The 110513-nt window shown below is 71.1% G+C and carries 102 protein-coding genes and 3 tRNA genes (2 of these 105 cut by a window edge); 46 read left to right on the forward strand and 59 right to left on the reverse strand.

The features are described from left to right. From ACZ5PP_RS01005 to ACZ5PP_RS01080, 16 genes are all read right to left on the reverse strand, one after another. A protein-coding gene (locus tag ACZ5PP_RS01005; protein WP_276657367.1) for a hypothetical protein crosses the window boundary here: on the reverse strand, positions 1-2425 show its 5' portion. It extends 5 nt beyond the left edge of the window; the window shows 2425 of its 2430 coding nt (coding positions 1-2425); its start codon is at positions 2423-2425; its stop codon lies off the left edge, out of view. A 14-nt stretch (positions 2426-2439) separates the two neighbouring features. After that, on the reverse strand, positions 2440-4632 hold the full coding sequence (locus ACZ5PP_RS01010; protein WP_464826598.1) for a putative baseplate assembly protein: 2193 nt from the start codon (positions 4630-4632) through the stop codon (positions 2440-2442). A 117-nt stretch (positions 4633-4749) separates the two neighbouring features. Further along, the gene (locus tag ACZ5PP_RS01015) at positions 4750-5139 is read right to left on the reverse strand and encodes a GPW/gp25 family protein (RefSeq protein ID WP_004323173.1); all 390 of its coding nucleotides are present in this window, start codon (positions 5137-5139) and stop codon (positions 4750-4752) included. Between the two features lie 19 nt (positions 5140-5158). Next, entirely contained in the window at positions 5159-6811 is a 1653-nt protein-coding gene (locus ACZ5PP_RS01020; protein WP_464826599.1) for a hypothetical protein, read from the reverse strand. Next, positions 6805-7443, reverse strand: coding sequence for a phage baseplate assembly protein V (locus ACZ5PP_RS01025; protein ID WP_273421845.1), 639 nt, complete (start codon positions 7441-7443; stop codon positions 6805-6807). The genes ACZ5PP_RS01020 and ACZ5PP_RS01025 overlap by 7 nt, the downstream gene beginning before the upstream one ends. 13 nt (positions 7444-7456) lie before the next feature. Next, positions 7457-8506 (reverse strand): phage late control D family protein, encoded by a 1050-nt coding sequence (locus tag ACZ5PP_RS01030; RefSeq protein WP_012585234.1) that lies wholly within the window; start codon positions 8504-8506, stop codon positions 7457-7459. After that, complete coding sequence (locus tag ACZ5PP_RS01035; RefSeq protein ID WP_004323177.1) at positions 8493-8657, reverse strand: hypothetical protein; 165 nt, start codon at positions 8655-8657, stop codon at positions 8493-8495. Before ACZ5PP_RS01035 ends, ACZ5PP_RS01030 begins: the two co-directional genes overlap by 14 nt. Continuing rightward, the gene (locus ACZ5PP_RS01040; protein WP_004323179.1) at positions 8657-9376 is read right to left on the reverse strand and encodes a CIS tube protein; all 720 of its coding nucleotides are present in this window, start codon (positions 9374-9376) and stop codon (positions 8657-8659) included. The genes ACZ5PP_RS01035 and ACZ5PP_RS01040 overlap by 1 nt, the downstream gene beginning before the upstream one ends. A gap of 14 nt (positions 9377-9390) precedes the next feature. Beyond that, the gene (locus ACZ5PP_RS01045; RefSeq protein WP_004323182.1) at positions 9391-9855 is read right to left on the reverse strand and encodes a phage tail protein; all 465 of its coding nucleotides are present in this window, start codon (positions 9853-9855) and stop codon (positions 9391-9393) included. Beyond that, a complete protein-coding gene (locus tag ACZ5PP_RS01050) occupies positions 9848-11455 on the reverse strand; it encodes a hypothetical protein (RefSeq protein ID WP_012585235.1) in 1608 nt (535 codons plus the stop codon). Before ACZ5PP_RS01050 ends, ACZ5PP_RS01045 begins: the two co-directional genes overlap by 8 nt. A 4-nt stretch (positions 11456-11459) precedes the next feature. Continuing rightward, entirely contained in the window at positions 11460-11918 is a 459-nt protein-coding gene (locus tag ACZ5PP_RS01055) for a phage tail protein (RefSeq protein ID WP_004311674.1), read from the reverse strand. 17 nt (positions 11919-11935) lie between these two features. Next, entirely contained in the window at positions 11936-14110 is a 2175-nt protein-coding gene (locus ACZ5PP_RS01060) for a phage tail sheath family protein (RefSeq protein WP_464826600.1), read from the reverse strand. 44 nt (positions 14111-14154) lie between these two features. Further along, on the reverse strand, positions 14155-14922 hold the full coding sequence (locus ACZ5PP_RS01065) for a hypothetical protein (RefSeq protein ID WP_004311671.1): 768 nt from the start codon (positions 14920-14922) through the stop codon (positions 14155-14157). After that, positions 14919-15452 (reverse strand): Pvc16 family protein, encoded by a 534-nt coding sequence (locus ACZ5PP_RS01070; RefSeq protein WP_231570620.1) that lies wholly within the window; start codon positions 15450-15452, stop codon positions 14919-14921. Before ACZ5PP_RS01070 ends, ACZ5PP_RS01065 begins: the two co-directional genes overlap by 4 nt. A gap of 152 nt (positions 15453-15604) precedes the next feature. Further along, positions 15605-16294, reverse strand: a complete 690-nt coding sequence (locus ACZ5PP_RS01075; protein WP_222702385.1) for a glutathione S-transferase family protein — start codon at positions 16292-16294, stop codon at positions 15605-15607. A gap of 117 nt (positions 16295-16411) precedes the next feature. After that, positions 16412-17311, reverse strand: a complete 900-nt coding sequence (locus tag ACZ5PP_RS01080) for a LysR family transcriptional regulator (RefSeq protein ID WP_012585237.1) — start codon at positions 17309-17311, stop codon at positions 16412-16414. Positions 17312-17590: 279 nt separating this feature from the next. On the opposite strand from ACZ5PP_RS01080, the gene ACZ5PP_RS01085 reads away from it, so the two are divergent. Both ACZ5PP_RS01085 and ypfH read left to right on the forward strand, forming a co-directional pair. Continuing rightward, positions 17591-18418, forward strand: a complete 828-nt coding sequence (locus ACZ5PP_RS01085; protein WP_273421836.1) for a dioxygenase family protein — start codon at positions 17591-17593, stop codon at positions 18416-18418. Positions 18419-18427: 9 nt separating this feature from the next. Beyond that, positions 18428-19048 carry an esterase gene (gene ypfH, locus ACZ5PP_RS01090; protein WP_374615974.1) on the forward strand — a complete coding sequence of 207 codons (621 nt, stop codon included), beginning with the start codon at positions 18428-18430 and terminating at the stop codon, positions 19046-19048. Between the two features lie 154 nt (positions 19049-19202). Here ypfH and ACZ5PP_RS01095 read toward each other — a convergent pair. From ACZ5PP_RS01095 to ACZ5PP_RS01120, 6 genes are all read right to left on the reverse strand, one after another. Next, positions 19203-19278: transfer RNA gene (locus ACZ5PP_RS01095), tRNA-His, on the reverse strand. 43 nt (positions 19279-19321) lie between these two features. Beyond that, positions 19322-19398 (reverse strand) — tRNA-Arg (locus ACZ5PP_RS01100). Between the two features lie 27 nt (positions 19399-19425). Next, a tRNA-Pro gene (locus ACZ5PP_RS01105) sits at positions 19426-19502 on the reverse strand. 71 nt (positions 19503-19573) lie between these two features. After that, on the reverse strand, positions 19574-20872 hold the full coding sequence (locus ACZ5PP_RS01110) for a hypothetical protein (protein ID WP_004311663.1): 1299 nt from the start codon (positions 20870-20872) through the stop codon (positions 19574-19576). Further along, complete coding sequence (locus tag ACZ5PP_RS01115) at positions 20869-21087, reverse strand: DUF2249 domain-containing protein (RefSeq protein ID WP_004362914.1); 219 nt, start codon at positions 21085-21087, stop codon at positions 20869-20871. Before ACZ5PP_RS01115 ends, ACZ5PP_RS01110 begins: the two co-directional genes overlap by 4 nt. Continuing rightward, positions 21084-21542 carry a hemerythrin domain-containing protein gene (locus ACZ5PP_RS01120; RefSeq protein ID WP_004311660.1) on the reverse strand — a complete coding sequence of 153 codons (459 nt, stop codon included), beginning with the start codon at positions 21540-21542 and terminating at the stop codon, positions 21084-21086. Before ACZ5PP_RS01120 ends, ACZ5PP_RS01115 begins: the two co-directional genes overlap by 4 nt. 182 nt (positions 21543-21724) lie before the next feature. Here ACZ5PP_RS01120 and ACZ5PP_RS01125 point away from each other — a divergent pair, with 182 nt between their 5' ends. Both ACZ5PP_RS01125 and ACZ5PP_RS01130 read left to right on the forward strand, forming a co-directional pair. Continuing rightward, complete coding sequence (locus tag ACZ5PP_RS01125) at positions 21725-22993, forward strand: MFS transporter (RefSeq protein WP_245537167.1); 1269 nt, start codon at positions 21725-21727, stop codon at positions 22991-22993. 169 nt (positions 22994-23162) lie between these two features. Beyond that, on the forward strand, positions 23163-26963 hold the full coding sequence (locus tag ACZ5PP_RS01130; protein WP_464826601.1) for a DUF748 domain-containing protein: 3801 nt from the start codon (positions 23163-23165) through the stop codon (positions 26961-26963). A 358-nt stretch (positions 26964-27321) separates the two neighbouring features. Here the strand turns inward: ACZ5PP_RS01130 and sufT are convergent, their stop codons facing one another. The 7 genes from sufT to ACZ5PP_RS01165 all read right to left on the reverse strand — a co-directional run bounded on the left by sufT (position 27322) and on the right by ACZ5PP_RS01165 (position 33969). Further along, positions 27322-27891, reverse strand: a complete 570-nt coding sequence (gene sufT / locus ACZ5PP_RS01135) for a putative Fe-S cluster assembly protein SufT (protein WP_043742421.1) — start codon at positions 27889-27891, stop codon at positions 27322-27324. An 18-nt stretch (positions 27892-27909) separates the two neighbouring features. Continuing rightward, entirely contained in the window at positions 27910-28374 is a 465-nt protein-coding gene (gene sufU / locus ACZ5PP_RS01140) for a Fe-S cluster assembly sulfur transfer protein SufU (protein ID WP_004311652.1), read from the reverse strand. Further along, positions 28371-29654 (reverse strand): cysteine desulfurase, encoded by a 1284-nt coding sequence (locus ACZ5PP_RS01145; RefSeq protein WP_004311650.1) that lies wholly within the window; start codon positions 29652-29654, stop codon positions 28371-28373. Before ACZ5PP_RS01145 ends, sufU begins: the two co-directional genes overlap by 4 nt. Then, positions 29651-31015 (reverse strand): Fe-S cluster assembly protein SufD, encoded by a 1365-nt coding sequence (gene sufD, locus ACZ5PP_RS01150; RefSeq protein WP_012585242.1) that lies wholly within the window; start codon positions 31013-31015, stop codon positions 29651-29653. The genes ACZ5PP_RS01145 and sufD overlap by 4 nt, the downstream gene beginning before the upstream one ends. Next, positions 31012-31797, reverse strand: coding sequence for a Fe-S cluster assembly ATPase SufC (gene sufC, locus ACZ5PP_RS01155; RefSeq protein ID WP_004312930.1), 786 nt, complete (start codon positions 31795-31797; stop codon positions 31012-31014). Before sufC ends, sufD begins: the two co-directional genes overlap by 4 nt. 148 nt (positions 31798-31945) lie before the next feature. After that, positions 31946-33454 (reverse strand): Fe-S cluster assembly protein SufB, encoded by a 1509-nt coding sequence (gene sufB / locus ACZ5PP_RS01160; protein ID WP_004312932.1) that lies wholly within the window; start codon positions 33452-33454, stop codon positions 31946-31948. Beyond that, positions 33454-33969, reverse strand: coding sequence for an SUF system Fe-S cluster assembly regulator (locus ACZ5PP_RS01165; protein ID WP_004312934.1), 516 nt, complete (start codon positions 33967-33969; stop codon positions 33454-33456). The genes sufB and ACZ5PP_RS01165 overlap by 1 nt, the downstream gene beginning before the upstream one ends. A gap of 540 nt (positions 33970-34509) precedes the next feature. Between ACZ5PP_RS01165 and ACZ5PP_RS01170 the strand changes: the two genes are divergently transcribed. Continuing rightward, positions 34510-34695 (forward strand): hypothetical protein, encoded by a 186-nt coding sequence (locus ACZ5PP_RS01170; RefSeq protein WP_004312935.1) that lies wholly within the window; start codon positions 34510-34512, stop codon positions 34693-34695. Then, complete coding sequence (locus tag ACZ5PP_RS01175; protein ID WP_004312938.1) at positions 34688-35239, forward strand: sterol desaturase family protein; 552 nt, start codon at positions 34688-34690, stop codon at positions 35237-35239. The genes ACZ5PP_RS01170 and ACZ5PP_RS01175 overlap by 8 nt, the downstream gene beginning before the upstream one ends. 82 nt (positions 35240-35321) lie before the next feature. Here the strand turns inward: ACZ5PP_RS01175 and ACZ5PP_RS01180 are convergent, their stop codons facing one another. The 5 genes from ACZ5PP_RS01180 to ACZ5PP_RS01200 form a co-directional block, all read right to left on the reverse strand. Then, positions 35322-35696 carry a DUF423 domain-containing protein gene (locus tag ACZ5PP_RS01180; RefSeq protein WP_004312939.1) on the reverse strand — a complete coding sequence of 125 codons (375 nt, stop codon included), beginning with the start codon at positions 35694-35696 and terminating at the stop codon, positions 35322-35324. Between the two features lie 168 nt (positions 35697-35864). Further along, positions 35865-36470: a glutathione transferase GstA gene (gene gstA / locus ACZ5PP_RS01185; RefSeq protein WP_004312941.1), complete on the reverse strand. Its 606-nt coding sequence runs from the start codon at positions 36468-36470 to the stop codon at positions 35865-35867. A 172-nt stretch (positions 36471-36642) separates the two neighbouring features. Next, complete coding sequence (gene dtd / locus ACZ5PP_RS01190; RefSeq protein WP_004312942.1) at positions 36643-37116, reverse strand: D-aminoacyl-tRNA deacylase; 474 nt, start codon at positions 37114-37116, stop codon at positions 36643-36645. A gap of 141 nt (positions 37117-37257) precedes the next feature. Further along, entirely contained in the window at positions 37258-38529 is a 1272-nt protein-coding gene (locus ACZ5PP_RS01195) for a bifunctional O-acetylhomoserine aminocarboxypropyltransferase/cysteine synthase (protein WP_004312943.1), read from the reverse strand. A 107-nt stretch (positions 38530-38636) separates the two neighbouring features. Next, positions 38637-41672, reverse strand: a complete 3036-nt coding sequence (locus ACZ5PP_RS01200; protein WP_464826602.1) for a diguanylate cyclase — start codon at positions 41670-41672, stop codon at positions 38637-38639. A gap of 154 nt (positions 41673-41826) precedes the next feature. Between ACZ5PP_RS01200 and ACZ5PP_RS01205 the strand changes: the two genes are divergently transcribed. Continuing rightward, a complete protein-coding gene (locus ACZ5PP_RS01205; protein WP_004312945.1) occupies positions 41827-42327 on the forward strand; it encodes a hypothetical protein in 501 nt (166 codons plus the stop codon). A 47-nt stretch (positions 42328-42374) separates the two neighbouring features. Here the strand turns inward: ACZ5PP_RS01205 and ACZ5PP_RS01210 are convergent, their stop codons facing one another. Further along, a complete protein-coding gene (locus ACZ5PP_RS01210; RefSeq protein WP_012585245.1) occupies positions 42375-43019 on the reverse strand; it encodes a pyridoxamine 5'-phosphate oxidase family protein in 645 nt (214 codons plus the stop codon). Positions 43020-43112: 93 nt separating this feature from the next. On the opposite strand from ACZ5PP_RS01210, the gene pdxR reads away from it, so the two are divergent. The 13 genes from pdxR (at position 43113) to ACZ5PP_RS01275 (ending at position 54833) form a co-directional block, all read left to right on the forward strand. Beyond that, positions 43113-44597, forward strand: a complete 1485-nt coding sequence (gene pdxR, locus ACZ5PP_RS01215) for a MocR-like pyridoxine biosynthesis transcription factor PdxR (protein WP_276657395.1) — start codon at positions 43113-43115, stop codon at positions 44595-44597. A gap of 106 nt (positions 44598-44703) precedes the next feature. Beyond that, positions 44704-45894, forward strand: a complete 1191-nt coding sequence (locus ACZ5PP_RS01220; protein ID WP_464826603.1) for a class I SAM-dependent rRNA methyltransferase — start codon at positions 44704-44706, stop codon at positions 45892-45894. 458 nt (positions 45895-46352) lie between these two features. Continuing rightward, complete coding sequence (locus ACZ5PP_RS01225) at positions 46353-46673, forward strand: PepSY domain-containing protein (protein ID WP_012585246.1); 321 nt, start codon at positions 46353-46355, stop codon at positions 46671-46673. A gap of 3 nt (positions 46674-46676) precedes the next feature. Then, positions 46677-47342: a response regulator transcription factor gene (locus ACZ5PP_RS01230; RefSeq protein WP_004312952.1), complete on the forward strand. Its 666-nt coding sequence runs from the start codon at positions 46677-46679 to the stop codon at positions 47340-47342. A 27-nt stretch (positions 47343-47369) separates the two neighbouring features. Then, positions 47370-48725, forward strand: a complete 1356-nt coding sequence (locus ACZ5PP_RS01235) for a sensor histidine kinase (protein WP_043742409.1) — start codon at positions 47370-47372, stop codon at positions 48723-48725. A 123-nt stretch (positions 48726-48848) separates the two neighbouring features. After that, positions 48849-49451, forward strand: a complete 603-nt coding sequence (locus ACZ5PP_RS01240) for a TetR/AcrR family transcriptional regulator (protein WP_464826604.1) — start codon at positions 48849-48851, stop codon at positions 49449-49451. Then, positions 49448-50602 (forward strand): efflux RND transporter periplasmic adaptor subunit, encoded by a 1155-nt coding sequence (locus tag ACZ5PP_RS01245; protein ID WP_464826605.1) that lies wholly within the window; start codon positions 49448-49450, stop codon positions 50600-50602. The genes ACZ5PP_RS01240 and ACZ5PP_RS01245 overlap by 4 nt, the downstream gene beginning before the upstream one ends. Next, a complete protein-coding gene (locus ACZ5PP_RS01250; protein ID WP_004305386.1) occupies positions 50599-51804 on the forward strand; it encodes an ABC transporter permease in 1206 nt (401 codons plus the stop codon). The genes ACZ5PP_RS01245 and ACZ5PP_RS01250 overlap by 4 nt, the downstream gene beginning before the upstream one ends. 1 nt (position 51805) lies before the next feature. Continuing rightward, a complete protein-coding gene (locus tag ACZ5PP_RS01255) occupies positions 51806-52540 on the forward strand; it encodes an ABC transporter ATP-binding protein (protein WP_004305385.1) in 735 nt (244 codons plus the stop codon). A gap of 157 nt (positions 52541-52697) precedes the next feature. Next, positions 52698-53195, forward strand: coding sequence for a hypothetical protein (locus ACZ5PP_RS01260; RefSeq protein ID WP_004305383.1), 498 nt, complete (start codon positions 52698-52700; stop codon positions 53193-53195). Positions 53196-53243: 48 nt separating this feature from the next. After that, positions 53244-53840: an RNA polymerase sigma factor gene (locus tag ACZ5PP_RS01265; protein ID WP_004305381.1), complete on the forward strand. Its 597-nt coding sequence runs from the start codon at positions 53244-53246 to the stop codon at positions 53838-53840. Continuing rightward, a complete protein-coding gene (locus ACZ5PP_RS01270) occupies positions 53833-54372 on the forward strand; it encodes an anti-sigma factor family protein (protein ID WP_040828836.1) in 540 nt (179 codons plus the stop codon). The genes ACZ5PP_RS01265 and ACZ5PP_RS01270 overlap by 8 nt, the downstream gene beginning before the upstream one ends. Next, entirely contained in the window at positions 54369-54833 is a 465-nt protein-coding gene (locus ACZ5PP_RS01275) for a periplasmic heavy metal sensor (protein ID WP_012585253.1), read from the forward strand. The genes ACZ5PP_RS01270 and ACZ5PP_RS01275 overlap by 4 nt, the downstream gene beginning before the upstream one ends. Here ACZ5PP_RS01275 and ACZ5PP_RS01280 read toward each other — a convergent pair. The 4 genes from ACZ5PP_RS01280 to ACZ5PP_RS01295 all read right to left on the reverse strand — a co-directional run bounded on the left by ACZ5PP_RS01280 (position 54830) and on the right by ACZ5PP_RS01295 (position 58619). Further along, positions 54830-56158, reverse strand: coding sequence for a ferredoxin reductase family protein (locus ACZ5PP_RS01280; RefSeq protein WP_464826606.1), 1329 nt, complete (start codon positions 56156-56158; stop codon positions 54830-54832). The genes ACZ5PP_RS01275 and ACZ5PP_RS01280 overlap by 4 nt on opposite strands. Positions 56159-56173: 15 nt before the next feature. Then, positions 56174-56665, reverse strand: a complete 492-nt coding sequence (locus ACZ5PP_RS01285) for a diheme cytochrome c (RefSeq protein ID WP_464826607.1) — start codon at positions 56663-56665, stop codon at positions 56174-56176. Between the two features lie 21 nt (positions 56666-56686). Next, positions 56687-57103, reverse strand: a complete 417-nt coding sequence (locus tag ACZ5PP_RS01290; RefSeq protein ID WP_004305373.1) for a DUF1924 domain-containing protein — start codon at positions 57101-57103, stop codon at positions 56687-56689. 175 nt (positions 57104-57278) lie between these two features. Continuing rightward, positions 57279-58619 (reverse strand): ferredoxin reductase family protein, encoded by a 1341-nt coding sequence (locus ACZ5PP_RS01295; protein WP_464826608.1) that lies wholly within the window; start codon positions 58617-58619, stop codon positions 57279-57281. On the opposite strand from ACZ5PP_RS01295, the gene ACZ5PP_RS01300 reads away from it, so the two are divergent. The 7 genes from ACZ5PP_RS01300 (at position 58609) to ACZ5PP_RS01330 (ending at position 64807) form a co-directional block, all read left to right on the forward strand. Next, entirely contained in the window at positions 58609-58797 is a 189-nt protein-coding gene (locus tag ACZ5PP_RS01300) for a hypothetical protein (protein WP_464826609.1), read from the forward strand. The genes ACZ5PP_RS01295 and ACZ5PP_RS01300 overlap by 11 nt on opposite strands. A 48-nt stretch (positions 58798-58845) precedes the next feature. Beyond that, on the forward strand, positions 58846-59292 hold the full coding sequence (locus tag ACZ5PP_RS01305; RefSeq protein WP_464826610.1) for a hypothetical protein: 447 nt from the start codon (positions 58846-58848) through the stop codon (positions 59290-59292). A gap of 4 nt (positions 59293-59296) precedes the next feature. Beyond that, positions 59297-60214 (forward strand): cation diffusion facilitator family transporter, encoded by a 918-nt coding sequence (locus ACZ5PP_RS01310; RefSeq protein WP_464826611.1) that lies wholly within the window; start codon positions 59297-59299, stop codon positions 60212-60214. 23 nt (positions 60215-60237) lie between these two features. Then, the gene (locus ACZ5PP_RS01315) at positions 60238-60906 is read left to right on the forward strand and encodes a response regulator transcription factor (RefSeq protein WP_004305366.1); all 669 of its coding nucleotides are present in this window, start codon (positions 60238-60240) and stop codon (positions 60904-60906) included. Positions 60907-60949: 43 nt separating this feature from the next. Then, the gene (locus ACZ5PP_RS01320) at positions 60950-62194 is read left to right on the forward strand and encodes a sensor histidine kinase (protein WP_464826612.1); all 1245 of its coding nucleotides are present in this window, start codon (positions 60950-60952) and stop codon (positions 62192-62194) included. Positions 62195-62307: 113 nt separating this feature from the next. Continuing rightward, a complete protein-coding gene (locus ACZ5PP_RS01325) occupies positions 62308-64056 on the forward strand; it encodes a phosphoethanolamine transferase (protein ID WP_464826613.1) in 1749 nt (582 codons plus the stop codon). A gap of 4 nt (positions 64057-64060) precedes the next feature. Then, positions 64061-64807 carry a phosphatase PAP2 family protein gene (locus ACZ5PP_RS01330; RefSeq protein ID WP_464826614.1) on the forward strand — a complete coding sequence of 249 codons (747 nt, stop codon included), beginning with the start codon at positions 64061-64063 and terminating at the stop codon, positions 64805-64807. A 36-nt stretch (positions 64808-64843) separates the two neighbouring features. On the opposite strand, the gene ACZ5PP_RS01335 is transcribed toward ACZ5PP_RS01330, so the two are convergent. Together ACZ5PP_RS01335 and ACZ5PP_RS01340 are read right to left on the reverse strand one after the other, a co-directional pair. Next, positions 64844-65401 (reverse strand): cytochrome b/b6 domain-containing protein, encoded by a 558-nt coding sequence (locus ACZ5PP_RS01335; RefSeq protein ID WP_464826615.1) that lies wholly within the window; start codon positions 65399-65401, stop codon positions 64844-64846. 63 nt (positions 65402-65464) lie between these two features. After that, the gene (locus ACZ5PP_RS01340; protein ID WP_012585260.1) at positions 65465-65722 is read right to left on the reverse strand and encodes a PepSY domain-containing protein; all 258 of its coding nucleotides are present in this window, start codon (positions 65720-65722) and stop codon (positions 65465-65467) included. Between the two features lie 199 nt (positions 65723-65921). Here ACZ5PP_RS01340 and ACZ5PP_RS01345 point away from each other — a divergent pair, with 199 nt between their 5' ends. The 12 genes from ACZ5PP_RS01345 to ACZ5PP_RS01400 all read left to right on the forward strand — a co-directional run bounded on the left by ACZ5PP_RS01345 (position 65922) and on the right by ACZ5PP_RS01400 (position 76953). Then, positions 65922-66590 (forward strand): thermostable hemolysin, encoded by a 669-nt coding sequence (locus tag ACZ5PP_RS01345; protein WP_004305353.1) that lies wholly within the window; start codon positions 65922-65924, stop codon positions 66588-66590. After that, on the forward strand, positions 66574-68094 hold the full coding sequence (locus ACZ5PP_RS01350) for an AMP-binding protein (protein WP_464826616.1): 1521 nt from the start codon (positions 66574-66576) through the stop codon (positions 68092-68094). Before ACZ5PP_RS01345 ends, ACZ5PP_RS01350 begins: the two co-directional genes overlap by 17 nt. Next, complete coding sequence (locus ACZ5PP_RS01355) at positions 68091-68744, forward strand: TenA family transcriptional regulator (protein WP_012585262.1); 654 nt, start codon at positions 68091-68093, stop codon at positions 68742-68744. The genes ACZ5PP_RS01350 and ACZ5PP_RS01355 overlap by 4 nt, the downstream gene beginning before the upstream one ends. An 11-nt stretch (positions 68745-68755) precedes the next feature. Continuing rightward, positions 68756-69562 (forward strand): SDR family oxidoreductase, encoded by an 807-nt coding sequence (locus tag ACZ5PP_RS01360; protein WP_012585263.1) that lies wholly within the window; start codon positions 68756-68758, stop codon positions 69560-69562. Continuing rightward, positions 69559-70275 carry a tetratricopeptide repeat protein gene (locus ACZ5PP_RS01365; protein WP_464826617.1) on the forward strand — a complete coding sequence of 239 codons (717 nt, stop codon included), beginning with the start codon at positions 69559-69561 and terminating at the stop codon, positions 70273-70275. The genes ACZ5PP_RS01360 and ACZ5PP_RS01365 overlap by 4 nt, the downstream gene beginning before the upstream one ends. Positions 70276-70336: 61 nt before the next feature. Then, positions 70337-70996, forward strand: coding sequence for a response regulator (locus ACZ5PP_RS01370; protein ID WP_004305343.1), 660 nt, complete (start codon positions 70337-70339; stop codon positions 70994-70996). Continuing rightward, on the forward strand, positions 70996-72540 hold the full coding sequence (locus tag ACZ5PP_RS01375) for an ATP-binding protein (RefSeq protein ID WP_012585264.1): 1545 nt from the start codon (positions 70996-70998) through the stop codon (positions 72538-72540). The genes ACZ5PP_RS01370 and ACZ5PP_RS01375 overlap by 1 nt, the downstream gene beginning before the upstream one ends. Before the next feature lie 124 nt (positions 72541-72664). Then, positions 72665-73183 (forward strand): pyridoxamine 5'-phosphate oxidase family protein, encoded by a 519-nt coding sequence (locus ACZ5PP_RS01380; protein ID WP_464826618.1) that lies wholly within the window; start codon positions 72665-72667, stop codon positions 73181-73183. After that, positions 73180-74127, forward strand: a complete 948-nt coding sequence (locus ACZ5PP_RS01385) for a radical SAM protein (protein ID WP_464826619.1) — start codon at positions 73180-73182, stop codon at positions 74125-74127. The genes ACZ5PP_RS01380 and ACZ5PP_RS01385 overlap by 4 nt, the downstream gene beginning before the upstream one ends. Before the next feature lie 172 nt (positions 74128-74299). Next, complete coding sequence (locus ACZ5PP_RS01390; protein ID WP_464826620.1) at positions 74300-74788, forward strand: hypothetical protein; 489 nt, start codon at positions 74300-74302, stop codon at positions 74786-74788. A 375-nt stretch (positions 74789-75163) separates the two neighbouring features. Continuing rightward, positions 75164-76345: an MFS transporter gene (locus tag ACZ5PP_RS01395; RefSeq protein WP_004305335.1), complete on the forward strand. Its 1182-nt coding sequence runs from the start codon at positions 75164-75166 to the stop codon at positions 76343-76345. After that, positions 76342-76953, forward strand: coding sequence for an acyl carrier protein phosphodiesterase (locus tag ACZ5PP_RS01400; RefSeq protein ID WP_004305332.1), 612 nt, complete (start codon positions 76342-76344; stop codon positions 76951-76953). Before ACZ5PP_RS01395 ends, ACZ5PP_RS01400 begins: the two co-directional genes overlap by 4 nt. Positions 76954-77039: 86 nt before the next feature. On the opposite strand, the gene ACZ5PP_RS01405 is transcribed toward ACZ5PP_RS01400, so the two are convergent. Continuing rightward, positions 77040-77288 carry a hypothetical protein gene (locus ACZ5PP_RS01405; protein ID WP_004305331.1) on the reverse strand — a complete coding sequence of 83 codons (249 nt, stop codon included), beginning with the start codon at positions 77286-77288 and terminating at the stop codon, positions 77040-77042. 74 nt (positions 77289-77362) lie between these two features. Continuing rightward, complete coding sequence (locus ACZ5PP_RS01410; RefSeq protein WP_464826621.1) at positions 77363-80590, reverse strand: error-prone DNA polymerase; 3228 nt, start codon at positions 80588-80590, stop codon at positions 77363-77365. Between the two features lie 195 nt (positions 80591-80785). Between ACZ5PP_RS01410 and ACZ5PP_RS01415 the strand changes: the two genes are divergently transcribed. From ACZ5PP_RS01415 to gltX, 4 genes are all read left to right on the forward strand, one after another. Beyond that, a complete protein-coding gene (locus tag ACZ5PP_RS01415; RefSeq protein WP_004323768.1) occupies positions 80786-81757 on the forward strand; it encodes an ABC transporter substrate-binding protein in 972 nt (323 codons plus the stop codon). A gap of 98 nt (positions 81758-81855) precedes the next feature. Beyond that, positions 81856-82746, forward strand: coding sequence for an ABC transporter permease (locus tag ACZ5PP_RS01420; protein ID WP_004323767.1), 891 nt, complete (start codon positions 81856-81858; stop codon positions 82744-82746). Between the two features lie 3 nt (positions 82747-82749). Next, entirely contained in the window at positions 82750-83544 is a 795-nt protein-coding gene (locus tag ACZ5PP_RS01425; protein WP_004323766.1) for an ABC transporter ATP-binding protein, read from the forward strand. A gap of 115 nt (positions 83545-83659) precedes the next feature. Further along, complete coding sequence (gene gltX, locus ACZ5PP_RS01430) at positions 83660-85078, forward strand: glutamate--tRNA ligase (RefSeq protein WP_374616595.1); 1419 nt, start codon at positions 83660-83662, stop codon at positions 85076-85078. 339 nt (positions 85079-85417) lie between these two features. Here gltX and ACZ5PP_RS01435 read toward each other — a convergent pair whose 3' ends face one another. From ACZ5PP_RS01435 to lysS, 5 genes are all read right to left on the reverse strand, one after another. Further along, positions 85418-85858, reverse strand: a complete 441-nt coding sequence (locus tag ACZ5PP_RS01435; protein WP_012585273.1) for a phasin family protein — start codon at positions 85856-85858, stop codon at positions 85418-85420. Between the two features lie 137 nt (positions 85859-85995). Further along, on the reverse strand, positions 85996-86658 hold the full coding sequence (locus ACZ5PP_RS01440; RefSeq protein WP_012585274.1) for a response regulator: 663 nt from the start codon (positions 86656-86658) through the stop codon (positions 85996-85998). Continuing rightward, positions 86655-87779 carry a PAS domain-containing sensor histidine kinase gene (locus tag ACZ5PP_RS01445; protein ID WP_012585275.1) on the reverse strand — a complete coding sequence of 375 codons (1125 nt, stop codon included), beginning with the start codon at positions 87777-87779 and terminating at the stop codon, positions 86655-86657. The genes ACZ5PP_RS01440 and ACZ5PP_RS01445 overlap by 4 nt, the downstream gene beginning before the upstream one ends. Then, the gene (gene mnmC / locus ACZ5PP_RS01450) at positions 87776-89710 is read right to left on the reverse strand and encodes a bifunctional tRNA (5-methylaminomethyl-2-thiouridine)(34)-methyltransferase MnmC2/FAD-dependent 5-carboxymethylaminomethyl-2-thiouridine(34) oxidoreductase MnmC1 (protein ID WP_012585276.1); all 1935 of its coding nucleotides are present in this window, start codon (positions 89708-89710) and stop codon (positions 87776-87778) included. Before mnmC ends, ACZ5PP_RS01445 begins: the two co-directional genes overlap by 4 nt. Positions 89711-89774: 64 nt before the next feature. Further along, positions 89775-91316: a lysine--tRNA ligase gene (gene lysS, locus ACZ5PP_RS01455; RefSeq protein WP_012585277.1), complete on the reverse strand. Its 1542-nt coding sequence runs from the start codon at positions 91314-91316 to the stop codon at positions 89775-89777. Positions 91317-91639: 323 nt separating this feature from the next. Between lysS and ACZ5PP_RS01460 the strand changes: the two genes are divergently transcribed. Beyond that, complete coding sequence (locus ACZ5PP_RS01460; RefSeq protein WP_040829583.1) at positions 91640-93436, forward strand: methyl-accepting chemotaxis protein; 1797 nt, start codon at positions 91640-91642, stop codon at positions 93434-93436. A gap of 107 nt (positions 93437-93543) precedes the next feature. Here ACZ5PP_RS01460 and ACZ5PP_RS01465 read toward each other — a convergent pair whose 3' ends face one another. From ACZ5PP_RS01465 to prfB, 5 genes are all read right to left on the reverse strand, one after another. Then, positions 93544-96336 carry an AAA family ATPase gene (locus tag ACZ5PP_RS01465; RefSeq protein WP_464826622.1) on the reverse strand — a complete coding sequence of 931 codons (2793 nt, stop codon included), beginning with the start codon at positions 96334-96336 and terminating at the stop codon, positions 93544-93546. Between the two features lie 21 nt (positions 96337-96357). After that, positions 96358-97464 carry a tRNA (uridine(54)-C5)-methyltransferase TrmA gene (gene trmA / locus ACZ5PP_RS01470; protein ID WP_004322460.1) on the reverse strand — a complete coding sequence of 369 codons (1107 nt, stop codon included), beginning with the start codon at positions 97462-97464 and terminating at the stop codon, positions 96358-96360. A 4-nt stretch (positions 97465-97468) separates the two neighbouring features. Beyond that, positions 97469-98179, reverse strand: a complete 711-nt coding sequence (locus ACZ5PP_RS01475) for a hypothetical protein (RefSeq protein ID WP_004322461.1) — start codon at positions 98177-98179, stop codon at positions 97469-97471. A 33-nt stretch (positions 98180-98212) separates the two neighbouring features. Further along, on the reverse strand, positions 98213-99496 hold the full coding sequence (locus tag ACZ5PP_RS01480; RefSeq protein WP_004322463.1) for a hypothetical protein: 1284 nt from the start codon (positions 99494-99496) through the stop codon (positions 98213-98215). An 18-nt stretch (positions 99497-99514) separates the two neighbouring features. Beyond that, positions 99515-100619, reverse strand: a protein-coding gene (prfB, locus tag ACZ5PP_RS01485) for a peptide chain release factor 2 (protein ID WP_012585282.1) whose coding sequence is annotated in 2 segments (ribosomal slippage) — positions 99515-100537 and positions 100539-100619 — 1104 coding nt in all. Because the reading frame shifts where the segments join, the coding sequence is not laid out codon by codon here. Positions 100620-100867: 248 nt separating this feature from the next. On the opposite strand from prfB, the gene ACZ5PP_RS01490 reads away from it, so the two are divergent. After that, positions 100868-103522 carry a bifunctional diguanylate cyclase/phosphodiesterase gene (locus tag ACZ5PP_RS01490; RefSeq protein WP_004322469.1) on the forward strand — a complete coding sequence of 885 codons (2655 nt, stop codon included), beginning with the start codon at positions 100868-100870 and terminating at the stop codon, positions 103520-103522. Positions 103523-103530: 8 nt separating this feature from the next. Here the strand turns inward: ACZ5PP_RS01490 and ACZ5PP_RS01495 are convergent, their stop codons facing one another. The 5 genes from ACZ5PP_RS01495 to recJ all read right to left on the reverse strand — a co-directional run bounded on the left by ACZ5PP_RS01495 (position 103531) and on the right by recJ (position 109294). After that, positions 103531-104643 carry a dihydrolipoamide acetyltransferase family protein gene (locus ACZ5PP_RS01495; protein ID WP_012585284.1) on the reverse strand — a complete coding sequence of 371 codons (1113 nt, stop codon included), beginning with the start codon at positions 104641-104643 and terminating at the stop codon, positions 103531-103533. Beyond that, the gene (locus ACZ5PP_RS01500) at positions 104640-105620 is read right to left on the reverse strand and encodes an alpha-ketoacid dehydrogenase subunit beta (protein WP_004300082.1); all 981 of its coding nucleotides are present in this window, start codon (positions 105618-105620) and stop codon (positions 104640-104642) included. Before ACZ5PP_RS01500 ends, ACZ5PP_RS01495 begins: the two co-directional genes overlap by 4 nt. Beyond that, positions 105613-106716 carry a pyruvate dehydrogenase (acetyl-transferring) E1 component subunit alpha gene (pdhA, locus tag ACZ5PP_RS01505; RefSeq protein ID WP_464826623.1) on the reverse strand — a complete coding sequence of 368 codons (1104 nt, stop codon included), beginning with the start codon at positions 106714-106716 and terminating at the stop codon, positions 105613-105615. The genes ACZ5PP_RS01500 and pdhA overlap by 8 nt, the downstream gene beginning before the upstream one ends. A gap of 189 nt (positions 106717-106905) precedes the next feature. Then, complete coding sequence (locus ACZ5PP_RS01510) at positions 106906-107586, reverse strand: histidine phosphatase family protein (protein WP_012585286.1); 681 nt, start codon at positions 107584-107586, stop codon at positions 106906-106908. A gap of 16 nt (positions 107587-107602) precedes the next feature. Then, on the reverse strand, positions 107603-109294 hold the full coding sequence (gene recJ, locus ACZ5PP_RS01515; protein ID WP_276661442.1) for a single-stranded-DNA-specific exonuclease RecJ: 1692 nt from the start codon (positions 109292-109294) through the stop codon (positions 107603-107605). Positions 109295-109314: 20 nt separating this feature from the next. On the opposite strand from recJ, the gene ACZ5PP_RS01520 reads away from it, so the two are divergent. Further along, positions 109315-109977: a hypothetical protein gene (locus ACZ5PP_RS01520; protein WP_464826624.1), complete on the forward strand. Its 663-nt coding sequence runs from the start codon at positions 109315-109317 to the stop codon at positions 109975-109977. Here ACZ5PP_RS01520 and ACZ5PP_RS01525 read toward each other — a convergent pair. After that, a protein-coding gene (locus ACZ5PP_RS01525; protein WP_273422917.1) for a hypothetical protein crosses the window boundary here: on the reverse strand, positions 109890-110513 show its 3' portion. 447 nt of this gene lie beyond the right edge of the window; the window shows 624 of its 1071 coding nt (coding positions 448-1071); the start codon falls outside the window, past its right edge — the gene reads right to left on this strand; its stop codon occupies positions 109890-109892. The two genes, ACZ5PP_RS01520 and ACZ5PP_RS01525, sit on opposite strands and share 88 nt — an antisense overlap.

A 110513-nucleotide genomic window follows, 5' to 3' on the forward strand; every position in this document is an offset into this window, starting at 1 on the left:
GTGCGTCCAGGACGGTCGCGTCGATCGGCACGGCGTGCTCGGGGTCGAGGGCGACCGGGTTGTGCAGCAGGTCACCGCGACCCAGCCGTGTGCGGTCGAGCACCACGGGCCGCGCTGGTGGCGAGGCTTCCAGCCAGGTGTCGATGCCCAGCAGCGGCGACAGACCCGGCACGAAGGGGTGCTCGCTGCTGCGGATCGCCCATTGCACGGTCGCGGGCACGAGCGCGGGCAGTGCGTCGCGCACGACGGCCGCGAGCCGTCGCGCCGGTCCGTGCAGGATCACCGTCATGCGCCGCGCGGCTTCTTCGAAGAAGCGTTCGACCACCGCGGCCTCGCCCTTCGCTTCGGCAACCTCCGGGGCGAAGAGGGCGAGGAACTCGCGGGCGAGGTCGTCGGACAGGATCAGGCTGTCGCCGACGAGGCTGTTGCCGGAAAGACCGGTGCCCAGGGTCAGCGGGTGGTCGCGGTCATCCATGTCCACACCGAGGATCGTTGCCATCGTGCGGCGCAGGCGGAAGTGCTCGACCGGGATCACCGCGCCCCGCGCCACCGCTCCATCGGTGAGGATGTCGAGCGCGAGCAGCAGGCCGCGGTAGCTGCCGTGGCTCTGCTGAAGCATGCCCTGCGCGCCCAGCCAGCGCCGGCGGCGTGCTTCCGGCCAGTGGGGCGGCAGCGTGGTGCCGAGCATCGCGGCGAGGCCGGGCAGGTGCGCCACGGGCGCGACCGCGGGGTCGAGCAGGATCTCGGCTGCGGCGATGCGGTCCTCGATCGGGGTCAGCAGACCCTCGAAACTCGCCAGCAGACGCTCGCGGAAGTCGGCGCCGTTCGCCTCTGCCTGGTTGGCCTCCGCGCTAGCGAGCGGACGCTCCTGCTGCTGGAAATGCTCGGGGAGGTAGTGGGTCTGCCAGGAGAAGCGCGGGTACTGCACGCGCAGCGCGAAGATCGCCGGGCTGTGGCGGCCGTCGCCGTGCATCGTGATGCGCAGGCGCAGATAGCGCCCGCGCACCTCGCGCACCGCGCCGCTGGCGCGCTGGATCAGCAGCTCGAACAGGCCGGAACGATCTGCGTGATCCCCACTCCCGGGTGCGCGCCCGGACGCGAAGGGTAGCTCCGACGACACCGCGGTCAGCACCGGCTGCGGCTGCGCGATCCACTCCGCGGGCAGGTTCTCGCGGTCGTCGCCCGCCTGCACGGCGAAATCGATCCGGCAGCCGGGGGGGATGCAGGCGTCGATGAAGATGCGGTCCCACAGCGTGTCGGGCATCGCCGAGTCGAGCGGCGTGCCCAGCGTGACCGTGCCGTTGGGCGCGAAGCGGGCCTGCGCGAGGCGGTAGAGCCGGACCGGGCCGTCTGCGCTCAGGGCGCGCGGCCGGCCGTCGCGGTGTCGCACGAAGCGGTCCGCGGCAGGCAGCGCTGCGGCGGGACGGCGCGGCCAGCGCTCGGGCACCAGCTCTGCGGCGGGCGCGTCCTCGCGCATGGAGATGAGCGGGCAGTCGCGCCGCGTTCCAGGTTCCGCGCCTTCGTCGATGGGCGGCAGGAGCAGGAGCCGGCCCTCGCCGGCCGCGGCGAGGTCGGTCGCGAGCGGCAGCCCGTCCGGCAGGCGCCGGATGTCGAAGCCCTCGCCCGGTGCGGCGCCGAGCGCACGCATGAAGATCTGCATGCGCGGGGCGTCCGCCGTGCTGTCGGGGGTTTCGCCGAGCACGAAGAGATGGTCTTCGTCGGTGCACAGCCCGAGCAGCCCGCCGTGGGGCGGCAGGGCCAGCGTCCACGCCAGGCGCAGCGGATCGGGATTGGTCTGCAGCGGCTCGAAGCGCTCGGGGCGGCCGCGGTAGGGCTGTGGCAGGGGCGCCCCCACGGCGAGGCCCAGCTGCGTCTCGCCGAGCAGCCACACGCGGTCGGTGCCGCTGGCGGCCTCGACCCAGGCGCGGCGCGGCGCGAAGGGCAGTGCGCAGCGGGCCTGCCAGCGCCGGCGCAGATGCACCGCGGTGAGACCATGCTGTACGCCACCGTCGCTCCACGGCAGCACGACCAGGCCGCTGCCGCCGAAGGCGAGGTCGGTGAAGCGGCCCGCCGGCGCATCGACCGGATCGAGCACCAGCACCTCGAGGGCGGAGGCATCGGCGTGCGTTTCGTCGAGCGTGGCGCGCACCGGCTGCCAGGTGCGTGGCGGCCAGGACGGCGCGCACTCCAGGCGCAGGCCGTCGTCCGACAGGCGACCGAGCTGGCCGTGGTCGTCGAGCATCCATGGCGTCGCCGCGAGCAGGCGCTCGCGTGCGCGCGCGGCCGCCAGGCGTGGCAGGCGCGGGGCGTCCTGGCGGGTCAGCGTGAAGGCGCGCTGCTCGTGGTCCCAGCTGCATTGCCGGCTCGTGTTGTGGAAGTCGGCCGCGCCGTCGAGGAGCAGGAAGCGGGTGCCGTTGCTGTTCATGGACGTGGCCTCGATCAGCACAGATCCGGAATCACCGGTACCGGCACCGGGCGCGGGCCGTCCGCTGCCGCGCCCGCCTCGGGTCCGAAGCCGCGCGGCGGGGCGGGGCGGTCCTCGCCGGCGCGGATGGAGACCGCCATCAGCTCGGGGAGTTCGAAGTCGAGCAGCGTAAGTGCCTGCACACCGGTGAGCTCGCGCCAGCTCGGCGGGTCCTGCTCCGTCGTCCGGTAGAAGAGGCGCAGCGCATTGACCGCCTCCACGCCCTCGACGCGCCCGGCCTGGGTGCGCAGCTCGTTGATCTCGACGGCCTTGCCGCGTGGCCAGCCCGCACCGCGCGGCCCACCCGGCGGCAAGGCCCACAGGTAGCGCAGCAGGGCGCGCTCGACCTCCGCATGGACCTGCTGCTCGCTCGTCGGATCGACCACCTCGAGCGAGAGTGCGAGCGCGATCGGTACGAAGCGTGGCGAAAGCACGTAGAGCTCGGTGCCGAGCATGCAGCGCGCCGAGAGGTACGCGTGCACGTCCGCGAGCAGCCCGGCGTTCGGACGCGGTGCGGCCGCCATCGCCTGCGGTGCCGGCGGCATCACGAACACGCTGACGACGCCGGGGACGTTGCGCCGCACCGCGGCGAGGCTTGCGCCGGGGAAGAATCCTGCCACGGCCTCGGCGCGCGCGACCGGGTTGATCGGGTTGTCGCGCGCGAGCACGGCGAAGTCCTCCGCCGTGACTGCCCGGTCGCGGTGGGACAGGAAGGCCGGGATGCGGCGCTCGGCTTCGTCCAGCGACTCGGCGTCGACGCCGCCGCGGGTCGGCCACTCGTGGCGTACCGCGAGCTTTTCGCTCGCGCCATGGAGTTCCCGGATGCTGCCGGGTGGAAGGTTTCCGCCGCTGCCGCCGCCGTGGCGGTAGAAGGCGGCGCGGATGCGGGCCCCGGCGGGCGGACGCATGCCGCGGACGCCGTCGCCGAAGTGCACGCTGCGGTCGGCGGAGTCGACGACGAAGACGGTGTCGTCGGGACCGCTGCCGGCGAAATGGGCGACCCGGGTCCAGGCGCGAAAGGCGCGTCGGGCCTCCACCTCGATCTCGACGCTGCGCTCATCCACGTCCGGGTCGGGCAGTTCGAGGCGCTGGTCGGGACGGCCGGTGCCGGCGCCGAGCAGGACGTCGCGCGCGATGCCCTGGCCGATCACCTCGACCGCGTTGAGGCCGAGGTAGCCGAGCGTGAGATCGGCCTCCTCCGCGCAGGACAGGCGCAGCCAGAACAGAAGCTGATCGGGGCGCAGGTCGGCGGGTGCCTCGGGCGGCGTGTCGCCGAGTCCGGCGAACTGGGGATCGAGGGCGCTCGTCGCGCGCAGCATCTCCGCGTCGCGCGGCAGGCGGAGACGTGCGACGCCGGTCCTGCGTCCGCCCGCCGAACTGTCGGCGACGACTTCGAGCGGGAGGTACTGCACCCTTTGCGGTGCATCTTCGGGGTCGGGCCACCATGCCAGCTCCCACGTCAGCCTGCGCGCACGCAGGCCGGTGGCGAGCCCGCCCTCCAGCTCCGTGTCCGGCGCCAGCCCGACGTTCAGGAGGACGCCACCGAGCGCCCGGCGCACGCGTTCGGCCTGCGTCGCCGGGGCTGGTCTGGCGAGGCAGATGCCCAGATGCAGTGCGCCGTCGCAGGTCCCGGCTGCGCTCGGCCGGTCGCGCCCGGGGTGCAGCGTCACCGGCCGGAAGGCGGCCGGCTCTACCCCGTACTGCGCGCGCAACTGGTCGAGGCTGATGCCCTCGGCGGCAAGCGCGGCCTCGTCGAGCCTGCGCTTGACGACGATGCGCAGGGTGAGTGGCGTGGGCTGCACCTCGCCAATGGTCGAGAAACTCGTCGTCCCCGCCTTGAGCAGCGCCTCGGGTGGAATCGGCAGCGGCAGCGCGTGCGCGGTCGAGTCGATGCTGACGATGCCGCTCGCCGGGCGTGCCGGGCGCAGGGGAATCTGCAGCAGGTTGAGGAAGGCCAGGCGCTGGCGGTCCGGAATGCGGTTGGCGCGATAAAGGATGGTTTCGGTGAGCCAGGCGAACAGATCCACCAGCGCGAACACCGGGTCGCCGGGCGCGAGCGGGGCGAGTTCCGGCACGTGGCGCGCGAGGCGTGCCTGCAGTTCGGCGACGAGTTCGTCGAAGCGGCGGTCGTCAAGGTCGGGGACGGGGAACGGCTTGGGGGGCGACATTTGTTCGGTTCCCTCAGGATTCGGGTGCGCGGCGGGCGTGGGCGAAGGCAGCACCCTTCGCCTGGCGGCGTCGAGACGGGGTGGGGGCGATCGACCGGCGTGCGGCGTGCATGGCAGTCATCCCAGGTCCAGCGCCAGTTGCAGCGTCTCGCGCCGCTCGTCGGCAAGCAGCCGGTAGCGCACCTCGAGGTTCACCTGCGACAGGCGCTCGGGGTCGGCCACGGCGCGCACCGCCTCGATGCTCACGCGCGGTTCCCAGCGCCGCAGCGCGCGCAGCGCGGCGTCGGCGATCAGCGCGCGCGTCGTCTCGTTGTTGGGGTGGTGGATGAAGCTGCGGATGCCGGCGCCGAACTCGGGCCGCATCAGGCGCTCGCCGGGGCGGGTCAGCAGGATGTTGAGCATCACTTCGCGCACGCTCGCGTTGCCGGTCTGCCAGTGCTGGCGGCCACCAGCGACCGGGCTGGCGAGGAGGGGGAAGCTCGTGAGCAGGGACTCCGGGGTCGGCATCGCGGTCTCCTCGTTGGTCTCACTTGCCCCGGAGCGCCTTCAGGCACAGGCGCGGCAGCGCGAGGAATACCCGCGGCAGCCAGCCGAGGAAGAGGTTCAGCAGGTTGATCACGACCATCAGCAGCATGGTCGCGCACAGCGTGATCGCCGGCAGGCTGAAGCTGAAGCTCCAGCACGCGCCGCTGCGGTTGCCCGGGCCGTTGCCCTTCATGTCGGCGTCCGGACTGATCTTGCGCAGCACGTCGGCGAGCGACTTGGGCGCCAGCATCGCCACGCCGCGCGGAAGCCCGCGCTTGAGGTCGTCGAGCGCGGGCAGGACCACCGTGGTCGGACGCTGCGCCTCGGGGTCGAAGGGCGAGGCGACGCGGAAGACGTGGCTGGCCGGGCCCCAGGCGACGCGCTCGCAACCGCACTCGTCGTGCCAGCGGATGAAGGGCAGGGCGGTGAAGCGGTCGTCGTCGCCCTGGCCGTAGCGCGGCATGGGCAGGCCGTCGTCGAAGCGCACCTGGGCGCGTGCCAGGCGCAGCCCGACCAGGCTGCGCAGGTTCTCGGCCTGCTGTTCGGAGAGCAGCAGGCGGTCCTTGCGGCTTCCGCCCGTGCCGTCGGGCAGCGCGGTGCGGCCGGCGACGAACTCGCCGCGGTCGATGCGGGCGAAGAACTCGACCAGGGCCGCCGCGCTGCGGTCCAGCCAGTCGAGTGCCGTGTCGCCGAATACCGGCACCCGTTGCGGGAAGCCTTCGCCCTCGACGAGGCAGACCTCGAAGTGGTGGAAGCGCATCTGGCCGAGCAGGGTGCGGAGGCCGGCGTTGTCGGGGTCGGTGGCGTCGTCGATGCGGAACTGCGCGACCAGGGTCTGCAGCAGCTCGACGAAGCCGACGCTGGCGACACCCTCGGTGACGACGAGGCCGTCGCCGTCCACCCAGGGCCTGGCGTCGCGGGTGCCGAGCGGCCATGCATGCTCCAGCCCGAAGTCGGGGGCGTCGCCGCCGTCGGTCTGCGGCAGCGGCGCCTCGGCCTGCACGCGGGCGCTGCCCGAGAGCGGCAGGTAGCCCCACAGCAGGGTGTGCTTGCGCTCGACTCCGCGTGCGTCGCGGCGGGTCGCCAGCAGCGTGTGCAGGGGGGCGACCTCCTCTCCGGAATAGGGCGGTTCGGGGAAGCGCACCGGCAGCAGCCCGCGCGCGCGGAGGCGGTGCACGTCGTCGGGGTCGTGATCGGGGATCCTGCCGTCGCGCCAGCCCAATGGCTGGCCGTCGGCGATCATCCAGCGCTGCGCCGAGCCGTCGGCCGCTACCCGGCGCACCACGAGGCCGGCGCCGAGGATCTTGCGCGGATCGAAGGCGGGGCCGCCTGCGGCCATGCAGCGCACCTCGGCGCACACGAGGTAGAAGCAGCGGTGCAGGGGCAGGCGCAGGGTCGGATGGGCGCCGAAGCGGCCGAAACGGTCGGCGCGGAACCATGGCTGCGCGGCAGTCCCGGTGAGCCGGCCAGCCTGGGCGTCGTTGAGGAAACGCGCGACGAAGTCCTCGTCGAAGTAGCGATGCAGGGTCAGCCCCTCGCCTTCGCCGGCGAAGAAGGGGGCGATGACCTGCGGCTGGTGGGGAGCCGCGGAGGGGGCGCCGCGGGCGGGACGCATCGGGCGCTCGGCGCGCAGGGCGGAATCGATGCTCACCATAGGTTCCCCGCTCCCGGCGAATAGCTCGTCGACACCACCGCGTTGCTGATCAGCGTGTCGCACTGCACGACGCCGGAGAACTTGCTCAGGCCGGCGTCGACCTTGACCAGGCCGGCGGAGATCGTGACCTGGGCGGCCTCGATGCTGACGATCCCCGAGCCGGTGAGCTTGACCGTGCCCGGCGCGATGTCCACCCGCTCGCCGCCCTGTTCGATCGTGACCTTGCCGCCGCCCTGGTCGGTGATCACGAGGCGGTTTCCGGCCGGGGTCTCGATCGTCACGCTCGGCTGCCGGTCGTCGAGCAGAACCTTCAGGCCGGCAGGGCTCTGCACGAGGTAGCGTTCGTCGACCGGGCGCGCGTCCTCGGGCTGGCTGGCGCCACCGCTCCACACCGCGCCGAGCACGATCGGCAGGTCGGGACCGACGAAGGCGATCACGACCTGTTCGCCCACGCGTGGCAGGAGGCTGACGCCGTAGCCGCCGCCCGCGCTCGGCACCATCACGGCGGCCCAGGTCTCCAGGCCGGTCGCCGCCAGGTGCAGCTTCACGCGACCGCGGTCTTCCGGGTCGTCGTTGTCGAGGACGACGCCGAGGTGCAGTTCCTGCAGCGGACCGGGGCTATGGCGCGACATGGCGGGCGCTTCCTCAGGGGGTCCAGTCCGGCCGTTCGACGCGCAGTCGTGTCGACAGGCCCTGGGTGTTGTCGAAGTGATGCCAGCACTCGGCGATGCGGTAACGTCCGGCGAGCCGCGGCGATACCCCGGTGAGTTCGAGCTCGCGCCCGACTCCCAGCTCGGGCGTGCCGGTGCAGACGATCTCGCCGTGGAGGAAGCGTCGTGCATCGCGGCGGAACGCGCCACGCGCGAGCGATTCGGCCTCGGCCTGGGTGCGCGGGAAGGGGTGGGGGCGTGGCGAGCGCCCCTCCCAGCCGAGCTCGGCCAGCGTCGTCGCGGCGCTGCGTCCGGGGGGGGCGGGCGCGAGTGCGGCGCTGCTGCCCTGGGTGCTGGAGTCGGTGGCGAGGTTGTAGCCGTGTGCGAGCACTTCCCGTGGCTGCTGGTTGAGGTCGGCGATGATGCGGATGCGGCGCGCGTTCGCTCCGGCGTCGATGCGGACCGGGTCCGGGTCCGCCTCCTCGGCGCGCGCGTGCAGGCGCCCGTCCTGGATGCGCAGCGGGATGTCGTGCGGGCCCAGCACGCGCAGCAGGAAGGCGAGGTCGCTTTCGTTGTGCTGCAGCCAGTCCGCACTGCCGACCTCGATGCCTACGTCGGCCTGCAGTCCGGCGTCGTCGGCGATCGCACGGACGACCGCGGCCAGGCCACGGTTCTCGAACACCCGGCTGGCGCGCCGGCGCGCCAGCCGGTGCAGCGCATCCTCGGCGAGGATCACGAGTTGCGGCGCGCCGTCGCCGTAACGCTCCTCCAGCGCGGTGATCTCGCCAACGAAGACGGCGCCGCTGGCGTGCTCCCCGAGGAGGATCTCGATGCTGCTGCCCAGGCGCAGATCCTGGAACGCGAAGTCCGGTGCCGCGCCTTCCCCCGCGGCCCAATTGACCACGCGCGCCTCGGCGCTCGCCATGCCGCTCGCGGGCAGATGCACCGAGAGCGCCTGCACCGCGGTGCCGAGCGCGGGGCGGTCGTCTCCATCGACGCGCATGCGCGGACGGACGCTGAGGAGCGCGGCGCTAGTCGATGGCAAGGCGAGCCTCCCGTTCGCCGGCCAGGGCAAGCAGGTCGAGCAGGGTGTCGCCGGGCGGACCGGCCGGTGGGCGCGCCTCGGTGGCCGAAGCTTGCGCGGGGTTCGGCTCGGCCTGCACCTCGGCGACGAGTTCGTCGATGATCAGCGGCATCAGGTGCCTCCAGTCGGAATCAGCAAGGCGCCCGGAACGGTGAAGCGCGGGTTGTCGAGGCGGTTGAGTTCGGCGATGACGCGCCAGTCGCGCGGATCGCGGCCGGCAGACTGCGCGGCACTCGCGGCATCACGGCCTTCGCCGCCGGCAGCGAAGCCGGGCATCGGGCGTGCGTCTGCACGCACCGTGGGGTCGAGCGCGAACTGGTAGCGGTCCTCCTTGAAGGTGAGGGCCAGGGTGGCGCGCAACGGGATGCCCTCGGGCGCGAAGAAGTCGAGGGTCTCCGAGTAGCTCGACAGCATTCCGGTGAACTGGAAGCTGCCCCACTGGAAACGGCAGCGCCCGGGGGCCCGCGGGCGGTTCGACCCGGCGTCCTGCGGCTTCATGAAGGTTTCGGCGATACGTTTGGTGAGCGTCCTCACGTCGCTGTCGGCGGCGACCGTCTCGCGATTCGCCCGGGCGTCGGAGCCGAGCTTCGCGGCCACGCTGGTGTCGAACACGAGCTCGACCGCGAGGGTCGATTCGCTCTTGTCGATGTATTGCGCCGCCGCGCCGCTGCCGCCGCTGCCTGCCCGGTTGTCGGCCTTCAGCGTGTTCGACAGGGTCACGCGCAGCGTCGCAGGGTTGAACTGGACGTCGATGTGCTTCGATTCGTCGGTCTCGACCTGGTCGCCGTTCATCGGGATCAGCTTGGCACGGGCGATCTGCGGGGCAGGCATGTCGTCGTCTCCATTCAGCCGCGCTCGAGCTCCAGCCCTTCGTGTACGAGCTGAAGCTCCTCGATCGCGACCTGGCTCGCGGTGGAGGACAGGTCGGGGCCCTTGAAGCGGGTCGGCAGGGCGTTCGTGATCCGCCAGCGCAGCAGCGGCTTGTCGGGGTCCTGCGGGTGATAGACGTCGATCGTGCCGGACAGGCGCAAGGCATGGTTGGACTGGCGCGTGCTCACGTCGAACCAGTTCCACAGGTCCGCCACCTCGGTGATGCCGCGCTTGAGGATGACGGGCGCGAAGCTCGTGGGGCCGGCGAGCTGCACCTCGCCCCAGTTGCGCCCGCCTTCCCGCAGGGTCTTGGGCGCCATGGTGGCCTCCAGGCCGCTGACCTCGCTGAAGGCGCCGCGGCACAGCAGCCGGCCGCCTTCGCCGTCGTAGAGCGCGACGCGGAAGCGGAAGGGGATGAATTCGCCGGCGGAGTCAGCCATCGATGGCCTCGATGCGGGTTTCCGTCACGGCCGCGTGGCGGTCGTGCAGGAAGGTCAGGCGCAGGTGGTCGATCGGGTAGGCCGGCGCGATCTCGATCTCGAACGCGATCGCGGAATCGACGGCCGGCAATTCGCGGATGCGGTAGGCGTGCTCGGGCTGCGCGCCGCGCAAGGCGCCGGCCTCGTGCAGGCGCCCGAAAAAGCCGCGCAGGGCGAGCTCGGGCCGCGGGTCGCCCGGATCGGTGTCGAACAGCAGCCGCTCGCCCAGGGCCTGCAGCTCGCGCCGCAGCCAGCCCATGAAGCGCATCACCTCGGCCGAACGCCAGTGCTCCAGCCCGCGTTGCGCCTTCGTCATGCGCTGCAGGTCGGCGCCGGGCAGGCAGGGCACGCATAAGGCCTCGTCGTCCACCTGCAGCCGGCCCGCGCGCGTCAGCACCACGGTCGCGCCGGGCGTTGCGCGCAGGGCGGTGGCCGCTTGCTGCGTCGGTGGCGGCCACGGCAGCGCCTTGCCGGGCAGCGGGCGCCCGGCGATCGAGCGCCAGGCGCCGTACCGGAGCGAGACCGCGGCCTGCATGCCGGCGATCAGCCCGCAGGCCGGTGCCAGCGGGCGGTCCGCGCTGCGCAGGTAGGGCCACAGCAGCTGCAGATGGCGCAGCTTGCCGGCCAGCTCGGCGTGCGGAGCGTCGTCCGCTTCGCCCGCGGGTTCCGCGCCGGCGTCGCCGACGATGCGGGCGACGTGGGCGAGGAAGCCGCGCGCGGGCGCGGGCAGCTCGTCCTGCGGCTGGTGGTCCAGCGGCAGGGTCAGCAGGCACTGCACGTCCGGACGCAGCCGCGCCAGCGTGCGCAGGATGGGCGGGACGATGTCGGCGGGCACGCGGGGCGTTTCAGCGGGCGGACGCTCGCCCGCGCGGCGGCGCTCGCGATGGGTGTCGTCGACTTCGGTGCCGCAGGGCAGGAACGCGGGCTCGGGGTTGGCCAGGCGCACGCGCGGCAGGTCCGGCAGGGCGTGCGGGATCAGCAGCCGCTCGAGGTCGGGGAGCGCGAGGATGCCGGCGCGCTCCACCAGCAGCGCGCGTTCGAAGGCGCCCAGCCCGGCGGGCTCGGCCAGGCTCGCGTCGGGGCGTGGCAGGAAGGCGGCGAAGCCCTCGGCCTCGGGCACACGGATCACCCACAGCGCGCGCGTGTCCTCGAAGCCGCGCTCGTCGGTGGCGAAGAAATCCTGCACCGCCATCGGCAGCCACGCCGCATCGCCCGCCAGGGTGCTGCGGTAGCCGCAAGCGACCGCGAAGGCCTCGGGGAAGAGCACCTGGAAGTGGCCGAGCGAGCGGATCGGGATCGGCAGCCGATACAGGGCGAGCAAGGCCTCGTCGCCGGCTTCGCCCGCGGTGGCGCCCGCCGCGAGGGCGCGCAGGCGCTCGACCTCCGCGCCGAAGCCCAGCGCCGCGATCTCGCCGAGCACGGCGGGGTCGCGCGCGAGCCTGTCCCAGCGCGCACGCCCGTCGAGCGAGGGGCAATGGCCGATCAGCACGACCTCGACCGGCGCCAGCCGCCGCGCCGTGGGACGTGCATCGAGCTCGATGCGCTTGTCGGCGAGCAGCACCGCCTCACTCCTGCTCGATGGTCTCGACCGAGAGGACCAGTTCCTCGATGGCGATGTCGCCGCCGCCCTTGGCGGTGAGCGTCGGGCCGGTCCACTTGATCGGCATCGCGCCGCGCAGCTTCCAGCTCACCACGGTGCCGGCGCGATCCTCGGATTGCAGCTTGACGACGATGTCGCGCTTGACCTGGGCGAGCTTGCCGGTGCGCCCGAGCTCGAGCCACTCGTAGAGGTTCTGCGCGCCGATCACGCCGCGCTTGAGGGTCACGTCTCCCGCCTTGTGGATGCCGGGTACCTTGCGCACGTAATTCACGCGGTCGTTTCCGGCACGGTACTCGGCGACCGTGATCTCGGCGTTGAGGCCCGAGACCTCGGAGAAGCCGGCCTGCACCTCTTCGCCTTGCCCGGGTTCGAGGTCGACGAGGAAGTTGAATGCCGAATACGGGGTTTCGCGAAACACGGCCATGACGATCTCTCCTTGTCTCAGGCGTCGGCGGTCTTCTGACCGATGCGGAAGATGACGAATTCGGCGGGCTTGAGCGCGGCGACGCCGACGAGGCACACCATGCGGCCGTTGTCGATGTCGTTCTGGGTCATCGTCGAGCGGTCACAGCGCACGAAGAAGGCCTCCTTCGGCGTGGCGCCCAGCAGGCGACCGTTGCGCCATTCGGCGAAGAGGAAGTCCTCCACGCTGGAACGGATGTTGGCCCACAGTGCCTCGCCGTTCGGCTCGAACACCGCCCACTGGGTGGATTTCTCGATCGAGCGCTCGAGATAGAGGAAGTAGCGCCGCACGTTGACGTACTTCCACTCGGGATCGCTGGAGAGCGTGCGTCCGCCCCACACGCGGTGGCCGCGTCCGGCGAAGGAGCGCAGGCAGTTGATGCCGTTCGGATTGAGGAGCTCCTGCTGGAAGGCGTTGATCTGCTGGTCGAAGCGCAGCGCACCCATGACGATCTCGTTCGCGGGCGCCTTGTGCACGCCGCGGTCGACATCGGTGCGCGCATACACGCCGGCGATGAAGCCGGCGGGCGGCACCGTGATGTCGCGCCGGGTGCGGGTCGGGTCGGGGATCACCACCCAGGGGTGGTAGAGCGCGAGGCGGGAGTCGTCGAAGTTGCCGGCGAAGGCGCGCAGCTCGCCGAGGCTCTGCCCGGCGCGCGCGTCCACGATGCCGATGCGGTAGCGCATGCGCCGGCAGTGCTTCTGCACCTCCATGACGACCGCCTTGTGCACGTCCTCGGCGCTGCCCGCGGCTGCGGGCGTCATCACGATGGCGACGTCCTCGACGTCCTCGAGCGCCTTCAGTCCGGTGCTGCCCTTGGTCTCGTCGGCTTCGCCGGCGTAGTCGATCGCGCCCGGCTCGTCGCCGTCGCTGCCGCCCTCGAGCTCGATCAGGTAGCGCGGTTCGTCGAGCGAGGCCTCGCCCGGGTCGCGTGCGGCGGGGGCGCAGATGGACAGCAGCGCGGCGAGGATCGCGTCATCGGTCGCGTTCGCGGCGAGGCGGCAGGCGACCGGCGAACTCAGCGCCTCGGCGCGACGGTCGGGTGTGACCGCAAGCCCGGCGGCGAGGCTGGTCGGCCCCGTGGCGGCGGTCGTCAGGCCGGGGTAGGTGCGGATCACTTCGCCGTCCTTGCCGCCGTTGCGCACATCGACGTCGAAGCTGCGCAGCACGAACAGCGCGCGCGCGGCACCGGGCGCCGCGGCGAGTGCGGCGAGGGGCAGCGTGACGGCTTCGGCGAGGCCCGGATTGAGCGCGGGTGTGGCCGTGAAGACCTCGCCCGCGGCATCCAGTGTGCCGCGCACTGCCTTGCGGCTGCCCCAGCCCGCACCGCCGGTGAAGGCGGCGAGATCGACGACCTCGGCCAGGCGCAATTCGGCCGGCGTGCCCGCCGCCAGTGCGCCGGATGCGGGCGGACGCGCGAACACGCGGGTGAGCCTCGCGCCGGCGGGCAGCTGGGCCGGGATCAGGCTGGTGATCTGGTTTGCCGCGAGCGCCGCGGGGGCATCCTCGTCGGCCCTCGACACGATCGTGGCGCGCCCGTCCTGGATCGCCAGGTTGGCGCCGTCGAGCCGGACGATGGCCCGCAGGTCGACCGGGAAGGCCGCGTCGTCGATCGGACCGGCTGCCTTCGCGGCGAGCGTCACGCCCCGCGCCTCGAGGAAGTAGAGCGCGCCTGCGCGCGCACTTGCCGCGGTCTCGCTGCGCAGCAGGTTCTCGCTGTCGCGCCAGCGCAGCTCGAGGGTGTACCGTCCCATCCGGCCCGGAAAGCGGCTGAAGAACCTCAGCGTGTTTCCGGCGTCGGCCTTCATGGCGGCACCGGGCCACACGCCGGCCGCGTCCGCCGCGAGGCCGTTGACGCCCTGCATGACGCGGGCGACGAAGAGCTGCTTGCCGCCGTTGTCGAAGAAGGCGCGCGCCGCGTGCGCGGTGTGGTTGAGCACGGCCTCGCCGTCCGCGCCGAAGGCCAGGTCGTGCGCGTCGCCGTAGATGCGTTCGAAGTCCGCGTAGCTCGTCAGCACCTCGGGGAGACCGCGGAGCGGGCCGCTGCGGGTGGGGCCCACCAGCGCGGCGACGCTGGTGCCGACCCCCTCGATGGATTTGTTGCGGAAGCTCGTCTCTTCGACAAAGACGCCTGGAGCGAGGTACTCGGGCATGTCGCTTCTCCTTCGTTGCCGGTGAGGCCTGTCCACCCGGCGGGTCAGGGAAACCGCAGGACGAGGGCTTCCCGTCCCGGGCTGGCCAGGGTGGCGATGCGCCCGGGCGCAATGTCCACCACGAGTTGTGTCTTGAATGCGCCGTCGCCGCTGCCGTTGCCGCGGATGCGCGCGACGGGGAGGGTGTCGGGGTTGGTGCCGGCGGCGGCGGCGCGCACCTCCAGCAGGCCGGGGTAGCTCGCCGCCGGGGCGTCCTTGGTGAGCGCCGGGAGCCGCTCGAGCGCCAGCCGGAACTCGCCGCGCGCGTCGCTCTGGGCGACAAAGTCGAAGGGGGGGGCCAGCGGCGGGGTCACGCGGAGCGCGAGCAGGGCCCAGGGCACCGCGCTGCCGTCCTCGAGTGCGGTGCGTCCGACGAGCCCGCCGGCGCGACCGAAGCGCGTGCCGAGCGGCGAGCGGTACAGCCGCAGCTTGTGAGCAGTGCGGCGACCGGCATCGAGCGCGAAACGACGCGGCAGGTAGTGCCCCGCGGGGTCGAGCAGTGCTCCGCTGAGCGCATAGAGCGGCTCGTCCGGAGGCTGCAGTGCCCCCGCGTCCGCTTCACCGTCGATCACCTGCCGCAGCCCGGCCGGCACGCGGCGCCACAGGGCCGTGCCGGTGTTCTTGTGGACCAGCTCGAGATCGGCAGGCGCGTCGTCGAACTGGATGCGGAACGCGCGCACGCACACCGGCCGCCGTGCTCCCCCTTGGGCGCCGCTCGCGTCTTCCCATTCGATGAAGTCGCTGGCATGCAGCACGAGGGTCTCGACGATCATCGCGCGCTCCCGTCGGGCACGTGCATCGGGAAGACGAGGGTCTTCACCGGCGGTCCCTCCTCGCGCTCGAGATCGGGGGCGAGACGCACGGTCTTTACCAGGTAGGGGGCGGACAGCCGGTAGTCGTCCGGCAGGCTGTCCCACAGCCGCATCAGGTCCTCGGTGCTCATCTCCTCCGGGAGCACCTGCACAACGTCCTCGGGCCCCCAGTCCGGATCCGCGAGGCTCATGTCGGCGCTCTCGAGCACGAGCCCTGCGCCGATGATCTGGATCGCGGCGGCGAGGTATTCGATCTCCTGCTCGGTGTGCGTGCACCAGGCCACCAGCAGCACGTGCAGATTGACCGGAAGTTCCGGGCGGGGAAGGTGGCGTCCCGGCTGCGGCGGAAGGTGGCGGTTGCGGCTGAAGGGATCGACCGAGATGCGATGCAGGTAGAGCCCCAGCGTGTCGGTGTTGGCCTGCGGCTTGCCGGCGAGCGTCTGCGAACCCAGGATCTCGACTTGCGGGTTGCCGCCGAGGCGCACGGCCATGCGGATCGCCAAGCGTTCCCGCAATGCCCGCAAGGCCGACAGGATTCCGAGATGCGACGCCACGCTTACCTCGCTTCGAGGCCGGAGCCTTGGGGGGACGGCGTTGCCGGGTGCAGATCACCGATCAGGAAGGGACCGGCCTGTTCTGCGATTCACTCTGAAACGTGGCACATCGCGCGAAGCGCGCTAAAGGACGAAATGTAAGTAAATGTTTTCAGAGCGGCCTCGCCCGGCCGGGACCTGCATCCGGGCGGGCGTTCGTGCCCACGGCCGGGAAGGTGTCGCGCCGCGGCCGCGCGAAGCTTCAACCGGCTCCGCCGGTGCTGCGCCAGGCGACCTGAGCAAGCCGGGCCCCGAGCCGAGGCTGCAGGCGCACGGTGACGTCGGTTTCGCCCTGGGCGGCTTGACGATCCTGCTCGAGCCGCTTGCCGGACCCGGCGGCGGCCCGGACCAAAAGGCAGGGCGTCATCGCGCCGTGCTCGGGGAAGCGCACTAAGGCTGCCCGCGCAGAGATCGTCGAGGAGCGGCCCTGCCGGCACGATGCCCGTCGGGTTCAGCGCCCGGATGGAGTAATACCCGGCCTTGATGTGATCGGCTCGCGTGCTGCCGGCAAACGCGGGCAGCGCCAGCAAGCGGCGCAGGTAGGCCATCATGTTCGGATCGGCGGAGAGGGGGCGCAGGTCGATGTCGTTGTGTGCCAGGGCGCCGAAATCGCTGTTCAGGATCTGCAGGATGTCGGCAGACTCGTTCTTGACGATGGTGTGGCGCGACCGGTCCCGCAGTACGGGCACGGTTGCACGTCCCGTGTAGGCCGGGTCCGCGCGGGGGTACAACTCGTGCATGTGATGCGCAGCCTTGACGTCGTCGAGGTCGTTGCCGAGTTCTCCGCTGAAGGCCCAGCCCTGTCCGGCGGATGGACTGTTCCGCCGAGCGCAACGATCGCGGCGATCTGCGCGGCCTCACCAGCCCGGCGGCGGCGCGGCGAAGCGTTCGGCGAGGAAGTCGACCAGCGCGCGCACCTTGGGCGGGACGAACTTGCGCGTCGGGTACAGAGCATAGATGCCGAGCGTGACGGATCGATATGCGGGCATCAGCTCCACCAGCGCGCCCGCCGCCAGATCTTCGGCGACCAGGAATCCGGGCTGCAGGATCACCCCTTGGCCGGCGAGTGCCATCGCGCGGCAGGTGTCGCCGCTGTTGGTGTGTACGGCGGGTCTCGTGCGCACGCTCACGCGCCCGTCCGGTCCGTCGAACTGCCACTCGTCGCCTCCGGACCAGTAGCTGTAGGCGATGACCGTGTGGCTGGCGAGGTCTGCCGGCAGCCGGGGCGCGCCATGGGCTGCCAGATAGGCGGGCGCGGCGCACAGCACGATGCGCGTGCGGGCGAGCTGCCGGCAGACGAGGGTGGAACTGGGCAGCGCAGCGATCCGGATCGCGATATCGAAGCCTTCCTCGACGAGATCGACGGTACGGTCCGCCAGCGTCACCTCGAGCCGCACCTGCGGGTGCAGGTCCCGGAACGCGCCCCACAGGGGCGCGAGGTGCCGGATGCCGAAGGTGACCGGGGCGTTGATGCGCAACAGCCCGCGTGCCGCGCCACTGCGCGAATGCAGCTCGGCTTCCGCTTCCTCGAGCCCGGCGAGCACTTCCCGGCTGCGGGCGTAGAAGCGTTCGCCGTCCTCGGTCAATGACAGGCGCCGGGTGGTGCGGTGGAGCAGGCGCACACCGAGTCGCGTCTCCAGTTCGCCCACATAGCGCGAGGCGGTCGCCTTCGACAAGCCGAGCGCCTCGGCCGCGCCCACGAAGCTGCCGGCATCGACCACCGCGCAGAAGGTCTGCATCTCGACAAATCGGTCCATTGTCTCTTCATGTGGAACAGTTTCTCGTCTGGATGGCTGTTTATCTCAATCGCGATGGCCCGTAAAGTGTTGCCATGGTCAGTTCATCGCAACAGGACGCCAGACCCGCACAAGGCGACGGAACCCGCGGAGAAACACCATGACGCCTGGCCCGCTCGAGCGCCTGTTGCCCACCTACGCCGGCTGGGCCGCGCACGCGCTGCGTATCCGGGCCCCCGGGGGCCCGGGACGACAGCGGCCGGTCGGCCCGCGTCATCGCCGTCCATCTGGAGACCTCTGATGCAAATGCTGCCTACCCTGTTCGTCTCGCACGGCGCGCCCACCTTCGCGCTCGACCCCGGCCTCGCCGGCGCGAATCTCGCCACGCTCGGCCGCCGGCTGCCGCGTCCGCACGCGGTGCTGGTGGTGTCGCCGCATTGGATGACGCGCCAGCCGCAGGTCACGCTGTCGCTTCGGCCCGCGACCATCCACGATTTCGGCGGCTTCGATGCGACCCTCTACACGCTGCAGTACCCGGCCGAAGGCGCCCATCTCGCTGCGCGCCGTGCGCTCGAACTGCTGCAGGCGGCGGGTCTGCCCGCCACCCCGAATGCCGATCGCGGCCTCGACCACGGTGCCTGGGTGCCCCTGTCGCACCTTTACCCCAAGGCCGACATCCCGGTGTTTCAGGTGTCGCTGCCGGAATGGCTCGACGCCGATGGCGCCTACGACTACGGGCGGGTGCTCGCGCCGCTGGCCGGCGAAGGCGTGCTGATCGTGGGCTCGGGCAGCCTGACCCACAACCTGTACGAGTTCCGCCTCGGTGATCCACGCGCCCAAGCCTATGCAGCGGAGTTCGCGCACTGGGTGCGGGACGCGGTGCTGGCGGGCGACCACCCGCGCCTGCGCCAGGCGCTCGAGATCGCACCGCACGCCCGCCGTGCGCATCCCACCGCCGAGCATTACCTGCCGCTGCTGGTGGCCGCCGGCGCGGCGGCGCAGGCCGTGCCCGCGAGCGTCATCGAAGGGGGCATCGTGCATGGCGTGCTGTCGATGGATTCCTTCCTGTTCGGTACCGACCTCGCCGCGATGAAGGGTGCCGACGCGAACCAGGCATTGCCCGACTGAGGCGCGACCATGTCCGATCAGGATCTCATCGTTCAACAAGCGTCCGCCCCGGCGGCGCGCTTGATCCTGCTTTTCCATGGTGTGGGATCACGCCCCGAGGATCTCGTGCCGCTCGGCCGCCTGCTCGCCGAGGCCGACCCGGGCGCCTGGGTGGTCAGCGTGCGCTCACCCGACCCCGGCGACCTGGGCGGCGGCTGGCAGTGGTTCTCGGTACGCGGGGTGACCGAGGACAGCCGCCCGGCGCGTATCGCCGAGGCCATGCCATCGTTCGTGCGCCAGGTGCGCGACTGGCAGGCGAGGGCAGGGGTGGATGCCGCCGCCACCACGCTGGTCGGCTTCTCGCAGGGTGCGATCATGGCGCTGGAGTCCACCCAGTTGCCGGAAACGGTCGCCGCGCGCGTCATCTCGATCGCCGGCCGCTTTGCCTTGCCACCACGCGTGGCGCCGGCGAACACGCAGGTGCATCTGCTGCACGGCGAGCAGGATCCGGTGATCGATGCGCGCTACAGCCTGATGGCCGCCGAGACGATGCAGGCGCTCGGTGCGGCCGTCAGCGTCGAGCTCTTCCCGGATCTGGGGCATGGTGTGGATGCTCGTGTCGCCGGTCGCGTGAAGGCCTTGGCTGCCTGAGTGGCCCGGCTCTGCTCCATGGAGCATGGATGCGGTAGCGAACAGCGTGTCCGGAAACGAAAAAACCCACCGCTTCGGGTGGGTTTTCATGCTTGCAGCGTACCTTTCGGGACTCTTCCGACGTTGGCCGGGTCCCGTCGGGACATCGAATCGATGGGGCGACATACCGGAATCGAACCGGTGACACCTGGAGCCACAATCCAGTGCTCTACCAACTGAGCTAATGCCGCCACTGTGGGACCCCGGAAAACCGGAATCCCGAAAAACTTTTCCTGGCCTGCCCGGCAGGGATCGAACCTGCAACCCCCGGCTTAGAAGGCCGGTGCTCTATCCAATTGAGCTACGGGCAGCTTCCGGCGGGCAGTCGGGATGTGAGCTGGTCGGGGTGGAGGGATTCGAACCCCCGACATCTTGCTCCCAAAGCAAGCGCGCTACCGGACTGCGCTACACCCCGAGAGCCGCGAACTATACAGATGCCTTTTTCGTTCGTCAAACAAAATTCGCGCGTCGCAAAAAAAACCGGAATCACGCGCTGGCGTGGCTTCCGGGGCGCGGCCCGGCGTTTTTCGCTGCATCGCGGCGGGCGCGCACCACACGCAGCAGGTTGGCGAAGAGCCAACCGAACTCGACCGCCAGCACGACGCCGGCGAGCGGGGCGAGCACCGGCACGAAGACCGCGACGCAGAGCGTGGCGAGACTCGTGGTGCGCACGCGCAGCTGGCGGCGGATCGGGGTGTCGGGCAGCAGCTTCTTCATGTTCGGTGCCTTCAGCCCGGCCTGGGTGAGGTGCAGCCAGGCGAGGAAGGGCACGATCTTGTAGAGCATCGCGGTGATGGTGCCGCCGAAACCGCCGTGCAGGATCAGCACGCCGGCGAGGATCGGCCAGCAGTCGGCGTCGGACCACAGCGAGATCGCCAGCACCAGGACGCCGGCGAGCGCCGAGTACATAGCCTCGCGGAAGGCGAGGAAGGGCGTGTCGGGCTTGCTGCGCCGCGAGTGTGCCTGCAGGTACAGCGTGGTGCCCGCGTAGCCGGCGCCGAGCAGCCCGAGTGCGAGGATGGCGATGAAGCGCGCGGCATCGATTGCGAGATACTCGGCGAGGGTCCACAACACGAGGGTGGCGGTGACCGCCGGTGCCCACAGCGTGGTGAAGCGCTGCGGGTAGGCAGCGGTGATCTGGAACATCGGTACCACGACCCAGCTCGCGGCGGCGAGCAGCACTGCGGCCCAGCCCATCCAGCCCCAGCCGGCGTGCAGGTTCACCACGGTCGGCAGCGGCACCGGCAGGGCGACGCCGCGCGTGAGCACGAGCACCAGGCTGAAGCCGAGGACCGCGGTCACGACGAGGCCGGCGAAGGCCATGCGCAGATCGCGCGGGGTGCGGGTGTTGTTGCCCGTGCGTGCGCCGCGGCTGAGGCCCAGCGCGGCGGCGGAGAGGAACACGAAGAGTCCGCCCACGAGCAGCACGGCGCCGCCGAGCAGGACGCCGGGTGCGCCGGCACCCAGTCCGAAGGCGAGCCCCGCGGCGCCGAGCGCCATCGCCAGGTGAGTGATGCCGGCGATGCGCAGCGGCGCGGGCATGCTCGCGCCCGCCACCACCGGCATGACCTGCAGCAACGCGCCGAGCATCACCTGCAACATGAAGCCGGCGGCGAAGAGGTGCGTGATGGCGAGTGCGCCGGGCGTCCACCGCGAGACGAGGATCTCGCCGCCAAAGATCAGCGTCAGCCCTGCCGCCACGCCGAACAGCGGGGCGGTGAGGAAGAAGCGGATCGGTGCCGAGAACGGCGGCGTGTCGTCGTAGGAGAGGCCCGGCCCCATCATCGCTGGCGGATCCGGATCTCGACGGCGCCGTCGTCGCGGAAGGCCTCGGCGTGGCGGTAGCCATCGCGATCGAGGATGCGTAGCAGCGGGTGCGGCATGCGGTCGAGGATGAGCAGCATTTCCTCGTCCTTGCCGAGGGCCATCAGGCCCTCCATGGCACGCTCGAAGGGCTCGGGCGGCTCGAGGCCGCGGGCATCGACGACACGTCCGCTCATGCTGCGCGGGCCTCGCCGAGGTGCTTGCCGACCGAGGCCGACAGGCGCTCCTGCTCGTCGCCGGGCAGGCGGCTGTCGAGCATCGGGTAGATCACGCTCTCTTCTTTCATGTTGTGCTGCTGCATCATGATCAGCAGCGTCTCGGCCTCGCCGGCGAAGTCGTCGGCGTCCTGCTTGTCGAGGGCGTACTGCAGGGCGGCCAGGGTGTCGCGCATGTTCTGGTGTTCATGGCGCATCACCATGGTGGGACCTTGCGTCATGCCCGTCGCCTGCTCGAAGGCGGGAAAGAGGGTGCTCTCCTCGGCGTCGAAGTGGGCGTTGAGCGCGTCCGCGAACTTCTTCAGCGCTTCGGCAGCGTCGGCCCAGTCGCCGTCGGAGGCGAGCTCCTCGGCGCGGGCGAAGATGCCGTCGCAGTCGCGGTGGTCGTGGGTCATGAGTTCGGAAATGGTATTCATCGGAGTCTCCTCTCTGGCGGGTGTATCGAATTCTCCGCAGGGGGCGACAAACGGCATTGATGCAGGTCAAGGGCATCCCGGCTGCGTTGGACTGACAACTGTTTGTCGTGCATCAAAGTCCGCATCGCTTGGGCGGCACGGCGCTTGCAGGCACAATGCGCGCTTTTTCGCAGGGGACGCGGGTGGTCCGGACGAGGCGGTCGGGCGGGGCGGAGAACGGCTGCAAGGGCGGCTCGACGAGCGGCTGGGTACGGGTGTTCGTGCCGTTCGCGCTCGGCTATTACCTGTCCTACCTGCTGCGCACGGTCAACGCGGTGATCTCGCCGCGGCTCACCGACGAGCTCGGCCTGTCGGCGGCCAGCCTGGGCCTGCTGACCAGCGCGTATTTCCTCGCCTTCGGCGCGGCGCAGATTCCGGTCGGGATCGCGCTCGACCGCTTCGGTCCGCGGCGGGTGGAGGCCGCGCTGCTGTTGCTCGCGGCGCTCGGCAGCGCGCTGTTCGCCATGGCCGACTCGCTCGGCGCGCTCGCGGGCGCACGCGCCATGGTGGGCCTGGGGGTGTCGGCTTGCCTGATGGCGGCGCTGAAGGGGTTCACGCTGTGGTATCCGCCCGAGCGCCAGAGCTCGATGATCGGTTTCATCATGGCCTCGGGCTCGCTCGGCGCGCTCACAGCCAGCGTGCCGCTCGCGGCGGTGCTGCCGGTGCTGGGCTGGCGCGGGGCGTTCTGGATCATCGCCGCGGTGTCCCTGTTTGCCGCGGTGCTGGCGCTGCGCGCGCTGCCCGATTCGCCAGCGGCGCGTAGCGAGGCCTCGCTGGCGGCCGCGCTGCGCGTCGTGGCGGGCATCTTCGCCGCGCCCGCCTTCCTGCGCCATGCGGCGGCCTCGGTGTTCTTCGTCGGCGGCTTCATGGCGCTGCAGAGCCTGTGGGTGGTGCCGTGGGTGATGAACGTGAACGGCTTCGACATCGCCGGTGCGGCGACGGTACTGGTGGCCCTCAACCTCGGCAACCTCGCCGGACAGCTCGCGGTGGGCGTGTTCGGCGTGCGCCTGGCGCGCGCCGGAGTCCAGCCGCTCGGCCTGCTGCGCGCGGGCTACGGCATGATGCTGGTGGTGCAGGCGCTGATCCTGTGGTCCGACCTGCCGGTGCTCCCGCTGTGGACCGCATTCGGCCTGCTCACCGCGGCCAACTCGCAGATCTACCTGTCGGCGGCGCGCGCCTTTCCGCCCGCGCTGTTCGGCCGTGTCAGCACCGCGCTCAACCTGATGGCGTTCGCCGGCGCCTTCTGCGTGCAGTGGGGCTTCGGCATCGGCCTCGATCTCATGCGAGGCATGGGTGTGGAGCTTGCGCGCGCGCTGGCCTGGGGCTTCGGAGCCTTGCTCGCGCTGCAGGCGCTCGCCTATCTGCCGCTGCTCGGACGCCCGGCGGCGAGGCCGTCCAAGGGCGAGGCTTGAATGCCCGCATGGACCGTCTCACCGTGTTGCGTGTGCACAGCTTCCTTACCCGAGCGCCACAAAGCGGCGCAAAATAACGCCCGGCCGGGCTCCGGCGCATGCCAGGCGGGCTCCCGCCGCATGATGTCCGGGCAGTTCCGGCGACGAATTCATCCTGATGGAGTTTCCCATGTCTGAACCCACGACCGACTCGACCGTGCAGCCGCCTCGGCGCAAGGGGCTGCGTCGGACGTTGTGGACGGTCGCGATCCTGCTCGCGCTCTCGGCCACCGCTTACCTCGCCGTGCCGCCGGTGGCGCGGCACTACGCGCAGAAGCTGCTCGGCGAGACGCTCGGGCGCGAGGTCGTCGTCGAGCGCGTGCTGATCAACCCCTTCCGCCTTACTGCCGAGGTGGGCGGACTGCGCATCATGGAGGCCGATGGCAGCGCCGAGGCGCTCGGCTTCGAATCGCTGCGCGCCAACCTCGAGCTCGAGTCGCTGCTGCGCAAGGGCATCGTGCTGCACGAGCTCGCCCTCGACAAGCCGCGCGTCCATGTCGCGCTCGAAGCCGAGGGTCGCCACAACTGGACGGACGTGCTCGAGCGCATCGCCGCGCTCGGTAGCGAGGAACCCGCCGAGGACACGCCGCCGACGCTGTTCTCGATCGGCAACATCCGCATCAGCGACGGCCTTGTGCGCGTCGACGACCGCGTGCGCGGCATCACCCACGAGCTCTCCGAACTGGGCGTCGGCGTGCCCTTCGTCTCCAACCTGCCGGTGCGGGTGGATGTCTTCGTGCAACCCTCGCTCTCGGCCAAGCTCAACGGCGACGCGCTGCTGCTCAACGCGCGCACCAAGCCCTTCGCCGAATCGCAAGAAACCATCCTCGACGTCTCGCTGAAGGAGTTCGACCTCACGCCCTGGATCGCCTACCTGCCGATCGAGCCGCGCTTCCGCCTTCCTTCGGCGCTGCTGACGACCAATCTCGAGCTCTCGTTCAGCCAGACGGTGGAGGGTGCGCCGGTGCTCTCCCTGCGCGGTCCGCTGCAGGTTCACAAGCTGGTGCTGCAGGATCGCGAGGGCGCGCCGGTCGCGACCGCGGACGAGGTGGAGCTCGAATTCGCCGACGTGCAGCCGATGATCGGGCGCTGGCACTTCACCCGGCTGCGCCTGGCACGTCCGGAGCTCGACCTGGTGCGGCTGAAGGACGGCGGGCTCAACGTGCTCGGGCTGATATCGCCTCCGGCCGCCGAAGGCGCCAGGAAGGCAAAGGGCAAGGCTGCGAAAGGGGGCAAGGCCGCCGCGCAGGTCGCGCAGAAGGCGGCTTCCGGACCGGCCGCGGGTGCAGCCCAGGCAGACGCAGGCGTCGCCACGCCGGCCGCCCCGGCGGACGGCAAGACGGTGGCCGATGCCCGCGACGCAACCCCGGCCGGAGCGGATTTCCTGCTCGCGCTCACGCGCATCCGCGACGGGGTGGTGCGCTTCGAGGACCGCGGCCTGGCCGAGCCCTTCCGCGCGCGCATCGAGGCGATCAACCTCGACATGCGCGATCTCGCCACCGAGGGCGAGCTGCCGGCCGAGATCCGCCTCGATTACGTCACCGATGCCGGCGAGAAATTCACCCACGAGGACGTGCTGCGCCTGGCGCCCTTCGAGTACTCGGGCAGCCTGCAGTTCGAGTCGATCCGCCTGCCGCGCTATGCGCCCTACCTGGCGGCGGCGATGCCCGGCGCCTCGATCGGCGAGGGCAGTCTCAGCGGCGGTGCGCAATACCGCATGACGCTCGGCAAGGACGGCGCGCCGGCGGTGCAGGTCAGCGCCGAGGCGCTCGCACTGCGCGATTTCGCGCTGCTGCTGAAGGATGCGAAGACGCCGGCGCTGAGCCTGCCGGCGCTCGACGTGCGCAGCGCCACGGTCGACCTCGCCGGGCGCAGCGTGCGCATCGGCGGGGTGGCGCTCCAGGGGGCGGCGGTCTCCGCCGTGCGCACCAAGGATGGCGAGTTCGACCTCGTTAGGGCGCTCGTGCCGCCGCCGGCGAAGGGGGCAGCTTCCGCGCCGGCGGCCAAGGACAAGGCCGAGCCCGACTGGGTGATCGCGGTGGATAAGTTCGCGCTGCGCGGCGCCTCGGTGCGGCTGGACGATCGCAGCGTGGCGCGGCCGGTGCTCACCACGCTCGAGGGCATCGACTTCGAGCTCGACGGCTTCTCCACCGCGAAGGGCGACGCCATCCAGTTCAAGCTCGACTCCATGCTGAACAAGCGCGGCAAGGTGGCGGCCTCGGGGCCGCTGACGATCGCGCCGCTCAAGGCCGATCTCGCCCTCGATCTACGCAACGTCGACCTGCTGCCGCTGCAGCCCTACGTGCTCGAGCAGACCAAGATCGCGATCTCGCGCGGCAACCTCACCACCAAGGGCCGGCTCAAGCTCGACACCGACCGCCGCGGCAAGCTGCTCGCGAGCTTCAGCGGCGACGTCGGGGTGGCGAACTTCGCCTCGGTCGATCGCTTGAACGCGACCGACTTCCTGCGCTGGCGCACGCTCGCGATCGGCGGTATCGACGCGCGCCTTGAGCCCCTCTCGCTCGGCGTCAAGCGCATCGCGCTCGACGATTTCTACACCCGCCTGATCCTCGACAGCCAGGGCCGCCTGAACCTGCGCGAGATCGGCGGCGTCAAGGGTGAGTCCGAAGCGGCCGCGAAGCCGGCGGCTGCCGTCGCGCACACGAAGGAGGTCGAGCAGGGCGAGATGCAGGGTGGGGCGGCCGCCGACGGCCAGCGTACTTCCCCGATCGCGCCCCCAGGCCCGCCGCCCCCGCCGGTGCGCATCGACCGCATCGAGCTCAAGCGCGGCAACGTCGCCTTCAGCGACCGCTTCGTCCGCCCCAACTACGACGCCAACCTGACCGGGCTCGCCGGCACCATCACCGGCTTCTCCACGAGCTCGGACAAGCTCGCCAGGGTGGAGATCGTCGGCAAGGTGGACAAGAGCGCGCCGCTGTCGATCACCGGCGAGCTCAACCCCTTCCGCCAGGATGCCCACCTCGACATCCTTGCCTCGGTGAAGGATTTCGAGCTCACCGGGCTGTCGAGCTACTCCGGCAAGTACGTCGGCTACGGCATCGCCAAGGGCAAGCTGTCGGCGGAGCTCAACTACAAGATCATCGACCGCCAGCTCACCGCGACCAACCGCATTTTCCTCGACCAGCTCACCTTCGGTGACGCGGTGGACAGCCCGGATGCGGTGAACCTTCCGGTGCAGCTGGCGGTGTCGCTGCTCAAGAACAGCCGCGGCGAGATCGACCTCAACCTGCCGGTGAGCGGCACGCTCGACGATCCGCAGTTCAGCGTGTTCGGCCTGGTGATGAAGATGCTGTTCAACCTGATCGGCAAGGCGATCACCTCGCCCTTTGCGCTGCTCGGCTCGGCGCTCGGCGGCGGCGAGGAGCTCTCGCAGCTCGACCTCGCCGCGGGCACGGCCACCCTGGGTGAGGCGGAGCAGGGCAGGCTGAAGACGCTCGCGCAGGCGCTGGTCGATCGCCCCACCTTGCGCCTGGACATCGTCGGCCGTGCCGACCCCGCCTCCGACCTCGACGGCCTGCGCCAGGCGGCGCTGACCAACGCGGTGCGCGCGCAGAAGCTCAAGGCGATGATCGCCAAGGGTCAGGCCGCGCCTTCGATCGAGGAGGTCGAGGTGGGGGAGGCGGAGTACGCCGAGCTGCTGAAGAAAGCCTACCGTGCCGCCGACTTCAAGAAGGAGCGCAACCTGGTCGGCATGGTCAAGGACATTCCTGTGCCGGAGATGGAGGCGCTGATGCGCGCCAACGCGAAGGTCGGTGACGACGACTTGCTGGCTCTGGCGCGCGCACGTGCGCAGGTCGTGCGGGATTGGCTGGCGGGCGAGGGGGGCGTGCCCGGCGAGCGCGTCTTCGTGCTCGAGCCGAAGGTGGAGGCGCTCGGCGAGGGCGGCGAGGTGCAGTTCTCGCTACGCTGATCGGCCGTGAAAATCGCGACTTGCGTCGCTCCTACGGGAGGGTGTCCAGGCGTGACGCCTTCCCGACGCGGAGGTTTCCCACGCGCGTGCCGTTTCCTCCATGCGTGCGATGTCTTTTCCACGCTCGATGCTTTCTCCCCGCGCGACGTTTTCGTAGGAGCGACGCAAGTCGCGACGCCGCAGTCACGACGCCGCAGGAGCGACGCAAGTCACGATGCCGTAGGAGCGACGCAAGTCACGATGCCGTAGGAGCGACGCAAGTCACGATGCCGTAGGAGCGACGCAAGTCGCGATGCGGGCATTGACGCAGTGACGACCGACTTCACTCGCACGAACGCCCGAATGCGCCTTGCTGCCCTCAGAACATCCCCATCTCCAGCCGCGCGGCCTCGCTCATCATCTCGCGGCTCCACGGCGGGTCCCAGACCAGGCTGACCTCGGCATCGGCGACGCCGGGAATCTGCAACAGCTTGTCGCGCGCCTCGTCGGCGATCAGGGTGCCCATGCCGCAGCCGGGCGCCGTGAGGGTCATCGCCGCGGCGATACGGAACCTGCCGTCCGCCAGCGGCTCTGCCGTGCATGCATAGACCAGGCCCAGGTTCACGATGTCGATCGGGATCTCGGGGTCGTAGCAGGTGGCGAGTTGCGCCCACGCCGCCTGTTCGACGCGCTCTGCGGTCTGCTCGCCGTCCGCGTCGGCCGGCGGGGCTGCCGACAACTGCGGCTCGAGGCCGAGCGCGTCGGCGTTGCGCTCGTCGATGCGGTAGAGGTTGCCCCCGCACATCACCGTGATCGAGCCGCCCAGGCGCTGGGTCACCAGCGCGTAGGACCCCTCGGGGAGCGTCTCCGCCTTGCCCCAGGGCACGCTCACCGCCGCGCAGTCGCGCTGCAGCACGCGGGAATCGGTTTCGCCGTAGTGGTCGCCCATGATGTGCTCCTCGAGGTCTTATTCGGTGTGTGCGGTTTCGTGCTCGCCGACGAGCGCGTTGTGCAGGGTGTGCCAGGCGAGCGTGGCGCACTTGACCCGCGCGGGAAACTCCTTGACCCCGGAGAGCACTTCCAGCTTGCCGAAGTCGCGCGCCGGGTCGGCGGCCTCGCGGCCTTCGGTGAGCAGCGCGTGGACGTCGCGGAACAGCGCCTCGACCTCTGCGACCGGCTTGCCCTTGACCGCCTCGGTCATCAGCGACGCCGAAGCGGTGGAGATCGCGCAGCCGTGGCCGACGAAGCTCGAGTCGCGCACGATGCCGTCCTCGACCTGCAGGTACACCGTTAGCTGGTCGCCGCACAGCGGGTTGTGGCCGTCGGCGTGGTGATTGGCGGCGGGCAGCGGGCGGTAGTTCCGCGGGTTGCGGTTGTGATCGAAGATCACCTCCTGGTACAGCTCGCGCAGCGAATCCTGCATCCCGCTCATGCCACTCTCCCGTTGCCAGACGCCGTGCCGCCGCGCGTGCCGAACAGTTCCTGCGCCTTGTGGATCGCCGCGACCAGCGCGTCGAGGTCGGCGAGGCCGTTGTAGAGGCCGAGCGAGGCGCGCGCGGTGCCGGGGATGCCGAAGCGCGTCATCAGTGGCATCGCGCAGTGGTGCCCGGCGCGGATCGCCACACCCTCGGCGTCGAGGATGGTGCCGAGGTCGTGCGGGTGGATGCCGTCGACCAGGAAGGACAGGATGCCGGCTTTGCGCTCCGCGGTGCCGACCAGGCGTACCCCGGGGATGGCGGCGAGCGCGCGCGTGCCGTAGTCGAGCAGGGCCTGCTCGTGGACGTGGATGCGCGCGAGCCCGACGCCTTGGACGTAGTCGATCGCCGCAGCCAGCGCGATCGCCCCGGCGATGTTGGGCGTGCCGGCCTCGAAGCGCTGCGGCGGCGGGGCGAAGGTGGTGTTGTCGAAGGCGACGGTACGGATCATGTCGCCGCCACCCTGCCAGGGGGGCATGTGGCGCAGCAGCTCGGCGCGGCCGTAGAGCGCGCCGACGCCGGTTGGGCCGTAGAGCTTGTGGCCCGAGAAGGCGTAGAAGTCGCATCCGATCGCCTGCACGTCCACCGCCTGGTGGGCCACCGCCTGCGCGCCGTCCACGAGCACGACCGCGCCCATCTCGTGCGCGCGCCGCGTCATCTCGGCCACCGGATTGACCGTGCCGAGCGCGTTCGACACATGGGTGATCGCCAGCAGCCGCGTGCGCTCGCCGAGCAGGCCCGCGAAGGCCGCCATGTCGAGCTCGCCGTTGTCCCGCACCGGAATCACCTTGAGCACCGCGCCGGTCTGCTCGCACACGAGCTGCCAGGGCACGATGTTTGAGTGGTGCTCCATGGTGCTGAGCAGGATCTCGTCACCGGCCGCGAGCCGTGGCCGGCCCCAGCTCTGCGCCACCAGGTTGATCGCCTCGGTGGTGCCGCGGGTGAACACGATCTCGTCGGCGCGCGCGGCGTTGAGGAAGCGCTGCACCGTGGCGCGGGCGCCGTCGTAGAGTTCGGTGGCGTGCTGCGACAGCCAGTGCACGCCGCGGTGGATGTTGGCGTTGGACTCGCGGTAGAAGCGCGCCTCGGCCTCGATCACCGCGGCGGGCTTCTGCGTGGTGGCGCCGTTGTCCAGGTAGGCCAGGCGGCGGCCATGCAACGGCCGCGACAAGATGGGGAAGTCGGCGGCAAGGTCCAGGATGGGCGTCTGCGCGCCGGGGTCACACGGAGCGTTCACAGCAGTTCCTCCAGTCGGGCGCCATCGGGCAGGCGTTCGAGCAGCGCGGCGCGGCCGAACGCGCGCAGCGGCGCGTGGGCGATGCGGTCGAGCACCTCGGCGGCGAAGGCGTAGGTCAGCAGCTGGCGTGCGTGCACCGCGTCGACGCCCCGGCTGCGCAGGTAGAAGAGGGCGTCCTCGTCGAGCTGGCCGACGGTGGCGCCGTGGGCGCACTTGACGTCGTCGGCGTAGATCTCGAGCTCGGGGCGGGCGTCGGCCTCGGCCAGGCGGGACAGCAGCAGGTTGTCGCAGCGTTGCATGGCGTCGGTGCGCTGGGCGTCCTGGGCCACCAGGATGCGCCCGGTGAACACCCCGCGCGCGCTGCCGTCGATCAGGCCGCGATAGAACTCGCGGCTGGTGCCCTGCGGGCGGGCGTGGTCGATGCGGGTGTGGTGGTCGACATGGCGGCGGCCGTCGGCGTGGTAGAGGCCGTTCAGCAGCACCTCGGCGCCCTCGCCGGCGAGCCGGGTGCGGATGTCGTTGCGCGCCAGGCGGGCGCCGAAGGACAGCGAGTGCGAGGCGAACACCGCGCCGCGGGCCTGCTCGGCTTCGATCGTCGCCAGGTGGATGGCTTCGGGCGCCTCCTGCTGCAGCTTGAGGTGGGTGACGTGGCTGTCCTGCGCGGCGAGCACGCGGGTGACGGCGGTGGTCAGCGTGCTGCCGGCGGCGCCGGCCGGGTAGTGCTCGACGATCGTTGCCTGCGCGCCGGGCTCGGTGACGACGAGGTTGCGCAGGTGCTGGTCGGCGACGGTCGCGGTGAGGAAGACGAGGTGTATCGGCGGCTCCACGGCGACGCCGCGCCCCAGGCGGATCCAGGCGCCGTCGGCGGCCAGCGCGGCGTTGAGCGCGGCGGGGGCCTCGCCGTCGCCGGCCTGGCCGAAGGCGGCCTCGACCGCCTCGGGGGTCTGCCCGAGCGCATCGGCCAGGCTGCCGATGCGCACGCCGCCGGGAAGCCCGCCGATGGCGGACAGCGCGGGGGCGAAGTGCCCATCCACGAAGACCACCCAGTGGCCGTCGTCGCCGGCGGACTCCACGGCCTTCCGCGCGGGGTCCTGTGCTGTGCCCAGCGCTGCCCGGTAGCGCGCGCGCAGGTCCGCCACGACCGCCTCGGGCGCGACCGTCTCGCGCACCGCCAGCGCCTGCTGCGCCATGAAGGCGAGCGAGGTGTGTCGCCAGTTCTCGCGCCGTGTCGTCGGCCAGCCTTCGTCGGCGAAGCGGTCGATGGCGTCCTCGCGCAGGCGGACGAGCCAGGGCAGGTCGGCGCCGGGCAGATCGGCAGCGGTGTCGCGCTGGCGTCCGAGCCAGAAGTCGATCGCGCTCATGGCCGCGCTCCCGCGGACGCGCCGCCGGCCTTGTCGCCCTGCGCCGCGTCGATCCAGCCGTAGCCGTGCTCTTCCAGCTCGAGCGCGAGCTCGCGCCCGCCCGAGCGCACGATGCGGCCCTGCGACAGCACGTGCACCTTGTCCGGAACGATGTAGTCGAGCAGGCGCTGGTAGTGGGTGATGACGATCATCGAGCGCGCGGGCGAGCGCAGGCGATTGACGCCCTCGGCGACGATCTTCAGCGCATCGATGTCCAGGCCCGAGTCGGTCTCGTCCAGCACCGCGAGCCTGGGCTCGAGCAGCGCCATCTGCAGCACCTCGTTGCGTTTCTTCTCGCCGCCGGAGAAGCCCTCGTTCACCGAGCGGTAGAGGAATTCCTCCTTCATTCCAACCGCCTTCATCTCGGCCTTCACCCGCGCGAGGAAGTCCATCGCGTCGTATTCCGGCAGCCCGCGGTGGCGGCGCACCGCGTTGACTGCGGCCTTGAGGAAGTAGGCGTTCGACACGCCGGGGATCTCGACCGGGTACTGGAAGGCGAGGAAGAGCCCGGCGCGCGCGCGCTCCTCGGCGGGCAGGGCGAGCAGGTCGGCGCCGTTCCAGTCGACGCTGCCGTCGGTGACGGTGAAGGTCTCGCGTCCGGCCAGCACCTGGGCGAGCGTGCTCTTGCCCGAGCCGTTGGGACCCATGATCGCGTGCACCTCGCCGTCCGCGACCTCGAGGTTCAGGCCCTTGAGGATCGCCTTGCCGTCAATCGCGGCGTGCAGGTTGTTGATTTTAAGCATGTTTGTTCTCCGGATTTCCATCTCGATGTCGCAAGTGGCGCCCCCGTAGGAGCGACACAAGTCGCGATCGTGCTTCTCGGGCCTTGGATCGCGACTTGCGTCGCTCCCACGAAAAAACGCACGGCCCTGTTTCCATGTGGGCGCCGGCTCAGCCGACGCTGCCTTCGAGGCTCACGCCCAGCAACTTTTGTGCTTCCACCGCGAATTCCATCGGCAGCTCCTTGAACACCTCGCGGCAGAAGCCATTGACGATCATCGACACCGCGTCCTCGGCGCTGATGCCGCGCTGCATCGCGTAGAAGAGCTGGTCCTCGCCGATGCGCGAGGTGGTGGCCTCGTGCTCGACGTGCGCCGTGGGGTGGCGGACCTCGATGGTCGGAAAGGTGTGCGCCGCGCAGCGGTCGCCGATCAGCAGCGAGTCGCACTGGGTGTAGTTGCGCGCGCCCTCGGCCTTGGGGGTGATCTTGACCAGGCCGCGGAAGGTGTTGCTGCCGCGCCCGGCCGAGATGCCCTTGCTGAGGATGGTGCTGCGGGTGTTGCGCCCCATGTGGATCATCTTGGTGCCGGTGTCGGCCTGCTGCAGGTTGTTGGTCAGCGCCACCGAGTGGAAATCGCCCACCGAATCGTCGCCGCGCAGGATCACGCTCGGGTACTTCCACGTGATCGCCGAGCCGGTCTCGACCTGGGTCCAGGAGATGTGCGAGCGCGCGCCGCGGCAGTCGCCGCGCTTGGTGACGAAGTTGTAGATGCCGCCCTTGCCGTCCTTGTCACCCGGGTACCAGTTCTGCACGGTGGAATACTTGATCTTGGCGTCGTCGAGCGCGATCAGCTCGACCACCGCGGCGTGGAGCTGGTTCTCGTCACGCATCGGCGCGGTGCAGCCTTCGAGGTAACTGACGGACGCGCCTTCCTCGGCGATGATCAGCGTGCGCTCGAACTGGCCTGTGTCGCGGGCGTTGATGCGGAAGTAGGTGGACAGCTCCATCGGACACCTCACGCCCTTGGGGATGAAGACGAAGGAGCCGTCGGAGAACACCGCGGAGTTGAGCGCGGCGTAGAAATTGTCGCCCGGCGGCACCACGGTGCCGAGGTACTTGCGCACCAGCTCGGGGTGTTCCTTCACCGCCTCGGAGAAGGAACAGAAGATCACGCCGTGGGCGCCCAGCTCCTTCTTGAACGTGGTCGCCACGCTCACCGAGTCGAACACCGCATCCACCGCCACGCCGGCCAGGCGCGCGCGCTCGTGCAGCGGCACGCCGAGCTTCTCGAAGGTGCGCAGCAGCTCGGGGTCGACCTCGTCCAGGCTCTTGGGGCCGTCCTTCTTCGACTTGGGTGCGGAGTAATAGACGATGTCCTGGAAATCGACCGCCGGGAACTGCACCGCGGCCCAGGTCGGCGGGCTCATCGTCAGCCAGTGGCGGTAGGCCTCGAGGCGCCAGTCGAGCAGCCATTCGGGTTCGCCCTTGCGCGCGGAGATCATGCGGATGACGTCTTCCGACAGACCCTTGGGCACGGTGTCGGTGTCGAGCGTGGTCTCGAAGCCGGCGGCGTAGTCCTGCTCGAGGAAGGCACCGATCGCATCGCCGCGGCGGGCAGGGGAGGCGATGGAGGCCGAGGAAGGGGTCGAAGTGGGGGCAGAGGTGGGGGCGTTCATCATCAGATCTCCTGTTCGTCTGCGCGCGCTGCGGGGAGGCAGGCCGCGGCGCTGCGCGCGGGGCCATGCATGCGGTGTTCGGTGGTGTGCGGGGCGGGGAAGGCGGCGCCGTGGACGGGGTGGACCATGTCGGCAATATTCACCGCCTGCAGCGCCTGGCGCACCACGGTGTTGATCCGCATCCAGTTCTCGCGGATACGGCAGTCGGACTCGATCGCGCACACGCCGCTGCTCGAGCTGCACTCGGTGAGCCCGAAGGCCTGCTCCTCGAGCGCGTCGATCACGTCGGCCACGGTGATTCGGTCGGGCGGACGGGCGAGCGCGTAACCGCCATGCGCGCCGCGCTGGCTGCTCACCAGCTCGTGGCGGCCGAGCGTCTTGAGCACCTTGCTGACCGTGGGCAGACCGAGGCCGAGCGCTTCGGCGAGGCCGGCGGCGCTGTGCAGTCGATCCGGATGCCCGGCCATGTGGGTCAGGATCAGGGTGCCGTAATCGGTGAGTTTGCTGATGCGCAGCATGTCGATGTGCTCGCGTGGGTGGTGTCGGAATTAAAAGTACCAAAACGGTACTGTATAGTCAAGCCGTGGCATCTCGACTGCGGGGACCACGACTTGCGTCGCCCAGGCGTCCCGCGCCCTGCCTGCCGTAGGAGCGACGCAAGTCGCGATTGCAGCGCACCGGGTCTGCGCCAGCGCCGCGGGGCCACCCGATCGCGACTTGCGTCGCTCCTACCGGACGCCCCGGGGCGCGCCGGGGGCTGGAGGTGCGACGGCTTTCGTGGGAGCGACGCAAGTCGCGATCGGGCGGCGCAGTCATGCCCTTGCGCTCGCTCCGCCGCTGCAAGCGCGACTTGCGTCGCTCCTGCCGGACGCCCCGGGGCGCGCCGGGGGCTGGAGGCGCGACGGTTTTCGTGGGAGCGACGCAAGTCGCGATCTGCGCTGCAATCCCCCGCGCAGTGGTTCAGGGGTGCGTCGCGCTGGCGTGGTGGTGCAGCGCGGCTATCATTCCATCAGGGCGCGCGCTTGCGCCGGCATGACGATTGCGAGGACTTCGACACCATGGAACCCGTCGGCGGCTGCAGCTATGTCATCCGCCTGTGCAGCGGCGAACTGCGCCGGTGGCGCTTTGAAGGCGTGGATCAACGCGGATTCGGCTGGTGGCTGGACGAGGAGACCGGACTCGGCTTTTCGGACGCGAGCCTGATGTACGCCTGGGAAATCCTGGAGCGCGCCGACGATGGCTGAACCCTGGACCTTGCGCCTGGCGCTCGCCTATCCGGCCTCGTTGGTGGTGCCGTGCGCCGGTCTGGTCGTGCTGGCGATGAGTTCGCAGCCGACCGCCGCTGCGGGCCCGGGCCTCGCCGCCGTGCTGGTGGTGGCGGGCTTGGCCGCGTGGACGCTGATCGAATACGTCCTCCACCGCTGGATGCTGCATGGGATCGAGCCCTTCCAGCGCTGGCACCTGGCCCATCACCGCCATGCCGGGGTGACGATCCGCGTACCGGTGCTGTTCAGCGTGCTGCTGGTGCTGGCAGTGGTCGGCTTGCCGGCGCTGATTTCCGGTGGCAGCGCATACGCGGCGCCCTTGTCGGCGGGCATGCTGCTCGGCAACCTGCTGCAGGAGGCGGTGCACCACCGCCTGCACGACACCCGCCCGGCGGGGCGCTGGCTGGAGGCGCGGCGGCGGCTGCACGGCTTCCACCATTTTTGCGACGAGCGCCGCGGCTACGGCACGGTGACGGATCTTTGGGACCGCGTCTTCGGCACGCTGCCGCCGCCACACCGCTGAAGAGCGGGCGCTGCAAGCCGCTGCGGCGGCTCCCAAAGTGCCCGTGTCCTTGAAAGACGCTTTCCAAGCTGCGGCCGTGTCCTCAGCGCCGCGGGCGCGCCACTCGCCAGACCAGCACCAGCCAGCCGGCGATCATCAGGCTGCCGCCGATCGGGGTGACCGCCCCCAGCCAGCGCGGCGCACCCAGCGCCATCGCGTAGAGCGTGGTGCAGAAGATCAGCGTGCCGCCGGCGAGCAGCGAAGCCGGGAGGCTGCCGCCCTGCACGCGCGCCGCGCCGATCGCGAGCAGCCCGAGCGCGTGCCACATCTGGTACTGCACCGCGGTCTGCCACCAGCCTTGGGCGGCGGCATCGAGCGCCCCGCGCAGCGCATGCGCACCGAAGGCGCCGAGCGCGACGCCGAGGGCAGCGAGCAGAGCGCCGGCGAGGAGGGGAGCGCGGGAGGCGGGATCGGTCATGGAGAGGGGTGCGAGCTAGCTGTGACGGTGGCGATCATCGAGCCGATGCGAGAGAACGATGGCGGTCCTAGCGCCTTGCGGCGCTCCTGCAGAGACATCGCGGCGTCGGCCCCTGCAGGAGCGCCGGCAGCCGCGCATTCACGATCTGCTGGCGATGCTTCGCGCCACTCAGGCCAGGCCTTCCGCCTTCAGCGCCGCCTGTACCGCCGGACGCGCCGCCACGCGGGCCTGAAAGGCGCTCAGGTTGGGCCACTTCGCCAGGTCGATGCCGACGAACTTCATCCAGCTCAGCACGGTGAACAGATAGCCGTCGGCGACGCTGAAGTCCTCGCCCAGCAGGTAGGACTTGCCATCGATCTGCTCGTTTACATAGCCGAGGCGGCGCTCGAGGTTGGCGCCGGCGATCTCCTTCCACTCCTTGCCCGAGGCCGGGTTGAAGAAGGGGCTGCAGGACTTGTGCAGCTCGGTGCCGATGAAGTTGAGCCATGACTGCAGGCGGTAGCGCTCGATCGTGCCGTTGGCCGGCGCGAGCTTCTTCTGCGGCGCCTGGTCGGCGATGTACTGCACGATCGCCGCGCCTTCGGTGAGCAGCTCGCCGCTGTCGAGCAGCAGCGCCGGGACGTAGCCCTTGGGGTTGCTTTTCCAGAAGTCGGCGCCGCTGGCGGTCACCTTGGTCTTGAGGTCGACCGACTCGGTCTCGTAGGGCAGGCCGGATTCTTCCAGCGCGATGTGGGGCGAGAGCGAGCAGGCACCGGGTTTGAAGTAGAGCTTCATGTTGTCTCCTGGTCGAGGGGTTGGGAGCCACGATTATGCCCCGACGCGCCATGAAACAGTCGCGCGCCGCCGGTGGGGCGGGGGGTAGGAGCGACGCAAGTCGCGATTGCAGCGTTCGGACTCCCGCCGGCGTCCTTCGCAGCAGCGAGGCCGATCGCGACTCGCGTCGCTCCTACGCAAAACCGCGGGGGTCGTCCGCTGCGGTCGGGGCGATGCGCAGCGGCACTGTGACCGGGCCGTCGTTGATGAGTTGCACCTTCATGTCGGCGCCGAAGCGGCCGGTCTCCACCTGCGCGTGGGCGGCGCGGGCACGGGCGACGAAATGCTCGTAGAGCGCCTGGCCGGTGTGCGGGTCTGCGGCCTTGGTGAAGCTCGGCCGGTTGCCGCCCGAGGTGTCGGCGGCGAGGGTGAACTGGCTCACCACCAGCAGCCCGCCTCCGACGTCCTGCACCGAGCGGTTCATCTTCCCGGCTTCGTCGGCGAAGATGCGCAGCTTGAGGATCCTGGCGAGCAGCTTGTCGGCCTCGGCGGGCGTGTCGCCGCGCTCGGCGCACACCAGCGCGAGGAGGCCGGGGCCGATCTCGCCGATGGTCTCGCCATCGACGATCACACGCGCTTCGGAGACGCGCTGCAGGACTGCGAGCATCGGGGTTTCTCGTGAAAGCCGTGGTCTGTGCGGAAAGCCGCGGGAAACGGGGAAGGGAAAGGAAACGGGAGGAAACGGGGACAGACCACGATTTCGCAGGAAATGCGCGGTCTGTCCCGGACAGACGCATTAAGAACTACGTCAGACCGCCGCCAGCGCCTGCTCCAGATCGGCAACGATGTCGTCGATGTGCTCGATGCCGATCGACAGTCGCACCATGTCGGGCGACACGCCGGCCTTGGCGAGTTCGGCCGGCGAGAGCTGGCGGTGGGTGGTGGAGGCCGGGTGGCAGGCGAGCGACTTGGCGTCGCCGATGTTCACCAGGCGGGTGATGAGCTTCAGCGCATCCTGGAAGCGGCCGCCGGCTTCAAAGCCGCCCTTGACCCCGAAGGACAGGATGCCCGAGGCGCGCCCGCCCATGTACTTCTGCACCAGGGCGTGGTCGGCGTGGTCGGGCAGGCCGGCGTAGTTCACCCACTCGACCTTGGCGTGCTTCTTCAGGTACTCGGCGACCTTGATCGTGTTGGTGCAGATGCGGTCCATGCGCAGCGCCAGGGTCTCGATGCCCTGCAGGATCAGGAAGCTGTTGAAGGGCGAGATCGCCGCGCCGGTGTTGCGCAGCGGCACCACGCGCGCGCGGCCGATGAAGGCGGCGGCGCCGAGGGCCTCGGTGTAGCACACGCCGTGGTAGGACACGTCGGGCTCGTTGAGGCGCTTGAAGCGCGCCTTGTGCTCGGCCCAGGGGAACTTGCCCGAGTCGACGATCACGCCGCCGATCGAGTTGCCGTGGCCGCCGAGGTACTTGGTGAGCGCGTGCACCACGATGTCGGCGCCGTGCTCGAAGGGGCGGCACAGGTAGGGCGAGGGCACGGTGTTGTCCACGATCAGCGGCACGCCGGCCTTGTGCGCGATCTCGGCGAGACGGCCGATGTCGGTGACGTTGCCGAGCGGGTTGCCCACCGATTCGCAGTAGATCGCCTTGGTACGCGCGTCGATGAGCGCGGCGAAGCTGTCGGGGTCGCGGTAGTCGGCGAAGCGCACCTCGATGCCGAACTGCGGGAAGGTATGCGCGAACAGGTTGTAGGTGCCACCGTACAGCGTCGACGCCGAGACGATGTTGTCGCCGGCTTCGGCGATGGTCTGGATGGCGTAGGTGATCGCCGACATGCCCGAGGCCACGGCGAGCGCGCCGATGCCGCCTTCGAGCTGGGCCACGCGCTGCTCGAGCACCGCGGTGGTCGGGTTCATGATGCGGGTGTAGATGTTGCCCTGCACCTTGAGGTCGAAGAGGTCCGCGCCGTGCTGGGTGTCGTCGAAGGCGTACGAGGTGGTCTGGTAGATCGGCACCGCGACGGCCTTGGTGGTCGGATCGGGCGAGTAGCCGCCGTGCACGGCGATGGTCTCGAGCTTCATGGGTCAGGTCTCCCCTTGGGTGAAAGTGGCGGGGAGTATAGCCAGCGCGGGCGGGATGGCGGAACCGCCGCATGCGCGTGGTGCTTCGATGCCGGCGGCGCGCTGGTCTATCCCGGGGTGCGAACTGCGACGCAGACACGGTTGCGGCCGCCGCGCTTGGCACGGTAGAGCGCGGCATCGGCGTCACCGAGGACGCGGGCGGGATCCCCTCCCGACACGAGGGCAAGACCGAGGCTGATGGTGAGCGACACCGCGCCGGCCGCGGTCGCCGCGGGCGCCGCCTCCACGCTACGGCGCAGGCGTTCGGCGAGGGTGAGGGCGGTGTCGGCGTCGACGTCGTCGAGCAGCACGGCGAATTCCTCGCCGCCGAGGCGGCCCGCGCGGTCGTGCTGGCGCAGGCCGCCGCGGATCAGCTGCGCCGCGTGCTGCAACACCTCGTCGCCGACGGGGTGCCCGTGGGTGTCATTGACGTGCTTGAAGTGGTCGATGTCGATCATCAGCAGGGCGCTGCGGCGCGTCGGCTCACGCCGCGCATCGTCCAGCGCGGCGTCCAGGCAGGCCAGGAAGCTGCGCCGGTTGGGCAGTCCGGTCAGCGGGTCGGTGGCGGCGAGCTCCGCCAGCCGGCGTTCGCGCTCCTTGCGTTCGGTGACGTCGCGCACCAGCCATACACGGCCAAGGCGTCGCCCCTCGTGTTCGATCGGCAGCCAGTCGACCTCCAGCGTGCGCCCCTGCGCGCCCTCCACCTCGATCGTGGCGCGCTTCTCCGCCGCGCGATCGTCGTCCGGCCGATGCAGCCAGCCCGTGCGCTCGGTGCCCAGCCGCTCGCACAGCGCCTCGTGCGTGAGGCCGATCAGTTCGTCCGGGGCGGCCGCGAGACCGAGCAGTTCGCAGAACCCCCGGTTCACCGAGCTGATCAGGCCGTCCTGGTCTTCCATCAGGACGCCGCCCGGGAAGCGCTCGAGCACCGTTTTCAGGCGCAGGCGCTCGGTGGCGAGAGCCATCCGCGTGCGGTACTTGTCGGAGATGTCGACCAGGGTCCAGACGGTGTCGCTGTCGGGGTCCTCCGGGTCCAGCATCACGCCGTGTACGTCGAACCAGCGTTTCTTGCCACGATTGTCGCGCAAGGGCAGTTCGATGTTGACCTGTCCGCCGGCCCGCAGCGCCGCGTAATGCTGCGGGATGAAGATGGCCTGGTCCTCGTGCAGGGCGAGGTCGGAGAGCTTGAGTCCGCCGATCGGGGTCGAGGGCGGCGCGAAGATCTCGTGGGCGCGGCTGTTGGCTTCGAGGATGTCGAGGTCGGCGTCGAGCATGGCGATGGCGGCCGCGCTGTGGTCGAGGAGGGCCCGACGCAATTGCGTGGCGGCGACCCGCGCGGTGATGTCGGAGAAGGTGCCCACGAGACGCCGCGGGCCACCCTGCGCGTCGGTCTCCACGACGCTGCCGCGGGCGTGGATCCAGACCCAGCGCCCGGACGCGGCGCGCAGGCGGAAGTCGCCCGCCACGGGAGCGTCGGGCGTCGCGCTCGGCACGGCGCGCAGCATCGCGTCCGGGCGCTGGCGATCGGCCGGATGGACGAGCGCGCAAAAATCGTCGAAGCACATCTCCGAGCCCAGTTCCGGACGATCGAGCATCTCGAGGATGCGCTCGTCGAGCGCGATGCGGTCGCGGGCGAGATCCCACGACCACAGGCCGTCGCGGACGGCGTCGACCGCCTGGCGCAGGCGCGCCTCGCTTTCGCGCAACTGCTGCGCAGCCACCTGGCGCTCGGTGATGTCGTGCACATAGCCGTGCCACAGCGTGCCGCCTTCGGGCGTGCGCTCGGGGTTGGCTTCGCCGAGCAGCCAGCGCAGCCGGTCGCCCTCGCCCCGCACGCGGAATTCGCAGCGCCAGGGCGCGAGGTTCGCGGCCGAGCGGAGGATGCTGTCGCGCAGACGGTCCAGATCGTCGGCGTGGACGCGCTCGAACAGGCGCATCGCCGAATCCTGCAGCCCCTCGGGCCCCAGCCCGTAGAGTTCGCGCACGCCCGGGCTGCAGTAGGGCATGGAGGTGCTGCCGTCCGCACGCAGCAGGAACTGGTAGGCCATGCCCGGAAAGTGACCGACCAGCTTCTCCAGCCGCCTGCGGGCGCGGCCGAGCTCTTCGCCCTGGCGGGCGTGGCGGCGCCAGAGCAGGCTGATCAGCAAGGCCGCTACGAAGAGCAGCAGCGAACCCAGGCCGCTGCGGAGGCGGTTGTCGCGGATCGTGCCGCGCACCGGGGCGAGCGCGTCCGCCTTGCTCAGCCCGAGCGCGGCGACGACGGGAAAGCCCGCAACGCGGTGCCAGGCGTAATAACGCTCGACGCCGTCCAGTGGCGCGGTCGCATCGAAGTTGCCCTGCAGCGCCACGCGATCGAGCAGATAGGGGCGGTCGGACGGCACCGAGCGCCCGATGGCTCCCGCGGTCCGGTTGGAGTGGGCGAGAAAGCGACCATCGTCGAGCACGAGCGCCGCCACGTCCGAGGTCCCCGGATAGAGTTCCCTCAGTGCCCGGGTGAGATGGGCGACCGACACCGACAGGACGATCACGCCGCGCAGTCGCCCCTCCTCCACGAGCGCACGGGAAAACGGCACGATCCAGGCGCCGGTCATGCGTCCGCGGTAGGGCTGGCCGATGAAGAGGCCCTTGTCCCCTTCCAGATGGACGCGGAAATGCCCGAAGTCCGCGATGCCGTAGCGCTCGAGTTCGAGCGGCAGGCGCTCGCCGACGGTGGAGTAGAGGAGCCGCCCCTCGGCATCGGCGACGTCGATGCCGACCAGGGCGTCTTCGGGAAGCGCAAGGTGCGCACGCACGAGGGCGTCGCGCGCGCCCTGCGGACCTTCCTTCAGCCAATGCTCGCCCAGGTGCAGGGAAAGATAGTCGAGCTTGCGGAACAGCGCCCCGGTGTGCAGCGCCAATGCGTGTGCGGTCTGCAGGGCACGCAACCGGGTCAGGCTCTCGGCCTGGGAGACGAGCGCGGTGTGCGAGTGGTCGAGCTGCAACCAGTAGCCGCCGAGCAGTACCGTGAACGCCAGCCAGGCAACCACCAGCCTGCCCGCGATCCCGTCACTGCGAACGAGGGCGGCGACCGTGGCGCGCGAACGATACAGGAAGGAGGAGAGGGGCAAGTCGGTTTCACCGATCTGTAATGGTCCGAGTCTATCAAGTTGCGAGGAAATCCGAGCGGACGATTGTTACGCAGCACGACGACTTCCCTTGCGCCGGATCGCCGCGCCTCGGGCATCATGGCGCGCTTCACAATCCGAGAGGCAGGCAAAACCCATGTACCCCATCCACGACACCGACGCGCAGTTGCTGCTGGCGACCCTGATCGCAGCAAAGAGGCGACCCGCCGCGCTGGCCGATATCGTCGCGGCCGCCGAGTTCATGGGCTTTCCGGTCACCGCCCCCGCGGCGTGGGCGGTGGCCTTCGAGCGCTTCGTCACCCACGGCCTGTTGACCACGGCGGGCGAGGGCTACGTGCTGACGCCGCTGGCCGTGCAGCTGGTCGAGGGCCTGCCGAGGAAGGCCGAGGCCGATGAGCGCGTGTTCCTGCTGCGCGAGCGCCTGTCGGCGTACAAGCCGGCCACCGAGCATGCGGCAATCGCGATCGGCGCCGAGCACTTCGAGGCGGCGCTGCGCGAGCATGCCAGGCTGGCGCAGCAGGGCGGCAAGAACCTGCTGATGCCCAAGCCCAAGCGTGACGACGAGGACGAGCGCAGGCGCCCGTACGGCGGCCGGCCCGGCGGCGGCCGCTTCGGCAATGCGCGGCGGCGTCCCTGATGGCGTAGTGGCGGTCCGCGCGAGGCGCTCGCCGCCCGGTTCTTGCCTTAACCGAAGCGGGTCGGCGGTACCGATCGCGCCACGCTGTCGGGCTCGGTCACCGGCTCGCCAGCCAGCGTGCGCAGCGGGATCACGCCCGCCCACACCGGCCAGTCCAGGTCTTCCTCGTCGTCCTTCACGCCCCAGTCGCGCACCTTGGCCGACGCCTCGTCGAGCGCAATCCGCAGCACGCTGGTGGCGTTCAGCTCCTTCTCCGTGATCGGGCGCAGCGTGTCCCAGCGTCCGGGGTAGAGGCCGTCGATGAAGGCGCGCAGGCTGGCGAGCTTGTGTGCGGGCTCGGTCACCGCCTCGAAGCGGCCGTAGACCACCACCGAGCGGTAGTTCATCGAGTGGTGCATCGCCGAGCGCGCCAGCACCAGGCCGTCGGCGAGTGCGATCGTCACGCAGGCCTCGCCCTCGGTCAGCGCCTTCAGCATGCGCGAGGCCTTGGCGCCGTGGAGGTAGAGGTGCCCGCCCTCGCGCCAGTGGATCGTGGGAATGGCATGGACCGCGCCGTCGAGCTGGAAGGCGACGGTGCACAGCATCGCCGCATCGACGATCGCGGCGATGGTGTCGGCGTCGTAGTGCGCGCGCTCGGGCAGGCGGCGCACGCGGGTGCGCGGGGAGGGGGCAGGTCGCGTGGGGCGGGGCATGGCGTCGAGGCTCCGAGGGGTTCGATCACCTTATCCTAGGTTCGTGGTGGTACCTTTCGTAGTGCCACAAGGACCTTCCAGATTGGAGCCACGATGGAGCTCGACTGGCTGCTCGCCCCACCCTTGCCCGCGGCGGTGCCGCGCCAGCGCGTGCTCTATCTCCGCCTGCGCGAGGCCATCCTGTCGGGCCGGCTGGCGGCCGACACGCGCCTGCCCGCCAGCCGCAGTCTCGCGGCGACGCTCGGCATCGCACGCAACACGGTGCTGTTCGCCTATGAGCAGCTCGTCGCCGAAGGCTGCCTGGTGGCGGATCGCCACGGGACGCGGGTGGCACAACTGCCCGCCGCACCGGGCGCCTCGCAGCCCGTGTCCCGCACACAGGGGCCGCCGCCGGTGCTGTCCGCGCGCGCGGCTGCGGCGCTGCAACGCGAGCCGGCGCGCGACGCCGAAGCGCTGCCGTTCTCGCCCGGCGTGCCGGACTTCGGTGCCTTCCCCTTCCGTGCCTGGCGCGCCTGCCTCGAGCGCGCGTGGCGCGACGCCGGCTGGCGTCAGCTCGGTTACGCCGCGCACGGTGGCGATCCGAGCCTGCGTGCGGCGCTCGCGGCCCACCTCGGCAGCGTACGCGGCCTCGCGGTGGATGCCGCGCAGCTCCTCATCACCAGCGGCACGCAGGCGGGGCTCGACCTGTGCGCGCGCCTGCTCGCCGATCACGGCGACACGGTCTGGGTGGAGAACCCGGGCTACCTTGCCGCCCGCGTCGCCTTCGGGCTCGCCGGCCTGCAGGTGCACGACGTCATGGTCGATGACGAGGGGCTGGCCCCCGGCGCGGAAGACTGGCTGCGCCATCCGCCGCGGATGATCATGACCACCCCCTCGCACCAGTACCCCAGCGGGCGGGTGATGTCGCTGCCGCGCCGGTTCGCGCTCATCGAGCGTGCCCGTGCGGCTGGGACCTGGATCGTCGAGGACGACTACGACAGCGAATTCCGCCGTGCCGGTCCGGCACCGCCCGCGCTGTTCGGCCTGCAGCCCGGCGCCACGGTCGTGTACGCCGGCACCTTCAGCAAGACGCTGTATCCGGGCCTGCGCCTGGGCTATCTCGTCCTGCCGCGCACCATCGCGGCGGACTTCATCCACGCTGCGGCGCGCGCCACGCGCGCCGGGCAGGGCATCGAGCAGCGCGCGCTCGCCGACTTCATCGGGCGCGGGCATTACATCACCCATCTCCGTCGCATGCGGGCGCGCTACAACGCCCGCCAGGCTGCGCTGCGTGCCGCCCTGCGGCAGGCCTTCGGTCCCGGGCTGCTGCTGTCGGGCGGAGAAGCCGGGCTGCATCTGGTGATGTGGCTGCCCGACGAGCTGCCCGATGTCGCGGTGGCGCAGCGCGCCGCGCAAGTGGGGCTGGGCGTGCGCGCGCTGTCCGCCTACGCGCGCCCGCCGGTGCGCTGCAACGGGCTGGTGCTTGGCTATGGGAACCTGGACGAGGGCGCGGTCGAAGGGGCGGTGGCGCGGCTGAAGCGGGCGGTGGAGGATGCGTCTGCAGGGCCGAGGTCGCCGATCGGGGCTGCCCGATGCTGAAAGTGAGCTGCTCTTCGTTTCCGAACTTGGGCGCCGGCCTTGGGTGCGACGATGCGCAGCCGTTACACTCCGCGCCCTGACTCGTTCGCACTCTCCGGAAGCTCCCATGGCCCAACTCGTCCTCCACCCCGGCAAGGAACGCTCGCTGTTCCGCCGCCATCCCTGGATCTTCGCCGGCTCGGTGGACCGGCTCGAGGGCCGCGCGCGGCCGGGCGACACGGTGACCGTGGTGACGGCCGAGGGCAAGGCGCTGGCGCGGGCGGCGTGGTCGCCGTCCTCGCAGATCCGCGCGCGGGTGTGGAGCTTCGATGCCGAGGCGGCGATCGACCACGCCTTCTTCAAGCGCGCGGTGGCGGCCTCGGTGGCGCGCCGCGCGGCGATCCCGGCGCTGCGCGGGCAGGAGGGTGTGCGCCTGATCCACGGCGAGTCCGACGGTCTGCCGGGCGTGATTGCCGACCGCTACGGCGAGGTGGTGGTGCTGCAGCTCACCAGTGCGGGCGCGGACAAGTGGCGCGAGGCCATCGTCGCCGGGCTGGTGCAGGCCACCGGCTGCGCGGCGGTGTACGAGCGTTCCGACTCCGAGGTGCGCGGGCTGGAAGGTCTGGAGTCGCGCACCGGCTGCGCGCATGGTGCGCTGCCGGCGGGCGGGCTCACCATCGTCGAGAACGGCGTGCGCATGGAGGTGGACGCCGAGGGCGGGCACAAGACCGGCTTCTATCTCGACCAGCGCGACAACCGCCTGCTCACCGGCCAGCTCGCGGGCGGGCGCACGGTGCTCAACTGCTTCTGCTACACCGGCGGCTTCTCGCTGCAGGCGCTCGCCGGCGGGGCGGCCTCGGTGCTGTCGATCGACTCGTCCGGCCCGGCGCTGGCGTCGGCGCGGCGCAACCTCGCGCTCAACCCGCAACTCGACGCCGAGCGCGCCGAGTGGCTGGAGGCGGACGTGTTCAAGGCCCTGCGCGCGCTGAAGGACGATGGCCGCAAGTTCGACCTGATCGTGCTCGACCCGCCCAAGTTCGCGCCCTCGGCCGCGCACGCCGAGCGCGCCGCGCGCGCCTACAAGGACATCAACCTGTTCGGCTTCCGCCTGCTGAACCCGGGCGGCATCCTGATGACCTATTCGTGCTCGGGCGGCATCGGGCAGGAGCTGTTCCAGAAGATCGTCGCCGGCGCGGCCATCGACGCCGGGGTGGATGCGCGCATCCTGTACCGCCTGTCGGCCGCGCCGGACCATCCGATCGGGCTGGCCGTGCCGGAGGGCGAATATCTCAAGGGGCTGGCCTGCCAGGTGGGGTGAGCGGGACTGCCCTGTGGCGCGGCGGGTGCGGCAGGAATCGCATGCTCGCGTTTCTTCACGGTCCGGATCGCGACTCGCGTCGCTCCCACGGCACGCCTCATAGGTGCGGTGGTTCTTGTAGGAGCGACGCCAGTCGCGATTGCGGCCGCCCGGGCGGCGACCGACGGCGGCGAGGGCCGGACGGGGGAATCGCGACTTGCGTCGCTCCTACGGCGCGCTGTGGAGCCGCGGTGGTTCTTGTGGGAGCGACGCCAGTCGCGATCGGGCCGCCGGGCGGCGACCGACGGCGGCGAGGGCCGGACGGGGGAATCGCGACTTGCGTCGCTCCTACGGCGCGCTGCGGAGCCGCGGTGGTTCTTGTGGGAGCGACGCGAGTCGCGATCTGCGTGCTCGTGTTCAGCTTGCATTCAGATTGCGGCGGGCACACTGTCTGCGTCGAAACCCGCCGGAGAATGAAGATGAAGACGCGATTCCGTTCCCTGCTGGCCGCCGCCGCGCTCCTTGTCGCAGGTGGCCTGTCCGTGTCCGGCGCGAGCGCGGGCGAGCGCGTGCGCGTGGAGGAGATCCGCCAGCTGCGCGAGAGCGGGCAGATCCTCTCCGCCGAGGACATTCTCGCGCGCAGCCGCGCCATCCAGCCTGGCCAGGTCGTCGGTCTGGAGCTCGAGCGCGAGGACGGACGCTGGATCTACGAGGTCAAGCTGATCGACGAGCGCAACCGGGTGCACGAACTCGAGCTCGACGCCGCCAACGGGGAAGTGCTCGAACGCAAGGAGAAGTGAGCGATGCGCCTGCTCGTGGTCGAGGACGATGCGGCGCTCGGCGAGCGCCTGCGCACGCGGCTGGTCGCCGAAGGCTATGCGGTGGACCTCGCGCGCGACGGCATCGACGGCGCCCATCTGGGCGCGACCGAGCCCTACGACGCGGTGATCCTCGACCTCGGCCTGCCCGGCAAGCCGGGGCTGACCGTGCTGCGCGAGTGGCGCGCGGCGGCGAACCGCGTGCCGGTGCTGATCCTCACCGCGCGCGACGGCTGGGCCGAGCGTGTCGAGGGCCTGCAGGCCGGCGCCGACGACTATCTCGGCAAGCCCTTCCATGTCGAGGAGCTCCTCGCCCGCATCCAGGCCCTGCTGCGCCGCGCCGCGCCGGTGCCCGACACCGAGTTGCGCGCGGGCGACTGGCGGCTGGACGAGGCGCGCCAGTGCCTGGTCGATCGCGCCGGCAACGAGCAGGCCCTGACCGCCACCGAGTTCCGCCTGCTGCGCTATTTCATGCGCCACCCCGACGAGGTGCTGTCGAAGACGCGGCTCTCCGAGCACGTCTATGACTACGACGCCGAGCGCGACAGCAACGTCATCGAGGTCTACGTCCGCCGCCTGCGCGGCCTGCTCGGCAACGAACGCATCGAGACCCGGCGCGGGCAGGGCTATGTGTTCCGCAGCGGCGACTGAGGCGCGTGCGCGGGGGCGGGCCGGAAGATGAACTCGATCCGCCGTCGCCTCTCGCTCACGCTCGCCCTGGTGCTGCTCGCCGCGGGCGTCCTGCTGGCCTTCGCACTTCGCGACTTCCCGCGCCGCATGGTCGAGGAGCACGTGCTCGCCCGCCTCGACCACGACGCCGACCTGCTCTACGTGCATCTGCTCGACGCGCTCGCACGCCAGGACGGCGAGGCGGGGATGGACAGCGCGCTGATGGGCGCGGCCGGGCCGGCCTACGACCTGCCGCTGTCGGGGCATTACTTCCTCGTGCGCCTCGGCGATCGGCAGTGGCGTTCGCGCTCGACCTGGGACGCCGACCTCGACCTGCCGGAGGGGGCGGAGGGGCTTGTGTCGCCTCGCCTGGCCGGCCCTGCCGGGCAGGCGCTGCTGGTGGTCGCGAAGCGCTTCCCCGACAGCGCCGACGGCCGCGCGGTGAGCATCGCGCTCGCCGAGGACGTCGCCGCGATCGATGCCGCGATCGCGGCCTTCCGCGCGCAGGCGCTGACCGTGCTCGGACTGGCGCTGCTCGTGCTGCTGGTGCTGCAGCGGCGCGTGCTGCTGCGCGGGCTGGCACCGCTGGACGAGGCGGTGGACGCCTGCCGGCGGCTGGAGCGCGGCGAGGCGGTGCAGTTCGAGGCCGACGCGCCCGCCGAGGTGCGCCCGCTGCTCGCCGCCGTCGAGCGCCTGTCGCGCCATCAGGCCCAGCGCCTCGGACGCATCCGCCACGCCGCCGGCAACCTCTCCCACGCCCTCAAGACGCCGCTCGCGGTGCTCGGCCACAGCGCGGACGCGCTTGCGGCGCGTGGCGACGAGGAGGGCGCGGCGGCGATCCGCACCCAGCTCGAGACCATGCGCGCGACCATCGAGCGCGAGCTGCGCCGTGCCCGCCTTGCCGGCGGCGCTGCGGGCGGCGCCGGCTTCGCGCTGCGCGCCCAGCTCGGCGCGCTGGTCGAGGTGTTGCAGCGCCTGCACGCCGGGCGTGGCCTGCGCATCGAGCTGGAGGCGGACGAGCGCACCTGGCCGGTGGATCGCGAGGACATGCTGGAGCTCTTCGGCAACCTGCTCGACAACGCCTGCAAGTGGGCGCGTGCGCGGGTGCGGGTGGTTGTGGCGCCCGACGCGGGGACGGCGCGGCTCGCCTTCAGCGTGGAGGACGACGGCCCCGGCGTGGCGCCCGAGCTGCTCGAGCGCCTCGGCACCGCCGGCCTGCGCGCCGACGAGTCCCGCCCCGGCCACGGCCTCGGCCTGGCGATCGTCGGCGACATCGTCACCCAGTACGGCGGCACGCTCCGCTTTGGGCGCGGCAGCGTGCTCGGCGGCCTGCGCGTGGACGTCGAGCTGCCGCTGGCAGTGTAGGGGCGACCCGTCGGGTCGCCCCTACGTCGGCTACGGATGCGTCGTGATCCGAATAGAAGGGTTTCCCGAAGGACTTTCCTTAGCTAAGATAGTAAGCAATTACTCACTAAAGAGAGCGTTGCCGTGCGTGCCAAACCCCTCCCCGCCGAGACGCGTCGGGCCGTCACCGTCGAGGCGGTGATCGAGCTGGCAGCCGAGCGTGATCCCGGCGAGATCACCACCGCGGCGATCGCCAGCCACATGAAGCTGACGCAGGGCGCGCTGTTTCGCCACTTCCCGAGCAAGGACGCGATCTGGGAGGCGGTCATGGAGTGGGTCGCCGAGCGCCTGCTGGCGCGCGTCGACCGTGCCGCGGCGCAGGCGGCGTCGCCGCTCGCGGCGCTGCAGGCGATCTTCCTCGCCCATGCGGACTTCGTCGTCGAGCATCCGGGCGTGCCGCGCATGCTGTTCGGGGAGCTCCAGCGTGCCGAGGCGACGCCGGCGAAGCGGCTCGCGCGCGCGCTGCTCGAGCGCTACGGCGAGCGCATCCGCGGCCGCCTCGAAGCCGGCAAGGCGGCGGGCGAGGTGTCGGCGGCGCTGGACATCGATGCGGCGGTGATCCTCTTCGTCGGCACCCTGCAGGGGCTGATCATGCAGTCCATGCTCGCCGGCGACCTGCTCCGGATACGGCGGGACGCGCCGCGCGTCTTCGCCATCTACCTGGCCGGCATCCGGAGCGCGACATGAGCCTGCCCAGGATGAAGGCGCGCACGCTCGCGCTGGTCGCGGTGATCGTCGCGCTGCTGGCGGTGTTCGCCAACGTCGCGATGCGCTCGGGCCCGCTCGCCCCGGTCAAGGTGACGGTGGCGCGGGTGGAGGCGGGCGTGGTGTCGCCCGCGCTGTTCGGTATCGGCACGGTGGCGGCGCGCCACGCCTATCGCATCGGCCCCACCGCGGCCGGACGGGTCAAGCGCGTCGACGTCCAGGTGGGCGAGCGCGTGCGCGCCGGGCAGGTGCTCGGCGAGATGGACGCGGTGGATCTCGGCGACCGCATCCGCGCCCAGGAGGCCGTGCTCGAGCGCGCGCAGGCGGCGATGCGCGAGGCCGAGGCGCGCCAGGCGTTCGCGCGCGCGCAGGCACGGCGCTACGACAAGCTGGGCAGCCTGCAGGCCGCGAGCGAGGAGCTTGCGCTCACCCGCCGCCAGGAGCTCGAGGTCGCCGAGGCCGGCCTCGCCGCCGCGCGCGAGGAGCGCACGCGCGCCCGCGCGGAAGGCGCCGCGCTGCAGGCTCAGCTCGCCAACCTGCGCCTGGTCGCGCCGGTCGATGGCGTGGTCACGCTGCGCGAGGTGGAGCCGGGCACCACGGTCGTGGCGGGCCAGGCGGTACTCGAGGTGATCGACCCGGCGACCCTGTGGGTCGACCTGCGCCTCGACCAGGTCAATGCCGGAGGGCTGGCCGCCGGCTTGCCGGCCCGCATCGTGCTGCGCTCGCGCAGCGGCGAGGCGCTCGCCGGGCGGGTGCTGCGCGTGGAGCCGAAGGCCGACGCGGTGACCGAGGAGCTGCTCGCCAAGGTGGTCTTCGACCGGCTCCCCGAGCCGATGCCGCCGCTCGGCGAGCTGGCCGAGGTCACGCTGGCGCTGCCGCCGCTGCACGCCGCGGCGGTGATCCCCAACGCCGCGCTGCGGCGCGAGGCGGGTGCGGTCGGGGTGTGGCGGCGCGCGGGGGAGGGCGGTCTGCGCTTCGTGCCCTTGGAGCTCGGCGCGAGCGACCTCGACGGGCGCGTGCAGGTGCGCGAGGGCCTGGCGGCGGGCGACGAGATCGTCGTGTATAGCGAGGCCGGGCTGCGCGCAGGCCGCCGCACCGAGGTCGTCGCGGCAGTGGACGGAGCGGGCAAATGATCAGCCTCGCCGGGCGCGACATCCTGCACGGCTGGGGCAAGTTCGTGTTCACCGGCATCGGCCTGGGGCTGCTGATCGGCGTCACGCTGGTGATGGCGGGCGTGTATCGCGGCATGGTCGACGACGGCAAGGCCTTGCTCGACAACAGCGGCGCCGACCTCTGGGTGGTGCAGCGCGACACGCTCGGCCCCTATGCGGAGTCGTCCAGCGTCCACGACGACCTCTACCGCAGCCTGCTCGGCCAGCGCGGCGTGGCTCGCGCGGCCAACATCACCTACCTGACCATGCAGGTGCGCAAGGGCAGCGAGGACGTGCGCGCGATGGTGGTCGGCATCGCCGCCGGCCGGCCGGGGGCCGTTCCGGGCTGGCCGCCATATCTCGTCGCGGGGCGGCAGATCACGCGCGGGCATTACGAGGCGGTGGCCGACGTCGCCAGCGGCCTGCGCCTCGGCGAGCGCGTGGGCATCCGGCGCAACCAGTACACCGTGGTCGGGCTGACCCGGCGCATGGTGTCCTCGGCCGGCGACCCGATGGTGTTCATCCCGCTCAAGGATGCGCAGGAGGCTCAGTTCCTCAAGGACAACGACGCCATCCTGCAGGGTCGCCGCCGCACTGCGGCCAACCCGGCGCTCAACCGCCCGGGCGTGCCCGGCCTGCTCGACGCGGTGCTCGCCTCGCAGAGCACCAACCCCTATGTGAATGCCGTGCTGCTCACGCTCGCGCCCGGCCACGCGCCCGACGAGGTCGCCGAATCCATCCGGCGCTGGCAGCGCCTCACCGTGTACACCCGGGCGCAGATGGAGGGCATCCTCGTCGGCAAGCTGATCGCCACCTCCGCGCGCCAGATCGGCATGTTCCTGGTCATCCTCGCGGTGGTGAGCGCGGCCATCGTCGCCTTCATCATCTACACGCTGACCATGGACAAGATCCGTGAGATCGCGGTGCTCAAGCTCATCGGCACGCGCAACCGGACCATTGCCGCGATGATCCTGCAGCAGGCGGTGGCGCTCGGGCTGATCGGCTTCGTCGTCGGCAAGATCGCCGCCACCTGGTCGGCGCCCTTCTTCCCCAAGTACGTGCTGCTGGTGCCCGCCGACACGGTGGCGGGCTTCGCGGCGGTGATGGCGATCTGCGTGCTCGCCAGCCTGGTGTCGATCCGGCTCGCGCTGCGCGTCGATCCGGCCGAAGCGATCGGAGGCTGAGATGGACCGACCGACACGCGCCGGCAAGGGCATCCTGATCGAAGGCCTCACCAAGCGCTACGGCAAGGGCGACACCGCGGTGGATGCCTTGAAGGGCGTGGACATGCGTGTCGCCCCGGGCGAGGTCGTCGGCCTGATCGGCCCCTCGGGCTCGGGCAAGAGCACGCTGCTGAAGTGCCTCGGTGCGGTCATCGACCCTACGGCGGGGCGCATGACCCTGGGCGAGGAGTGCATCTTCGACAACGGCTGGAAGGTGCGCGACCTGCGCGCCCTGCGCCGCGACCGCATCGGCTTCGTGTTCCAGGCGCCCTACCTGATCCCCTTCCTCGACGTCACCGACAACGTCGCCCTGCTGCCCATGCTCGCCGGCGTGCCGAACGCCGCGGCGCGCGCGCGGGCGCAGGAATTGCTGGGCGCGCTCGACATCTCGCACCGTGCTGCGGCCATGCCCGCGCAGCTGTCGGGCGGCGAGCAGCAGCGCGTCGCCATCGCCCGCGGCCTGGTCAACCGCCCGCCGGTGATCCTCGCCGACGAGCCTACCGCGCCGCTCGACAGCGTGCGCGCGATGGCGGTGGTGCGCATCCTCAACGACATGGCCGCGCAGTTCCAGACCGCGATCATCGTGGTCACCCACGACGAGAAGATCATCCCCACCTTCAAGCGCATCTATCACATCCGCGACGGGGTGACGCACGAGGAGGCGGGCGAGGGGCGGCTCGTGCGCGAAAGCGCGTGAGGACCGCTGCGCGGGCCGCCCCGCCGCGCTGCGATGGGGTCGGGCGGCACGGAATGTTCTTGCACCGGGGCATGGAACATTTTCCGCGGCGCTTCGTTTCATTGTCCAGGAAGGCGATTCCGCCCTCTCGAAACCATCACGAAAGGACCTCTTCGACATGCAATCCCGCTCCACCCCCCGTCTGCTGGCCTTCGGCGCCGTCGCGATCCTCGCCGGCCTTCTTGCGGCCGCTCCCGCCACGGCGGCCGACAGCCATCGCCATGACACCCACACGGCGGTCCTCCAGCTCGACCAGGGGGCCAGATGGCAAACCGACGCCGCGCTCCGGACCGGCATGGAGGCGATCCGCGACGCGCTCGCGCGGGCCATCCCGCAGGTGCATGCGGGGCGCTTCGATGCGGCGCAGTATCGTGCGCTGGCCGAAGGGGTCGAAGGGCAGGTCGCCTACATCGTGCAGAACTGCAAGCTGAAGCCTGAGGCGGACGAGGTGCTGCACGCGATCATCGGCAGGCTCGGCCAGGGCGTCGAGGTGATCGGCGGCCACGCCGCCGGAACGAAGCCGGAGGAGGGCGTCGTCCACCTCGCACAGACCCTCGACGACTACGCCGCGCACTTCGACCACCCGGGCTGGAAAGGGCTGGAGACCGGACACTGATTCGACAGCGGCAGCGGAGGAAGGCCTGGTGACGGATCTCCCGCGCGCATGATCGGCGAGCGCCCGAGCAGCGGGGCGGACGCGGGCGCGGACACGGGTGAGGTGCGCGAGCTCGCCCGCGCCCGCGCCGGCGACGTGGCCGCCTTCGGCGCGCTCGTCCGCCGCCATCAGGAGCGCGTGTTCCGCTTCCTCCACCGCATGCTCGATGCCCGCGAAGAGGCGATGGAGCTGACCCAGGACGTCTTCGTCAAGGCCTGGCAGGCTTTGCCCGACTGGCGCCCCGAGGCGGCGTTCTCCACCTGGCTGCTGCAGATCGCGCGCAATGCCGCGCTCGACCAGTTGCGGCGCCGGCAGCTCGTGCGCTTCGCGCCGCTGGAGGAAGGCCTCGAGGTCGCCGACGACGCTCCGGGACCGGAGGCCCGCTATGCCAGCCGACAACGCCAGGCGCAACTGGAGCGGGCGCTGCAGCGGCTTGCCGCCGAGCACCGCGAGATCCTGCTGCTGCGCGAGGTCGAGGGCCTGGCCTACGGCGAGCTGGCCAGCGTCCTCGGCATTGCCGAGGGCACGGTGAAATCCCGGCTCGCACGCGCACGCAGCGCCTTGCTCGAACACTTCGACCCGCACACCGGAGCCTCCCATGAATAGCTCTTGCCCCACAGGATCTTGTGCCCCCGGGCCGTGTCCTCCCGACGAGGCGCTGTCGGCGCTCGTCGATGCGGCCCTGCCCTCCGAGGCCGGCGCCGGACTGCTCGCGCACTGCGCGGGCTGCCCGCGCTGCACGCGCCGGCTCGCCGAATTGCGCGCCCTCGGCGACGCCTTCGCGGCCCTCCCCGCCATACGCCTCGAGGTCGATCTGGCCGCGCAGCTTGTCGACCGCCTGCAGGCGGGCGCCCCGGCGGCCGCGCGCAAGCGCGGGCAGGGCCCCTGGTGGGTGCGCTGGATGGATCGTATCCGTCCGCCGACGCCCTGGCGCTTCGCCTTCTCGCCGTTTGCCGGATCCGTTGCGGCCGTCGGGCTCGGGTTGTGGCTGGGCGGGATGCTGATGGAGCTCGAGGAACCGCTGTCGCCGCTTGCGGCGAACACGACGCTGGCCGCCATGAGCGTGTTCGGTTCCGTCCCACCGGGAAATCTCTGTCCGCGGGCCGGGGCCTGCGGCGCAAGCGGGAACGCGCGATGAAAACCACCAAGCCTGGAATGGCGCTGCTGCTGTCGGTCGCGCTCAACGTCGGCGTGCTCGGTGCCGTGGTGCTGGATCGGCTCGGGCCGGGGGCGTCCTCGACATCGGCGCCGCCCCTCCATCGCATCCTGGAACTCGACGAGGCGCAGCGCGCGCGCTGGGACGCGGTCGAAGCGCCCTTCCTGCAGCAGTTCCACGCTGCCAGCGGCCAGTTGGAGGCGCATCGGCGGGCACTCGTCGAAGCCCTCTTCGCCGAGGCGATCGATCCGCTGCGCATCGAGACCGCGCGCGCGGCGATCGCCGAGCTGCAGCAGGACCAGCAGCGCCTGATCATCGAGCAGCTGATCGCCGAGCGCGAGATTCTCGACGCGCGCCAGCGCCAGCAGCTGCTCGGCCTGCTCCTTGCCCAGCCGCCGGCACGCACCACGGTCGAGGACCTGCACGCGCGCCCGACGCGCTAGCGCATCTCGAACGCCTCCTGGTGGAAGCTCGCGCCGCCCATGCCGAGGCGGCGCAAGCCCTTGCGCAGGCTGGTGGCGAGGCCGCGCGGCCCGCAGAACCAGATCTCCGGCGCCGCGCCCGCGCGCGGGCGGTCGCGCAGCGTCGCCGCGGTGAGGCGCTCGTTGCGGGCGCCGCTGATCACGTGCAGGCGCACCGCGGGCAGGTTTGCGCACAAGGCCTGGAGGCGGGCGACGAAGGGGTCGGTCGCATGCTCGCGCACGCTGTAGTAGAAATCGACGTCGGACGCCTGCTCCGGCCTCGCCTGCAGCGCCTCGAGCCAGGCGAGGAAGGGGGTCACGCCGATGCCGCCGGCGATCCAGATCTGCTCCCGCCCGTCCAGCGACTGCGGCAGATCGAAGCATCCATAGGGGCCTTCGACCTGCATGGGCCGACCCGGCTGCAGGCGCTGCGCGAGGCCGCGGGTGTAGTCACCCAGGGCCTTGATCTGGAAGCGCACCCGACGGTCGCCGCGGTCGGCGCCGGCGATCGTGAAGGGATGCGCGCCCTCCAGACGATCGAAGGTCGCGAAGGCGAACTGCCCCGGCCGGTGTCCGCGCCAGCCCTCGTCGAGCCGGCAGACCACCTCGGTGACGCCCGCGCCGGCGTCGCGGACCGACTCCACCACGCCGCCGACGCGGCGGTCCTGGCCGATGCGCCCGCCCAGCACCCGCACGCTGGCGACGCTGCCGGCGGCGATCAGGCCCGCCAGCAGCACGCCGACCGGTTGCGTCCAGTAGTCGAGCGGCGCGAGGAAGGCGGCATGGAAGGCGAGCGCCAGGTACAGCACCGGCATCCCCTTGTGAACGTAACGCCAGATCCGGAACGGGAAGCGCTTCCACAGCGTCAGCACCAGCATCGCCAGCAGCGCGTAGATCGCGAACTCGCCCAGCTCCTCGGCGACGTCGCGCATGGCTTCGAGCAGGCCGCCGCCGTGATCCTTGGGCAGGCGCCCCTCGCGCCCCCACAGCGTCTTGATGAGGTCGTCGGAGAGCTCGACCAGCCAGTGCAGCACCGCGAAGCCGACCGCGAGGATGCCGGCCCATTTGTGCACACGGTAGATGCGGTCCATGCCGCCGAAAAAACGCTCCAGCCGGGCCGGACGGGTGGCGAGCACCATCGCCAGCGACATCAGCGCGAAGGACCCCAGGCCGGTGAGCGTCAGCGCGTGCTCGCGCACCGCCCAGGGATTGCCCGGCGCGCTGGCGACGGCGCCCGTCGCCGACAGAATTTCCACGCCCCAGGCCAGGCCGACCAGGGCGATGAAGGCGGACAGAAAGCGTTTCATGATCCGGTCCCTCCTTCAGTCGTCCTCGAAGTAGCCCTTCGCGGCGTCGATGTGGCACGCGGTGCAGTTGGCCTTGCTGCCGACGTCCTTGCGGGTCCACTCGGAGCGCGGGACCTCGTCGTGCTCGCGCACCCACTTCGGCAGTTCGGTGATGCGCAGGGGGGCATCGCCGGGGCGCAGGCCGCGCAGCAGCTTGCCCGGCTGCCCGCGCGCGTCGCCGGCGTGATCGACGAGGTAGCGGGTGATCGCGGCGGTGGTGTCGGCATCGACGCTGGCGTCGTCGCCGAAATGATTCTCCAGTTCGCCCATCATGCGTGTCCACGACGCCGCGGGCAGCATCGACGCCGGAAACGCGATGTGGCAGCTCGCGCACTCCTGCACGGTGAGCGGGTCGGTGACCGGCGGATAGAAGTCGTCGTCGCCGGCCTGGGCGCGGCCGAGCAGCATGAGGGTCACGGCGATCGCGGCGGCACCGAGGGCGAGGGGGCGAAGGGCGGGGGTCTTCATGGCGGGTCTCCGGGGTGGCGCTTACTGGGTGCTCATCCAGGCGAGCCAGTCGCCCTTCTCGCGTGCGCTGCACTCGCGGCCGAGCACCTCGTTGCAGTTGCGCTTGAACCATTTTTCGACCTTCGCCGGGTCGCCGTAGCGTGTGGCCGACACCGACACCGCCATCGGCTCGATGGCCTTGCCGGTGCGGGTCTGGCCGGCTGAGCGCGCGTTCTCGCCATGGCAGGAGGTGCAGGCGGGCGTGTCGGGCTTGCCGAGGCCGTGGCGGGTGCGGTGCAGGGCTTCGCCGCGTGCGGCGGAAAAACCGGCGAAGGCGGGGTCGGTGGCGCGCGCCTCGGCGGCGTAGCGCTCCAGGAGGGCGGCGCTCGGGGCGGCGAGCGCCCCGGCACTGGCGGCGAGGCCGCACAGCAGCGCAAACGCGCGGAATTGGCTGTTCATGGTTCGTTCCTTGATCCGGGCTGAGGACTCGACCGGACGGGCATCGCGGATGCCAGTCGTCCGGAATCGCGAGCCCAGTGTGCAAGCGCGCCACTGAATCGAACCTGAACGGAGAAAGCGCGTGCGCCAAGGAGCGGCGGGGGCGGGCGCCGATGCGCCCGCGCGCTGCCCGCGCTCAGCGCATGTCGAAGAGTTCCTGGTGGAAGTCGGCCGCCGGCAGGCCCCGGGCGACGAAGGCCTCGCGCAGGGCCTGGCCGAAGCCGCCCGGTCCGCAGAACCACACGTCGGCCTCGGCCCATCCCGGCACGGTGTCGCAGATGCGCGCCACGTCGAGGCGGCCGTCGCGCGCGCTCACCAGCACGTGCAGCCTCACCCCCGCCGCCTGCGCATCGCGCTGCAGGCGGGCGATGAAGCCCTGGTCGGGTTCGGCCGTGCTGTAGAACAGATCGACCTCGCGCCCGTCGGGCTCCACCGCGAGCGCCTTCATGCGGGCGATGAAGGGGGTGATGCCGATGCCGCCGCCGACCCAGATCTGGCGGCGCTTGCCGCTGGCGCTGCCGCTGGCGAAATCGAAGCGGCCATAGGGGCCTTCGACGGTCACGAGGTCGCCGACGCGGAGCAGTTCGGGCAGGCGCGCGGTATAGTCGCCGATGCCCTTGATCAGGAAGAACAGGCGGCCGTCCCCCTTCCAGCCCGAGGAGATGGTGAAGGGATGCGCGCCTTCGTCCCTGGAGAAGGTCACGAAGGCGAACTGGCCAGCCTCGTGCCCCGGCCAGCGGTCCTTGAAGCGGATCGCCACCTTGAGCACGCGGTTGTCGGGGAAGGACACCAGCTCCTCGATCTCGCCGACCGCCTTGCGCCGGTGGCCGACACGGCCGGACAGGGACACCACGGCGGCGACGCTGCCGCCGGCCATCAGCACGGCGAGCACGATGCCCATCGGCTGCGCCCAGTAGGCGAACGGCGTCAGCAGCACCGAGTGGAAGACCAGCGCCAGGTAGGCGAGGGCCAGCAGGCGGTGGGTCTTGAAGAACAGCCGGTACGGAAAGCGCTTGGCGAGCGCGATCACGATCAGCACCACCGCCGCGTAGAAGGCCCACTCGCCGACCGATTCCGCCAGGCCGCGCTGTGCGCGGAAGAAGCTCTCGACCGGGTCGGTGAGCGGCGGCTTCGGCCCCCGCTCGGGCTTGACCAGCCAGCCCCAGCCCACCGCCCACTTGGTGCCCTGCGCCCACAGCCAGTGGATGACCGAGAACACCAGGCCGGTGATGCCCAGCCACTTGTGCAGGCGATAGGTCTTGTCCAGCCCGTCGAGCAGCGGCTCGACCCGCACCGGGCGCAGCGCCAGGATCATCCCCACGCTCATGACGCCGATGCCGATCACGCCGGTGTAGTTGATCGCCACCGTGCGCAGGGCGAAGTACTCGTAGCCGGCGGGCAGCAGCGGATCGGCCATCCACCAAAGCAGGCTGAGCAGCAGCAGGAGTCCCGCGTACGCAAATCGGATGTTCTTCATCGTGCTCTCCCTCGGATCGCATTTCGGCGCCCGCGGCAAGGCGCGGCCAGCACGCCGCGTGGAGCGCCACCTGCGCCGAGTATCCGCGAAAAGCCAGCGGCCCGCCTTGTCGCCGCGCAAGGCCGCCGCGCACCGAATGGCGACGCCGTTCTGGGGCTGGCCGTTCAGGTCCGGTTAAGGATCGCGGCCCCATGCTGCGGGTTGTCCCGACCACGGAGCCTTTCCAATGATGACCAAGAGCTTGATTTCGACGCTGCTGCTGGCGCTTGCCGCCGGGATCGCCACCCACGCCCGCGCCGCCGGGGACGAACCGACGGCGCTGTCGCCGCAGGCCTGCCAGGCGCTGCATCAGGAACTCGATGCCATGGAGGCTCACGTGCGCGAGGCGCGCGCGAGTGGCGCCGCACAGGCGGACGCGCCCTACCCGGCGCTGGCGCAGGCGCTGGAGACCCACCTCGATGCCTTGAAGGCCGGCCTGCCGACGCCGGCGACACCGCGCGCGCAGGCTGGCGAGTTGTTGAGCGACATGCGCGACGCCCTGGTCCTGGTGCGCGACGCCACCCACCTCGAAGCCCGCCTGCTCGCGGTGCAGCGCCTCGAGGACGATCGACGGCTCTACAATCGCGTCCTGGAGACCCTGGGGTGCTCCGCCACTCGACCCACCGCACTTTGAACCGATGACCTCGATCACGCCGCGCCAGGCCCTGCTGCTCTCGCTCGCCGCAGCGCTGAGCACCATCGCAATGAAGACCGGCGCCTGGTGGCTGACCGGCTCGATCGGCTATCTGTCGGATGCGCTCGAATCGGTGGTCAACCTAGCGGGCGCGGGTTTTGCGCTGTGGATGGTGTCCTACGCGCAGCGCCCGGCGGACGAGGATCACCAGTACGGTCATGGCAAGGCCGAATACTTCTCGGCCGCGTTCGAGGGCGGGCTGATCTTCATCGCCGCGCTGATCATCCTGATCACCGCCGGGGAACGCCTGCTCCATCCGCAGGCGATCGGCGACCTCGGGCTCGGCACCTTGCTGTCCGTCGGCGCGAGTCTGATCAACTTTCTCGTTGCGCGCGTGTTGCTGCAGGTCGGTCGCGCGCACCGCTCGCTCGCGCTCGAGGCCGACGCGCGCCACCTGATGGCCGACGTATGGACCACCGCGGGCGTGGTCTGCGGTGTCGGCCTCGCGGGCGCCACCGGCTGGAGCTGGCTCGACCCGGTGGTCGCCGGTGCGGTCGCGCTCAACATCCTGCGCGAGGGCTGGGAGCTGATGCGGCGCTCGATCGACGGCCTCATGGACCGCGCGCTGTCCGATGCCGAGGTGGCCGCGATCGAACGCACGCTGGCCGAGGCCTCGCCGCCGGGCTGCTTCCACGGCAGGCTCGCCACGCGGGCCGCGGGTGCGCTGCACTTCGCCCACGTCGAGCTGTGCGTTCCCGGGGAGTGGACCGTCGCCGAGGCCCACGCGGTGGCCGATGCACTCGAGGGCATCGTGCTCGAGCGCACCGGCACCCGCCTCTCGACCCACCTCGAGCCCCTCCCGCCGAACCTCCCGCAGGGCGCGGGCGTGGACTTGGGCCGCGTGCCCGACGAAGGGCCATAGACGAACGAGACCCCATCCCGCCGATGCACCTGCTCATCATCGAAGACGACCGCACGATCGCCGAGAACCTCTACGAGTACCTCGAGGCGCGCGGCCACCAGTGCGACTATGCCGGCTCGATCGCGGCGGCTGCGGCCTTGCTCGCGTGCACCGCGTTCGACGCCCTGGTGCTCGACCGCAACCTGCCCGACGGCGACGGGCTCGCGCTCGCACGCCGGCTGCGTGCCGAGGGACGTGCGATGCCGATCCTGGTGCTGACTGCGCGCGACGCGCTCGAAGACAAGCTGCTCGGCTTCGAGGCGGGCGGCGACGACTACCTGGTCAAGCCGTTCGCGCTGCAGGAGCTCGAGGTCCGCCTGCTGGCACTGGCGCGGCGCAGTGCCGTGCGGCCGGCCGACCCGGTGTTGCGCCACGGCGCGCTGGAGTTCAGGGCCGCGACCCAGGAGCTGCGCCTGCAGGGCCGTCTTCTCGCCCTGCCGCCGAAGCCCTTGCGCCTGGTCGCCGAACTGCTCGCCCAGCCCGAGCGCGTGTTCTCGCGCCGCGAGCTCGAGATCGCGGTATGGGGGCACGAGCAGGACAGCAGCGACAACCTGCGCAGTGTGCTGCACACCCTGCGGCGCACCCTCGGCGACGACGCATCCACCCAGGTGGTGAATGTCCATGGCCTCGGCTACAAGCTCGTCAGCCGCTGACTGCGGCGCGCGCCGCGGCGGCCGGCGTTGGCTGCCGGACGGCATGCGGATCCGCATCGCGGTGTCGGTCACGGCCGTGCTGGTCGTGCTCATCGTGGCGCAGTCGCTCGCCCTGGTGCGGCTCAACGAGGAGATGGAGGAGGAGTTCATCGACGGCACACTCGAGGAGCAGCTGCACTACAGCATCGAGCATAGCCGCCGCCTCGGTACCCTGATCGGGCCGCAGACTCCGAACATGACGCTCTACCGCTTCGCGCCGGGTGCGCTACCACCGCAAGGGCTGAGCCCCGCGCTGGCCGGACTCGCGGTGGGCAATCACGAGGAATGGTCCGCCGGGCGAGAGCTGCACGTTGCAGTGCGAGAGGCCGATGGCCAGCGCTACGTGCTCGTGTACGACGAATCCGAGCATCGCAAGCGCGAGTCGGCCGTGGTCGCCACGGTCGTGATCGGCGGCCTGGTGCTGAGCGCCTTGTCCTTTCTCCTCGTCTACGCCATCGCCGCACGGCTCACGCGCGGGCTGGAGACGCTGGCCGAGCGCGTCGAGGAGGGGGGCGACGGCACGCCCCTCGCCGAGGATGGACTCGAGGCCGAGCTCCGCGTGGTGGCGCGTGCGCTGGACAGGGCCGAGGCGCGCCAGGCCGCCGTGCTGGCGCGCGAGCGCGATTTCAACGCCAATCTGTCGCACGAGCTGCGCACCCCGCTCGCCGGTATCCGCAGCGATGCCGAGATGCTGCTGAACGATCCGGTCCTGTCCGACAAGGCCCGCCGCCGTGCCGAGCGCATCATCGCCACCACCGACCGCACCACCACGCTCGCCCAAAGCCTGCTGCTGCTCGCCCGCGAGGCGCGGCCGCAGGCGCTCGAACCGATCGACCTGAGCGCGGCGGTGCGCGACGCCTGGACGCGCTTGCACCCGGCCGGCGCTGCGGCCGCAGCGCCCAGCATCCGTATCGACCCCCAGGCCGAGCTCGTCGCCGACCCCGGCCTGCTGGCGCTCGTGCTGCGCAACCTGCTGGAGAACGCCCTGCGTCATGGCGAGGGGCGCGCGATCGAGGTGGTGCTGGAAGGGCGTCGCCTCGAGGTGTGCGATCGTGGCCCCGGCTTCGGCGACGAGGACCCGGCGCGCTGCTTCGAGCGCTTCCGGCGCGGCGGGGCCAAGCCGGGACACGGGCTCGGCCTGGCGCTGGTGCGGCACATCTGCACCGCCTGCGGCTGGGAGGCCCGCGCCGCCAACCGGCCCGACGGCGGCGCCTGCCTGACGATCGACTTCGGGCCCGCGTCGAGATAGCGCGGCTGGCGTGGTTCCGGCTGCCCGCGCTCACACTTTCCTCACACCCGCATCACGCTTTCCTCACGCCCGCCTGGGTAGATTGCGCCAATCCTTTCCGGCTCCGCGCGATCATGTTCAAGTTACGTCTTTCCCACGTCCCGTCCTTCGCTCCCTCGGCCGGCGCATCGACGCCCGTCGGGCGTCGCGCTCCGGGCGCTTCGGCGTTCGCCGCAGCCTGGTCCGGCGCGCGCAGCTGGCGCCCCGAGGTGTCGGGCGAGGGCTTGCTGGTCGGGCTCGGCCTCTATTTCGCGCTCGCCTGCAATACGCCCTTCTGGCGTGCGCTGCTCGCGAGCCGTGGCGGCGAGGGCGGCGGCCTCTTCTATGTGCTCGCGCTCGGCGTGGCGCTCGCCGCGCTCAACGTCGCGCTGCTCGCGCCGCTGCTCAACCGCTGGACGACCAAGCCGCTGCTGGGCGGCCTGATCCTCGTGGCCGCGGTGTCGAGCTACTACGCCGGCCACTTCGGCGTGTACTTCGACCCGAGCATGCTGCGCAACGTGCTGCGCACCGACCTCGCCGAGGCGCGCGAGCTCCTCACGCCCGGCTTCTTCCTGCAGGTCTCCGCGCTGGCCCTGCCGCCCCTCGTCTTTCTTGCGCGAGCGCGCGTGCGCCGGCGTCCGCTGCGGCGCGCGCTGGCGATCCGGGCCGCCGCCGCCGTGCTCGCGCTGCTCGTGGCCGTCGCGGCGCTCGGTAGCGTGTTCAAGGACTTCTCCGGGCAGATGCGCAACCACAAGGAGCTGCGCTACCTGATCACCCCGGCCGCGCCGCTGTGGTCGCTCGCGCGCGTGCTGAGCCGCGACGCGCAGGCGGCCAATCAACCGCGCCGGCCGGTCGGCGCCGACGCCCGCCTGGGAGCGAGCTGGGCGGCGGCGAAGAAGCCGACCCTGTTCGTGATCGTGGTCGGCGAGACCGCGCGCGCCGCCAACTGGGGCCTGGACCGTGGGGCGGGGCAGTCGCCCGCCCACGACACCACGCCCGAGCTCGCCCGCCGCGCGGTCATCAACTTCCCGGACGTTACGAGCTGCGGCACCAACACCGAGGTGTCGGTGCCCTGCATGTTCTCGCTGCAGGGGCGGCGCAACTACGACGAGGATGCCATCCGCGGCAGCGAGTCCTTGCTCGATGTGCTGCGTCACGCCGGCCTGCGGGTGGTGTGGAACGACAACCAGTCCGGCTGCAAGGGCGTGTGCGCCGGGGTCGAGAGCCTGCGCCCCGACTCCGCCGCCTTGCCCGCGCTGTGCGACGGCGAGCGCTGCCTCGACGAGGCCTTGCTGGAGAGCAGTCGGGCGCTGCTGCGTGATCCGCAAGGCAACCTCGTGCTGGTCCTGCATCAGCTTGGCAACCACGGTCCGGCCTACTTCCGCCGCTATCCGGAAGCCTTCCGCCGCTTCACGCCGACCTGCGACGACGAGGACCTGTCGAAGTGCACCCGCGAGCAGGTGGCCAACAGCTATGACAACGCGCTGAGCTACACCGACCACGTGCTCGCCCGCGGCATCGACCTGCTGAAGGAGCTGGAGCCGCGCTACGACGCCGCGCTGCTGTATGTCTCGGACCATGGCGAGTCGCTCGGCGAGAACGGCCTCTACCTGCACGGGCTGCCGTACTCGATCGCGCCCGCGGAGCAGACCCGCGTGCCGATGCTGATGTGGCTGTCGTCCGGCTTCGCCGCGCGCAACCGGGTCGATGCGGCGTGCCTGCGCGGGCAGGCCGCCCGGCCCGCCAGCCATGACAACCTCTTCCATACCGTCCTGGGCCTGCTCGACGTGCGCACCGCGGTCCGCGACGACGCACTCGACCTGACCGCCCCCTGCCGGAGCTGAGCACATGCACGCTAGCGAACTCTTCACCCCGCTGCCGGTGCCCGCGCTCGATGCGTCGCGGCGCTGGCTGCTCGCGCAGTCCGCACTGCTCTTCCTCGGTGCACTGCTGCTCTACGGGACATTCGAGCGAACCGATCTGGATCGCCGCCTGGCGCACGCGCTGTTCGATGGGGAGCTCGGCCTCTTTCCCCTGAGGCACAGCTGGTTCCTCGAGGCGGTGATGCACAAGGCGGCCAAGCAGGCCACCTACGTGCTGGTGGCGGCCAGCCTGTACCTGTGCTGGCAGGGCTGGCGCGGCAGGCTGGCGTGGCTGCCCGCGCGCAATGCACTGCTCGCGGCGATCGGCATGCTCGCGATTCCGCTCGCGACCTCGACCGCCAAGCTGCTGACGGCGCGCTACTGCCCCTGGGACCTCATCGACTTCGGCGGCTACGCACCCTATCTGGGCCTGTTCGAGGCTGCGCCGCCGGGGCTCAAGGCGGGGCAGTGCTTCCCGGCCGGGCACGCGTCGACCGGCTTCCTGTGGATCGTCTGGGCGGTGGCGCTGAAACCGGCCGGGCCGCGTGCGGCGCGCGCCGCGCTCGTGGCGGGCGTGCTCGCCGGCGGCGTCCTCGGTACGGCGCGCATGCTGCAAGGTGCGCACTTCCTGTCGCACACGCTGTGGACTCTGTGGTTGGCGTGGGCCGTGAGCGTGAGCCTGGCGGTGCTCGTGCGCGCCGACCTCGGTCTCGCGGGGCGGCGCGGCGCATGACGCGTCCGCGCTGCGGCGGACCGCAGCGCTGCTCCGTCAGCGCAGGTCGACGCGGCCGCCCCGCGTGCGCTTGATCCCGGTGATCATTGCGCCGACCAGGTTCACCCGCTCCAGCCGGCCCATCACGATGGCCGCCGCGGCATGGATCCCGGCGAGTGCGATCAGGGTGGCGGCGAGCGCCTCGTGGATCTCCTCCAGCCATTCCTCGCCCCAGAACGCGTCCGTGGTCTGCAGGAAGCCGGTGAGGCCGAGTGCGAGGACCAGCGCCATCAGCGCGAGCATCATCAGCGCGCCCAGGGGATTGTGGCCGGGCTGGAAGTCGCGCCTGCCGGTGCGCATCGCCGCGAGGTGGGCGCGCAGCCGCACGGGGGTCGGGAAGAAGTTGGCGAAGCGCGCGTATTCGCTGCCGACGAAGCCCCAGACCAGGCGGGCGACGACGAGACCCGAGGCGGTGTAGCCGACGAACCGGTGCAGCGTCTCGCCGTCATCGACGACGAAGAAGTTCAGGATGACGCAGCTCACCAGGCTCCAGTGGAAGACGCGCACGAACGGGTCCCAGACCCGCAGGGCAAGTTCGGAATCGGGCGGGCGCATGGCAGAGGCTCCTTGTCGGGTGGAGGAGGGCGGCGCGCGGCCGCGCGCCGCCCCGATGGCAGGTCACTTGCGTTCGAGTTCGGCGCCGGTCTCGGGATTGAAGTAGATCTCCACCTTCTTTCCGTCCTTGTCGAAGCCGTAGATCTCGTAGCAGTCGTTCTTGGTCACCTTGAAGTTCTTGATCTTGTAGCCCTGGGCTTCGACCTTGGCCTTGAAGTCGGCCTCCTTCATCCACTTCTCCTTGGGGGCGGTGCAGGTCGGGCCGGCGAGGGCCGAGGTGGAAACGAGCGCAGCGGCGGCGAGGGCGAGAATGCGGTTCATGTGTGTTCTCCTGTTTGTCGATCGAGCGCGCCCCGATCCGGAACGCGACCGCAATTTAAGCTTCCGTACATGAAGGGAAGCTGAACAGGCAGGGGCGGTGATCCGGTGCGCGACGCCCGCGGTTGGTTCCTCCTTAAGCTGCACTTAAGCCAGCATGGTCAGGATCCGGTGCAGTTCTCATCAACGGACCCCGACACACATGGACCTCCCATGGCTCGACCACCCAGCCCGCCCAGCGCCGGGCGCACAGCCCGCGGCGCGCAGTCTTCGCCTGCTCGAGGTCGATGACGCCCGCCGCCCCGCCGTGGAGCACTTCGTGCGCGAACGCTTCGCGGCGCATTACCAGGCGCGTGTACGCCACTTCATGCCGCGGCTGTTCGCACTCGAAGCCGCCGACGGCAGCCTGCACGGGGCGGTCGGCTGCCGTGGCGCGGCAGACCAGGGGCTCTTCCTCGAACGCTATCTCGACGAGCCGGTCGAGCGCGTCATCACGCGGCGGGCGGGAGAGCGGGTGGCACGCGACGGGATCGTAGAGGTCGGCAACCTCGCCGCCCACGGGGCCGGCACCGCACGCCTGCTGATCATCGCGCTCACCCGCATCCTGGCCGCTGAAGGCCTGCGCTGGGTGTGCTTCACCGGAACGCCGGCGCTGATCAACAGCTTCCGCCGCCTCGGCCTCGATCCGCTCACGCTCGGCCCTGCCGATCCGCGCCGCATGGGTGCCGAGCTGCCGGAGTGGGGCAGCTACTACGACGCCGGCCCGCTGGTGATGGCGGGCGAGATCCGGGGCGGGGATCGCACCCTCGCGGGCGCCGGCCGCGAGCTCCAATCCGGGCGTGGAGGGCAGCTCCGTGCCGGATGCGTCTGAGTCCTTCCTGGCCGGCCTCGCCCGCCATGGCGGCCGGCCCGCGCTGCGTGGCGAGAGTGGGGAGATTGCCTTCGACCGCCTGCCCGAGGCCGTCGCCGCGTGCAGGGGTGTGCTCGAGTCGGTGGCTGCGCGCCGTGTCGCGCTCGCGCTCGACAACGGCCTACAGTGGGCGCTCTGGGATCTCGCGCTGCTTGCCGACGGGCGGGTGTGCGTGCCGCTGCCGGGCTTCTTCTCGCCGGCGCAGCAGGCTCACGTGCTCGACAGTGCCGGCGTCGATACGCTGATCGTCGACCCAGTGGCCGCCAGCGCGAGCGCGGCGGTGTTCCCGGGCTTCGTGCCGGTCGCGCCCGGGATCCTCCGGCGCGTGCCGGCGCAGGTTCCGGCGCTGCCCACGGGCACGGTGAAGATCACCTACACCTCCGGCACCACCGGCCAGCCCAAGGGGGTTTGCCTGAGCGCGGCGGCGCAGCTCGCGGTGGCGCGCAGCGTGGCGCGGATCGGCGAGGCTGGCGCGGTCGAGCGTCATCTGGGCGTGCTGCCGCTGGCGACGCTGCTCGAGAACATCGCCGGCTTGTACGCCGGCCTGCTCGCTGGCGCCTGCGTCGAGTTGCTGCCGATGCGCACGATCGGCTTCAGCGGGGGCGGGGGCTTCGATCCGGCGCGCTTCCTGCAGACCCTGCATGCCCGTCGACCGCACAGTCTGATCCTGTTGCCGCAGATGCTGCTCGCCTTGGTCGGGGCCGCCGAGCAGGGCCACGCGCCGCCCGCCGGGCTGCGCTTCGTCGCGGTCGGTGGCGGGCAGGTGTCGGCGCGGCTGCTGCAGCGCGCCGAAGCGCTCGGTCTGCCTGTGTACGAGGGCTACGGCCTGTCCGAGTGCGCCTCGGTGGTGTGCCTCAACACCCCGGCTGCGCGGCGCGTCGGCACGGTGGGGCGGCCCTTGCCCCATGCCGCGCTGCGCATCGCCGACGATGGCGAGGTGCAGGTGCGCGGCGCGCACATGCTGGGCTACCTGGGCGAGGCGCCGCTGGCAGACCAGCTGGTGGCAGGCGAGTGGCTGGGCACCGGCGACCTCGGCCATTTCGACGATGGTTTCCTCGTTCTGCACGGGCGCAGGAAGCACCAGTTCATCACCGCCTACGGGCGCAACGTGAATCCCGAGTGGGTCGAGGCCGAACTCGTCCAGCAGGGCCCGATCGCCCAGGCCTGGGTGCATGGCGAGGCGCTCGCCGAGAACCTCGCCGTGCTCGTGCCGCGCCGCGCCGACTGCAGCGACACCGAGCTCGACGCGGCGGTGGCCGCCGCCAACGCGGGTTTGCCCGACTACGCGCGCGCCGGGCGCTGGCTGCGCGCCGACGCGCCCTTCACCCCGGCAAACGGCCTCCTCACCGCCAACGGCCGCCTGCGCCGCGCCGCGCTCGCGGCGCACTACCTGCCACGCAGCGGCGCCGACGGCGCCGCCTCCTGCGCGACCTTCACCTCCTTCAGCGACGAGATCGACACATGAGCTTCTTCCAGCAACTCCAGGACCAGACCGCGGCCGAGCGCGAGACGCTGTTCGCCGCACCGATCATCCAGCAGGCGCTCGCCGGCAAGGTCGCGCTGCCGAGCTACGTCGCCTTCCTCACCGAGGCGTATCACCACGTCAGCCACACCGTGCCGCTGCTGATGGCCTGCGGTGCACGCCTGCCGGCGCGGCTCGAATGGCTGCGCGGCGCGATCGCCGAATACATCGACGAGGAGTACGGCCACCAGGAGTGGATCCTCAACGACCTCGCCGCCTGCGGTGCCGACCCCGAGGCGGTGCGGCGCAGCCAGCCGGCGCTGCCCACCGAGCTGATGCTGGCCTACGTCTACGACCGCATCGCACGCCACAATCCGGTGAGCTTCTTCGGCATGGTCAATGTGCTCGAAGGCACCAGCATTGCGCTCGCCACCCGCGCGGCGGGGACGATCCGCAGCAGCCTGGGCTTGCCCCCAGAGGCCTTCAGCTACCTGAACTCGCACGGCAGCCTCGACCTCGAGCACATGGATTTCTTCGCGACCCTGATGAACCGGCTCGACGAGGATGACGACCGCGCCGCGGTGGTGCATACCGCGCGCGTCGTCTATCGCCTGTACGGCGACATTTTCCGCAGCCTGCCGCTGGCGGCCTGAGGAGCGGCGCTATGGAACTGAACGGAACCCGCGTGCTGGTCACGGGCGCGAGCGGGGGCATCGGCCAGGCGCTGGTCGAGCAGTTGTGCGCAGCGGGCGCGCAGGTGCTGGCGGTCGGTCGCGACGCGGATCGGCTCGCGGACGCACAGGAGCGCTTTCCGCAGGCGTTGCGCCGGGTCGTCGCCGATCTCGCCACGATCGCCGGCGTCGACGCGGTGGCCGCCGCGGCGCGGGAACTCGGGGGCGTCGACTGCGTGGTCCAGGCCGCCGGCCTCAACCGCTTCGGCCTCGTCGAGCAGCAGGACGACGACGCCATCGCGACCCAGGTCGCGCTCAACCTGGTGGCGCCGATGCTGCTCACGCGGCGCCTCCTGCCCCTGCTGCGCGAACGTCCGCGCGCGCTGCTGCTGTTCGTGGGCTCGACCTTCGGCGCGATCGGCTATCCCGGCTTCGCACCCTACAGCGCGACCAAGTTCGGCCTGCGCGGCTTCGCCGAGGCGCTGCGCCGCGAGCTCGCCGACGGCCCGGTGCGCGTGCTCTACCTGGCGCCGCGCGCCACGCGCACCGCGATGAACGCGAGCGCGGTGGTCGCGATGAACCGCGCGCTCGGCGTGGCGATGGACCCGCCGCAGCAGGTCGCGGCCGCGATCGTGCAGGCGCTGCGCGACGAGTCGCCCGAGCGCCATCTCGGCTGGCCGGAGAAGTTCTTCGCCCGCCTCAACCGGCTGCTGCCGCGCGTGGTCGATCGCGCCCTGCGCGGGCAGCTGGCCACCATCCGGCGTTTCGCCCATTCCGAATCGGAGGAAATCCGCTCATGAAGATGCCCGCCCAAGAAACGTTCGCCAGCGGGACGCTCCGGCTCGCCCGCCGCGTGGCGCTCCCGCTCGCCTTCCCGCTCCTCTCCCTGGTGGCCGCGCCGGCCGCCTTCGCGCTCGCCGACGCCGGCAAGCTCGAACTGCAGGCAGTGCAGGGGCGCTGGGCCGAAATCCACTACGGGCTGCCCGAGAAGCAGCGCGAGGCGGCCTTCGCCGAACTCGCCGAGCGCGCCGCCCGGGCGGTTGCCGCGGAGCCGGAGGCGGCCGAGCTGCGCATCTGGCACGGCATCGTCCTGAGCACCTTGGCGGGGGCGAAGGGCGGCCTCGGTGCGCTCGGGCTCGTCAAGGAGGCCAAGGCCGAGCTCGAGACCGCCCTGCGGCTCGACCCGCAGGCGCTCGACGGCTCGGCCTACACCAGCCTCGGCAGCCTGTACTACCAGGTGCCGGGGTGGCCGGTGGGCTTCGGCGACGACGCGCAGGCCGAAAAGCTGCTGAAGCAGGCCTTGGCGATCAACCCCGGCGGGATCGATCCCAATTACTTTTACGGCGACTTCCTGGCGCGGCAGAAGCGCTACGCCGAGGCGCGCACGGCGCTGGAGAAGGCGCTTGCCGCCCCCGATCGCCCCGGACGTGCGAGCGCCGACGCCGGTCGGCGCGCGGAAGCGCGGCGCCTGCTCGAGCAGGTGGCCGCGAAGCTGGCGCAAGGCGCGCAGTAGGCGTTCAATATGCGGATGAATGCAGTGCCCATGATTGCCGGGATCACAGGGGAGGAAGGGGATGCGCATCCTGCTCGTCGAGGATGATGCCGCGCTCGGCGAGGGCATCCGCGTCGCGCTCAAGCCCGAGGCCTATACGGTCGACTGGGTGCAGGACGGCGCGAGCGCGCTGCATGCGCTCACCCACGAGGACTTCGCGCTCGCCGTGCTCGACCTCGGCCTGCCGCGCATGGATGGCCTGCAGGTGCTGCAGCGCCTGCGCGCCGCCGCCAACCCGGTGCCGGTGCTGGTGCTCACCGCGCGCGACGCCACCAGCGACCGCATCGCGGGACTGGACGCGGGGGCGGACGACTACCTCGTCAAGCCCTTCGACGTCGACGAGCTCAAGGCCCGCATCCGCGCGCTGCTGCGACGCAGCGCCAATCGTGCGCAGCCGGTGCTGCACCACGGCGAGGTCGTCCTCGATCCGGTGAACCAGCAGGTCAGCTACCGCGGCCAGCCGGTGGTCCTGCAGCGCAAGGAGTTCCTGCTGCTGCACGAGCTGCTCACCCAGCCCGGCCGTGTGCTGACCCGCGATCGGCTGCAGCAGGCCTTGTACGGCTGGGGCGAGGAGGCCGAGAGCAATACGCTCGAGGTGCATATCCACCATCTGCGGCGCAAGCTGTTTCCCGAGCTGATCCGCACCGTGCGCGGCGTGGGCTATCTGGCGGACAAGGCCTGATGGGCTCGATCCGCCGTCGCACCTTGCTGCTCGTGCTCGGCCTCCTCGGCGTGGCGCTGGGTGCGATCTCCTACCTCGGTTATCGCGATGCCCGCCACGAGGTGCGCGAACTCTTCGATGCCCGTCTCGCCCAGCAGGCGCGCCTGCTCGCGGGCATGATCCCGGGCGGGATGGCACCGGATGCACGTGCGGCGCTGCAGGACGCGCTCGATGCGGGGGGGCTCGGTGCGGCCGTGGGGGAGGGGACGGACGCGGAACGCGAGGACGGTGACGAGGCGCTGCCGCTGGGCCACGAGTACGAGGGCAAGCTCGGCTTCGTGGTGGTCGACGACCAGGGGCTGGCCTTGCTGCAGTCCGCCGCGGCGCCGATGGGCGCGCTCGACCTGCTGCTCGGCGCACGCACCAGGGGCGCCGAGCAACAGGGGCTCGGCGAGGTGGGAGAGGATCTTGCGGGCTATCACACGGTGAGTCTGCACGATGGCGCCTGGCGGCTCTTCCTGCTCCGGGACGCGCGCGACCGCCAGTGGATCCTGGTCGGCGAGCGCGAGGACGTGCGGGGAGAACTCCTGGGCAGGATCACCTTGCGCAGCGTGCTGCCTGATCTCGTCGGGTTGCCGTTGGTCGCGGTGCTGGTGTGGCTGGCGATCGGCTGGGGCCTGCGCCCGCTCGCGCGCATCGTCGAATCGTTGCAGGCGCGCGGGCCGGACGACCTCTCCGCCCTCGCGCTGCAGGACGTGCCGCAGGAGCTCGAGCCGATGGTGGCCGCGCTCGACCGCCTGCTGCATCAGGTCAACGAGCTGCTCGAACGCGAGCGCCGCTTCCTCGCCTATGCCGCGCACGAGCTGCGCACGCCGCTGGCCGTGCTGCGCATCCATGCCCAGAATGCGCTGCAGGCGCCTGATCCGGCGGATCGCGAGGAGGCGCTCCGGCTGCTGGGCTCGGGCATCGAGCGTGCCACCCGGGTGGTGGCGCAGTTGCTGACGCTGGCCCGCCTCGAACCCGACGCGAGCCGGCCCAAGAGGCTGCCGATCGAGCTGCTCGCGCTTGTCCGCGAGCAGCTCGCCGAGCTGACCCCGCTCGCCGACGAACATGGTCAGGACCTCGCCCTCGAGGCGGACGAGGGGGCCGACTTCCACCTGCTCGGCGATGCCGGCAGCCTGGGCATCCTGATGCAGAATCTGGTGGGCAACGCGGTGCGGCACACGCCGCCCGACGGCTGCATCCGCGTGCTGCTCGAGGCCACGCCCGCAGCCATCGTGCTGCGGGTGCAGGACAGCGGCCATGGCGTGCCGCCGGAGCTGCGCGAGAAGGTGTTCGAGCGCTTCTTCCGCGCCGGTGGCGGGCAGGGGGCGGGTCTCGGGCTGGCGATCGTCGCGCGCATCGTCGAACTGCATGGCGGCACGATCGCGCTCGACGGCTGTGCGCTCGGCGGGCTGGAGGTGCGGGTGGTGCTGCCGCGGGATGCCGCCGCGCCGCGCCGGGTGCAGGGCGATGAGGGGAAGGTGCCGCCGTGCTCCGCGTCCGGCGGAGCGGCCCGCCCTTAAGCGTCGCTTAAGACGGCGTCCTTACCGTGAACCTGCGCTCCGCGTGGGAGCGCTCGTCGGGTGCAAGTCGGCCCTCCGGCCGTTGCCGAGCGCCCGGCGTGAACCTGCGAGCGGGGACGGGAAGATGCCATCGAATGAAGATTTCCATGCCGGCGAGCGCGCCCTGCAGCAGCGCTGGGGCACCGCATCGCTGTGGGATGCGGCGCGCCGGGAGCGGCTGCTGTGGGATCACCTCCCGGACTGGGTGCAGCCCCGCCTCGCGGCGGCCCCGTTCTTCTTCCTCGCCACCAGCGACGCCACGGGGCGTTGCGACTGTTCCTTCAAGGGGGGCGGCCCCGGCCTGGTGCGCATCCTCGATGCGCGCCGCTTGGCGTTCCCGGATTTCGACGGCAACGGCGCGCTCATGAGCCTGGGCAACCTGCGGCAGAATCCGCAGGTCGGCTGCCTGTTCATCGACTTCGGCGACGGCGCCCGCCTGCGCGTCAATGGACGGGCGACGCTGCTCGAGGGCGAGGCGGCGGCCAGGCTCTTCCCCGGGCAGGACCGCGCCGTGGTGGTGGACGTCGAGCAGGTCGTGCCCAACTGCGCCCGCCACGTCCCCACACTGCACCCCCCCACTGCCGACGCGCGGGGCGCTGCATGAAGATTCCCTACCGCATCGCCGCCAATGTCGAGTGGACCAGCAAGTGCAACGCCGCGTGCGCGATGTGTCCGCGCGAGGCCATCGACCGCCCGCAGTCGATGAGCATGGCGACCTGGCGGCAGGTGCTCGATCGCCTGGCGCCGGACGAAATCTTCCGGGTCGTGCTGGCCGGTTACGGTGAGCCGACCACGCATCCCCGTTTCTTCGAGTTCATCGACGAGCTGCGCCCGCACCCGGTGCGCTTCGACATGGTCAGCAACGGTCACCTGCTCGACGTCGAGCGCCTGCGCCACCTCGACGGTGCGATCGACCTGCTGATGGTGTCGTTCTCCAGCATCGACCCGGACGTCTATGCCCGCGTCCACGTCAATCTCGACCAGCGCCGCGTGATGGACAACCTGCTGGCGGCGAGCCGCGTCCTGCGCCGCACCCGGCTTGCGATCAGCCTCACCCCGATGCCCGACTGCCTGCCCGCGCTGGGCGACACCATCGCGTGGTTGCGCGCACATGGGATCGAGCGGCTGACCATGTCGCCCACGCTCTACAACCGCGGCGGCAAGCTCGAGGCCCATCGCCTGGCGAGCGCGGAGCTGCGGCGGATGATCCGCCAGCACGGGCTGCGCTCGCAGGAACTCGACTTCGTGCCGAGCGCGGCCGAGATCTTCCGCCAGTGGCGGCGCAACCGCTTCGGCTGCATTCCGCGCAATGTCGACCTCTTCGTCGCCGCGGGCGGTGACTATCTCTACTGCTACAACGATGTCGCGCACCGCCACCCGATCGGCCATGTCGCCGCCGATCCGGTGGCTGCGGTGTTGCGGCGCCGCGAGGGCATGGCGGCGCTCCCGGCCTTGTGCGAGGGCTGCAACATGCGCCATCGCTATGGTCCCCGCGAGCTGCTGCGGGCAGGGGTCGGGTTTGCCCGGGCGCGCCTGCGGGAGGGATGAAGGTCTGGCGGGCGGGCGTCGTGGCAGTGGTGTGGCGGCTGCCGGGACGGCGATACACTGCGGTACACACGCCCCCCGCGGGAAGACTACATTTGACGCGGACGAGCCTGAGAGCTGCCATGCCCTCCGGGAGGGCCGGCGAGCAATGTCCAACGTCGTAAAGGAGATGACCATGAAGACGCGTACGCTGATGGCAACGGCAATGGGTGTCCTGTGCGCAGGGCTGACCTTCGCCCAGCAACCCGTCGTGGCGCCGGGGGAGGAGGCGCCCGTCTTCGGCGCCCAGATCATGACCGAGCAGGAGCGCGTGGAACACCGCGAGCGCATGCGTGCTGCGGGTACGCCCGAGGAGCGCGAGCAGCTGCGACTCGAGCATCACAAGCAGATGGTCGAGCGTGCACGCGAGCGCGGCGTCACCCTCCCCGACGAGCCGCCGATGCGCGGCGGCATGGGGGCGGGCGGTGGCATGGGGGCGGGAGCCGGGATGGGGGCGGGCGGTGGCATGGGGCCGGGCGGAGGACGGGGACCCGGAGCGGGTATGGGGCTCGGAGGGGGGATGGGTCCGGGAGGACGCATGGGATCCGGAGCGGGGATGGGATCCGGAGCGGGCATGGGATCTGGCGGCGGCGCCGCGCCCGGAGGAGACGTTCCCGCGCGTTGAGGCGCGGTCTGCGCCCAAGTCCTCGAGCTGCCGCCCTGCAAGCCGGGGCACGCCAGGCTGGCCCCCGAGGGCGCGATCGTGCGCGATCCTGTCGAAACCGCCCTGGCCGTCGGCTTCGAGCCGGGAGCGGGGGGCGGCCGATCGCGACTTGCGTCGCTCCCACGAAAATCGCAGCCGCCGCATGCGCGAGATGCGCGAGGGCTCCCGTGTAGGCGCGATGCAAGTCGCGATCATCGCGGACGGATCTGCATGGCGCCGACTGGCAACGCCACGGCCGCCTCCGCGCCGAGCCACCGCTTGGCTTGCGCGCTTGCGGAGGCGTGGCTCGGACAGAACGAGTAGAGTTCAGCCTCTCGTGTACATAAGCATTCAACGATGAAGAAGAATCTCTGGCTGCTCGCGATCGCGCAGGGCCTGTTCCTGACCAACAACGTGGTGTTCATCGCCATCAACGGCCTGGTGGGCTTCAGCCTGGCGCCGGTGGGCTGGATGGCGACGCTGCCGGTGATGGGCTACGTGGTGGGCGGGGCGTTGTCGACCGGGCTGGTGGCGCGCAGCCAGCGGCGCTGGGGGCGGCAGGTCTCCTTTCAGCTCGGCCTGCTGGTGGCCTTCCTGACCGCGCTGCTGTGCGCCTTCGCGCTGTCGCTCGGCAGCTTCTGGCTGCTCGTGGCGGGCACGGTGGTCGCCGGCTACTACAGCGCCAACGGCCAGCTCTACCGTTTCGCCGCCGGCGAGCTGGCGCCGTCGTCCTTCCGCGAGAAGGCGGTGTCGCTGGTGCTGGCAGGCGGCCTCATCGGTGCGGTGATCGGTCCCAACCTCGCCAACCACACGCGCGAGGCGATGGCCGTGCCCTTCCTCGGCTCCTATCTCGCGCTCGCGGTGGTGGCGCTGGTGTCGATGGCGGTGATGGCCGGAATCCGGTTTCCGCCGCAGCCGGTGAAGAAGGCGGGTGCCGACGGCGGACGGCCGCTGGGCGAGATCCTGCGCCAGCCGGTGTTCATCGTGTCCGTGCTGGCCGCGGCGATGAGCTACGGCGTGATGAACCTGCTGATGGCGGCCACGCCGCTGGCGATGGACGTGTGCGGCATGCCCTTCTCGGACGCGGCGCTGGTGCTGGAGTGGCACGTGATCGGCATGTTCGCGCCCGGCTTCTTCACCGGCCACCTGATCAAGCGCTTCGGCGTGCTGCGCATCATGGGCGTGGGCGTGGTGCTGAACTTCGCCTGCGTGGCGGTGGCGCTCTCGGGCCAGGACCTGCACCAGTTCCTGCTCGCGCTCTTCCTGCTCGGCGTGGGCTGGAACTTCCTGTTCACCGGCGCGACCACGCTGTCGATGGAAGCCTACCGGCCGGAGGAGAAGGACAAGGCGCAGGCGGCGATCAATTTCGTGGTGTTCGCGGTGATGGCGTTTACTTCTTTCGCCTCGGGCGCGCTGGTGACGACGCAGGGCTGGAATCTGCTCAACGTGGGCTCGATCGCGCCGCTCGCGCTCACCGCCGCGGCGCTGGGGTGGCTTGCGCTGCTGCGGCGGCGTGCGGCGGACGGGCAGGGCGCATGAACTTCCTCGCCCACGCCTGGCTCGCCGGAGAGTCGCCCGCGCTGGTGGTGGGCGGGGTCTTCGGGGACTGGATCAAGGGGACACTCCCGGGCGCGCTGCCCGCCGACCTCGCACGCGGGGTGGCGCTGCACCGCGCGATCGACGCCTTCGCCGAGACCCACCCGGCCTTCCGCGCCAGCCGCGCCCGCGTGTCGGCGGCGCGGCGGCGCTACGCCGGGGTGCTGGTCGACATCTTCTGGGACCATCTGCTGGCGCGCGACTGGGCGGAGCATGGGGAAGGGGCGCTGGCGTCCTATTGCGCCGGGGTGTACCGGCAGCTCGCGGCGCGCCGGGCGGACCTGCCCGCGTCGGCCCACCTTGCGCTGGAGCGGATGGCGCGCGAGGACTGGCTGGGCAGCTACGCCGGGCTGGAGGGCATCGCCGACGTGCTCGCGCGCATGGGCCGGCGGGCGCGCCAGCCCAACCCGCTCGCGGGCGCGGAGGTGGAGTTCGTGGCCGACCCGGCGGGCTTCGCGCAGGATTTCGCCGACTGGGTGCCGGATGCCCGGCGCTTCGTGGCGGAGTGGCGGGACGGGCGCGAGCGCGCGGAGGGCGCCGGGCCGGCTTGAACGACGCGGCGTGAGCGAAGTGCTGCGAGCGAGGTGGGGCGAAGCCACGTCACCACGCGAACTGGGCCGGGTGGTGTCGCGCCGCCTCAGGTCAGGTGCACCGGGCGCGCGGCGAAGGCCTCTGCCAGGGTGGCGAACTCGCGGCTGCGGTCGGTGCTGAGGCGATAGAAAACCCGGTTGTCCTGCGTGCGCCCGCAATAGCTGCGGATGACGACGCGCTCGATGCCGGGGATGCCGCGGTTGGCTTCGACGGTCTTGATCGCTCCCGTGCCGGTGTCGTACACGCCCGGGTGTTCGCGGAATCCGAAGGGGTCGTCGATCTTGTGCGCGTTCATGGAAGAGGCTCCTCGAACCGGAATCGCAACGGGGGAAAGGATAGCACCGGCGGGTAGGAGGCGCGTACGGGCCGTCAGTGAAAATCCCGGCTGCGCGCGGCGAGGCTGCCGAGCAGGGGCGAGTGGTCGACCACCCGGCTCGCCACCAAATGCACGACCCGGCCCTGGCGGCGGATCTGGCCGAACACGCCCATCAGGCGCGCCCCGAGCAGGATGCGGCGCTGCTGTTCGAAGAGCTCGGGGCGGACGATCACGTTGGTGAGTCCGGTCTCGTCTTCCAGGGTGAGGAAGAGCGTGCCCTTCGCGGTGCCGGGGCGCTGGCGGCAGGTGACCAGGCCGGCGCCGCGGGCGAGCATGCGGTCGGGCGCGGCGGTGATGTCGGCGGCGGTGAGAAAGCGCAGGCGGGCGAGCTGCTCGCGCACGAAGGCGAGCGGGTGGCGACCGAGGGTGAAGCCGAGGCGGGCGTAGTCGGCGAGCAGGTCTTCGGCCTCGGCGGGGGCGTCCAGCGTGGCGGCGACGTCGCCGCCAGGGGCTTCGGCGAGCAGGCCGGGCAGGGGCGCGGCGCCGCTCGCCTGCCACAGGGCCTGGCGGCGATGGCCGGCGAGGCTGGCGAGGGCACCGCCGGCGGCGAGGGTGCGCAGCTCGCCGGTGTCGAGCCGCGCGCGCGCGGCGAGGTCCTGGGTGTCGGCGAAGGCGTGTTCGCCACGCGCGGCGGCGATGCGCGTGGCGGCCTCGCGGCCGAGGCCGCGGATCATGCGCAGGCCGAGGCGCACCGCGGGCTGCGCGCTGTCGGCGGCCTCCAGCATGCAGTCCCACGCGCTGGCGCCGACGTCCGCCGCGCGCACCTCCACCCCATGGCGGCGGGCGTCCTGGATCAGCTGCGCGGGCGCGTAGAAGCCCATCGGCTGGCTGTTCAGCAGCGCGGCGAGGAAGGCCGCGGGCGCGAAGCACTTGAGCCAGGCCGAGGCATACACCAGCAGCGCGAAGCTGGCGGCGTGGGATTCGGGAAAGCCGTAGCTGCCGAAGCCCTCGATCTGCTGGCACAGGCGCTGGGCGAAGTCGGGGTCGTAGCCGTTGTTCGCCAGCCCGTCGAGCAGCTTCTGGCGGTAGCGCTCGAGCTCGCCCTTGCGCCGCCAGGCACCCATCGCGCGGCGCAGCTGGTCGGCCTCGCCGCCGGTAAAGTCGGCCGCGACCACCGCGAGCTGCATCACCTGCTCCTGGAAGATCGGCACGCCCAGCGTGCGCGCCAGCACACCGCGGATCTCTTCGCGCAGGCCGTCCAACGGATCCTCGCCGCGCGCCGCACGCTCGCGCGCCTGCAGGTAGGGATGGACCATGCCGCCCTGGATCGGGCCGGGGCGCACGATCGCGACTTCCACCACCAGGTCGTAGAAGCGTTGCGGCCTCAGGCGCGGCAGCATGGTCATCTGCGCGCGCGACTCGACCTGGAACACGCCGACCGAATCGGCGCGCGACAGCATTTCGTAGACCTCCTTTCGTTCGCGCGGGATGGTCGCCAGCGTCAGCGCCTCGCCGCGCCATGCCGACACCAGGGCGAGGCCGCGACGCAGCGCCGACAGCATGCCGAGCGCGAGCACGTCGATCTTCATCAGGCCGACCGCGTCGAGGTCGTCCTTGTCCCACTGGATCACGGTGCGATCGGACATGGCGGCGTTCTCCACCGGCACCAGCTCGTCGAGCCGGCCGCGCGCGATGACGAAGCCGCCGACGTGCTGGGAGAGGTGGCGCGGAAAGCCGATGAGTTCCTCGGTGAGTGCGACCAGCCTTTGCGTGACCGGGCTGGCGGGGTCGAGCCCGGCCTCCGCGAGGCGCTCGGGCAGGATGTGGCGGCCGTCGAACCAGTGGTGCTCGCGGGTGAGGCGCTCGATCTGCGTCTCGTCGAGGCCGAGCGCGCGGCCGACGTCGCGCAGCGCGCTGCGTGCGCGGTAGCGGATCACGGTGGCGGCGAGCGCGGCGCGTTCGCGGCCGTACTTGCGGTAGAGGTACTGGATGACCTCCTCGCGGCGCTCGTGCTCGAAGTCGACGTCGATGTCGGGCGGCTCGTCGCGCTCTCGCGAGATGAAGCGCTCGACCAGCATGATGCCCAGCTGCGGATCGACCTCGGTGATGCCCAGTGCCCAGCACACCACCGAGTTGGCCGCCGAGCCGCGGCCCTGGCACAGGATGCCGCGCTCGCGGGCGAAGCGCACGATGTCGTGCACGGTGAGGAAGTAGGGCTCGTAGCCGAGCTCGGCGATGAGCGCGAGCTCGTGCTCGATCTGCGCGCGCACCGTGGGCGGGGCGGGGTCTTCGGCCGGCGGCGGTGCGGCCGCGATCGTGGCAGGCGCGGCTGCGCGGCGCTCCTTGCCGGCCTTGCCGTAGCGCCAGGCCAGCCCGCCCTCGACCAGCCGGCGCAGCCAGCGCGTCGGGGTCTCGTCCGCGGGGACGAGCTCGGCGGGGTACTCGTAGCGCAGCTCGTCGAGGTCGAAGCGGCAGCGCGCCGCCACCGCCACGGTCTCGGCGAGCAGCTCGGGAGGATGGCGGCGGGCGAGGGTCGCGCGCTCGTGCAGGCGCAGCTCGGCATTGGGCGCGAGCGCCAGGCCGGCCTCGGCCACGCTGCAGTGCAGGCGCAGCGCGCTCATCACGTCGGCGAGCGGGCGCCGCGCGGCCTCGTGCATCAGTGCGCCGCCGGCAGCGACCGCAGGGACGCCGGTGGCCTGGGCGATGCGCAGGATCCAGTGCAGGCGGGCGGGATCGCGTCCGTCCAGGCGCGGGGTGTGGGCGATCCAGGAGCGTCCGGGGAAGCGCTTCGCCAGCCAGCGCGCTTCGCTGCGCAGGGCGACGGCCGCGTCGCCGGCGGCACCCGGCGGCGGGAATTCCTCGGGTGGGATCAGCAGCGCCAGGCAGCCGGGCAGGGCTTCGGCGGCCGCCTCGTCTGCGCGGGTGGCGTCGAGCATCGCGCGCGTGAGGTGGTAGCGGCCCTTGTCGGCGCTCCGCCTGGCCTGGGTGAGCAGGCGCGAGAGCCGGCCGTAGCCGGCGCGATCGGCGGCGAGCAGGACGAGGCAGGGCCCGTCGGCGAGGCGCAGCTCGCAGCCGACGATCAGGCGCGGCCGGCCGGCTTCGGGCAGGGCCTGCAGCGCGCGGTGGGCGCGCACCACGCCGGCGAAGGAGCATTCGTCGGTGAGGGCGATCGCGCTGTAGCCGAAGGCTGCCGCCTGCGCGACGAGCTCCTCGGGGTGCGAGGCGCCGCGCTGGAAGCTGAAGTTGCTCAGGCAGTGGAGTTCGGCGTAGGCGGGAAGCATGCGTTGACTGTAGAAAAATACAGTTCATCAGGCAAGTCGGGCGAGTGTCCTCCACGGCGATTGCGGGTCCACCGCAATCGCGCAATCCGGACCTGCTGTTAAACTCGCGTCCTTTGCAACACCGTGCTGGCCAAGATGCCGGCCTGGTACCTTTTTCGAAGAATTCCCGGCCGCAAGGCTGCCAAGGAGACCTCCATGTCCTTCCCCCTGTCCCGCAAGGTCCTGTTCGGCGCGCTGGCGCTCGCGTTCGCGACGGCGATGCCGGCGTACGCACAGCAGAAGTCGGTCGCCATCACCGCGATCGTCGAGCATCCCGCGCTCGATTCGGTGCGCGACGGGGTCAAGGAGGCGCTGGCCGCGGCAGGCTACGAGGACGGCAAGAACCTGAAGTGGCAGTATCAGAGCGCCCAGGGCAACACCGGCACCGCGGCGCAGATCGCACGCAAGTTCGTCGGCGACAAGGCCGACGTGATCGTCGCGATCGCCACCCCCTCGGCGCAGGCCGTCGCGGCCGCGACCAAGGACATCCCGCTGGTGTTTTCGGCGGTGACCGATCCGGTGGTGGCCAAGCTGGTGCCCTCGATGCAGCCCTCGGGCACCAACGTCACCGGGGTGTCGGATGCCCTCGAGCTCGGCAAGCAGGTCGAGCTGATCAAGCGCGTCGTGCCCGCCGCCAAGCGCGTCGGCATCGTCTACAACCCGGGCGAGGCCAACTCGGTGGTCGTGGTCGAGCAGCTGCGCGAGCTGCTGCCCAAGCACGGCCTGAGCCTGGTCGAAGCCGCGGCGCCGCGCTCGGTGGACGTCGGCTCGGCGGCGCGCAGCCTGATCGGCAAGGCCGACGTGTTCTACACCAGCACCGACAACAACGTCGTGTCGGCCTACGAGGCCCTGGTCAAGGTGGGCATGGACGCCAAGATCCCGCTCGTGGCCGCCGACACCGACAGCGTGGCGCGCGGTGCGGTCGCGGCCTACGGCATGGACTACAAGGCCCTCGGCGTGCAGACCGGCGAGATCGTGGTTCGCATCCTTAAGGGCGAGAAGCCCGGTGCGATCGCATCCGAGACCAGCAACAAGCTGTCGCTGCAGGTGAACCCGGCTGCGGCGCAGAAGCAGGGCATCACCCTGGCGGAAGACCTCGTCAAGTCGGCTGCCAAGGTCGTCCAGTAAGCGGGTCGCCCGCATCCCCGCGCGGCCGTCGATGCCCGGCCGCGGGGGACGCGTCCCGGCGCGCGTTCCGCTCGATCCTCACCAACGGTAATCCCCCAATGTCGCTCTACACCTTGCTCGGGGCGCTGGAGATCGGCCTGATCTTCAGCCTCGTCGCCCTCGGCGTGTACATCTCCTTCCGGCTGCTGCGCTTTCCCGACCTCACCGTGGATGGCAGCTTCCCGCTCGGTGGCGCCGTCGCCGCGACCATGATCGCCGCCGGCCACGACCCCTTCACCGCGACCATCGCGGCGACGCTTGCCGGCGCGATCGCCGGGCTGATCACCGGCTGGCTCAACGTCAGCCTCAAGATCATGGACCTGCTCGCCAGCATCCTGATGATGATCGCCCTGTACTCGATCAACCTGCGCATCATGGGCAAGCCCAACGTGCCGCTGATCACCGAACCCACCGTGTTCAACCTGCTGCAGCCCGAGGCGCTCGCCGACTACGTGTTCCGGCCCTTGCTGCTCGTCTTCGTGGTGCTGGCGGTCAAGCTCGCGCTCGACGGTTTCTTCGCCACCCAGAGTGGCCTGGCGATCCGCGCGACGGGCTCGAACGCGCGCATGGCGCGTGCGCAGGGCGTCAACACCGGCATGGCGATCCTGGCCGGCATGGCCCTGTCGAACGCCTTGGTGGGCCTGGCCGGGGCGCTGTTCGCGCAGACCCAGGGCGGCGCCGACATCTCGATGGGCGTGGGAACGATCGTCATCGGTCTCGCGGCGGTGATCGTGGGCGAGAGCCTGCTGCCCTCGCGCAAGCTCTACCTGGCGACGATCGCGGTGATCGTTGGCGCCATCGTGTATCGCTTCTTCATCGCGCTCGCGCTCAATTCCGACTTCATCGGCCTGCAGGCGCAGGACCTCAACCTCGTCACCGCGGTGCTGGTGACGGTCGCGCTGGTGGTGCCGCGCCTGCGCGCGCACTGGTCCGGAAAAAGGGTGAGCTGAAATATGTTGAAAGCAACCGACCTTCGTCTCACCTTCAACCCTGGCACGCCGATCGAGACCCAGGCCCTGCGCGGCATGTCGCTCGAGATCCCGACCGGGCAGTTCGTCACCGTGATCGGCTCCAACGGCGCCGGCAAGTCGACCTTCCTGAATGCCGTCTCCGGCGAGCAGAAGGTCGACAGCGGCACGATCGAGATCGACGGCATCGACATGACCCGCCAGCCGGTGTGGGGGCGTGCGCGCCACGTCGCGCGGGTGTTCCAGGACCCGCTCGCCGGCACCTGCGAGGATCTCACCATCGAGGAAAACATGGCGCTCGCCAAGATGCGCGGTGAGCGCCGGGGTTTTTCGTTCGCGGTCAAGCCGGCGCTGCGCGAGGAGTTCCGCGCGCAGATCGCCACGCTGGGTCTCGGCCTGGAGAATCGCCTCTCGGACCGTATCGGCCTGCTCTCCGGCGGCCAGCGCCAGGCGGTGAGCCTCTTGATGGCGGCGCTGCAGCCCTCGCGCCTGCTGCTGCTCGACGAGCACACCGCCGCGCTCGATCCGCGCACCGCGGCCTTCGTGCTGGAACTGACCGTGCGCATCGTCGCCGAGCACAAGCTCACCACGATGATGGTCACGCACTCGATGCGCCAGGCGCTCGACGTCGGCCAGCGCACCGTGATGCTGCACCAGGGCCGCGTCGTGCTCGACGTCTCCGGCAAGGAACGCGAGGGCCTCGACGTGCATCACCTGCTCGACATGTTCGAGAAGGTGCGCGGCGAGAAGATCGACGACGACGCGCTGCTGCTGGGCTGATTCCCCGGGTCGAGTCTCGGGGCCAAGAGCCTGGGGCGGGGCCTCTTCCGCGCACCGGCTGGCCAAGCGACCCGCCTGATCCCCGAATTCAAACGAAACACGACCGAAAGCAACGATGACCTCCGCTTCCCGCCCCGTCCGTACCCCCGTGCGTACCCGCTTCGCCCCCAGCCCCACCGGCTACCTCCACATCGGCGGCGCGCGTACCGCGCTGTTCTCGTGGGCCTTCGCGCGCCGCCATGGCGGCACCTTCATCCTGCGCATCGAGGACACCGACGTCGCGCGCTCCACGCCCGCGGCGGTGCAGGCCATCCTCGACGGCATGCAGTGGCTGGGCCTGGAACATGACGAAGGCCCGTTCTACCAGATGCAGCGCATGGACCGGTACAAGGAGGTCATCGGCCAGATGCTGGCGGCCGGCACCGCCTACCACTGCTACCTGTCGCCCGAAGAACTCGATCGCCTCCGCGAGGCGCAGCGCGAGCGGGGCGAGAAGCCGCGCTACGACGGGCGCTGGCGTCCCGAGGCGGGCAAGGTACTGCCGCAGCCGCCCGCGGGCGTGCAGCCGGTGGTGCGCTTCCGCAATCCGGCCGAAGGCGTGGTGAGCTGGGACGACCTCGTCAAGGGTCGCATCGAGATCGCCAACGCCGAGATGGACGACTTCATCATCGCGCGCGCCGACGGCACGCCGACCTACAACTTCTGCGTGGTGGTGGACGACTGGGACATGGGCATCACCCACGTCATCCGCGGTGACGATCATGTGAACAACACCCCGCGCCAGATCAACGTGCTGCAGGCGCTCGGCGCCGAGGTGCCGCTCTATGCCCACCTGTCGATGATCCTCGGCGACGACGGCACCAAGCTCTCCAAGCGCCACGGCGCGGTCAGCGTGATGCAGTACGACGAGGAAGGCTATCTGCCGGAGGCGGTGATCAACTACCTGGCGCGCCTGGGCTGGAGCCACGGTGACGATGAAATCTTCGATCGTCGGCAGTTCGTCGAATGGTTCGACCTCGACCACATCACGCCCTCGGCCGCGCAGTTCAACACCGAGAAGCTCAATTGGCTCAACGCGCAGTACATCAAGAAGGCGGACGACGCCTTCCTGGCCGCCGAGGTCGCCAGCCGCCTCGCGCGCCGCGAGGTGAACCCCGAGACGGGGCCGAGCCTGGAGGCGGTGGTGGCGCTGTACAAGGACCGCGTCGCCAAACTCAACGAACTGGCGGATGCCGCGGAGTTGTTCGTCGCCGACGTGCATCCGGCACCGGAGGTGGTCGGCCAGCACCTGACCGACGTCGCCAAGGCCGCCCTCGCCAGCCTGCGTGGCCGCCTGGCCGCAGCCGAGTGGAACAGGGCCGCGCTGAGCCAGGCGATCAAGGACACCATGGCCGAGCATGGCCTGAAGATGCCGCAGGTTGCGATTCCCCTGCGCGTGGCGGTGCTCGGCGTGCCCCAGACCCCGGCGATCGACGCCGTGCTGGAGGTGCTCGGCCGCGGGCGCGTGCTCGAGCGCCTCGACCGCCGCCTCTGAACGCAGCCGCAGGCGCGAGTTCGTGCGCCGTATCGCGACTTGCGTCGCTCCTACACGCCCCCTTGGAACGACGTGTGGGAGCGACGCAAGTCGCGATCATGTCGGCGCGGCTGCGACGGGTGTCGGCGGGGACTGCGGGCGCGAATCGCGACTTGCGTCGCTCCCACAGGCGCGTCCGCTAGGGCAGCGGGCTGCGTAGGCGTGACCCCAGCGGTGTGCGTAGGAGCGACGCCAGTCGCGATTGCAGCGGTGAAAGCGGGCGCGGGCGCGTGTCCGTGCGCTGCTCCCGCAAAAACAAACCGCCGCGAGTGCGGCGGTCGGGATGGCGGTGCAGGGGGCTCAGGCGGCCTTGCGGATGGCGCGGCTGCGCGGCTCTTCGGCGGCTTCGGACTGGACGACCTCGACGCCGCCCAGCTTGCGCGCCTGTTCCAGCATCGACTGCATCGAGGCCTGGAAGTCTTCGAAGTGGCGGCTGCCGAGTTCGAGCAGCTCGTTTTGCGCGCCCGACACCACCTCGTTCACCTGCTGCAGGTAGTTCCCCAGTTGCTCGAGCACCTGACCCTGGGTCTCGCGCTGCTTCGCGAAGCCGGCCTCCAGGTCGCTGCCCGGTTGGGCGATCGGCGCGGCCGAGGCGGCCTCGCACAGCGCGCGCGCGGCGCCGAAGTTGAGCGCGCACAGCTTCTCGGAGGCGTCGAGCGCGATCAGGGCATAGGCCTGGAACTGCTCGAAGCCGTTGCGGGTCGAGTGGGCGAACTGCTGGAAGGCCGGATGGGTGTTCATGGCGAAGTCTCCGCTAAAGGATGCCGGGTGGATCTCTCAGCCTGTGATGTTAAGCGGCCCCCCGTTTCGGGCATATACAGCGTTCGCAGTGTTTGGACTACCGGTTTCAGGGTAGTCGCGGATGCGGGCGGAGGCGTTCAAGCCGCGCCGCCCGGGCTCGCGCTCGGGCTGATGCCGCTGTGGATCGCGTAGCGGGTGAGTTCGGCAACGTTGTGCAGGTCGAGCTTGCGCATCAGGTTGCGGCGGTGCACCTCGACCGTGGAGGCGGCGATGTGCAGGCGATCGCCGATCTGCACCGAGGTCAGGCCTTCGGCGATCAGCTGCAGCACCTGGCGCTCGCGCGCGGTGAGCCGGGGTGCGGCGGCGTACACCCCGGGGCTGTCGCGCAGTGCATCCGCGACCGTCGCCGCGACCTCGGGGCACAGGTAGCTGCGCCCCTCGCACACGGTGCGGATCGCGCGCAGCAGCTCGTCGCCGGCTTCGCCCTTGGTGATGTAGCCGCGCGCGCCGGCGGCGAGCAGGTCGGTCACGAACTGGCGGTCGGCGAAGGCCGAAAGGCCGATCACGCGCAGCGCCGGATGGCGGGCGAGCAGGCGGCGGGTGGCCTCGATGCCGTCCATGCCCGGCATGGCGATGTCCATGCACACGAGGTCGACCGGCTGGGCATCGGCGATCGCGAGCACCTCCTCGCCACTCGCCGCCTCGGCGACCACTTCGAGCTCCGGGTCGCGGGCGAGCAGCGCCCGCAGCGCGTGGCGGAACATCTGGTGGTCGTCGGCAAGCAGGATGCGCAGGCTCATCGGTTCGTTTCCGCGGGGTGGAGCTCGGCGGGCAGCCGTACCTCGATGACGGTGCCGTCGCCGGGGCGGGTATACAGTCGGAAGTCCCCGCCGGCGAGCTCGACGCGCTCGCGCATCGTGATCAGGCCCAGCCCCGGGGTGCTGCCCGCTTCGCCGAGACGGGAGAGGTCGAAGCCGACGCCGTCGTCGCCGATCTGCAGCAGGACCCCGCCGGCGCAGCCGCCGAGCCCGATGCGCACGCTGCCGGCGCGAGCGTGCTTGGCGCAGTTGGTGAGCGCCTCCTGCACGAGGCGGAAGCAGAGCGTCTGCGTCGCGCGGGAGAGGGCGCACGGGGGGCTGCCGGACGCAGCGTCGACGCGCACGTCCAGCCCGGTGCGGGCGCGGAACTGGGCGACGTATTCGCGCAGTGCGGGTACCAGGCCGGCGTAGTCGAGCGTGGCCGGGCGCAGGTTGGTGCAGATCTCGCGGATGCCGGCGGTGGTGTCGGCGAGCAGGGCCGAGGCGTCCTCCAGCAGCGGGGCGAGCTCATCGCGGGCGGATTCGGGGAGGGCGTCGGCCAGGCTGGAGAACAGGATCTGCAGCGCGGCGAGGTTGGGGCTGGCGCGGTCGTGCAGCGCGCTGGCGAGTTCGCGGCGCTCGCGCTCCTCGATCTCGACCAGGTGGCGGGAGAGCTCTTCGAGGCGTTCCAGATGCTCCAGGCGCTCGGCCTCCAGGCGCCGGCGTTCGGTGATGTCCTGCACCGTACCGTACAGGCGGAACACGCGCCCGGTCTCGTCGGCGACCGGCACGATCACGGTGAAATGGCGACGCTCCTCGCCCGAGGGCAGCAGGACCTCCTGCTCCAGGGCGCAGCGTCGGCCGCTGTCGATCGCCTCCCAGAACAGGTCGCGGGTGCGATTCGTCGACTCCAGGCTGAAGTAGCCGAGCGCCTCGTTGAGGTCGGGCACGCCGAGCGCTTCCGGGCGCTCGAAGAGGCGGAAGAGTTCGCGCGACCAGTACATCCGCCCGGTGTGGCGGTCGAGCTCCCAGTCGCCGACACGGGCGAGGTCCTGGGTGGCGGCGAGGCGGAACTCCGCCTTCTCGAGCGCGCTGCGCAAGGCTTCGAGCCGGGGCGACCTCATTCGCGCACCGCCGTCCTGGCAAGCGGGCGCAGCACGAAGCGCGCCGGATCGATCGCCTCGACCAGGTCGCGCTCGAGCGGGGCGGGGTCGCCTTCGAGCGCGCTGGCGAGCAGCTCGGCGGCGAGCACCGACCACACCAGGCCGCGCGCGCCGTAGCCCGAGAGCGCGTACAGCCCGGGCCGGCGCGGCAGCTCGTCGAGGCCGCGGGCGGCCGAGGCGGGAGGCCGGTCGGGCAGCGGGAGGGCCCCGACCATCGGCAGGCGGTCGGGTGAGGCAGGCCGGAACCCCACCCGGCCATCGAGCCGATCGGGGTCGAAGCCCGCGCCCAGGCCGGCGCCGAAGCCGGGAATCATGGCTTCCAGGCGCTGCAGGTTCTCGGCATGGTCCTGCGGGCGCAGGCCGGGGTCGGGGTCGTCCACCGCGAAGGTGGCGCCGGCGCAGCGCAGGCCGTCCACCGCCGGGCTCACGTAGCCACCGCGGCACACCACCACCCGCGGCGCGCTGCCCGCGACCGCGGGCAGATGGGAGACCTGGCCGCGCGCGCTCACCACCGGCAGGCTGGCCTGCTCGAAGTCGGCGATGCCGGTGCCGGGCGCGAGGATCGCCACGGGGGCGCTCGCGATCGTGCTGCCGTCGGGCCCGTGCGCGTGCCAGGCGCCGCCGTCGTACCCGAGCCGCGCCACGGTGTGGCCGAAGTGCCCACGCAGGCGCCCGCCCGCCGCCTCCAGGCTGGCCGCACACAGGCTGGGCGGCTGCACCCAGCCGCTGCCGGCGAACCACCAGCCGCCGTTGGCGACCGCGCAGCCGGCGATTTCCGCCGCCTCGTCGACGCCGACGAAGCGCAAGTGTTCTGGCGGCAGCGCGAGGCGTTCGACCACCGCGCGCATCTTGACTTCCTGTGCAGCGTCGCGCCCCAGGTGCAGCACGCCGCAGTCGTCGGCGCGCAGCGCCAGGCCGCGCGCGCGCAGCTGATGAATGCGCCGCCAGGCGTACAGGCTGCCGGCGCGGGTGAGCCGGCTCATGCGGTTGTCGTCCAGGCTGGGCAGCGGGCGCAGCACGCCGGCGAGGTTGCCCGAGGCGCCCGTGGCCGGCGCAGGGGCACGGTCGATCAGCTCCACCGTCCACCCGCGCCCGGCGAGGCGCTCGGCCACGGTGCAGCCGGCAATGCCGGCACCGAGCACCAGCGCGTGGCGACCGCTGGTCGCGGCCTCCGGTACAGCGAGCGGGCGGGCCTCGCGTGCGAGGCGGCCGCGCAGCATCTGCCACTTGGTGCCGAAGCCGGGCGCCTTTTCGGTCGTGAAGCCGGCGCGGCGCAGGCCTTCGCGCACCTGGCCGGCGACCGACCAGGTGGCGAGCGTCGCGTCCGGGGCAGCGAGGCCGGCGAGCAGATGGAAGACGCGCTCGGACCACAGCGCGGGATTCTTCGCCGGGGCGAAGCCGTCGAGATAGAGCGCGTCGGCGCGCGCGTCGATGCGCGCGAGGCCGTCGGCGGCATCGCCGAGGAAGAGCGTCAGGGTGACGCGGCCCGCGTCCAGGTTCAGTCGGTGCAGCCCGGGCGCGAGCACCGGCCACTGCGCGCGCAGCTCGGCCGCAAAGGTGGCGAGCTCGGGCCAGGCGGCGTGGATGCGGGCGAGATCCTCGCGGCAGAAGGGGTGCAGCTCGCAGGAGACGAAGTGCAGGCGGGCGCTGCGGCAGGCATCCTCGCGCCACGCCGCCCAGGTGGCAAGGAAGTTCAGTCCGGCGCCGAAGCCGGTCTCGACGATGGTGAAGCGCTCACGCCCCTGCCAGCGCTGCGGCAGGCCGTTGCCCGCAATGAAGACCGCGTGCGCCTGGCCGAGCGCATTGTCGCGCGAGTGGTAGACGTCGCCGAAGGCGCCCGAGTACAGCACGCCCTCGGGCGTGCGCTCGAGGCGGGCGGGATGGATCGGCATGGCGAGGGCAAGCACAGGGCGCCGGCGCGGAGCGTGGGGACGCTCCGCGCGGCGGACGCCGGGATCAGAGCTCGGGTTCCGGGATGACCAGGCCCGCAGCGGCCTCGGGACGCATCTGCGGGAACAGGATCACGTCGCGGATCGCCGGCGCGTCGGTGAGCAGCATCACCAGGCGGTCGATGCCGATGCCGCAGCCGCCGGTCGGGGGCAGGCCGTATTCGAGCGCGCGGATGTAGTCGGCGTCGTAATACATGGCCTCTTCGTCGCCGGCCTCCTTGGCCTCGACCTGGGCGCGGAAGCGCGCGGCCTGGTCCTCGGGGTCGTTGAGCTCGGAGAAGCCGTTGGCGATCTCGCGGCCGACGATGAAGAGCTCGAAGCGCTCGGTGATCTCGGGGTCGGTGTCCGAGGCGCGCGCCAGCGGCGAGACCTCGACCGGGTAGTCGATGATGAAGGTCGGCTCCCACAGCTCGGCCTCGGCGCAGGCTTCGAAGAGCTGCAGCTGCAGGCTGCCCAGGCCGCCCGGCTTGACCTTCTCGCCGAAGGCGACGATCTTTTCCTTCAGCCACGCGGCGTCGGCCAGTTGTTCCGCGGTGAAGCCCGGGTGGTACTTGCGGATCGCCTGCACGATGGTGAGGCGGTGGAAGGGCTTCGACAGGTCGAGCTCGCGGCCCTGATAGACGAAGGATTCGGTGCCCAGCGCCTCGCGCGCGGCGTGGCGGATCAGGCCCTCGGTGAAGTCCATCAGCGTCTTGTAGTTCGCGTACGCCTCGTAGAACTCCATCATGGTGAATTCGGGGTTGTGGCGCGGGCTGAGACCTTCGTTGCGGAAGTTGCGGTTGACCTCGAAGACCTTCTCCAGGCCGCCCACCACCAGGCGCTTGAGGTAGAGCTCGGGCGCGATGCGCAGGAAGAGCTCCATGTCGAGCGCGTTGTGGTGGGTGGTGAAGGGCTTGGCCGCGGCACCGCCCGGGATGGGGTGCATCATCGGCGTCTCGACCTCGAGGAAGCCGTGGCCGGTCATGTAGTTGCGGATCGACTGCACCATGCGGCTGCGCGCCACGAAGGTGAAGCGCGACTGCTCGTTCATGATCAGGTCGACATAGCGCTGGCGGTACTTCTGCTCGACGTCGGTGAGGCCGTGGAACTTGTCGGGCAGCGGGCGCAGGCTCTTGGTGAGCAGGCGGATCTCCGCGGCCTTGACGGTGAGTTCGCCGGTCTTGGTCTTGAACACCGTGCCCACGCAGCCGACGATGTCGCCGATGTCCCAGGTCTTGAACTGGGCATAGACGTCCTCGCCCACGCCGTCGCGCTGCACGTAGAGCTGGATGCGGCCGGAGAGGTCCTGGATGGTGACGAAGCTCGCCTTGCCCATGATGCGCTTCAACATGATGCGGCCGGCCACCCTGACCTCGACCGGCGTCGCTTCCAGCGCCTCGGCGTCCTTGTCGCCGTAGAGCTCGTCGAGCTTGCCGGCGGTGTTCTCGCGCGAGAAATCGTTGGGGAAGGCACCGCCGCTCGCGCGCCAGGCGGCGAGTTTCTCGCGGCGCTCGGCGATGAGGTGGTTTTCGTCCTGGGGCTGGGGCGTGGTCTGCGTCTGGTCGGACATGATCTGGGTGTCGAAGCTCTGAAAGGGGATGCGCCGCAGCGGGCCGCGTGCGAAAGGCGTGATTGTGGCAGGGCCGGCAAGGCGGGGCAATTGCGCAACGCGCCCCGGACCCACGGAATCTTCTGGAGATGTCCGCGAATCCGCGGTCCCGCCCCAGGATCGTCCCCGTTTCGAGAGTCTCCGGCAGGCGCGACGCAAGTCGCGATCGGCTGCGGCGGCGTCCATCCGCAGCATGAGTCGGTGATCTCCCGGGCCCGATCCTAAAGTCCCCATTGCGGGGACCGATAAGACAGAGGTCGATTCAACCTCCCCGCGGAACCCCCATGAGTACCTTCCGGCAAATGTACGAAGGCATCGAGAAGACCTTCTGGAACTCGCTGACCAAGAAACTCTTCAGCTTCCTGCTGTTGTTGGCGATCAACCTGGGCTATCTCGTCATCTGGCAGGACCGGCGCGAGGCCGTGGAGAAGGCGCTTGCCAAGGGTACGGTGGCGCCGGAGGTCCTCTCGTCGGTGGTCGCGACCTTCGACGCCGGCCTCTACGCGATGCTTGCGCTCTCGGCCTTGGCGCTGGCGATGCTGCTCGGCCAGATCCTCTATCTGCGCCACCTGGTCGTGCGCCCGATCCGCGTCATCACCGCCATCTTCGACGAGATCGCGCGCGGCGAGGGCGACTTCTCCCGCGACCTCCCGCTCACCACGCACGACGAGCTGCGCGAGCTCGCGGCGAGCTACAACCGTTTCGCCGGCAAGATGCGCGAGATCATCGGCAAGGTGCGCTCGATGAGCGTCAACATCGCACGCGAGGCGGTGCAGGTGAAGCTGGGCGTGGAGAACTCCGCGCGCGATGCGCAGCGCCAGGGCGACATGACCGACACCGTTTTCGAGGCCAGCACGCGCTCGACCGAGGCGATCGGCGAGGTGTCGGTGAGCGCACGCGCGATCGACGCCTCGACCCTGCGCAACCTCGAGATCGCGCGCGAGTCGCTCGGCGAGGTGCAGAACGTCGCCGCCAAGATCCTCGCGGTGAGCGAGAAGCTGCAGCGCTTCAACCACACGGTGGACGAGCTCTCGCAGCGCTCGGAGAGCGTCAAGGAGATCGCCGCGCTGATTCGCGAGATCGCCGACCAGACCAACCTGCTCGCGCTCAATGCTGCGATCGAGGCTGCACGCGCAGGCGAGGCCGGGCGCGGCTTCGCGGTCGTCGCCGACGAGGTGCGCAAGCTCGCCGAGCGGGTCAACAAGGCCACCCAGGAGATCGTCGGCAACATCAACGGCATGCTCGAGCTGGTGGGCGACACGCGCGCCGAGAACGACGTGATCAACGACGACGTCGAGCAGACGCGCGACGTGGTGACGCGCTCGGCCACGCAGTTCGAGCACATGGTGGGCGAGTTCGAGCGCACCGGCGGGCAGCTCTCGCAGATCGCCGCCGGCATGGCCTCGCTGACCGAGACCAACGCCCATGTGCACGCCAACGTCACCGACATCCACCGTCTGTCCGCCGAGGTGGCCGGGCGCATGGAGAACTGCGAGCAGCGCACCCTCGCGCTCACCAAGTCGACCGAGGCGGTGCAGGAGCTGGTGTCGCGCTTCAAGATCGGCACCGGGGTCTTCGACCTGCTGGTCAACGAAACGCGCGGTTTCCGTGACGGCGTCCAGGCTGAACTCGAGCAGATGGCGGCTGCGAGGGTGGACGTCTTCGATCGCACCTACCGCCCCGTGCCGGGCAGCAACCCGCCCAAGTTCCGCGTGGCCTGGGGCGAGGAATTCACCCGCCGCTGCCAGCGCCTCCTCGACGAGAGCCTGGAACGCGCGCGCGGCGCGGTGTTCGCGGTTGCGGTCAATACCGACGGTTACCTCTCCGCGCACAACAGCCGCTACTCGCAGCCGCTGACCGGCGATCCCGCCAAGGATCTGGTCGGCAACCGCACCTGCCGCAAGTTCGAGAACCCCGCCGAGCTGCGCGCCGCGCGCAACACCGAGCCGATGCTGCTGCAGACCTACCTGCGCGACACCGGCGAGGTGCTGTGCGACCTCGCCATGCCGATCGTGATCGGCGGGCGCCACTGGGGCAACGTGCGCGTCGGCATGCCGGCCGAGGCCCTGCTGGAGCGCTGAACGAGCGCCGTGTTCGCGCCTGGCGGCGCTCCTGCGTGAAACAGCGCCCCCTGCAGGAGCGGCGCAAGCCGCGAACGCGGCCGCAGGGTGCTCGACGGCCTTGTCCTTCAATCCACCGCGCGCTGCAGCACCCCGATCGGCGGCGCCCAGTCGGTGCCGGGCTGCTTCTTGCGCGTGACCAGCGTGAGCTGGGCGGGCGCGAAGACGTTGGCGTTGTGGGTCACCGGCGTGGTGATCAGATACTGCGCGCGGGTGGCGCGCAGGAAGGTGCCGACGCGGTCGATGTTGGCGACGTCCAGATGTGCGAAGGGCTCGTCGATGAAGACGAAGCCGCCGGGGCGGGACTCGTCCATCAGCAGGCCGATCAGCAGGATCAGCGACTTCATGACCTGCTGGCCGCCCGAGGCCTCGCCGTCGTTGAGGCCCACCGCGCCCTTGCGGTCGAAGTCGAAGCGCACCTCGAGCCCGGCCTGGGCGAGCGAGAGGTCATCGTTCTCCAGGTGCGGGGTGGGGCAGTCGACGCTGACGTTGGCGAGCTCGCCGAGCGCCTTCAGGTTCTTCGCGTACTGGCGCACGGTGGCGCGCAGCTTGGCGATGTAGGCGGCGCGGGCGTTGTCGGAGTGCAGCCGCGCGGTGGTGCAGTAGCCCTGGCGGTTGAGGTAGTCGCGCTCGCGCAGGGCGACGTCGGCGCCGAGACGGTCGCGCACCACCAGCACGGCGGGGTCGGTGATCCACTCGCCCTCGTCGAGGTGGCGGCGCAGGCGGTCGAGCTGCAGGCGGGCGCCGCGGGCGTCGCCGTATCTTTCGGCGAGCAGGGCCAGCTCGCCGGCGTCCAGCCAGTGCGCCGGCATGCCGCGCCGGCGCCGGCGCAGGGCGAGGATGCGCTCGGCCTGGGCGCGGCGGCGCGGGCCGTGCTCGCGCGCGATGTCGGCCAGGCGCAGGTCGATCGCCTTGAGTTCGCGGGTGCGGCGGTCGAGCTCGATCTGGATGCCGTTCGCCTTCTCGGCGAGGCGGTCGATCTCGCCGCGCGTGTCGCTGCGTTCGGCGATCGCCTCGGTGAGGGCCTTGCGCGCGGCGGGCAGCTCGGCCTCGGCGCTGGCGTAGGCCTCGGCGCGGGCGGCGAGAAGCTGTGCCGACTGCAGGCCGAGCAGGCGCTGGCGCAGCGTGGTGAGGCGGGCGCTCGCGGCGTCGAGCCTGGGGCGCAGGGCCTGGAGCTGCTTGTCCACCCCGCCGATCTCGTCCTGCAGCGCGGCGATGCGCGCCTGGCGGGCGAGTTCGCCGAAGTGGAACTCCTGCGGCCGGCCGAGGTGGCGGGCGCCGCGGCGCTCGCGGTGGTAGCCGTCGCGGGTGATCCACTCCTGCTCGCGCGGCAGATCGCGCGCGGCCTCGGCGTCGTCGACGCGGCGGATGCGGTTCAACAGGTCGGCTAGCCAGCGCGGCACCGGCGCGCCGAATTCCACCACCTCGGCGAGGCTCATCGGGCGCGGCGGAGGTGCGCTCTCGCGCTCGGCCACGATGAAGTGGCGGAAGCGCTCGCGCTCGCCGAGCGCCCAGGCGGCGTGGCGGTCGGCTTCGCGTTCGAGCAGGACGAGGTGTCGGTAGGGGCGCAGGATGGCTTCGAGCGCGGCCTGCCAGGCGGCGTCGGTGACCTCCACCACCTCGGCGAGGCTGCGGTGGGCGATGCCCTCGGCGCTCAGCCGGACGCGGAAGCGTGCGACCTCGGCGTCCCCCGGCGCGCCGGCGCGGTTACGCTCGCCGCGCAGGGTCTCGCTGCGCTCCTCGAAGGCGGCGACGAGCTCGCGCTCCTTGCGGCGCAGCGCGGCGAGCGCGGCGTCGGCCTCCTCGTGCTCCTTCTCCAGCGCCACGGCGTCGGCGCCGTGCTCGCTGGCGAGCTGGGCGCGCAGCATGTCGCGCTCCTCGAGCAGCCTTTCGAGGTCGCGCACGCGGTCGTGGGCGGCGAGGTAGCGCTGTTCGGAGGCGCGGTCGTCCTCCTTCAGGCGCTTGCGCTCGGCCTGCACGGACTCCTGCTCGGCGCGCACGATCTCCAGGCGCTGGCGCGATTCGCGCTGCTCGACGAGCTTGTCGGCGCGCTCGTGGCCGACGCGGAACAAGGTCTCGCGCTCGGCGGCGAGCGCGCGCTCGAGCTCGGCGATCTCCAGGCGCGGCACGATCCCGGCCTCGAGCGCGTGGATCTCGTCGGCGAGCTGTTTCCATTCCAGGAAGCGGTTGGCCTCGGCCTTCTTCTCCTCGGCCTGGGTCTTCAGGCGATCGAGGTCGATGCCGAGCTCGCCGAGCTCGCGCTCGGCCGATTTCTGCTCCTCGCGCGCGGCCTGGTAGTTGTCCAGGACCTCCTTGTCGCCGAAGACGTCGAAGACGAGCTCGAGCAAGGCCTTGGGCGAGTACTCGCACAGCTTGTCGGTGTCGCCCTGCTCGAGCGCCAGCACCTTGGTGATCGCCGGGGTGAGGCCGCCCCAGGCCAGGCGGTGCTGGTAGTCGCGCAGGCCGGTCCAGTCGTTGGTGGCTTCCAGCGCCTCGATCGGCTGGTTGCCGTCGACGATGGTGTAGTCGCGGATCCAGTCGCCGCCGGCCTTGCGGATGCGGCAGGCGAGCGTGACCTCGTCGGCCAGGCAGGGGAAGAAGGGACGCTTGCCGGTGTGGCCGGGCTGGTTGGCGACCACCGCGCGGATCCACGCGAAGCTGCGGTCGGCGCGGCGCACGTAGCGGCGGAAATCGCGCTTGCCCGAGCAGCGCAGCGCGAACAGCGTGCGCAGGGCGTCGAGCAGCGTGGTCTTGCCCGAGCCGTTGGGGCCGACGATGGTGATGATCTGGGCATCCAGCGGCAGCGTGAAGCGCCGCCAGAAGTCCCAGTGAACGAGCTCGAGGGTCTTGATGTGGAACATGGGCCGGGGTCGCGGTGAGGCTCAGCGCCGCTGCAGCAGCAGCCCGCACTCGAGGTGGTGGGTGTAGGGGAACTGGTCGAAGGCCGCGGCCGCGGCGATGCGGTGCGTCGTCGCCAGCGCGGCGACGTTGGCGCGCAGGGTCTCCGGGTTGCAGGAGATGTAGAGGATGTGCTCGAAGCCCTTCGCCAGCGCGATCGTGCCTTCGTCGAGGCCGGCGCGCGGCGGGTCCACGAAGAGCGTGGAGAAGCGGTAGCCGGCCAGGTCCACGCCCTGCATGCGGCGGTATTCGCGCCCGCCGGCGAGGGCGTCGCTGATCTCCTCGCTCGCCATGCGCACCATGGTGACGTTGGCGACGCCGTTGTCGGCGAGGTTGGTGTGCGCGGCGCGCACCGAGGTCTTGCTCATCTCGGTCGCGAGCACGCGGCCGAACAGCGGCGCCAGCGCCACGGTGAAGTTGCCGTTGCCGCAGTAGAGTTCGAGCAGGTCACCCGGGCCTTGCGGACGCGCGCCCACGGCCTTCGCCTGCGCGCGCGCCCAGGCCAGCATGTGCTGGTTCACGCCGCCGTTGGGCTGGGTGAAGCTGCCCTCGAACTGCTGGTAGCGCAGACGCTGGCCGTCGACCTCGAGCACCTCCTGTACCCAGTCGCGCTCGAGCACGATCTTCTGCTTGCGGCTGCGCCCGATCACCTGGATGTCGAGCGCGGCGGCGAGCGCGCGCGCGGCGGTTTCCCAGTCCGCGTCGAGCGGACGGTGGTAGACCAGGCTGACCAGGCACTCGCCGCTCAGGGTGGCGAGGAAGTCGACCTGGAAGATCTTGCGCCGCAGCGCCTCGCTGGCCTGGAGCGCGTCGCGCAGGCGCGGCATCAGCTTGGCGATCGGTTCTGCAGCCGCGGGGAAGGTCTCGAGCAGGATGGGCTGCTTCGGGTCCGCGCTGTCGAACATCGCGTAGTCGATGCGGCCCTCGTGATGCCACAGGCGGAACTCGGCGCGCAGGCGGTAGTGCAGCGGCGCGGAGCGGAAGACCGCCGGCTCGGGCAGGTCGAACTCGGCGCAGTCGCTGCGGTAGCGCGCGAGCTTGGCGGCGAGCTGGTCGTCGTAGCGCGCGGGGTCGATGCAGGGCAGGGGCATGGGCTCAGTCTTCCTCGTCGAGGGCTTCAGCTTCGTCGGGCAGGACCTCGGCGAGTTCGAAGGCGTTGCTCTCCGGCGGCGCGTGGCCGGCGGCTTCGAGGATCTCGCCCAGGGTGCCGTGGATGATGCGGTCGGCCATCACGCGGTAGTCGAGCGCGAGGTCGAGCAGTGGTCCCTCGGTGACGAGCCCGTTGCGGCGCTCGATGAAGCCGAGGCGGGCGAGCTTGCCGAGCATGAAGTTGCGCACCTTGGTGCGCCCTCCCAGGCGTGGGCCGAAGTCGGCGATCAGGGAGGCCTCGGTGAGCGTGCCCGAGACGGCATCGCCATGCGCCACCGGCTTGTCGCCACCGAAGAGATCGGTCTGGCCGTCGTCGACGAGCTCGCGCCGGGTCACCTGGCGCTGCCGCTTGGGCAGCACGATCAGCGCCCAGAGGATCACCAGCAGCGCGACCTCGTCGCGCGTCAGGCCGAGGTTGCTGGCCGCGTACTCGCGCCCGGCGCCGAACACCGGTTCGGCGAGTTCGGGCTGCAGCGCCACGCCGACGTGGGCGGCGTAGGGGTTGTCGAGCAGGCGCAGGCCGACGTCGGCCAGCCGCCGGTCGAGTTCGAGGCGGAAGGTTTCATCCACCAGCGCGCGTCGCACCAGCTTGTCGCCGCGCGGCAGCCAGCGCTGGGCGAGCAGGCGCGCGGTGAGGGTCTTGAGTTCGTGTTCCATGGAAATCCTGGGGGCTCGGGCCGGGGGCGGGGCTCAAGCCGCGGTGGTGGCGCGCGGGCGCACCTCGCCGAGCGTCATCGCGCCGATCTCGTCCTCGCCGACCGCGGTCAGCGTGTCGCCGAACTCGACCTCCACCGGCAGGCGCATGAAGCTGCTCACCGGGCCATCCTCCAGGCCGCCCTCCGGAGCGGTCTCCGCGCCGTCGGCGAGCAGCGCGAGCAGCGACAGGCGGTAGCTCGCCGGGGCGAAACCGCCGCCGGCAATCACGTGGTGCAGGGGCTGCGGCGCGGGCAGGGCCCCGAGACGATGGGTGAAGTGTTCGAGCATGCGCAGGTCTTCGGCCTGTGGGGCGAGGCCGGTCGCGGCGTCGTCGGCCGGGGGCAGGGTGGTGTCGGCCGGGGCCGCGCTGCCGCCGCCCTCGAGCAAGGATTCGGCGCGGTCGAGCAGCTCGTGCCCGCCGGCGAGCAGCGGCAGCTCCGGCACGCTCGCGCAGGCGTCCGCCGCCAGCGTGGCGAGCGCCGCGGCGTCGAGCCCGCGCAGCCAGGCGGCGACGTCCGAGGACGAGATGCCCGAGGCCCCCAGCGTCACGCGCTGCGCCTCGATCTTGTTCAGCGCGCGCTGGAAGGAGGCGTCGGCGCGCGCCAGGCGCGACTGCGCCAGCCCGATGCGCTGCGCGATGCGGGCGATGTCGAAGTCGACCTCGGGGTCGGCGAGCAGCTTGTCGAGGAGCTCGGTGCCGCGTTCGAGCCAGCGCCCGTTGGCAGACAGGCGGCGGCGGGCGTCGAGGATGCGGAACTCGGAGCCGGAGGCGATCGCCTCCTCGAAGTGCCAGGTGAGGTCGTTGAGCTTGGACAGCAGATGGCCGAGCGACTCGGCGGTGATGCCGCCGACTGCCTGCAGGCCGGCGAGCTGGGCGGTGAGGAAGCCGAGCTCGGCGTCTTCTTCCTCGCCGAAGCGCAGCAGCATCGCGATCGCCGCCACCGCGTTGCGGCCATGGTCGGAGAGCGCGTAGTGGCCGTCCTCGCCGATCGCGAGCAGGCCGTTCTCGCGCAGGCGCTTCAGGACCGTCTCGAGCTTGACCGGGTCGAGATAGCTGAAGCGTGCGCGCAGCGCCTCGGGCGCCCAGCGCGGCGCGTCGGCTTCGCGGCCGATCTCGCGCAGCACCAGCAGGCGCATCAGCACCTCGGTCTCGGTGCCGCGGAACAGCGTGATGAAGGCGTCGAGCAGCGGGCGCGCCGAAGCCAGCGCCGCGAGCTCGGGCACTTCGTCGGCGTCCACGCCCGCGGCGAGGAAGTCGGAGAGGAAGGGGTCGTTCAAGCCTGCAACGCCCTTTCCTCAGACGCCCTGCTTGAGGCTTGCCCCGATGAAATCGTCGAGATCGCCGTCGAGCACGGCCTGCGTGTTGCCGACCTCGTAGTTGGTGCGCAGATCCTTGATGCGCGACTGGTCGAGCACGTAGCTGCGGATCTGGTGGCCCCAGCCGATGTCGCTCTTGGAGTCCTCGAGCTTCTGCTGCTCGGACTGGCGCTTGCGCAGCTCGGCCTCGTACAGGCGCGCCTTCAGCATCGACATGGCCTCGGCCTTGTTCTTGTGCTGCGAGCGGTCGTTCTGGCACTGCACGACGATGCCGGTGGGCTCGTGGGTGATGCGCACCGCGGAGTCGGTCTTGTTGATGTGCTGGCCGCCCGCGCCCGAGGCACGGTAGGTGTCGATGCGCAGGTCGGCCGGGTTGATCTCGATCTCGATCGAGTCGTCGACCTCCGGATACACGAACACCGAGGTGAAGCTGGTGTGGCGGCGCGCGTTGGAGTCGAACGGCGACTTGCGCACGAGGCGGTGGATGCCGGTCTCGGTGCGCAGGTAGCCGTAGGCGTATTCGCCGGAGAACTTGATCGTGCAGTTCTTGATGCCGGCGACCTCGCCCTCGGTCTCTTCCATGAGCTCGACGGTGAAGCCCTTCTTCTCGCCGTAGCGCAGGTACATGCGCTCGAGCATGCCCGCCCAGTCCTGCGCCTCGGTGCCGCCGGCGCCGGCCTGGATCTCGATGAAGCAGTTGTTGGGGTCCATCGGGTTGCTGAACATGCGGCGGAACTCGAGCTTCTCGATCGCGCCCTGCAACTCGACGAGGTCGGCCTCGACCGCCTCGAAGGTGTCGTCGTCGTCCTCGGCCTCGGCGAGCTCGAAGAGATCCTTGAGGTCGCGCGACTGCGCGTCGATCTTCTGCAGCGTCAGCACCACGTCCTCGAGCTGGCGCTTCTCCTTGCCGAGCTCCTGCGCGCGCTCGGCGTTGTTCCACACCGCCGGGTCTTCGAGCGCGCGATTGACCTCTTCGAGCTTCGATGCCTTCACATCGTAGTCAAAGATACCTCCGTAGTTCGCGACCCCGGGCGGCGAGGTCGGCGAGTTTTTCGGCGATGGCGTTCTGGCGTTCGGCTTCCATGGCGAGGCTCCGGCGGAATCTGGGAAACCGCTCATTATACCGGTTACCGGAGCAGCGCCGTCGGCCGCAGCGCAGCTTCATGAGCAGGGACGTCCCGCCGACTCCGCGCAGACGCAGCGAGAGCCTCGTTCGCCTCCCGCTTCCAGGCTGGAGTACCTGCAGGCGGGACGGTTACAATTACGCCCAATTCAGGATCCGCGTGCCGTCATCGACCCGGGGAACGCGGTAGGAACTCGTCTGGCGGGCACATGCAGCACAACAGCAGGAAGATCCTCGGGGTATTGATCGCCACGGTGCTGGCGCTCAACGCATTCATTGCGGGACTGCTGGGTTATGCGATGCTGGAGGCGAAGGCACGCAAGGAGCGGGAGGTGCGCACCACGGTCGAGAACCTGGCCCTGCTCCTCGACCAGAGCGTCGGTTCCTCTGTCCGCGAGATCGACCTCCTGCTGCGCGGAGCGCAGAACCGGATCGAGCGTGCGTTGCGCGACAAGGGGCGCCTGGAGCGCGACGATTTCGACTCGGTGATCGACGTGCATCGCGACGGGCTGTCGCAGACCGCCCAGGTCCGGGTCAGTGATGCCACCGGCACGGTTGTCCTCGGCGACCAGGTGACGGCCGAGACGCGTACGAGCTATGCCGACCGCCCGTTCTTCATCGATCATCGCGCGCTCGACGATGGCGAGATGCAGGCCAGCAAGCTGCTGCACGGGCGCATTTCAAATACGTGGATCGTGGTGTTCTCGCGCCGCTACAACGCGCCCGATGGCGACTTCGCGGGCGTCGTGACCGCAGCCGTGCCGGCCGATCATTTCCAGCGCCTGCTTTCGGGCCTGCAGCTCGGGCCGCATGGCATCGCCCTGGTGCGCGACCTCGACATGACGCTGATCGCGCGCTGGCCGCGTCTCGATGCCCCGGCCGGCGTGATCGGCAGTCGCGGCGGGTCGCAGGAGCTCAACGAGATCGTCGCCTCCGACGTTCGCGCGCAGTCCTTCTACAGCGCGCGCACGGCCGACGGCGTGGCGCGCATCAATGCCTACCGCCGGCTCGAGCGCCTGCCGGCCTTCGTCGTCGTCGGCTGGGGCGAGAAGGACTACCTCGCGCAGTGGAAGGAGGACGTCGGCAAGGCCATGCTGCTGTGGGCACTTTTCCTCGGCGTGACCGGGCTGGCCGCCTGGCTGCTGTATCGGCTGGTCGACGCCAACGACCGTGCCAACGAGCGCAGCCGCATCCTGCTGCAGAACGCCAGCGACGGCATCCACATCACCGACGCGGAGGGCATCGTCATCGAGGCCAGCGACGCCTTCTGCCGCATGCTCGGGCGATCGCGCAGCGAGGTCATCGGCATGCGGGCGGGGAGCTGGGATGCCTGCCATCCGGAGCCCGACATGCGTGCGCTGATCAGCGAGCTGTTCGCCTCGAGCGAAGTGCACACCTTCGAAACGGCACATCGGCGCAAGGATGGAAGCGTGTATCCCGTCGAGGTGACCGCGTTCCCGCTCGAGGTGGACGGCAGGACGGTGCTGTTCAACTCCGCGCGCGACATCTCCGCGCGCAAGTCGGCGGAGGCCGAGGTCAGGAAGCTGGCGTACTTCGACGCCTTGACCGGCTTGCCCAACCGGCGGCTGCTGATGGAGCGGCTGGAGCGGGCGCAGGCGAGCTGCGCGCGTCAGGGCACGGTCGGCGCCTTGCTGTTCATCGACCTGGACAACTTCAAGGCGGTCAATGACACCGTGGGCCACCAGGAGGGCGATCGGCTGCTCGTGCAGGTCGCCGCCATCCTCGTACGCTGCGTGCGCAAGGACGATACCGTGGCCCGGCTCGGTGGCGACGAGTTCATCGTCATGCTGGAGGAACTGGGCGGGGAGGGTCGGGAGGCGGCGGAACAGGCCGCGGCGGTGGGCAGCAAGATCCTCGCGGCGCTGAACCAGCGTTTCCAGCTCGGCAGTTCGGAACATCGCACCTCGGTGAGCATCGGCGTGAGCCTTTTCGGCGAGTTGGCCGACGAACCGGTCGACGAGCCCCTGCGACGGGCCGACATGGCGATGTACCGGGCCAAGCTCGGCGGACGCAACGCGGTGTGCTTCTTCGACCCCTCGATGCTAGCCGACGTGCGCGCCCGGGCCGACGTGGAGGCAGGGCTGTGGATCGCGCTCGAGCAGCGCCAGTTCGTGCTGCATTACCAGCCCCAGGTCGCCGCCGACGGCGCGGTGCTCGGCGTGGAGGCGCTGGTGCGTTGGCATCACCCGGTGCGCGGCCTGGTACCGCCGGGCGAGTTCATTCCGCTCGCCGAAGAGTGCGGGTTGATCCTTCCACTCGGGCGCTGGGTGCTCGAGGCCGCCTGCGCGCAGCTGGCGGCGTGGGCGGACGACCCGTGGCGCAGCAGGCTGGTGATTGCGGTCAATGTCAGCGCACGCCAGTTCCTCCATGAAGACTTCGTCGCGGGGGTGGTCGCCGCGCTCGAGTGCTCGGGGGCCGACCCGGGCCGGCTCGACCTGGAGCTGACCGAGAGCTCGCTGGTGACCGACGTCGACAAGGTCAGCGAGAAGATGGAGGCCCTCAAGGCGCTCGGCGTGGGATTCTCGCTCGACGACTTCGGGACCGGCTATTCCTCGCTCGCCTATCTCAAGCGCTTGCCGCTGGATCAGTTGAAGATCGATCGCAGCTTCGTGCGCGACATCCTGGTCGATCCCAACGACGCGGCGATCGCGCGCATGATCATCGTGCTCGCCGACAACCTCGGCCTGCGTGTGATCGCGGAAGGCGTGGAGTGCGAGGAGCAGCGCGACTTCCTCGCCCGCAACGGCTGCTCGACCTATCAGGGCTACCTTTTCAGTGCGCCGCAGCCGATCGACGCGCTCGAGGCCTTCCTCGACGCCCGAAGGTCTCGGCCGGCGCGCTGAAGGAGCGCTCAGTCGGCGCGTTCCAGATCGTCGATCACCGCCTTCAGGAAGCGCGCGGCCTCGCCGCCGGTGACCACGCGGTGGTCGAAGGACAGGCTCAGCGGCAGCACGCGGCGTACCGCCGGGGCGCCATCGACCGCGAGCACCTGCTCGTGCACCCGCCCGGCGCCGAGGATGGCCACCGTGGGCGGCACCACCAGCGGCGAGGCGTACTTGCCGCCGATCATGCCGAAGTTGGACAGCGTGATGGTGTGGCCGCGCATCTCCTCGGGCGGAATCCTGCGCGCCCTGACGTCGGCGCGCATGCGCTCGAGGCCCTGGCGCAGGTCGTCGGGGCTGCGGTTGGCGACGTCGCGCAGCACCGGCACGAAGAGGCCGTCGGGCAGGTCGACCGCGATGCCGACGTGCACCTGCGGCACCAGCCGGCGCGCCATCGCGTGGCTCTCGTACCAGGCGTTGAGCGCCGGCGCGGCGCGGCAGCCGGCGACCAGGGCGCGGATCAGGCGCACGGTGACGTCGGTGCCGGGCGGCCAGGCGTGGATCACCGCGTCGTCGATCACCGTGGCGCCGGCGACCTCGCTCTGCGCCAGGCTCATGTTCTGTGCCATCGCCCGGCGCACGCCGCGCAGCGCTTCGGCGGGGCCGGCCTCGGCGAGCACGCGCGCGGCGCGCTGCACGTCCTCGCGGGTGATCACGCCGTCGGCGCCGGAGGGCGTCACCATCTCGAGCTCGACCTTCAACTGGCGCGCCAGCGCGCGCACCGCCGGGGTGGCGCGGATCCCCGCTCCGCCGTGGGCTGCCGGTGCGAGCGCGGCCGGCGCCTCGGCGCGCACCTCCTGGCCGACCTGCATCTCGCCGACCACGGTGCCGGTGTCGGCGGTCTCGGCGCCGCCCTCGAAGCCGGCGAGCGGTGCGCCCACATGCACGAGCTGGCCGACCTCGCCGTACAGCTTCGCGACCCGCCCATCGTAAGGGGAGGGGATGTCCACGATCGCCTTGGCGGTCTCGACCGATACCAGCGGCTGGTCGGCGGCGATCTCGTCGCCCGCCTTGACATGCCATTCGACGATCTCGGCTTCCTGCAGTCCTTCGCCCAGGTCGGGCAGCTTGAAGATCTTCATGATGCCTCCAGGGTCTTGCGCGCCGCCGCGACGATGCGTTCGACGCTCGGCAGGTACTGGGTTTCGAGCCGCGACAGCGGCATCACCGTGTCGTAGCCGGTGACGCGCTGCACCGGCGCGAGCAGGGAATACAGGCCCTCCTCGGCGAGGCCGGCCGCGATCTCGGCGCCCAGGCCGGCGGTGCGCGCGGCCTCGTGCACGATCACGCAACGCCCGGTGCGGGCGACCGACTCCAGGATGGTCGGCAGGTCGAGCGGCTTGAGCGTGGCGACGTCGATGACCTCGGCCGAGATGCCCTCGGTGGCGAGCGCGTCGGCCGCGGCCTGGGTCTCGTGCAGCATCGCGCCCCAGCTCACCAGGGTGAGGTCGGTGCCGCCGCGCAGCGTGAAGCACACGTCCAGCGGCAGCGCCTCGCCGTCGTCGGCGACCTCCTGGCGGAACAGGCGGTACATCCGCGTCGGCTCGAGGAACATCACCGGGTCGGGGTCGCGGATCGCCGCCAGCAGCAGGCCGTAGGCGCGTGCGGGCGAGGACGGCATGACCACGCGCAGGCCGGGGGTGTGGGCGAGCATCGCCTCCGGGCTCTCCGAGTGGTGCTCGGGCGCATGGATGCCGCCGCCGCAGGGGGTGCGCACGACCAGCGGGCAGGTGAGCCGGCCGCGGGTGCGGTTGCGCAGGCGCGCGGCATGGTTGATCAGGTGGTCGATCGCCGGATACAGGAAGCCGGAGAACTGGATCTCCGCCACCGGCCTGAGGCCCATCGCCGCCATGCCGATCGCGGTGCCGACGATCGCGGTCTCGGCGAGCGGGGTGTCGACCACGCGCCCGGCGCCGAAGCGCTGCTGCAGCCCGACCGTGGCGCGGAACACGCCGCCGTTGGCGCCGATGTCCTCGCCGAGCAGCACGACCGCCTCGTCGCGCGCGAGCTCGTGGGCGAGGGCCAGGTTAACCGCCTCGACGAGATTGATCTCAGCCATGATCGCCTCCCGGTTGTCCGCCCGCCTTGCGCGGCGTGAAGCGCAGGGCCTCGTCGCGCTGGGCCACGAGCGCGGCGGGCAGGGTCGCGAAGAGGTGCTCGAACATCGCCGCGGTGGTGGGCGGCGGGGTGTTCAGATAGGCCTCGACCGCGGCATTCACGGTCTCGGTGCATTCGCGCGCGAGCGCCTCCTCCTTGTCCGGCCCCCAGGCGCCGAGCCCGACCAGGTGGTTGCGCAGCCGGGTCAGCGGCTCGAAGGACCACTGCTCCTGCACCACCGCAGGGTCGCGGTAGCGCGAGGCGTCGTCGGCGGTGGTGTGGTCGCCGAGGCGATAGGTGACCGCCTCGATCAGGGTCGGTCGACCGCCGGCGCGGGCCTTCGCCAGCGCTTCACGGGCAACGTGGTGCACTGCAACGAGGTCGTTGCCGTCGACCTGCACGCCATCGACGCCTGCGGCGATGGCCTTCTGCGCCAGCGTGGCGGTGGCGCTCTGCGCGCTGCGCGGCACCGAGATCGCCCACTGGTTGTTGCTCACCACGATCAGCAGGGGCGCCTTCCAGACGGCGGCGAAGTTGAGCCCCTCGTAGAAGTCGCCCTTCGAGCTGCCGCCGTCGCCGAGGAAGCACACCGCCGCGCGTGCCTCGCCGCGCAGCTTGAAGGCATAGGCCGCGCCCGCGGCGTGGCAGACCTGGGTGCCGATCGGCACGCAGTTGGGAAAGTCGTGGCGGGCCTGGGCGAAGTCGCTGCCGCGCTCGTCGCCGCCCCAGTAGCGCAGGCTCTCCTCGATGCGCACGCCGCGCACGAGCTGGGCGGCGTGCTCGCGATAGGAGGGAAACAGCGCGTCCTCGGCACGCATCGCGCTCGCCACCCCGACCCCGATCGCCTCCTGGCCGAGCGCAGACGCGAAGGTCCCGAGCTTGCCGGTGCGCTGCAGCGCGATCGCCTTGGCGTCGAAGGTGCGCGTGAGGTACATCGCGCGGTACATCGGGACCAGCTGTGCGGGATCGCGCGCGAAGTCGGGCAGCGGCCCGAGCGCCTCGCCCTGCGGGTCGAGGAAACGGACGTGATCGATCTGGAACCGGGCGACAGTGCTCATGGCGCGCTCCCTTCAGGCTCGGTCGGCCCCGCATGCCTGCGCGCCCCGGTCGGGGTCCGTCTCCTCTGGGCGCCGGTGGCATCCGGGCGTGGATGTCGTCGGCGACCGGGTGGCGGCGCCGCGACGTTTTCCGTTTGCGGGGTTGGAGCGCGCCCGTGCGCGGATGTTCCCGACGCGGTTGCCGCTTCGTCAGCGCGCGCCGGTGAGGCCGCCGCGGTGGCGGTCGCGATAGCCGGCGTGGAGGCCGTCGTCGTCCTGCCAGAAGAAGGCGGCCTCGAGGTAGCCCGGCCAGCGCTCCGGGCCGGCCGGCGGCGGGCCGAGGAAGCGCGCCGCCGCGATCGCGAGCAGGATGTCGTGGGTGACGAAGACGTGCAGACCGGGCGAGCCCGCGGCGATCGCGAGCATGTGCATGGCGAGGTTCTGCGCGCCCACGCGCGCCGGACGCGTGCCGGGCAGGTCCTCGTCGGTCGTCGCCAACTGCTCCATGATCCCCTCGCTGCCGAGGCGCTTCCAGTTCTCGCCCGCCAGCGCGCGGTCGAGCACCCAGGCGCCGGGGTCGCCGAGCATGCGGTCGGTGACGATCGGCGGCGTGTCGCCGGCCACGCGCGCGAAGACCTCGGCGGTGTGCACACAGCGCTGCAGCGGGCTGGTGTGCAGGCTGCGCAGGCGTCCGTGCAGGCGCTCGCCAAGGCTGCGCGCGAGCTCGACGCCTTCGGCGTTGAGCGCGTTGGCGTAGCCGAGGTCGCCGGGCGGCAAGGGGTCGCGCACCGAATGGCGGACCAGCATGGCCACGCCGCGCTCGGCCGGCACCGCGTCCAGCCAGCGCAGGGTGGCGGCGGGGACCCGCCAGTCCGAGGCTTGCGCGCTCATCGCGATGGCGGCGGGCCTACGCCGCCTCGAAATGTTCGAGCATCAGCTGCACGCTGGCGACGCCGTTGTATTCATTGATGCCGAGGCGGAAGGCGGCGTGGATCTGGCCGGCGGCGCCCTCGGCGTGGTTGAAGCGGATGGCCTCGTAGCGCGTGCTGCCGCGCGCGAGCTCGAGCTTGAGGTGCTTGTCCTTCAACAGGCGCTGGCGCTCGACGCGGAAGACGTCGTCGAACAGCGGCGCCGGGAAGCCCTGGCCCCAGATCTCGTTGTCGAGCATGCGCGCGGCGTCGAGCGCGAAGTAGCCCGATTCCAGGTTGCCGTCGGTATCGATGCGGCGCTCGAGCTGGGCGGGCTCGAGCAGTTCGCCGACGACCTCCTCGAAGGCCGCGTCGAAGCGTGCGAGTTCCGATTCGCGGATGGTCAGGCCGGCCGCCATGGCGTGGCCGCCGAAGCGCACGATGAGGTCGGGCTGGCGCTTGGTGACGAGGTCGAGCGCGTCGCGCAGGTGCAGGCCGGGGATCGAGCGCCCGGAGCCCTTGAGTTCGCCGTCGCTGGCGCGCGCGAAGGCGATGGTGGGGCGGTGCAGCCGCTCCTTGATGCGGCCGGCGACGATGCCGATCACACCTTGGTGCCAGTCGGGTTCGAAGAGCGCCACGGTGGCGCGGTTGCCGGCGTCGAAGCCCGCCAGGCGGGCGAGCGCTTCTTCCTGCATGCCGGCCTCGATGCTGCGGCGTTCGCGGTTGAGCTTGTCGAGCTCCTGGGCGATGTTCATCGCCCGGCCGGGGTCGTCGGTGATCAGGCACTCGATGCCCAGGCTCATGTCGGAGAGTCGCCCGGCCGCGTTGAGGCGAGGGCCGATCATGAAGCCGAGGTCCATCGTGCTGGCGCGCGCCGGGTCGCGCCCGGCGAGCCCGAACAGCGCGCGGATGCCGGGCTGCAGGCGCCCGGCGCGCATGCGCGCGAGGCCTTGCGCGACCAGGATGCGGTTGTTGCGGTCGAGCTTGACCACGTCGGCCACGGTGCCGAGCGCGACGAGGTCGAGCAGGTCGGCAAGGTTGGGTTCCTTGGCGCCGGCGAAGGCGCCGCGCTCGCGCAGTTCGGCGCGCAGCGCGAGCATCGTGTAGAACATCGCGCCCACGCCGGCCAGCGCCTTGCTCGGGAAGTCGCAGCCGGGCTGGTTGGGGTTCACGATCACGTCGGCTTCGGGCAGCACGTCGCCGGGCAGGTGATGGTCGGTGATCACCGTGGCCATGCCATGGGCGCGCGCGGCGGCGATGCCCTCGACGCTGGCGATGCCATTGTCGACGGTGATCAGCACGTCGGGCTCGAGGCGCGCGGCGATCTCGACCATGGCCGGGGTGAGGCCGTAGCCGAGCGTGACGCGGTCCGGCACGAGGTAATGCACGTCGGCACCGAAGGCGCGCAGCGCGCGCACGCCCACCGCGCAGGCGGTGGCGCCGTCGCAGTCGTAGTCGGCGACGATGACCATGCGCGCGCCGGCCTCGATGGCGTCGGCGAGCAGGATCGCGGCTTCCGCCGTGCCGGTGAGCGCCTCGGGCGGCAGCAGGTTCTTCAGGCTGGTGTCGAGCTCGTCGGCGCGCGCGATGCCGCGCGCGGCGTAGAGGCGGGCGAGCAGCGGATGCAGGCCGGCATCGGCGAGGCGGGCGAAGGCTTGCTGCGGGATGGAGCGGGGCTGGATTCGGGTCATCGGTCGAAGAAAGCTTGTAGGTGGCCGGTGTTCATGCACAAGCCGCGGCGCGGCAATCGCGGCTCGCGCCGCTCCTACGGAAAGCGCCGCGCATCCGGACTGCCGCAGGAGCGACGCAAGTCGCGATCACCGGCCTTGCGGTCGGCGCCGCGCATCCGGAGCCGCGGCAATCGCGGCTTGCGCCGCTCCTACAGAACGTGTCGCGCATTCGGGCTGCCGCAGGAGCGACGCAAGTCGCGATCATCGGCCTTGCGGTCGGCGCCGCGCATCCGGAGCCGCGGCAATCGCGGCTTGCGCCGCTCCTACAGAACGTGTCGCGCATCCGGACTGCCGCAGGAGCGACGCAAGTCGCGATCACCGGCCTTGCGGTCGGCGCCGCGCATCCGGAGCCGCTGCAATCGCGGCTTGCGCCGCTCCTACAGAACGTGTCGCGCATCCGGACTGCCGCAGGAGCGACGCAAGTCGCCATCACCGGCCTTGCGGTCGGCGCCGCGCATCCGGAGCCGCGGCAATCGCGGCTTGCGCCGCTCCTACAGAACGTGTCGCGCATCCGGACTGTCGTAGGAGCGACGCAAGTCGCGATCATCGGCTGCGCCTACGGGGCGCCATGGGCGGGGCGCGGGGCGTCGGGCATCTGCATCGGCGCGGGGGCGATGGACTTCAGCAGCGCGTCGAAGGCGTAGGGCTTGCGCCAGAACTTCCAGCGTTCGCCGGCGCGCAGCTCGAGTTGCAGCGTGCCGCGATCGCCGGGGGCGGTCAGACGCAGGGTGTCGATGCGACCGGCGCGGAAGGCCTCGGCGAGCGGGCCGAACCAGTCGCGCTCCATCGCCTCGAGGCCGCGCCGCCAGGTGTCGAGGTCGAGCTGCTGTGCGGGCTTGCGCAGCTCGTCGAGGACGACCAGCGTGTCCTGCGCAAGCGCTGCAGCGGGATCCGGCGCACCGAACGCCACCCCGGCAGCGCGCGCGAGGCCGATGCTGACCGGATCGCTCGCCTGGACCTGGCGGGCGGGCGCCCGCGGCGGCGCATCGAGCGCGCCCGCGCCCCACAGCCAGACGCTGTTGACCGCGCGGCGGCCGGCCTCCTCGCGGGCGCGGCTGCGCGCATGGTTGTGCAGCACGATCTGCGCTTCGTTCATGGTGCGCTGCCACAACCGGGCATCTTCGCCTTCGGGCAGGAAGTGCTTGACCGGGCGCCCGGTCACGTCGTCGAGCGGGTAGAG

The sequence above is a fragment of the Thauera sp. DNT-1 genome (genome assembly GCF_055393985.1).

Excerpts from the sequence above, each read along its gene's own strand:
- ACZ5PP_RS01390 (WP_464826620.1), top strand. The coding sequence starts at position 74,300 with ATGAAGACGCGTACGCTGATGGCAACGGCAATGGGTGTCCTGTGCGCA.
- ACZ5PP_RS01380 (WP_464826618.1), top strand. The coding sequence starts at position 72,665 with ATGCCATCGAATGAAGATTTCCATGCCGGCGAGCGCGCCCTGCAGCAG.
- ACZ5PP_RS01045 (WP_004323182.1), bottom strand. The coding sequence starts at position 9,855 with ATGGCTGACTCCGCCGGCGAATTCATCCCCTTCCGCTTCCGCGTCGCG.
- ACZ5PP_RS01460 (WP_040829583.1), top strand. The coding sequence starts at position 91,640 with ATGAGTACCTTCCGGCAAATGTACGAAGGCATCGAGAAGACCTTCTGG.
- ACZ5PP_RS01220 (WP_464826603.1), top strand. The coding sequence starts at position 44,704 with ATGGCCCAACTCGTCCTCCACCCCGGCAAGGAACGCTCGCTGTTCCGC.
- ACZ5PP_RS01110 (WP_004311663.1), bottom strand. The coding sequence starts at position 20,872 with ATGATGGGGCCGGGCCTCTCCTACGACGACACGCCGCCGTTCTCGGCA.
- ACZ5PP_RS01315 (WP_004305366.1), top strand. The coding sequence starts at position 60,238 with ATGCACCTGCTCATCATCGAAGACGACCGCACGATCGCCGAGAACCTC.
- ACZ5PP_RS01235 (WP_043742409.1), top strand. The coding sequence starts at position 47,370 with ATGAACTCGATCCGCCGTCGCCTCTCGCTCACGCTCGCCCTGGTGCTG.
- gstA (WP_004312941.1), bottom strand. The coding sequence starts at position 36,470 with ATGAAGCTCTACTTCAAACCCGGTGCCTGCTCGCTCTCGCCCCACATC.
- ACZ5PP_RS01025 (WP_273421845.1), bottom strand. The coding sequence starts at position 7,443 with ATGTCGCGCCATAGCCCCGGTCCGCTGCAGGAACTGCACCTCGGCGTC.
- ACZ5PP_RS01180 (WP_004312939.1), bottom strand. The coding sequence starts at position 35,696 with ATGACCGATCCCGCCTCCCGCGCTCCCCTCCTCGCCGGCGCTCTGCTC.
- ACZ5PP_RS01405 (WP_004305331.1), bottom strand. The coding sequence starts at position 77,288 with ATGAACGCGCACAAGATCGACGACCCCTTCGGATTCCGCGAACACCCG.
- ACZ5PP_RS01035 (WP_004323177.1), bottom strand. The coding sequence starts at position 8,657 with ATGCCGCTGATCATCGACGAACTCGTCGCCGAGGTGCAGGCCGAGCCG.
- sufB (WP_004312932.1), bottom strand. The coding sequence starts at position 33,454 with ATGATGAACGCCCCCACCTCTGCCCCCACTTCGACCCCTTCCTCGGCC.
- ACZ5PP_RS01175 (WP_004312938.1), top strand. The coding sequence starts at position 34,688 with ATGGCTGAACCCTGGACCTTGCGCCTGGCGCTCGCCTATCCGGCCTCG.
- ACZ5PP_RS01195 (WP_004312943.1), bottom strand. The coding sequence starts at position 38,529 with ATGAAGCTCGAGACCATCGCCGTGCACGGCGGCTACTCGCCCGATCCG.
- ACZ5PP_RS01475 (WP_004322461.1), bottom strand. The coding sequence starts at position 98,179 with ATGGAACACGAACTCAAGACCCTCACCGCGCGCCTGCTCGCCCAGCGC.
- ACZ5PP_RS01255 (WP_004305385.1), top strand. The coding sequence starts at position 51,806 with ATGGACCGACCGACACGCGCCGGCAAGGGCATCCTGATCGAAGGCCTC.
- ACZ5PP_RS01290 (WP_004305373.1), bottom strand. The coding sequence starts at position 57,103 with ATGAACAGCCAATTCCGCGCGTTTGCGCTGCTGTGCGGCCTCGCCGCC.
- ACZ5PP_RS01245 (WP_464826605.1), top strand. The coding sequence starts at position 49,448 with ATGAGCCTGCCCAGGATGAAGGCGCGCACGCTCGCGCTGGTCGCGGTG.
- ACZ5PP_RS01355 (WP_012585262.1), top strand. The coding sequence starts at position 68,091 with ATGAGCTTCTTCCAGCAACTCCAGGACCAGACCGCGGCCGAGCGCGAG.
- trmA (WP_004322460.1), bottom strand. The coding sequence starts at position 97,464 with ATGCCCCTGCCCTGCATCGACCCCGCGCGCTACGACGACCAGCTCGCC.
- ACZ5PP_RS01275 (WP_012585253.1), top strand. The coding sequence starts at position 54,369 with ATGAAAACCACCAAGCCTGGAATGGCGCTGCTGCTGTCGGTCGCGCTC.
- gltX (WP_374616595.1), top strand. The coding sequence starts at position 83,660 with ATGACCTCCGCTTCCCGCCCCGTCCGTACCCCCGTGCGTACCCGCTTC.
- recJ (WP_276661442.1), bottom strand. The coding sequence starts at position 109,294 with ATGACCCGAATCCAGCCCCGCTCCATCCCGCAGCAAGCCTTCGCCCGC.
- ACZ5PP_RS01395 (WP_004305335.1), top strand. The coding sequence starts at position 75,164 with ATGAAGAAGAATCTCTGGCTGCTCGCGATCGCGCAGGGCCTGTTCCTG.
- mnmC (WP_012585276.1), bottom strand. The coding sequence starts at position 89,710 with ATGCCGATCCATCCCGCCCGCCTCGAGCGCACGCCCGAGGGCGTGCTG.
- ACZ5PP_RS01295 (WP_464826608.1), bottom strand. The coding sequence starts at position 58,619 with ATGAAGAACATCCGATTTGCGTACGCGGGACTCCTGCTGCTGCTCAGC.
- ACZ5PP_RS01055 (WP_004311674.1), bottom strand. The coding sequence starts at position 11,918 with ATGGCCGTGTTTCGCGAAACCCCGTATTCGGCATTCAACTTCCTCGTC.
- ACZ5PP_RS01225 (WP_012585246.1), top strand. The coding sequence starts at position 46,353 with ATGAAGACGCGATTCCGTTCCCTGCTGGCCGCCGCCGCGCTCCTTGTC.
- ACZ5PP_RS01385 (WP_464826619.1), top strand. The coding sequence starts at position 73,180 with ATGAAGATTCCCTACCGCATCGCCGCCAATGTCGAGTGGACCAGCAAG.
- ACZ5PP_RS01065 (WP_004311671.1), bottom strand. The coding sequence starts at position 14,922 with ATGATCGTCGAGACCCTCGTGCTGCATGCCAGCGACTTCATCGAATGG.
- sufD (WP_012585242.1), bottom strand. The coding sequence starts at position 31,015 with ATGAGCGCGATCGACTTCTGGCTCGGACGCCAGCGCGACACCGCTGCC.
- ACZ5PP_RS01060 (WP_464826600.1), bottom strand. The coding sequence starts at position 14,110 with ATGCCCGAGTACCTCGCTCCAGGCGTCTTTGTCGAAGAGACGAGCTTC.
- ACZ5PP_RS01435 (WP_012585273.1), bottom strand. The coding sequence starts at position 85,858 with ATGAACACCCATCCGGCCTTCCAGCAGTTCGCCCACTCGACCCGCAAC.
- ACZ5PP_RS01170 (WP_004312935.1), top strand. The coding sequence starts at position 34,510 with ATGGAACCCGTCGGCGGCTGCAGCTATGTCATCCGCCTGTGCAGCGGC.
- sufU (WP_004311652.1), bottom strand. The coding sequence starts at position 28,374 with ATGAGCGGGATGCAGGATTCGCTGCGCGAGCTGTACCAGGAGGTGATC.
- ACZ5PP_RS01415 (WP_004323768.1), top strand. The coding sequence starts at position 80,786 with ATGTCCTTCCCCCTGTCCCGCAAGGTCCTGTTCGGCGCGCTGGCGCTC.
- ACZ5PP_RS01265 (WP_004305381.1), top strand. The coding sequence starts at position 53,244 with ATGATCGGCGAGCGCCCGAGCAGCGGGGCGGACGCGGGCGCGGACACG.
- ACZ5PP_RS01210 (WP_012585245.1), bottom strand. The coding sequence starts at position 43,019 with ATGCCCCGCCCCACGCGACCTGCCCCCTCCCCGCGCACCCGCGTGCGC.
- ACZ5PP_RS01205 (WP_004312945.1), top strand. The coding sequence starts at position 41,827 with ATGTACCCCATCCACGACACCGACGCGCAGTTGCTGCTGGCGACCCTG.
- ACZ5PP_RS01285 (WP_464826607.1), bottom strand. The coding sequence starts at position 56,665 with ATGAAGACCCCCGCCCTTCGCCCCCTCGCCCTCGGTGCCGCCGCGATC.
- ACZ5PP_RS01305 (WP_464826610.1), top strand. The coding sequence starts at position 58,846 with ATGATGACCAAGAGCTTGATTTCGACGCTGCTGCTGGCGCTTGCCGCC.
- ACZ5PP_RS01465 (WP_464826622.1), bottom strand. The coding sequence starts at position 96,336 with ATGTTCCACATCAAGACCCTCGAGCTCGTTCACTGGGACTTCTGGCGG.
- ACZ5PP_RS01325 (WP_464826613.1), top strand. The coding sequence starts at position 62,308 with ATGTTCAAGTTACGTCTTTCCCACGTCCCGTCCTTCGCTCCCTCGGCC.
- ACZ5PP_RS01445 (WP_012585275.1), bottom strand. The coding sequence starts at position 87,779 with ATGAGGTCGCCCCGGCTCGAAGCCTTGCGCAGCGCGCTCGAGAAGGCG.
- ACZ5PP_RS01230 (WP_004312952.1), top strand. The coding sequence starts at position 46,677 with ATGCGCCTGCTCGTGGTCGAGGACGATGCGGCGCTCGGCGAGCGCCTG.
- ACZ5PP_RS01015 (WP_004323173.1), bottom strand. The coding sequence starts at position 5,139 with ATGCCGACCCCGGAGTCCCTGCTCACGAGCTTCCCCCTCCTCGCCAGC.
- ACZ5PP_RS01165 (WP_004312934.1), bottom strand. The coding sequence starts at position 33,969 with ATGCTGCGCATCAGCAAACTCACCGATTACGGCACCCTGATCCTGACC.
- ACZ5PP_RS01130 (WP_464826601.1), top strand. The coding sequence starts at position 23,163 with ATGTCTGAACCCACGACCGACTCGACCGTGCAGCCGCCTCGGCGCAAG.
- ACZ5PP_RS01335 (WP_464826615.1), bottom strand. The coding sequence starts at position 65,401 with ATGCGCCCGCCCGATTCCGAACTTGCCCTGCGGGTCTGGGACCCGTTC.
- ACZ5PP_RS01400 (WP_004305332.1), top strand. The coding sequence starts at position 76,342 with ATGAACTTCCTCGCCCACGCCTGGCTCGCCGGAGAGTCGCCCGCGCTG.
- ACZ5PP_RS01420 (WP_004323767.1), top strand. The coding sequence starts at position 81,856 with ATGTCGCTCTACACCTTGCTCGGGGCGCTGGAGATCGGCCTGATCTTC.
- sufC (WP_004312930.1), bottom strand. The coding sequence starts at position 31,797 with ATGCTTAAAATCAACAACCTGCACGCCGCGATTGACGGCAAGGCGATC.
- ACZ5PP_RS01440 (WP_012585274.1), bottom strand. The coding sequence starts at position 86,658 with ATGAGCCTGCGCATCCTGCTTGCCGACGACCACCAGATGTTCCGCCAC.
- dtd (WP_004312942.1), bottom strand. The coding sequence starts at position 37,116 with ATGCTCGCAGTCCTGCAGCGCGTCTCCGAAGCGCGTGTGATCGTCGAT.
- ACZ5PP_RS01410 (WP_464826621.1), bottom strand. The coding sequence starts at position 80,590 with ATGCTTCCCGCCTACGCCGAACTCCACTGCCTGAGCAACTTCAGCTTC.
- pdhA (WP_464826623.1), bottom strand. The coding sequence starts at position 106,716 with ATGAGCACTGTCGCCCGGTTCCAGATCGATCACGTCCGTTTCCTCGAC.
- ACZ5PP_RS01040 (WP_004323179.1), bottom strand. The coding sequence starts at position 9,376 with ATGCCTGCCCCGCAGATCGCCCGTGCCAAGCTGATCCCGATGAACGGC.
- ACZ5PP_RS01270 (WP_040828836.1), top strand. The coding sequence starts at position 53,833 with ATGAATAGCTCTTGCCCCACAGGATCTTGTGCCCCCGGGCCGTGTCCT.
- ACZ5PP_RS01020 (WP_464826599.1), bottom strand. The coding sequence starts at position 6,811 with ATGGTGAGCATCGATTCCGCCCTGCGCGCCGAGCGCCCGATGCGTCCC.
- ACZ5PP_RS01070 (WP_231570620.1), bottom strand. The coding sequence starts at position 15,452 with ATGGCCGTGCGCCTCGGCGGCAACCCGCAAGTCGAGATCCTGGGTTCG.
- ypfH (WP_374615974.1), top strand. The coding sequence starts at position 18,428 with ATGTCCGATCAGGATCTCATCGTTCAACAAGCGTCCGCCCCGGCGGCG.
- ACZ5PP_RS01250 (WP_004305386.1), top strand. The coding sequence starts at position 50,599 with ATGATCAGCCTCGCCGGGCGCGACATCCTGCACGGCTGGGGCAAGTTC.
- ACZ5PP_RS01280 (WP_464826606.1), bottom strand. The coding sequence starts at position 56,158 with ATGAAACGCTTTCTGTCCGCCTTCATCGCCCTGGTCGGCCTGGCCTGG.
- ACZ5PP_RS01120 (WP_004311660.1), bottom strand. The coding sequence starts at position 21,542 with ATGAATACCATTTCCGAACTCATGACCCACGACCACCGCGACTGCGAC.
- ACZ5PP_RS01010 (WP_464826598.1), bottom strand. The coding sequence starts at position 4,632 with ATGTCGCCCCCCAAGCCGTTCCCCGTCCCCGACCTTGACGACCGCCGC.
- ACZ5PP_RS01375 (WP_012585264.1), top strand. The coding sequence starts at position 70,996 with ATGGGCTCGATCCGCCGTCGCACCTTGCTGCTCGTGCTCGGCCTCCTC.
- ACZ5PP_RS01260 (WP_004305383.1), top strand. The coding sequence starts at position 52,698 with ATGCAATCCCGCTCCACCCCCCGTCTGCTGGCCTTCGGCGCCGTCGCG.
- ACZ5PP_RS01310 (WP_464826611.1), top strand. The coding sequence starts at position 59,297 with ATGACCTCGATCACGCCGCGCCAGGCCCTGCTGCTCTCGCTCGCCGCA.
- ACZ5PP_RS01075 (WP_222702385.1), bottom strand. The coding sequence starts at position 16,294 with ATGCACGAGTTGTACCCCCGCGCGGACCCGGCCTACACGGGACGTGCA.
- pdxR (WP_276657395.1), top strand. The coding sequence starts at position 43,113 with ATGGAGCTCGACTGGCTGCTCGCCCCACCCTTGCCCGCGGCGGTGCCG.
- sufT (WP_043742421.1), bottom strand. The coding sequence starts at position 27,891 with ATGGGCGACCACTACGGCGAAACCGATTCCCGCGTGCTGCAGCGCGAC.
- ACZ5PP_RS01320 (WP_464826612.1), top strand. The coding sequence starts at position 60,950 with ATGCGGATCCGCATCGCGGTGTCGGTCACGGCCGTGCTGGTCGTGCTC.
- ACZ5PP_RS01495 (WP_012585284.1), bottom strand. The coding sequence starts at position 104,643 with ATGAAGATCTTCAAGCTGCCCGACCTGGGCGAAGGACTGCAGGAAGCC.
- lysS (WP_012585277.1), bottom strand. The coding sequence starts at position 91,316 with ATGTCCGACCAGACGCAGACCACGCCCCAGCCCCAGGACGAAAACCAC.
- ACZ5PP_RS01370 (WP_004305343.1), top strand. The coding sequence starts at position 70,337 with ATGCGCATCCTGCTCGTCGAGGATGATGCCGCGCTCGGCGAGGGCATC.
- ACZ5PP_RS01425 (WP_004323766.1), top strand. The coding sequence starts at position 82,750 with ATGTTGAAAGCAACCGACCTTCGTCTCACCTTCAACCCTGGCACGCCG.
- ACZ5PP_RS01360 (WP_012585263.1), top strand. The coding sequence starts at position 68,756 with ATGGAACTGAACGGAACCCGCGTGCTGGTCACGGGCGCGAGCGGGGGC.
- ACZ5PP_RS01340 (WP_012585260.1), bottom strand. The coding sequence starts at position 65,722 with ATGAACCGCATTCTCGCCCTCGCCGCCGCTGCGCTCGTTTCCACCTCG.
- ACZ5PP_RS01490 (WP_004322469.1), top strand. The coding sequence starts at position 100,868 with ATGCAGCACAACAGCAGGAAGATCCTCGGGGTATTGATCGCCACGGTG.
- ACZ5PP_RS01085 (WP_273421836.1), top strand. The coding sequence starts at position 17,591 with ATGCAAATGCTGCCTACCCTGTTCGTCTCGCACGGCGCGCCCACCTTC.
- ACZ5PP_RS01115 (WP_004362914.1), bottom strand. The coding sequence starts at position 21,087 with ATGAGCGGACGTGTCGTCGATGCCCGCGGCCTCGAGCCGCCCGAGCCC.
- ACZ5PP_RS01365 (WP_464826617.1), top strand. The coding sequence starts at position 69,559 with ATGAAGATGCCCGCCCAAGAAACGTTCGCCAGCGGGACGCTCCGGCTC.
- ACZ5PP_RS01300 (WP_464826609.1), top strand. The coding sequence starts at position 58,609 with ATGTTCTTCATCGTGCTCTCCCTCGGATCGCATTTCGGCGCCCGCGGC.
- ACZ5PP_RS01510 (WP_012585286.1), bottom strand. The coding sequence starts at position 107,586 with ATGAGCGCGCAAGCCTCGGACTGGCGGGTCCCCGCCGCCACCCTGCGC.
- ACZ5PP_RS01500 (WP_004300082.1), bottom strand. The coding sequence starts at position 105,620 with ATGGCTGAGATCAATCTCGTCGAGGCGGTTAACCTGGCCCTCGCCCAC.
- ACZ5PP_RS01330 (WP_464826614.1), top strand. The coding sequence starts at position 64,061 with ATGCACGCTAGCGAACTCTTCACCCCGCTGCCGGTGCCCGCGCTCGAT.
- ACZ5PP_RS01080 (WP_012585237.1), bottom strand. The coding sequence starts at position 17,311 with ATGGACCGATTTGTCGAGATGCAGACCTTCTGCGCGGTGGTCGATGCC.
- ACZ5PP_RS01345 (WP_004305353.1), top strand. The coding sequence starts at position 65,922 with ATGGACCTCCCATGGCTCGACCACCCAGCCCGCCCAGCGCCGGGCGCA.